The 115343-nt window shown below is 36.5% G+C and carries 88 protein-coding genes, 21 tRNA genes, 3 rRNA genes and 4 pseudogenes (1 of these 116 running past the window's edge); 32 read left to right on the top strand and 84 right to left on the bottom strand.

The annotated features are described in order from the left end of the window. Positions 1–163, top strand: partial view of a YozF family protein gene (locus RCG21_RS31915; protein WP_308914462.1) — the end only. It extends 299 nt beyond the left edge of the window; 163 of the gene's 462 nt are visible here — the last part of the coding sequence; its start codon lies beyond the left edge, outside the window; the stop codon is at positions 161–163. Between the two features lie 563 nt (positions 164–726). Here RCG21_RS31915 and RCG21_RS31920 read toward each other — a convergent pair. From RCG21_RS31920 to RCG21_RS32070, 31 genes are all read right to left on the bottom strand, one after another. Next, a complete protein-coding gene (locus tag RCG21_RS31920; protein ID WP_308914463.1) occupies positions 727–1587 on the bottom strand; it encodes a hypothetical protein in 861 nt (286 codons plus the stop codon). A gap of 2203 nt (positions 1588–3790) precedes the next feature. Beyond that, positions 3791–3864, bottom strand: a tRNA-Gly gene (locus RCG21_RS31925). 22 nt (positions 3865–3886) lie between these two features. Beyond that, positions 3887–3968, bottom strand: a tRNA-Leu gene (locus RCG21_RS31930). Positions 3969–3976: 8 nt separating this feature from the next. Continuing rightward, a tRNA-Gln gene (locus RCG21_RS31935) sits at positions 3977–4048 on the bottom strand. A 15-nt stretch (positions 4049–4063) separates the two neighbouring features. After that, a tRNA-His gene (locus RCG21_RS31940) sits at positions 4064–4139 on the bottom strand. A 10-nt stretch (positions 4140–4149) separates the two neighbouring features. Further along, positions 4150–4223, bottom strand: a tRNA-Trp gene (locus tag RCG21_RS31945). A gap of 13 nt (positions 4224–4236) precedes the next feature. After that, positions 4237–4309, bottom strand: a tRNA-Phe gene (locus RCG21_RS31950). Positions 4310–4355: 46 nt separating this feature from the next. Beyond that, positions 4356–4429 (bottom strand) — tRNA-Asp (locus RCG21_RS31955). Between the two features lie 5 nt (positions 4430–4434). Further along, a tRNA-Met gene (locus RCG21_RS31960) sits at positions 4435–4508 on the bottom strand. Between the two features lie 17 nt (positions 4509–4525). Continuing rightward, positions 4526–4618: transfer RNA gene (locus RCG21_RS31965), tRNA-Ser, on the bottom strand. A 7-nt stretch (positions 4619–4625) separates the two neighbouring features. Continuing rightward, a tRNA-Ile gene (locus RCG21_RS31970) sits at positions 4626–4699 on the bottom strand. A 14-nt stretch (positions 4700–4713) separates the two neighbouring features. After that, a tRNA-Met gene (locus tag RCG21_RS31975) sits at positions 4714–4787 on the bottom strand. Between the two features lie 19 nt (positions 4788–4806). Then, a tRNA-Ala gene (locus tag RCG21_RS31980) sits at positions 4807–4879 on the bottom strand. A 22-nt stretch (positions 4880–4901) separates the two neighbouring features. Beyond that, positions 4902–4978, bottom strand: a tRNA-Pro gene (locus tag RCG21_RS31985). A gap of 10 nt (positions 4979–4988) precedes the next feature. Beyond that, positions 4989–5065, bottom strand: a tRNA-Arg gene (locus RCG21_RS31990). A gap of 34 nt (positions 5066–5099) precedes the next feature. Continuing rightward, positions 5100–5188, bottom strand: a tRNA-Leu gene (locus tag RCG21_RS31995). 4 nt (positions 5189–5192) lie between these two features. Continuing rightward, positions 5193–5267: transfer RNA gene (locus tag RCG21_RS32000), tRNA-Gly, on the bottom strand. 7 nt (positions 5268–5274) lie between these two features. After that, positions 5275–5359, bottom strand: a tRNA-Leu gene (locus RCG21_RS32005). A gap of 35 nt (positions 5360–5394) precedes the next feature. Continuing rightward, positions 5395–5470 (bottom strand) — tRNA-Lys (locus tag RCG21_RS32010). A 19-nt stretch (positions 5471–5489) separates the two neighbouring features. Continuing rightward, positions 5490–5565 (bottom strand) — tRNA-Thr (locus RCG21_RS32015). Positions 5566–5585: 20 nt separating this feature from the next. Next, positions 5586–5658: transfer RNA gene (locus RCG21_RS32020), tRNA-Val, on the bottom strand. A 39-nt stretch (positions 5659–5697) separates the two neighbouring features. Further along, positions 5698–5772, bottom strand: a tRNA-Glu gene (locus tag RCG21_RS32025). A 41-nt stretch (positions 5773–5813) separates the two neighbouring features. Then, positions 5814–5930 (bottom strand): 5S ribosomal RNA (gene rrf, locus RCG21_RS32030). A gap of 88 nt (positions 5931–6018) precedes the next feature. Next, positions 6019–8954, bottom strand: a 23S ribosomal RNA gene (locus RCG21_RS32035). Positions 8955–9147: 193 nt separating this feature from the next. Beyond that, positions 9148–10697 (bottom strand): 16S ribosomal RNA (locus RCG21_RS32040). Together the 16S, 23S and 5S rRNA genes with 21 tRNA genes alongside form the textbook arrangement of a ribosomal RNA operon. 968 nt (positions 10698–11665) lie before the next feature. Further along, entirely contained in the window at positions 11666–13273 is a 1608-nt protein-coding gene (locus tag RCG21_RS32045) for an APC family permease (protein WP_308914464.1), read from the bottom strand. 590 nt (positions 13274–13863) lie between these two features. Next, positions 13864–15348 (bottom strand): aldehyde dehydrogenase family protein, encoded by a 1485-nt coding sequence (locus tag RCG21_RS32050; RefSeq protein ID WP_308914465.1) that lies wholly within the window; start codon positions 15346–15348, stop codon positions 13864–13866. 38 nt (positions 15349–15386) lie between these two features. After that, positions 15387–16283: a 4-hydroxy-tetrahydrodipicolinate synthase gene (gene dapA, locus RCG21_RS32055; RefSeq protein WP_308914466.1), complete on the bottom strand. Its 897-nt coding sequence runs from the start codon at positions 16281–16283 to the stop codon at positions 15387–15389. Between the two features lie 31 nt (positions 16284–16314). Next, positions 16315–17262 carry a proline racemase family protein gene (locus RCG21_RS32060; protein WP_308914467.1) on the bottom strand — a complete coding sequence of 316 codons (948 nt, stop codon included), beginning with the start codon at positions 17260–17262 and terminating at the stop codon, positions 16315–16317. Beyond that, complete coding sequence (locus RCG21_RS32065) at positions 17259–18299, bottom strand: proline racemase family protein (protein WP_308914468.1); 1041 nt, start codon at positions 18297–18299, stop codon at positions 17259–17261. The genes RCG21_RS32060 and RCG21_RS32065 overlap by 4 nt, the downstream gene beginning before the upstream one ends. Then, positions 18296–19468: an NAD(P)/FAD-dependent oxidoreductase gene (locus RCG21_RS32070; RefSeq protein WP_308914469.1), complete on the bottom strand. Its 1173-nt coding sequence runs from the start codon at positions 19466–19468 to the stop codon at positions 18296–18298. The genes RCG21_RS32065 and RCG21_RS32070 overlap by 4 nt, the downstream gene beginning before the upstream one ends. Positions 19469–19640: 172 nt before the next feature. On the opposite strand from RCG21_RS32070, the gene RCG21_RS32075 reads away from it, so the two are divergent. The 4 genes from RCG21_RS32075 (at position 19641) to RCG21_RS32090 (ending at position 23211) form a co-directional block, all read left to right on the top strand. Further along, positions 19641–21299: a sigma-54 interaction domain-containing protein gene (locus RCG21_RS32075; protein WP_372512786.1), complete on the top strand. Its 1659-nt coding sequence runs from the start codon at positions 19641–19643 to the stop codon at positions 21297–21299. 69 nt (positions 21300–21368) lie between these two features. Continuing rightward, positions 21369–21641 carry a (2Fe-2S)-binding protein gene (locus RCG21_RS32080; protein ID WP_308914470.1) on the top strand — a complete coding sequence of 91 codons (273 nt, stop codon included), beginning with the start codon at positions 21369–21371 and terminating at the stop codon, positions 21639–21641. Then, complete coding sequence (locus RCG21_RS32085) at positions 21638–21970, top strand: (2Fe-2S)-binding protein (RefSeq protein ID WP_308914471.1); 333 nt, start codon at positions 21638–21640, stop codon at positions 21968–21970. Before RCG21_RS32080 ends, RCG21_RS32085 begins: the two co-directional genes overlap by 4 nt. Beyond that, on the top strand, positions 21967–23211 hold the full coding sequence (locus RCG21_RS32090) for an NAD(P)/FAD-dependent oxidoreductase (RefSeq protein ID WP_308914472.1): 1245 nt from the start codon (positions 21967–21969) through the stop codon (positions 23209–23211). The genes RCG21_RS32085 and RCG21_RS32090 overlap by 4 nt, the downstream gene beginning before the upstream one ends. A gap of 83 nt (positions 23212–23294) precedes the next feature. Here the strand turns inward: RCG21_RS32090 and RCG21_RS32095 are convergent, their stop codons facing one another. The 5 genes from RCG21_RS32095 to RCG21_RS32115 form a co-directional block, all read right to left on the bottom strand. Beyond that, entirely contained in the window at positions 23295–24749 is a 1455-nt protein-coding gene (locus RCG21_RS32095) for an aldehyde dehydrogenase family protein (RefSeq protein WP_308914473.1), read from the bottom strand. A 73-nt stretch (positions 24750–24822) separates the two neighbouring features. Next, positions 24823–25704: a 4-hydroxy-tetrahydrodipicolinate synthase gene (gene dapA, locus RCG21_RS32100; protein ID WP_308914474.1), complete on the bottom strand. Its 882-nt coding sequence runs from the start codon at positions 25702–25704 to the stop codon at positions 24823–24825. Positions 25705–26510: 806 nt separating this feature from the next. Continuing rightward, a complete protein-coding gene (locus RCG21_RS32105; protein ID WP_308914475.1) occupies positions 26511–26744 on the bottom strand; it encodes a hypothetical protein in 234 nt (77 codons plus the stop codon). A gap of 9 nt (positions 26745–26753) precedes the next feature. Next, positions 26754–26930, bottom strand: a complete 177-nt coding sequence (locus tag RCG21_RS32110; protein ID WP_308914476.1) for a hypothetical protein — start codon at positions 26928–26930, stop codon at positions 26754–26756. 21 nt (positions 26931–26951) lie between these two features. Then, on the bottom strand, positions 26952–27077 hold the full coding sequence (locus RCG21_RS32115) for a hypothetical protein (RefSeq protein ID WP_308914477.1): 126 nt from the start codon (positions 27075–27077) through the stop codon (positions 26952–26954). An 825-nt stretch (positions 27078–27902) separates the two neighbouring features. Here RCG21_RS32115 and RCG21_RS32120 point away from each other — a divergent pair. Both RCG21_RS32120 and RCG21_RS32125 read left to right on the top strand, forming a co-directional pair. Beyond that, on the top strand, positions 27903–28097 hold the full coding sequence (locus tag RCG21_RS32120; RefSeq protein WP_308914478.1) for an IDEAL domain-containing protein: 195 nt from the start codon (positions 27903–27905) through the stop codon (positions 28095–28097). Positions 28098–28310: 213 nt separating this feature from the next. Beyond that, positions 28311–28685 carry a hypothetical protein gene (locus tag RCG21_RS32125; RefSeq protein WP_308914479.1) on the top strand — a complete coding sequence of 125 codons (375 nt, stop codon included), beginning with the start codon at positions 28311–28313 and terminating at the stop codon, positions 28683–28685. A 505-nt stretch (positions 28686–29190) separates the two neighbouring features. On the opposite strand, the gene RCG21_RS32130 is transcribed toward RCG21_RS32125, so the two are convergent. From RCG21_RS32130 to RCG21_RS32160, 7 genes are all read right to left on the bottom strand, one after another. Next, the gene (locus RCG21_RS32130; protein ID WP_308914480.1) at positions 29191–31512 is read right to left on the bottom strand and encodes an FtsK/SpoIIIE domain-containing protein; all 2322 of its coding nucleotides are present in this window, start codon (positions 31510–31512) and stop codon (positions 29191–29193) included. Between the two features lie 3 nt (positions 31513–31515). Beyond that, complete coding sequence (locus RCG21_RS32135; RefSeq protein ID WP_308914481.1) at positions 31516–32649, bottom strand: hypothetical protein; 1134 nt, start codon at positions 32647–32649, stop codon at positions 31516–31518. Next, complete coding sequence (locus tag RCG21_RS32140; RefSeq protein WP_308914482.1) at positions 32586–33149, bottom strand: hypothetical protein; 564 nt, start codon at positions 33147–33149, stop codon at positions 32586–32588. Before RCG21_RS32140 ends, RCG21_RS32135 begins: the two co-directional genes overlap by 64 nt. Further along, positions 33094–33291, bottom strand: a complete 198-nt coding sequence (locus RCG21_RS32145; protein ID WP_308914483.1) for a hypothetical protein — start codon at positions 33289–33291, stop codon at positions 33094–33096. The genes RCG21_RS32140 and RCG21_RS32145 overlap by 56 nt, the downstream gene beginning before the upstream one ends. A 354-nt stretch (positions 33292–33645) precedes the next feature. Then, a complete protein-coding gene (locus RCG21_RS32150) occupies positions 33646–34269 on the bottom strand; it encodes a helix-turn-helix domain-containing protein (RefSeq protein ID WP_308914484.1) in 624 nt (207 codons plus the stop codon). Positions 34270–34701: 432 nt separating this feature from the next. Continuing rightward, on the bottom strand, positions 34702–35010 hold the full coding sequence (locus RCG21_RS32155; protein WP_308914485.1) for a hypothetical protein: 309 nt from the start codon (positions 35008–35010) through the stop codon (positions 34702–34704). Beyond that, the gene (locus tag RCG21_RS32160; protein WP_308914486.1) at positions 34997–35827 is read right to left on the bottom strand and encodes a ParM/StbA family protein; all 831 of its coding nucleotides are present in this window, start codon (positions 35825–35827) and stop codon (positions 34997–34999) included. The genes RCG21_RS32155 and RCG21_RS32160 overlap by 14 nt, the downstream gene beginning before the upstream one ends. A gap of 1392 nt (positions 35828–37219) precedes the next feature. Between RCG21_RS32160 and RCG21_RS32165 the strand changes: the two genes are divergently transcribed. Then, positions 37220–37498, top strand: coding sequence for a hypothetical protein (locus tag RCG21_RS32165; protein WP_308914487.1), 279 nt, complete (start codon positions 37220–37222; stop codon positions 37496–37498). Positions 37499–37931: 433 nt separating this feature from the next. Here RCG21_RS32165 and RCG21_RS32170 read toward each other — a convergent pair whose 3' ends face one another. The 4 genes and pseudogenes from RCG21_RS32170 to RCG21_RS32185 form a co-directional block, all read right to left on the bottom strand. After that, positions 37932–38024 (bottom strand): YjcZ family sporulation protein, encoded by a 93-nt coding sequence (locus tag RCG21_RS32170; RefSeq protein ID WP_308914488.1) that lies wholly within the window; start codon positions 38022–38024, stop codon positions 37932–37934. Between the two features lie 52 nt (positions 38025–38076). Further along, positions 38077–38199 (bottom strand): YjcZ family sporulation protein, encoded by a 123-nt coding sequence (locus RCG21_RS32175; RefSeq protein WP_081810803.1) that lies wholly within the window; start codon positions 38197–38199, stop codon positions 38077–38079. Positions 38200–38832: 633 nt separating this feature from the next. Next, a pseudogene (locus tag RCG21_RS32180) lies at positions 38833–39506 on the bottom strand (Gfo/Idh/MocA family protein); the annotation flags it as partial. Between the two features lie 269 nt (positions 39507–39775). Continuing rightward, positions 39776–39985 (bottom strand): Blp family class II bacteriocin, encoded by a 210-nt coding sequence (locus RCG21_RS32185; protein WP_308914489.1) that lies wholly within the window; start codon positions 39983–39985, stop codon positions 39776–39778. Positions 39986–40424: 439 nt separating this feature from the next. On the opposite strand from RCG21_RS32185, the gene RCG21_RS32190 reads away from it, so the two are divergent. Then, entirely contained in the window at positions 40425–41660 is a 1236-nt protein-coding gene (locus tag RCG21_RS32190) for an IS110 family RNA-guided transposase (protein ID WP_308914490.1), read from the top strand. Between the two features lie 199 nt (positions 41661–41859). On the opposite strand, the gene RCG21_RS32195 is transcribed toward RCG21_RS32190, so the two are convergent. Next, positions 41860–42678 carry a DUF3888 domain-containing protein gene (locus RCG21_RS32195; protein ID WP_308914491.1) on the bottom strand — a complete coding sequence of 273 codons (819 nt, stop codon included), beginning with the start codon at positions 42676–42678 and terminating at the stop codon, positions 41860–41862. A 478-nt stretch (positions 42679–43156) separates the two neighbouring features. Between RCG21_RS32195 and RCG21_RS32200 the strand changes: the two genes are divergently transcribed. Beyond that, complete coding sequence (locus tag RCG21_RS32200; RefSeq protein ID WP_308914492.1) at positions 43157–44155, top strand: DUF3231 family protein; 999 nt, start codon at positions 43157–43159, stop codon at positions 44153–44155. A gap of 1408 nt (positions 44156–45563) precedes the next feature. Here the strand turns inward: RCG21_RS32200 and RCG21_RS32205 are convergent. The 3 genes from RCG21_RS32205 to RCG21_RS32215 form a co-directional block, all read right to left on the bottom strand. Further along, complete coding sequence (locus RCG21_RS32205) at positions 45564–46859, bottom strand: IS110 family RNA-guided transposase (RefSeq protein ID WP_308914493.1); 1296 nt, start codon at positions 46857–46859, stop codon at positions 45564–45566. Positions 46860–47207: 348 nt separating this feature from the next. Continuing rightward, positions 47208–48149 carry an SRPBCC family protein gene (locus RCG21_RS32210; RefSeq protein WP_308914494.1) on the bottom strand — a complete coding sequence of 314 codons (942 nt, stop codon included), beginning with the start codon at positions 48147–48149 and terminating at the stop codon, positions 47208–47210. Between the two features lie 2 nt (positions 48150–48151). After that, complete coding sequence (locus RCG21_RS32215) at positions 48152–48667, bottom strand: MerR family transcriptional regulator (RefSeq protein WP_308914495.1); 516 nt, start codon at positions 48665–48667, stop codon at positions 48152–48154. Between the two features lie 432 nt (positions 48668–49099). Here RCG21_RS32215 and RCG21_RS32220 point away from each other — a divergent pair, with 432 nt between their 5' ends. Beyond that, entirely contained in the window at positions 49100–50548 is a 1449-nt protein-coding gene (locus RCG21_RS32220) for an IS1182 family transposase (protein WP_308914708.1), read from the top strand. Between the two features lie 61 nt (positions 50549–50609). Here RCG21_RS32220 and ltrA read toward each other — a convergent pair whose 3' ends face one another. The 3 genes and pseudogenes from ltrA to RCG21_RS32235 form a co-directional block, all read right to left on the bottom strand. Further along, entirely contained in the window at positions 50610–51884 is a 1275-nt protein-coding gene (ltrA, locus tag RCG21_RS32225) for a group II intron reverse transcriptase/maturase (protein WP_133335407.1), read from the bottom strand. Between the two features lie 608 nt (positions 51885–52492). Next, positions 52493–52975 (bottom strand): annotated as a pseudogene (locus RCG21_RS32230) (hypothetical protein); the annotation flags it as partial. A gap of 410 nt (positions 52976–53385) precedes the next feature. Continuing rightward, the gene (locus RCG21_RS32235) at positions 53386–54645 is read right to left on the bottom strand and encodes an Nramp family divalent metal transporter (RefSeq protein WP_308914496.1); all 1260 of its coding nucleotides are present in this window, start codon (positions 54643–54645) and stop codon (positions 53386–53388) included. A 2176-nt stretch (positions 54646–56821) separates the two neighbouring features. Here RCG21_RS32235 and RCG21_RS32240 point away from each other — a divergent pair. The 3 genes from RCG21_RS32240 to RCG21_RS32250 are packed head-to-tail and all read left to right on the top strand — an operon-like array spanning position 56822 to position 58983. Further along, on the top strand, positions 56822–58642 hold the full coding sequence (locus tag RCG21_RS32240) for a transglycosylase domain-containing protein (RefSeq protein WP_308914497.1): 1821 nt from the start codon (positions 56822–56824) through the stop codon (positions 58640–58642). Continuing rightward, the gene (locus RCG21_RS32245) at positions 58594–58893 is read left to right on the top strand and encodes a hypothetical protein (protein WP_308914498.1); all 300 of its coding nucleotides are present in this window, start codon (positions 58594–58596) and stop codon (positions 58891–58893) included. Before RCG21_RS32240 ends, RCG21_RS32245 begins: the two co-directional genes overlap by 49 nt. Before the next feature lie 9 nt (positions 58894–58902). Beyond that, a complete protein-coding gene (locus RCG21_RS32250) occupies positions 58903–58983 on the top strand; it encodes a DUF1657 domain-containing protein (RefSeq protein ID WP_308914709.1) in 81 nt (26 codons plus the stop codon). Positions 58984–59170: 187 nt separating this feature from the next. Here RCG21_RS32250 and RCG21_RS32255 read toward each other — a convergent pair whose 3' ends face one another. The 10 genes and pseudogenes from RCG21_RS32255 to RCG21_RS32300 all read right to left on the bottom strand — a co-directional run bounded on the left by RCG21_RS32255 (position 59171) and on the right by RCG21_RS32300 (position 67961). Further along, the gene (locus tag RCG21_RS32255) at positions 59171–59500 is read right to left on the bottom strand and encodes a 6-aminohexanoate hydrolase (RefSeq protein WP_308914499.1); all 330 of its coding nucleotides are present in this window, start codon (positions 59498–59500) and stop codon (positions 59171–59173) included. Beyond that, a complete protein-coding gene (locus RCG21_RS32260) occupies positions 59493–59729 on the bottom strand; it encodes a helix-turn-helix transcriptional regulator (RefSeq protein ID WP_308914500.1) in 237 nt (78 codons plus the stop codon). The genes RCG21_RS32255 and RCG21_RS32260 overlap by 8 nt, the downstream gene beginning before the upstream one ends. A gap of 774 nt (positions 59730–60503) precedes the next feature. After that, entirely contained in the window at positions 60504–61517 is a 1014-nt protein-coding gene (locus RCG21_RS32265) for a polysaccharide deacetylase family protein (RefSeq protein ID WP_308914501.1), read from the bottom strand. A 194-nt stretch (positions 61518–61711) separates the two neighbouring features. Beyond that, on the bottom strand, positions 61712–62857 hold the full coding sequence (locus RCG21_RS32270; RefSeq protein WP_308914502.1) for an ABC transporter permease: 1146 nt from the start codon (positions 62855–62857) through the stop codon (positions 61712–61714). Further along, positions 62857–63975 carry an ABC transporter permease gene (locus RCG21_RS32275; RefSeq protein WP_308914503.1) on the bottom strand — a complete coding sequence of 373 codons (1119 nt, stop codon included), beginning with the start codon at positions 63973–63975 and terminating at the stop codon, positions 62857–62859. Before RCG21_RS32275 ends, RCG21_RS32270 begins: the two co-directional genes overlap by 1 nt. 16 nt (positions 63976–63991) lie before the next feature. Further along, positions 63992–64927, bottom strand: a complete 936-nt coding sequence (locus RCG21_RS32280; RefSeq protein ID WP_308914504.1) for an ABC transporter ATP-binding protein — start codon at positions 64925–64927, stop codon at positions 63992–63994. A gap of 116 nt (positions 64928–65043) precedes the next feature. Continuing rightward, a complete protein-coding gene (locus tag RCG21_RS32285) occupies positions 65044–66147 on the bottom strand; it encodes a histidine kinase (RefSeq protein ID WP_308914505.1) in 1104 nt (367 codons plus the stop codon). Further along, a complete protein-coding gene (locus RCG21_RS32290) occupies positions 66147–66785 on the bottom strand; it encodes a response regulator transcription factor (RefSeq protein ID WP_308914506.1) in 639 nt (212 codons plus the stop codon). The genes RCG21_RS32285 and RCG21_RS32290 overlap by 1 nt, the downstream gene beginning before the upstream one ends. Before the next feature lie 86 nt (positions 66786–66871). Further along, positions 66872–67727: pseudogene (locus RCG21_RS32295) on the bottom strand (MMPL family transporter); the annotation flags it as partial. Positions 67728–67778: 51 nt separating this feature from the next. Then, entirely contained in the window at positions 67779–67961 is a 183-nt protein-coding gene (locus RCG21_RS32300) for a hypothetical protein (protein WP_308914507.1), read from the bottom strand. A 684-nt stretch (positions 67962–68645) separates the two neighbouring features. Between RCG21_RS32300 and RCG21_RS32305 the strand changes: the two genes are divergently transcribed. Next, positions 68646–68819: a hypothetical protein gene (locus tag RCG21_RS32305; RefSeq protein WP_308914508.1), complete on the top strand. Its 174-nt coding sequence runs from the start codon at positions 68646–68648 to the stop codon at positions 68817–68819. Positions 68820–69334: 515 nt separating this feature from the next. On the opposite strand, the pseudogene RCG21_RS32310 reads toward RCG21_RS32305, so the two are convergent. From RCG21_RS32310 to RCG21_RS32320, 3 genes and pseudogenes are all read right to left on the bottom strand, one after another. Beyond that, a pseudogene (locus RCG21_RS32310) lies at positions 69335–69517 on the bottom strand (alkyl hydroperoxide reductase subunit F); the annotation flags it as partial. A 525-nt stretch (positions 69518–70042) separates the two neighbouring features. Continuing rightward, on the bottom strand, positions 70043–70297 hold the full coding sequence (locus RCG21_RS32315; RefSeq protein WP_308914710.1) for an HU family DNA-binding protein: 255 nt from the start codon (positions 70295–70297) through the stop codon (positions 70043–70045). 1131 nt (positions 70298–71428) lie between these two features. After that, the gene (locus RCG21_RS32320; RefSeq protein ID WP_308914509.1) at positions 71429–72568 is read right to left on the bottom strand and encodes a LuxR C-terminal-related transcriptional regulator; all 1140 of its coding nucleotides are present in this window, start codon (positions 72566–72568) and stop codon (positions 71429–71431) included. 172 nt (positions 72569–72740) lie between these two features. On the opposite strand from RCG21_RS32320, the gene RCG21_RS32325 reads away from it, so the two are divergent. From RCG21_RS32325 to RCG21_RS32360, 8 genes are all read left to right on the top strand, one after another. Next, positions 72741–73496 (top strand): SDR family NAD(P)-dependent oxidoreductase, encoded by a 756-nt coding sequence (locus RCG21_RS32325; protein WP_308914510.1) that lies wholly within the window; start codon positions 72741–72743, stop codon positions 73494–73496. Between the two features lie 60 nt (positions 73497–73556). Then, positions 73557–74300 carry an SDR family NAD(P)-dependent oxidoreductase gene (locus tag RCG21_RS32330; protein ID WP_308914511.1) on the top strand — a complete coding sequence of 248 codons (744 nt, stop codon included), beginning with the start codon at positions 73557–73559 and terminating at the stop codon, positions 74298–74300. Positions 74301–75243: 943 nt separating this feature from the next. After that, the gene (locus RCG21_RS32335; RefSeq protein ID WP_308914512.1) at positions 75244–76347 is read left to right on the top strand and encodes an amidohydrolase/deacetylase family metallohydrolase; all 1104 of its coding nucleotides are present in this window, start codon (positions 75244–75246) and stop codon (positions 76345–76347) included. Further along, complete coding sequence (locus tag RCG21_RS32340; protein WP_308914513.1) at positions 76325–77431, top strand: DgaE family pyridoxal phosphate-dependent ammonia lyase; 1107 nt, start codon at positions 76325–76327, stop codon at positions 77429–77431. The genes RCG21_RS32335 and RCG21_RS32340 overlap by 23 nt, the downstream gene beginning before the upstream one ends. After that, positions 77428–78183: a 2-dehydro-3-deoxy-phosphogluconate aldolase gene (gene dagF / locus RCG21_RS32345; RefSeq protein ID WP_308914711.1), complete on the top strand. Its 756-nt coding sequence runs from the start codon at positions 77428–77430 to the stop codon at positions 78181–78183. The genes RCG21_RS32340 and dagF overlap by 4 nt, the downstream gene beginning before the upstream one ends. Further along, a complete protein-coding gene (locus tag RCG21_RS32350; RefSeq protein ID WP_308914514.1) occupies positions 78176–79189 on the top strand; it encodes a sugar kinase in 1014 nt (337 codons plus the stop codon). The genes dagF and RCG21_RS32350 overlap by 8 nt, the downstream gene beginning before the upstream one ends. Positions 79190–79205: 16 nt before the next feature. Next, positions 79206–79928, top strand: a complete 723-nt coding sequence (locus tag RCG21_RS32355) for a GntR family transcriptional regulator (protein WP_308914515.1) — start codon at positions 79206–79208, stop codon at positions 79926–79928. A gap of 51 nt (positions 79929–79979) precedes the next feature. After that, positions 79980–81305, top strand: a complete 1326-nt coding sequence (locus RCG21_RS32360) for a GntT/GntP/DsdX family permease (protein WP_308914516.1) — start codon at positions 79980–79982, stop codon at positions 81303–81305. Between the two features lie 731 nt (positions 81306–82036). Here the strand turns inward: RCG21_RS32360 and hbs are convergent. The 14 genes from hbs to tnpA all read right to left on the bottom strand — a co-directional run bounded on the left by hbs (position 82037) and on the right by tnpA (position 94864). Next, the gene (hbs, locus tag RCG21_RS32365; protein WP_308914517.1) at positions 82037–82309 is read right to left on the bottom strand and encodes a non-specific DNA-binding protein Hbs; all 273 of its coding nucleotides are present in this window, start codon (positions 82307–82309) and stop codon (positions 82037–82039) included. A 1158-nt stretch (positions 82310–83467) separates the two neighbouring features. Further along, positions 83468–84310 carry a conjugal transfer protein TrbL family protein gene (locus tag RCG21_RS32370; RefSeq protein WP_308914518.1) on the bottom strand — a complete coding sequence of 281 codons (843 nt, stop codon included), beginning with the start codon at positions 84308–84310 and terminating at the stop codon, positions 83468–83470. An 11-nt stretch (positions 84311–84321) separates the two neighbouring features. Continuing rightward, positions 84322–84813: a hypothetical protein gene (locus RCG21_RS32375; protein ID WP_308914519.1), complete on the bottom strand. Its 492-nt coding sequence runs from the start codon at positions 84811–84813 to the stop codon at positions 84322–84324. 2 nt (positions 84814–84815) lie between these two features. After that, positions 84816–86405 (bottom strand): VirD4-like conjugal transfer protein, CD1115 family, encoded by a 1590-nt coding sequence (locus RCG21_RS32380; RefSeq protein ID WP_308914520.1) that lies wholly within the window; start codon positions 86403–86405, stop codon positions 84816–84818. Position 86406: 1 nt separating this feature from the next. After that, positions 86407–86841, bottom strand: coding sequence for a hypothetical protein (locus RCG21_RS32385; RefSeq protein ID WP_308914521.1), 435 nt, complete (start codon positions 86839–86841; stop codon positions 86407–86409). Between the two features lie 39 nt (positions 86842–86880). After that, complete coding sequence (locus RCG21_RS32390; RefSeq protein ID WP_308914522.1) at positions 86881–87477, bottom strand: YddI family membrane protein; 597 nt, start codon at positions 87475–87477, stop codon at positions 86881–86883. Between the two features lie 12 nt (positions 87478–87489). Beyond that, complete coding sequence (locus RCG21_RS32395; protein ID WP_308914523.1) at positions 87490–88545, bottom strand: bifunctional lytic transglycosylase/C40 family peptidase; 1056 nt, start codon at positions 88543–88545, stop codon at positions 87490–87492. Between the two features lie 6 nt (positions 88546–88551). Next, positions 88552–89898: a type VII secretion protein EssB/YukC gene (locus RCG21_RS32400; protein ID WP_308914524.1), complete on the bottom strand. Its 1347-nt coding sequence runs from the start codon at positions 89896–89898 to the stop codon at positions 88552–88554. 15 nt (positions 89899–89913) lie between these two features. Next, on the bottom strand, positions 89914–91878 hold the full coding sequence (locus tag RCG21_RS32405) for a VirB4 family type IV secretion system protein (RefSeq protein WP_308914525.1): 1965 nt from the start codon (positions 91876–91878) through the stop codon (positions 89914–89916). A gap of 24 nt (positions 91879–91902) precedes the next feature. Further along, a complete protein-coding gene (trsD, locus tag RCG21_RS32410; protein ID WP_308914526.1) occupies positions 91903–92562 on the bottom strand; it encodes a TrsD/TraD family conjugative transfer protein in 660 nt (219 codons plus the stop codon). Further along, positions 92552–92953: a hypothetical protein gene (locus RCG21_RS32415; protein WP_308914527.1), complete on the bottom strand. Its 402-nt coding sequence runs from the start codon at positions 92951–92953 to the stop codon at positions 92552–92554. The genes trsD and RCG21_RS32415 overlap by 11 nt, the downstream gene beginning before the upstream one ends. A 14-nt stretch (positions 92954–92967) precedes the next feature. Further along, complete coding sequence (locus RCG21_RS32420) at positions 92968–93297, bottom strand: CagC family type IV secretion system protein (protein ID WP_308914528.1); 330 nt, start codon at positions 93295–93297, stop codon at positions 92968–92970. Positions 93298–93313: 16 nt separating this feature from the next. Then, on the bottom strand, positions 93314–94435 hold the full coding sequence (locus RCG21_RS32425) for a hypothetical protein (protein ID WP_308914529.1): 1122 nt from the start codon (positions 94433–94435) through the stop codon (positions 93314–93316). A gap of 42 nt (positions 94436–94477) precedes the next feature. Continuing rightward, positions 94478–94864, bottom strand: coding sequence for an IS200/IS605 family transposase (gene tnpA / locus RCG21_RS32430; protein ID WP_308914530.1), 387 nt, complete (start codon positions 94862–94864; stop codon positions 94478–94480). Between the two features lie 425 nt (positions 94865–95289). On the opposite strand from tnpA, the gene RCG21_RS32435 reads away from it, so the two are divergent. The 3 genes from RCG21_RS32435 (at position 95290) to RCG21_RS32445 (ending at position 99706) form a co-directional block, all read left to right on the top strand. After that, positions 95290–96405: an IS110 family RNA-guided transposase gene (locus RCG21_RS32435; RefSeq protein ID WP_308914531.1), complete on the top strand. Its 1116-nt coding sequence runs from the start codon at positions 95290–95292 to the stop codon at positions 96403–96405. Positions 96406–98448: 2043 nt separating this feature from the next. Beyond that, positions 98449–99249: a ParA family protein gene (locus RCG21_RS32440; protein WP_308914532.1), complete on the top strand. Its 801-nt coding sequence runs from the start codon at positions 98449–98451 to the stop codon at positions 99247–99249. Next, positions 99215–99706: a ribbon-helix-helix domain-containing protein gene (locus tag RCG21_RS32445; protein WP_308914533.1), complete on the top strand. Its 492-nt coding sequence runs from the start codon at positions 99215–99217 to the stop codon at positions 99704–99706. Before RCG21_RS32440 ends, RCG21_RS32445 begins: the two co-directional genes overlap by 35 nt. Before the next feature lie 4053 nt (positions 99707–103759). Here the strand turns inward: RCG21_RS32445 and RCG21_RS32450 are convergent. Then, positions 103760–103984: a helix-turn-helix transcriptional regulator gene (locus tag RCG21_RS32450; RefSeq protein WP_308914534.1), complete on the bottom strand. Its 225-nt coding sequence runs from the start codon at positions 103982–103984 to the stop codon at positions 103760–103762. 198 nt (positions 103985–104182) lie between these two features. Here RCG21_RS32450 and RCG21_RS32455 point away from each other — a divergent pair, with 198 nt between their 5' ends. Genes RCG21_RS32455 through RCG21_RS32465 form a run of 3 tightly spaced genes read left to right on the top strand, consistent with a single transcriptional unit; the run spans position 104183 to position 105309 of the window. Beyond that, entirely contained in the window at positions 104183–104536 is a 354-nt protein-coding gene (locus RCG21_RS32455) for a hypothetical protein (protein ID WP_308914535.1), read from the top strand. Between the two features lie 51 nt (positions 104537–104587). Beyond that, positions 104588–105058: a hypothetical protein gene (locus tag RCG21_RS32460; RefSeq protein WP_308914536.1), complete on the top strand. Its 471-nt coding sequence runs from the start codon at positions 104588–104590 to the stop codon at positions 105056–105058. After that, positions 105055–105309, top strand: a complete 255-nt coding sequence (locus RCG21_RS32465) for a hypothetical protein (protein ID WP_308914537.1) — start codon at positions 105055–105057, stop codon at positions 105307–105309. Before RCG21_RS32460 ends, RCG21_RS32465 begins: the two co-directional genes overlap by 4 nt. Positions 105310–105459: 150 nt before the next feature. Here RCG21_RS32465 and RCG21_RS32470 read toward each other — a convergent pair whose 3' ends face one another. Together RCG21_RS32470 and RCG21_RS32475 are read right to left on the bottom strand one after the other, a co-directional pair. Further along, positions 105460–107115, bottom strand: a complete 1656-nt coding sequence (locus RCG21_RS32470; RefSeq protein ID WP_308914538.1) for a helix-turn-helix domain-containing protein — start codon at positions 107113–107115, stop codon at positions 105460–105462. Between the two features lie 10 nt (positions 107116–107125). Then, on the bottom strand, positions 107126–107599 hold the full coding sequence (locus RCG21_RS32475) for a hypothetical protein (RefSeq protein WP_308914539.1): 474 nt from the start codon (positions 107597–107599) through the stop codon (positions 107126–107128). Positions 107600–110491: 2892 nt separating this feature from the next. Here RCG21_RS32475 and RCG21_RS32480 point away from each other — a divergent pair. The 3 genes from RCG21_RS32480 to RCG21_RS32490 all read left to right on the top strand — a co-directional run bounded on the left by RCG21_RS32480 (position 110492) and on the right by RCG21_RS32490 (position 115152). Further along, on the top strand, positions 110492–111610 hold the full coding sequence (locus RCG21_RS32480; RefSeq protein WP_308914540.1) for a hypothetical protein: 1119 nt from the start codon (positions 110492–110494) through the stop codon (positions 111608–111610). 1260 nt (positions 111611–112870) lie between these two features. Further along, positions 112871–113989: a hypothetical protein gene (locus RCG21_RS32485; protein ID WP_308914541.1), complete on the top strand. Its 1119-nt coding sequence runs from the start codon at positions 112871–112873 to the stop codon at positions 113987–113989. Between the two features lie 869 nt (positions 113990–114858). Then, complete coding sequence (locus tag RCG21_RS32490; protein WP_308914542.1) at positions 114859–115152, top strand: hypothetical protein; 294 nt, start codon at positions 114859–114861, stop codon at positions 115150–115152. Positions 115153–115343 lie beyond the last annotated feature (191 nt).

The raw sequence follows: 115343 nt of genomic DNA on the forward strand, positions 1-115343 counted from the left end.
TGTCGAAAACGACGAAGACAAGCTTTTAGAACCATCGTTTCATCATTCCAATTTTCCTTTAGATATTAAGGCAACAGCTTTAATGGTGTCTGTAACTTGGAAACATAAAAATAGTGACCAACGAAAGTTTAAAGAACAGTTCATTTTTCAACTTTCAAAATAACATAGAGGGTATTTCCCTCTTTTTTTTGATTATGGCTCGTTCTCAAGTGAATAATATGGGTCAAATGCGACGTTAATCATAATTTCTTGTTCAACTAAACTGCCCCGTTAGCACAATAAGAAATAGCTGTCGCGACGACAGCCCTGTTCTTTAACTCTTGCACCCTTTAGTTTAAGAACAATATTTCACAATCTCCCCTTCACCATCCCTTTATAGTAGCCAAAACACAAGTCCTATTACTGTTAAAGAGAAAAGTAACGGGATTCCACAACCAACTCCTAAACAGCTTGAAAGCAAGTTATAAATAGACCAACGAGTTTTTTCTCCCTTGGTCGGTTTTTCTTTAAACACTTTAGGTGTATATGTCCTAGTCTTTTTCATCGTTAAAATCATTCCCTGTGTATTTATATACATAATAATTCTCTGCTTGTTTAATTAACCCTCTTCATCTAAACTGCAATTTTAGCAATAAGAAAAGCTGCCAATATGATAGCTTGACCTTTAACTCTTGCACCCGTTACTTTAAGTGTAATGTTTCACAATCTTACCTCGCTAGTGGAAGATTACTTTTCTGGATTTATTTTATGCGTGATGATGGTACCATCTTCATTAACTATTGCTATAAGACCTTCATCGCATTTCACCTCTGAATCTGTCAGATACTCTGACAAGTCTGGTGAGCGATAACCTTCCCTACTTGTAATATTCTTTCCTGCAATTAGATCTTCCATAGTAAGGATTCTTATTTGGGGGTCTTTTCGATCAAAGGCATCTTCACCTAAATGCATTTTAACTTTTTCCTGAATTTCTAATATTTCTGGAGACTTTCTTACAGGTTCGTCTGATGTTAAAAGCATAAAATAATTTTCAGCAAATTCTTCAACTTTACATGGAACAGTTTCAATAACTTCTCTACCAAACATTTCAACATAGGGTAGACCAAATAATGTCATCCAACCTATATCACCAAGACAGGTCTTATAAGTAAGCCCTGGACCAGGTGCACCACAAAGTTTTGAGATATGACAAGTAAATCCAAATACGCTATTTGACCAAAGAAATAACTTCTGTGCCAATTCTAAAAATTTTCTTGTTCCGTTTTTTTTGGTTATAAAATCTGTTTTTATCCAAAGTGAAATTTCAGTTTCATTTCTTGGACCCCAATTAATTGAACCTGTATATTTAGGATGATGTAAATCAATATTATAAAATGACATTTCTTCTCTTGATTTTATCCATAATTTTTTTGCATTTTCAACTGAGTAAAGAGTTTTATCCGAACCACAAATGCTTATTTTTTTAGGCAAATATGATTCATCAGTTTCTTTCAAAATTTGAAAAAATTCATCTACTACATTGACGTGCTTCGGTGTTTGAAAGCCATAACACATAAAATGAACTTCATCAGGCTTTTTCTTTACCATCCCTCTATCCATCCTTTTTACTTTTTGACTGCTCCATTATCGATTCGACAACAGGATAGTTTATCCTTATTGTACTATCCTGCCCCTTTAGCACAATAAGAAAAGCCGCCCATTTGACATCTTGACATTGACTCTTCCACCCGTTCGTAATATAAGGTTAGCCAGATTTTAATATAGCCCCACAACATCGCTATGACAAATACTGACCACAGGGATACGCATATATCTATCATTCCAATAACATATGATGTCGCCAATTGCTTCAATTGCGCTTATCTTCAAAATTCTTAATCCCTACAAACCGACAAATTCTGATACTCATTTTTCCAATCAAACGTTTGATTAAAACTACCACAAGCCTTTTAATAAAAGAACATTGTCAAGTTTCCGCGAAAAGTTATTGTCGAAGAAATCCGTATCGATTTCGCGATTTACCTCCCAAAATTTTTAAAAAATGACACAGGTCACAAATTTTCGCCAGTTTCGACAAATTGAGCTTCTACACAAACGTTTGATTAGAGACCGAGTAAGCCCTTAAAATAGATAGGTTTCTTAACGGAAAGATACCAAAAAGTTGTCGAAAACTAGGACAAAAATAACATTCATCCATCAATGTTTCCTATGTTAATCTATATAATCTTCGTACGTGAGAAAATTAGTTTTAGAATTTATGAAATGATTTAAAAAGGAGAATTTCTTTGGGGGACCTAATGAAACAATTGGAGAATAGAGAGATTAAGAAATGTGAGACATCTGTCCCAGGATGAACTTGCTCATTATGGCAAAAAAAGCCGAAAGCATATGAGCAATCTTGAAAATGATAAAGCCGTACCACCCTATGCTTAACCTATACACTAGATGAAAAAATTGGGATAAAGCCTCTTTACCATTCAATAAACTCGGTGAAATGGTCGGTCTGGTTCTGGAAGCTAAAAAACGTTTAAAAAAGGAAGAGGATTAAAACGATTTCACTAGTAGCTAACCTTTTATGATGATGCTCTATTAACAAGGGCTATATGATTGCAATCCTTAATGCATTTCGACAAATATTCTTATCAATCAAACGTTTGATTAATTCGGAAAAACCCTTTTGTAAATCTGGCTTTTTCAAGTCAGATGTATAAGAAGGTTGTCGAATGTTAGAGGTGCAGTACCTGATAAAACCCTGAATAACTGAATGGAAATTTCCAAATTGTATATGAAAATAAACCACCAATCCTTATTGATCTTCATTGGGGCGGCTCTTACTAGTCATAAAAAATATCCATTGCCGCCCTCTAACTGATAGTCTAATGGCCATTTCAAACCCTTGTAATTATTCTTTATGGAACATCAAGGGTTAACAATCCGTTATCGAAGTCAATGTGGTACTACCTGGTTTGCCCTAATAGATTGATACGGTCACCTGTTTTATATAACGTCAATATTGTTACTACATCTCGTAGATTGATAAATATTGAGATTGCTAATAATGATACCAATACGTTTAAATTCTTTTGTTTTGCACCTGATTGACCTTCTTATCAAGTTTGATTTGTACCGATAACCAAAACTTTATATAGCAGCCACCCATTGTTAAAACATTTAAAAAACACTGACTTCAGACATTTTAATTGTCTGCTTTTGAAGGTTGCTGATACGTTCATGCTACCCAACCATTTATAAATCATATTTACCGTTATTTATCTAAATATTTAACTTTCGTAGGTTTGAGATAATGATTGAAAATTTAAATGTAATCATTCAATGTCTCTTCACGATATCCATTCAATGTCATTTGTCAGTGAATGATTTCTAATGCTTTCTCAGTATCCATTCCTTTTGATTTCCGCTTTAATGGAAACGTCAAAAATACCTGTCTTTTTGGGCTAATAAAAAACCTCCAAACATTGTATTTGGAAGTTGACTTGTTGAACGACTTTATCAGGAATTTCAATCAGATTAGATTACCTTTAGCTATCCCCTAATGTAGTTAAACCTTTGACACTATTTAGTTGCTTAAAGTTGTTGTTACGTGCCTTAGAGGATTCGAACCTCAGAACGTACGCTCTATCCAGCTGAACCATTGGCCCATTATAAGAATGGCGGAGAAGGAGGGATTTGAACCCTCGCGCCGGTTACCCGACCTACACCCTTATCAGGCGTGCGCTCTAACCAGCTGAGCTATAGGCCCATAATAAAATGTTCTTTAACTCTATCAAGATGGAGCGGGTGATGGGAATCGAACCCACAACAACAGCTTGGAAGGCTGTGGTTTTACCACTAAACTACACCCGCAAATAATATTTTTTTAACCTAGTACCGGTGGTCGGGGTCGAACCGACACTCCAGAAGGAACACGATTTTGAGTCGTGCGCGTCTGCCAATTCCGCCACACCGGCATATAAAGCTGGGCTAGCTGGATTCGAACCAACGAATGACGGAGTCAAAGTCCGTTGCCTTACCGCTTGGCTATAACCCAATGTTACAAATAGTATGGGGCGGCTGATGGGAATCGAACCCACGAATGTCGGAACCACAATCCGATGCGTTAACCACTTCGCCACAACCGCCATAATAATATGGCAGGGGTAGTAGGAATTGAACCCACACCAAAGGTTTTGGAGACCTTCGTTCTACCTTTAAACTATACCCCTCCATATAAAAAGATGGCTCAGGACGGAATCGAACCGCCGACACAAGGATTTTCAGTCCTTTGCTCTACCGACTGAGCTACTGAGCCACACAAAATCTATATCAACAGTAGTAATACTACTGGGATAAAAGTACGGTCCGGACGGGACTCGAACCCGCGACCTCCTGCGTGACAGGCAGGCATTCTAACCAACTGAACTACCGGACCATATATTGCGGAGGCAGGATTTGAACCTGCGACCTTCGGGTTATGAGCCCGACGAGCTACCAGACTGCTCCACCCCGCGATAATAATAAAATTTTATGGAGGAGGAAGAGGGATTCGAACCCCCGCGCGGTTTGACCCGCCTGTCGGTTTTCAAGACCGATCCCTTCAGCCAGACTTGGGTATTCCTCCATATAAATGGACCCTGTAGGACTCGAACCTACGACCGGACGGTTATGAGCCGTCTGCTCTAACCAGCTGAGCTAAGGGTCCATTAGTAATTTTAATAGCGGCGGAGGGGATCGAACCCCCGACCTTACGGGTATGAACCGTACGCTCTAGCCAGCTGAGCTACACCGCCATTTATAATAAAAAATGAATGGAGCCTAGCGGGATCGAACCGCTGACCTCCTGCGTGCAAAGCAGGCGCTCTCCCAGCTGAGCTAAGGCCCCATGTTATTAATATCATTTTGACTGGTCGGGAAGACAGGATTCGAACCTGCGACCCCTTGGTCCCAAACCAAGTGCTCTACCAAGCTGAGCTACTTCCCGTAAAAAACAATGGCGCGCCCGAAAGGAGTCGAACCCATAACCTTCTGATCCGTAGTCAGACGCTCTATCCAATTGAGCTACGGGCGCATTTTTGAGAGTTATTTTGCTTGCGCAAAAAACTTGGTGCCGAGGACGGGAATCGAACCGGTACGGTAGTCACCTACCGCAGGATTTTAAGTCCTGTGCGTCTGCCAGTTCCGCCACCCCGGCAAATTGGAGCGGAAGACGGGATTCGAACCCGCGACCCCCACCTTGGCAAGGTGGTGTTCTACCACTGAACTACTTCCGCATAAGAATGGTGCGGGTGAAGGGAGTCGAACCCCCACGCCTTGCGGCGCCAGATCCTAAGTCTGGTGCGTCTGCCAATTCCGCCACACCCGCAGTATTGAAAGTTATTCTTCTACCGCAAAAAACTATGGTGAGCCATGAAGGACTCGAACCTTCGACCCTCTGATTAAAAGTCAGATGCTCTACCGACTGAGCTAATGGCTCAAAAAAACAAAAAAATAAATGGTGCCGGCTAGAGGACTTGAACCCCCAACCTACTGATTACAAGTCAGTTGCTCTACCAATTGAGCTAAACCGGCACAATTTAAATAATTTATGATGGAGGATGACGGGATCGAACCGCCGACCCTCTGCTTGTAAGGCAGATGCTCTCCCAGCTGAGCTAATCCTCCATTATAATGACAGCTATTTTCACTGTCGCGAAAAAACTTTGGTGACCCGTACGGGATTCGAACCCGTGTTACCGCCGTGAAAGGGCGGTGTCTTAACCGCTTGACCAACGGGCCAATTTAAATTTCAGCAAAATAAATACCCCTAAAGGGGCTTAGCCTGGCAACGTCCTACTCTCACAGGGGGACAGCCCCCAACTACCATCGGCGCTGAGAAGCTTAACTTCCGTGTTCGGTATGGGAACGGGTGTGACCTTCTCGCCATTATTGCCAGACTATTTATTTGAGGTATCATTCCCTCAAAACTAGATAAAGCAGAAGAAGTTTGTAAAAACGAGTTCACCTTCATATGATACATATGACTTGGTTAAGTCCTCGATCGATTAGTATCAGTCAGCTCCACATGTCACCATGCTTCCACCTCTGACCTATCAACCTGATCATCTTTCAGGGATCTTACTAGCTTGACGCTATGGGAAATCTCATCTTGAGGGGGGCTTCATGCTTAGATGCTTTCAGCACTTATCCCGTCCGCACATAGCTACCCAGCGATGCCTTTGGCAAGACAACTGGTACACCAGCGGTGCGTCCATCCCGGTCCTCTCGTACTAAGGACAGCTCCTCTCAAATTTCCTGCGCCCACGACGGATAGGGACCGAACTGTCTCACGACGTTCTGAACCCAGCTCGCGTACCGCTTTAATGGGCGAACAGCCCAACCCTTGGGACCGACTACAGCCCCAGGATGCGATGAGCCGACATCGAGGTGCCAAACCTCCCCGTCGATGTGGACTCTTGGGGGAGATAAGCCTGTTATCCCCAGGGTAGCTTTTATCCGTTGAGCGATGGCCCTTCCATGCGGAACCACCGGATCACTAAGCCCGACTTTCGTCCCTGCTCGACTTGTAGGTCTCGCAGTCAAGCTCCCTTATGCCTTTACACTCTGCGAATGATTTCCAACCATTCTGAGGGAACCTTTGGGCGCCTCCGTTACTCTTTAGGAGGCGACCGCCCCAGTCAAACTGCCCACCTGACACTGTCTCCCACCCCGATCAGGGGTGCGGGTTAGAATTTCAATACAGCCAGGGTAGTATCCCACCGACGCCTCCACCGAAGCTAGCGCTCCGGCTTCTACGGCTCCTACCTATCCTGTACAAGCTGTACCAAAATTCAATATCAGGCTACAGTAAAGCTCCATGGGGTCTTTCCGTCCTGTCGCGGGTAACCTGCATCTTCACAGGTACTATAATTTCACCGAGTCTCTCGTTGAGACAGTGCCCAGATCGTTACGCCTTTCGTGCGGGTCGGAACTTACCCGACAAGGAATTTCGCTACCTTAGGACCGTTATAGTTACGGCCGCCGTTTACTGGGGCTTCGATTCAGAGCTTCGCTTGCGCTAACCCCTCCTCTTAACCTTCCAGCACCGGGCAGGCGTCAGCCCCTATACTTCGCCTTGCGGCTTCGCAGAGACCTGTGTTTTTGCTAAACAGTCGCCTGGGCCTATTCACTGCGGCTCTTCGAGGCTATTCACCTCAAAGAGCACCCCTTCTCCCGAAGTTACGGGGTCATTTTGCCGAGTTCCTTAACGAGAGTTCTCTCGCTCACCTTAGGATTCTCTCCTCGCCTACCTGTGTCGGTTTGCGGTACGGGCACCTTTTATCTCGCTAGAGGCTTTTCTTGGCAGTGTGGAATCAGGAACTTCGGTACTAAATTTCCCTCGCCGTCACAGCTCAGCCTTCGCGAGAAGCGGATTTTCCTACTTCTCAGCCTAACTGCTTGGACGCGCATATCCAATAGCGCGCTTACCCTATCCTCCTGCGTCCCCCCATCACTCAAACGATAAAGAGGTGGTACAGGAATATCAACCTGTTGTCCATCGCCTACGCCTTTCGGCCTCGGCTTAGGTCCCGACTAACCCTGAGCGGACGAGCCTTCCTCAGGAAACCTTAGGCATTCGGTGGATGAGATTCTCACTCATCTTTCGCTACTCATACCGGCATTCTCACTTCTAAGCGCTCCACCAGTCCTTACGGTCTAGCTTCAACGCCCTTAGAACGCTCTCCTACCGCGGACACCTAATGGTGTCCACCCACAGCTTCGGTGATACGTTTAGCCCCGGTACATTTTCGGCGCAGAGTCACTCGACCAGTGAGCTATTACGCACTCTTTAAATGGTGGCTGCTTCTAAGCCAACATCCTGGTTGTCTAAGCAACTCCACATCCTTTTCCACTTAACGTATACTTTGGGACCTTAGCTGGTGGTCTGGGCTGTTTCCCTTTTGACTACGGATCTTATCACTCGCAGTCTGACTCCCACGGATAAGTCATTGGCATTCGGAGTTTGTCTGAATTCGGTAACCCGATGAGGGCCCCTAGTCCAAACAGTGCTCTACCTCCAAGACTCTTACTTCGTGAGGCTAGCCCTAAAGCTATTTCGGAGAGAACCAGCTATCTCCAAGTTCGATTGGAATTTCTCCGCTACCCACACCTCATCCCTGCACTTTTCAACGTGCGTGGGTTCGGGCCTCCATCCAGTGTTACCTGGACTTCACCCTGGACATGGGTAGATCACCTGGTTTCGGGTCTACGACCACATACTCATACGCCCTATTCAGACTCGCTTTCGCTGCGGCTCCGTCTCATCAACTTAACCTTGCATGTAATCGTAACTCGCCGGTTCATTCTACAAAAGGCACGCCATCACCCATAAACGGGCTCTGACTACTTGTAGGCACACGGTTTCAGGAACTATTTCACTCCCCTTCCGGGGTGCTTTTCACCTTTCCCTCACGGTACTGGTTCACTATCGGTCACTAGGGAGTATTTAGCCTTGGGAGATGGTCCTCCCTGCTTCCGACCGGATTTCACGTGTCCGGCCGTACTCAGGATCCACTCAGGAGGGAACGAAGTTTCGACTACAGGGTTTTTACCTTCTATGACGGACCTTTCCAGATCGCTTCATCTACCCCGTTCCTTTGTAACTCCATGTTGAGTGTCCTACAACCCCGAAAGGCAAGCCTTTCGGTTTGGGCTGTTCCCGTTTCGCTCGCCGCTACTCAGGGAATCGCGTTTGCTTTCTCTTCCTCCGGGTACTTAGATGTTTCAGTTCCCCGGGTCTGCCTTCATTATCCTATGTATTCAGATAAAGATACTGCTCCATTACGAACAGTGGGTTCCCCCATTCGGAAATCTCCGGATCAAAGCTTACTTACAGCTCCCCGAAGCATATCGGTGTTAGTCCCGTCCTTCATCGGCTCCTAGTGCCAAGGCATTCACCGTGCGCCCTTTCTAACTTAACCTAGGTTTTACTCTAAAATTAGAGAGAAAAACTAAAATGGCGATTACTCGGTTTTTACTTGGTTACTTCTTCTTACGATTATCTAGTTTTCAAAGAACGATTAAAAAAAGCTTTGAGAGAATTGCTCCCTCAAAACTAAACAAACAAGAAACGGTCAACTTCTTATCAGTCCATGAGGACTGCATTATCCTTAGAAAGGAGGTGATCCAGCCGCACCTTCCGATACGGCTACCTTGTTACGACTTCACCCCAATCATCTGTCCCACCTTAGGCGGCTGGCTCCTTACGGTTACCCCACCGACTTCGGGTGTTACAAACTCTCGTGGTGTGACGGGCGGTGTGTACAAGGCCCGGGAACGTATTCACCGCGGCATGCTGATCCGCGATTACTAGCGATTCCGGCTTCATGTAGGCGAGTTGCAGCCTACAATCCGAACTGAGAATGGTTTTATGGGATTGGCTAAACCTCGCGGTTTCGCAGCCCTTTGTACCATCCATTGTAGCACGTGTGTAGCCCAGGTCATAAGGGGCATGATGATTTGACGTCATCCCCACCTTCCTCCGGTTTGTCACCGGCAGTCACCTTAGAGTGCCCAACTGAATGCTGGCAACTAAGATCAAGGGTTGCGCTCGTTGCGGGACTTAACCCAACATCTCACGACACGAGCTGACGACAACCATGCACCACCTGTCACTCTGTCCCCCGAAGGGGAAAGTCCTATCTCTAGGAGTGTCAGAGGATGTCAAGACCTGGTAAGGTTCTTCGCGTTGCTTCGAATTAAACCACATGCTCCACCGCTTGTGCGGGCCCCCGTCAATTCCTTTGAGTTTCAGCCTTGCGGCCGTACTCCCCAGGCGGAGTGCTTAATGCGTTAGCTGCAGCACTAAAGGGCGGAAACCCTCTAACACTTAGCACTCATCGTTTACGGCGTGGACTACCAGGGTATCTAATCCTGTTTGCTCCCCACGCTTTCGCGCCTCAGCGTCAGTTACAGACCAGAAAGCCGCCTTCGCCACTGGTGTTCCTCCACATCTCTACGCATTTCACCGCTACACGTGGAATTCCGCTTTCCTCTTCTGCACTCAAGTCCCCCAGTTTCCAATGACCCTCCACGGTTGAGCCGTGGGCTTTCACATCAGACTTAAAGGACCGCCTGCGCGCGCTTTACGCCCAATAATTCCGGACAACGCTTGCCACCTACGTATTACCGCGGCTGCTGGCACGTAGTTAGCCGTGGCTTTCTGGTTAGGTACCGTCAAGGTACCGGCAGTTACTCCGATACTTGTTCTTCCCTAACAACAGAGCTTTACGACCCGAAGGCCTTCATCGCTCACGCGGCGTTGCTCCGTCAGACTTTCGTCCATTGCGGAAGATTCCCTACTGCTGCCTCCCGTAGGAGTCTGGGCCGTGTCTCAGTCCCAGTGTGGCCGATCACCCTCTCAGGTCGGCTACGCATCGTCGCCTTGGTGAGCCGTTACCTCACCAACTAGCTAATGCGCCGCGGGCCCATCTGTAAGTGTCAGCCGAAACCGACTTTCAGCTTTCCCTCATGAGAGGAAAAGGATTATCCGGTATTAGCTCCGGTTTCCCGAAGTTATCCCAGTCTTACAGGCAGGTTGCCCACGTGTTACTCACCCGTCCGCCGCTAACCAACAGGAGCAAGCTCCTATTGATTCGCTCGACTTGCATGTATTAGGCACGCCGCCAGCGTTCGTCCTGAGCCAGGATCAAACTCTCCAAGAAAGTTGATTTAGCTCATTTGTTACGTTGGCTCATGTTCTCTATATAATAGTAGAAACATGATTATTATTGTTTGTTGACGTTTTTGTTTGTTTAGTTTTCAAAGAACAATAGCACTTATAAAAAGTGACAGGAATATTACTTTATCAAATTCCTTAAATTCCTTAAATTCTATCAACCATCAATTATTTCCAATTTCGATTGATTTTCGCACTATTTTTAAGAGCAACTTTTACATTGTATCAGGTTATCCATCTCAAATCAAGAGGATTTTTTCTAATCTTGTTTGCCAATCCACTCTTTCTGGAAGCGACTTTATTAATATAACACCGTGGGTGCTAACTTGCAACAGAATTTTTTCAGATTCTATAACATTCATCTGTAGTGCCGATTGTGGTACATCTTTATGGTTACGCCCGATTGCGGAACAATAAAGAAGCTTCTATTATTCTCATTCAAGTAAATTAATCATCAAAAAAAGGCAAAATATTAACCTTAACCATATTGGCCGAATTGCAAATTGTATTTAACATCAATCATATTCGCTATACTATTGACCTTAAAGAGATACATACCTAATCATTATATTAATCTACACTGGGCTGGCTCTTACTAGTTCATACAAATATCCATTGCCGGCTCTATATTGGCGATTGGGAACAAAACCTATCGTTTTCGAGATTCGTGAAGACGTATTAATTATATTTATCAGCCTATTATACTGATTCCCTGCTTCATACATATCCCAGCAATTCCCCCCCATTACATGTAGAGGTACAAATATTGGAAGAAGGCATATGGGATAAATCCTATTCCAACCGTTAGGATAGCAGCTGGAAAAGTCGCACAAGTAAAATAATATTGGAATAAATAAAGCCCCCTTGGCGAATTGCTAAGCATCAGAGCTCTAGCTTGAACCAAGGAGGGCTTAAAATAAAATATTAACTTTTCAGGTGAAGCCTACTAGGCTATCATAATCCAACACTTTTTTGAGAAGGAGTGTCGAATGTATCAGATTCGATGTCATCATCATCAATAATTGCTTTTGGTAAACATGCGGTGGTTCCCCAATAATAGGCCACAAGGGAAATGATTACGGTAATGATAAGATCCCAAGGTTGTTGAAGAGTACCATTTCCTCCAAATACCCCTAAACCAGAAACAACCATCATACATGCATAATAGAATATTAGCCATAAAGAAGATTTAATTTGCTGTGCAAAACTTACTAAATTAGTGGGAACCCATTTTTTGAAGAATAAATAGACAACAAACATTAGAATCTGGGAACCAAACAGCCAGGAAATAGTACTCCAGCCTGACCAGTAAACAATCAGCGACGCAATAATAAATGACAGCGGTCCAAGAATACTCATTCCTTTTAAGTAGAATGGACGTTTCAGGTCAGGAGCATTATTACGGAAAGCTCCTGCACAAATTGGCGCTATGGCATAACTGAAAACAAGTGCAGCAGAAACGACACTGATCAAAGTATCCCATGATGGGAATGGCAATGTCCAGAAAATTGACAAGACAAAAGATAACCAAACAGCTGGACGAGGAATCCCCGACTTTTCATCAACCTTTGTAAAAATTTTAAATAATGTTCCACCGCGTGCCCAACCATAAATAGTACGAGGAGTGGTAGACATATAAATATTTGCCGTTCCACTAGGAGAAATTATGGCATCGGAAACAATGAAAACACCCAGCCACCAAAGCCCTAGAACAGTAGCAATATCTTTGAATGGTAGACTGAATGCTTTATCAATACCAGACCACCCATTTTTCAACATATCCGTTGGAATACTGCCAAGGAATGCGACTTGCAATAAAACGTATACTATAGTTGATAAAACGACGGACAAAATTAATGCAATCGGTATTGTGCGTTGTGGGTTTTTGGCCTCACTGGCAACAGCCACGATTGGGGTTAAACCTAAATAGGCAAAGATAACGCCCCCGATAGAAATTGCACCTTGAATTCCTTGAAATCCTGACGGTGCAAATCCGGCAACCGAAAAGTTGGCTGATTTGAAATGTGTTAACAAAACAAAGATTGTAAGGGTAGGGACAAGGAATTTAAAGATTGTGATAATCATATTTGACTTCGCAAATGTTTTAACACTCCAATAATTTAAGAGGAAAAAGATACATAATAAGGCAAACTGAAAAAGCCATCCTGTAATGGTTGGTGAACTTGAACCAACTTTCGTTAAACTTGGGAACCAGGCTGCAGCATATTGGCGCCCGGCCTCTACTTCAATCGCAATCAAACTTGAGTATGCAATAACCGTGATTGAACCAATAAGATACCCGATTAATGGTCCGTGGGAATAAACCGGATAGCGAACAATTCCTCCGGCACGGGGGATTGCCGCACCAAGTTCACAGTAAACCAAACCTAGTAAAAGAATTGCAATTCCGCCAATAATCCAAGAAAGTATTCCTCCAGGGCCGGCAAGTGCACTTACATGGCTCGCTGAAAAAAGCCAACCTGATCCAAATATCGCCCCAAAACCAATAAATGTAAGATCCGACAAAGAAAGCTGTTTCTTAAATTTACCTTTGCTTGACACCAACTTCACTCTCCCATAATTATTACTTTTAATGATTATTCCCTTTAATCAGAATGATGGTTGTCAAGAACGAATGTTCGGCATAATGGTTACAAACAAACGTTTCTTGAGAGGTGTTTAAAATGACCAAATACCAACAAATGTGCCTGATTTCTTTTCTAAAAACATCTTTCAACTGAAAAGCTTGCCATGATCATTTATTTTTATTGAAGCGAGCATGGTTATTGTTGTCAGAAATGTGGTTATGATGCTTATTTCGAGACAAAGACACGTAAACATAGACTTTTTCAGTGAAAAAAATGTCGTTATCAAGCTACTTTTACACTGGGTACGATAATGGAAAAAATAAGATCTGATTTAACCATGTTGTTCCAAGCCATTTATTTCATTTCTCATGATGGTTTAACCGTTAGAACACGAAAACCTTAGCTGCGTGGTCATTTCCCCCATATGTAAACCCTAAAATCCTGCTTCCTTTCTTTTTTTGCAAATTTTGAACATAAACCATCATAGCCACGGACAGCCCTGTTCCATATATCTTTCCGTAGACATTTGAAATAACTACAATTTAAGTCTACTAAGTTCCCAATTTATTTTATATTTACCCAAACACTCTTCACTTCAGTATAGTTATTGAGTGCATAAGAACCCATTTCTCGTCCAATTCCGGATTGTTTGTAACCCCCAAATGCTGCGGCAGGATCCTCTAAATTATAGTCATTGATCCAAACGGTTCCCGCTTTTAATTTATTTGATACCTTTAGCGCAGTTTTGATGTCCTTTGTCCAAACACCTGCTGCAAGTCCATATGGAGTGTTGTTTGCTTTTTCAATCACCTCATCAACGGTATCAAACGGCAAAACGACTACCACTGGTCCAAAAATTTCTTCCTTGGCAATGATCATGTCATCGGTAACATCAGCGAAAACAGTTGGCTGTACAAAATATCCTTTATTAAAAGCTTTTTCACCGCCGGCTGCTACCCTTGCACCTTCTGCTTCGCCTTTTTCAATGTAACTAAGTACGCGTTCAAGCTGCCTTTTCGAAACGAGTGGCCCCATTTCTGATTCTTGATCCATACCTGCGCCAAGTTTTACATCATTAGCCCTTTTGGCGAGCTCTTCGACTACACGATTATAGTGTTTTCTATGGACATACACACGGGATCCCGCACTACAGTTTTGCCCATGGTTATACATGATTCCATTGAAGGCCCCAGTAATGGCTTCTTCAAGGTCGGCATCCTCTAAAATAATATTAGGTGACTTCCCGCCTAGCTCTAAGGTGATATTTTTTATGGTGTCAGCAGCCTGCTTCATAATATATTTACCTGTAACCGTTGAACCGGTAAAGGCGACTTTGTCGACATCTTCATGATTCACTATTGCAGCTCCTGCTGTTTGGCCGAATCCAGGGACAATATTCACTACCCCATCAGGGAAACCGGCTTCCTGTATTAGATTGGCTAAATATAAGGCTGATAATGGCGTCTGTTCTGCAGGTTTTAATACAATCGTACATCCTGTTGCAAGTGCTGCGCCCATTTTCCAGGATGCCATTGTAAGCGGATAGTTCCAGGGAATAATTTGGCCAACCACCCCAATAGGTTCGTGTCTGGTATAGTTTAAATAATCTTTAGAGATTGGAACTGTTTGTCCAAGGATTTTGGTCGCCCAACCGGCGTAGTAGCGGAATTGTTCTACCGTTGCCGGAATATCGTCCGAAAGTGCCACCTGGTAAGGCTTGCCGTTATCAAGTGCTTCCACCTGGGCAAGCTCTTCTCGATTTTCTTCTATTAAATCTGCTAATTTATAGATTAACCTTGCTCTTTCTGCCGCACTGAGGTCTGGCCATGGGCCTGCTTCAAATGCTTTCCTCGCGGATTTTACTGCTAAATCAATATCTTCTTCCCGAGCCTCACTCACTACAGCAAGTACTTCTTCAGTCGCCGGATTCAATGTTTCAAAAGTTTTTCCAGTTACCGACGGTACAAATTTTCCATTTATAAATAATTCAATTTTTCCTCCTAAAAATTCTTTTACCTTTGGTTTTAGTTCAATTAAAGTGGTTTGCATTAATTGGTTCCCCCTTAAACTTTTTAGGATGCTTATTTTTAAACATGCACAGCAAGACTTAAGTTTGCTAGGATATCTTTCAGCTTTTGATCTTCTTCAGGAGTTAATCCTAATCGCGGATGCCGTGCTGGTCCTCCTGCTTGTCCAAGAAGTTCCATTACCCGCTTACAAATTTGTACATATTTTCCTGACCCTTCAAGGTAAGTACATAGCGGTAAAATTTGATCGTTAATGGCCCATGCTTTTTCTACTTCTCCATTTTGGAAATGATTGTACATATCCGTCACGAGTTTTGGCACTATATTTCCAGCAACTGCAATCCACCCCGTTGCCCCGACAAGGTAAGATTCCATGACTAATTCCTCAGAGCCACAGAAGACCTCAAAGTCACCTTTTCCATGTCTTACCAAGTCTCGTGCCTTAGCAATTTCACCGCTTGATTCTTTAATATGGGTGACATTCTCACAATCTCTTCCGATACGGAGCATTAACTCTGTGCTCAAGTTAACACCGGAAGTAAACGGATTATTATAAAGCATAATAGGGATATTGACAGCATTAGACACTTCTTTAAAGTGGAAATAGATTTCTTCTTCCTTTGGTTTACCATAATAAGGATTAATGATTAGTGCACAATCAGCACCATGTGCTTCAGCCTGTTTTGTGTACTCAATGGTTTCTTTTGTTGTTTCGGCAGATGTTCCAACAATCACAGGAACGCGTCCATTTACTTCTTTCATAACTACCTCTACCATTTGATATCTTTCTTCTTTTGTTAAGCTTACGAATTCACCTGTACTACCATTTATGACAAGACCGGCGACACCTTGATTAATAAAGTAGTTTACATTATTTTTTACTCCGGCCCAATCAATTTCCTGTGCCTGAGTCATTGGGGTAATTAATACGGGAAAAGCTCCTTTAATTGTTGTCACGGTAATATCCTCCTCAAAATTATTTAATGAACTATTTTAATAGACACCCTGCTGCTAATGGATCAGTAGGATCTAATAAAAATGTTTGCATGCCAGTAATAAAACCACGGCTAGTAAAGGTGAATTCAAAACTATCCACGCTTTGGTCGGTAACCTGTGCCTTTAATTTGCTGCCGAAAATGCTTTCGTTTACAAAAGGCTGATTTAAATTATTGGACTTTTTAGATAGTAAATTTGTATATATCGCAATAGTTGACCCAAATCCAGGAGAACGAACAATAAATCCGTCATCTCGGAAGGTAATCGATTTGACTATGCCATCTTCAATATTCGAATCATCTACGATAATGGCACCATTTACTGAAAATTCAGAATGCAAATACCGAAAAATATTTTGCCCCCACCTTTTTAGGTCAGACAATGCTTCAAGTTCAATCCTCATATCACAATCATCTTGTTTAAACACTGCATAAAATTGATCAGCTTGAATAAATGAAAAATTGATATTTAAAGATGGTATAGTGAGGTCGGATTCAATTATTCTGCTTGGATCACTCTTTACTTCCACCGAAACGACCTCATGCTCTTCCACGAGGGCTGTTACCGGAATGATACCATTTAACGTTTCAAGCTTATATTGATTGGATGGCCTTGCTTTTAATTGCCCACATTCAAGTAGTGCGGTGATGACTGCAATGATACCACCGTAATGGAGCGGGACTGTTCCTTGATGATTAAAAAATAATACACCAGCATCAGCCTCTTGATTGATAGGCGGAACGACGAGACATCCATTTAAACCGGCAAATCCTCGAGGTTCATTCAATAAAAGATTTATTTCCTCAGCAAATGCTCGTGGAAATCGTTCATATAAATCTCCTAAATTTCGATAGCTAATAAAGGGGATATCTTTAATAATCCGAAAAGCTTCTCCCGCTACATGTACATCGATAGTTGAGTACGATTTTTGAATTTTCATTGCACTTCCTCCATTTCATGTTCCTCCATAGGTGGAATGAGCAAAAATCCCTCTTTTAATGGATCCTCATCGTGATAGAAGAAACGGTGCATTCCCATCAACCAAGCTGATCCAGTGATTCTTGTCAGCACTGCCTCTACGCCTTCCTCATTAGTAGTGCCAAGAACACGGCCGCGAAATAAGGATCCAACTATACTTTCATGAACAAATTCTTCACCAATCTCAATTTGTTTTTTAGCGTAAAGAACAGATAATTTTGCTGAAGTACCCGTACCACATGGGGAACGGTCGATTCCCCCAGGAGGAACAATTACCGTATTTTTTACATCTGCTTCTTCATGTGTAGGTTCACTAAAGAATTCAACATGAGTTAAGCCTTGAATAAATGGATGCTTTGGATGGACAATATCTGTTTTTTCATTGATTGCATTTCTAATGGTAATGGCTTTATCAATAATCACAGAAGCGTTCTCAGGTGTTAATTCCAAACCGACAGATTTTGCATCAATAATGGCGTAAAAGTTTCCTCCATAGGCGATGTCCGCATTTACATGTCCTATTCCTCCAACATCGATAGATACATTTTTTAATAGAAAAGCAGGTACATTACAAAAAGATACTTCTTTCGCTTTTCCGCTTTCGACGATAATTTCTACTTCAACAAGCCCAGCTGGTGTATCTAGTTTTAATGAGGTTATCGGTTCTTGAATGGGGATTAATCCCGATTCTACTAGAGCCGTGCAGACTCCAATTGTGTCATGGCCGCACATCGGCAAATAGCCGCCTGTTTCAATGTAAATGACGCCGATATCCGCATCGGGATGGCATGGATCAGTAATTAAAGCACCGGACATCACATCGTGACCGCGAGGTTCGTTCATGAGTAACTTTCTGATCCAATCATATTCCCTTTTCATATGGAGCATTTTTTCTGACATGGTATTTCCCACTAACTTTGGAAGGCCACTAATTACCGTCCTCGTCGGATTCCCGCCTGTATGTGTATCAATCGTCGTAAATACCTTATTTGCCCTCACCTTGTTAACACCCTTTCTTTAAAACGATCATAACGAAGCGGCTCAATAGGAATGGAAGTTTCTTTTTCATTTATCAATTCTTCTATCAATTTTCCAGTTACGGCCGCAAGACTGATTCCGTCCCCCTCATGACCGGCAGCAATGTAATAATTTGGCACTTCTTCCACCTTGGATATGATCGGCAGATGATCTTCCGTCCAAGGTCTTAAACCTGCGTAAGAGCGAATTACCATCATATCTGCCATTTTTGGATAAAAACGAATTGCCCTGTTTGCAATGCACTTTATAATTTCGTTATTTACCTTTGTATTGAAGCCGACAAATTCCCTACTCGAACCAATTAAGAAATTTTGGCTTTCTGTAGGTTCAAATACAAGTGCTACACCATATTTTTCTGTTAGTGGATCTACCTTACGTTCTCCACCGAATTTCGAGATAAGGTAACCAAATTCCATGACTTTACGGCGACCAACAAACTGTTGTCTTGAAGCAACAATAATATGACCCTTTCTTGGCTGAATTGGAATCGAAAGGTCCAGCATCTCTCCGATGTACGGTGCCCAAACACCAGCAGCATTGACAACGTGATTGGCCGTAAATACCCCATTGGATGTTTGGATGATAAACGAACCGTTTTCCTTTTTCATCTCCTTCACTTCAGTTTGTTTATAAGCCTTTGCCCCCTGTTTTTTTGCTGCTTCAAGTAATGCAAAGGAGAGAAGATAAGGGTTTACGGTAGAATCTGTAGCGCATTCCAATCCGCCTAATAAATCATCTGCGAAGAAAGAAGACTCTTGACGAATATCTTCGCGGTCCAGCATCCTGAATGGCAGTCCGGCTGCTTTTTGGCGGTTCACCCATTGCTCAGCCGCTGACATCTCTTCTTCTGACTCACAAACGAGAATGCTGCCAGGTGCTCGATACTCAAAGGTGTGTTCAAGCTCTTTACTCAAATCATCCACTAACCTCTGACTGAGCAAAGACATTTGACTATCAAAGCCAGGGTCCTTGTCTATGGCCAAAATATTCCCATCACATCTTGAAGAGGTACCGCTTACAAATTCCCCTTTTTCAAGAATCGTTACATCTCTTCCATACTTAGATGCGTAATAGGCAATCGCACAACCAATGATCCCACCGCCTATTACTAGAACGTCACAATTTTTCACATAAGTTTCTCCCTTCATTGAAAAGGTCTCGTTCTTAATAATGCAAATAATGTGCCAACAAGTTTCGATTCGGATTTGCCTGATTTGTATAATTATTTAAAATTTTTATTCAATTCATGTATAATTATTTTTACAGTGTTAATTTTTTTATACATATATTTTGGAGGTTATCATGGTTTTTGACTTACCCATTTTAAATTGTAGGATGTTTGGCAGTACAACCAAATTAAAGTACGTATTTAAGGAAAATGAGGAATTTTTTTATAAACCATCGAATCAAACAAAAGAACAACCGTGTCAAACTCTTTCTGAGGACGCCTCCATTGACGAACTGTTTAAAGCCTTTAAACGGCATACAGTTGTTGTGATTCTAAATCATGACAATCAGCCTGTTAATTGTATTACCTCATGGCAAATGATTGATTTTCTTCATCAGTCTTATAAACAATTAATGGCCTTTTATGAAACAGTCATTCAAACCTCGGATGTTTCCATTACAGTAATTGATAAGGACGAACGTGTTCGAACGTGGACAAGAGGTGCTGAGGAAATTTTTTCTGTTAAAAAACAAGAGATTCTCGGCAATCCAATAACGAATTATTTTGACCGCAATAAATTGGAAATCTTGCAAACGCTACATGAAGGGAGAAGAATCCAGGGACAACATCACCAGCCGAGGTCTGATTTATTTGTTCTTATCAACACAAACCCGGTTTACTACAACAACAGGATTATTGGAGCAGTTTGTTCAGAAACAGATATCACGAATCAAGTGGTTTTAAATGAAAAGTTATTTAACATGACCAGTGAAGTACAACGACTAGAGCAAGAAGTTGCAATGTACCGAGACCCAGATGATCCTTTTCTTTCAATTAAAGGAAGAAGTTCTGCACTGCAAAATACGATTCAACTGGCAAAAAAGGTTTGTTCCGTAAAATCTACCGTTCTAATATTGGGAGAAAGCGGTGTTGGGAAGGAAGTGTTTGCCAAAGCTATCCATAAAGCTAGTGAAAATGCAAAAGCCCCATTTATCTCTATTAACTGTGGTGCGATACCAGCTTCTTTATTTGAAAGTGAATTATTTGGATATGAACGTGGAGCATTCTCTGGTGCTGACCATCGTGGGAAAAAGGGAAAAATTGAACTGGCAAAAGGCGGCACTCTCTTCCTCGACGAGGTTGGTGAAATGCCGCTTGAAATGCAGGTGAAAATGCTAAGAGTGCTTCAAGAAAGGAAATTTTATCGAATCGGTGGTGAAAAGGAAATTGATGTTGATTTCCGAGTCATTGCAGCCACTAATCGTGATTTGAAGGAATTAATGAGAGAAGGTCAATTCCGCGAGGATTTATACTATCGTTTAAATGTTGTAAGCCTTTCGATCCCCTCATTACGGGAACGACATGAAGATATAATTGAATTGACCCATTATTTTTTACAGGATTTTGCGCAGCGTTATCGGAGACCAATTTATGAATTGTCAGCTGATGTCATTCAAGAGATGCTCCGATACGACTGGCCTGGAAATATCCGTGAACTTCGAAATGTGGCAGAACGTCTTGTTGTTTTTGCAACAGATGGAGTGATTAAGAAGGAATATCTTCCTTTCATTACAAATCATGAAAGGATTCATAATGAAGAAAAACCTGACAATAAACTTATTGATAATGACGATACCATTTTATCGTTACAGGAAGAAATGGAACAGCATGAGAAAAAGGTTCTTGAAAAAGCTTTAAGGATTGTCAATGGGAATAAATTAGAATGTGCTAAACGGCTTGGGATTACAAGGGCTACGTTATACAATCGGCTAAAACGTCTTGGAATGGAGTAGTTTCCCCTCTATCTTGGTACGATTTTTGCATGGTATTTACATGTAGAAACCAAGGGGAGGAAAAGAAAAATGGTCAATAACGAGAATCTGATTATTTGTCGCTGTGAAGAAGTAACCTACGCTGAACTTCTGTCTACAGCAAATGAACATAAATGTACAGCAAGGGAATTGAAATTAAGAACACGAGCTGGGATGGGTTTCTGTGGTGGACGTACATGCAGACTATCTGTTGATCGAATCATTGAAAATGTTGTCCCAAATACATCTCCGGGGGAAATTCCTTTAAAATATCAACCACCGGTTCGTGCTGTGACCTTTGGAACGGTAGGTGAACGAAAATGACGAGAATTGTGAATCATCCTGTTTTAGGAAAATTGCATGATCGTGAAACCATTCCATTTTTGTTTGATGGAACAACCTATGAGGCATATGAAAACGAAACAATCGCCGCAGCCCTTCTTGCAAACGGGATAAGAACATTACGGGTTCACGAGGAAAGCGGAACACCAAGAGGAATTTACTGTAATATCGGTCATTGCATGGAATGTCGTGTAAAGGTAAATGGACAAGCAAATGTCAGATCCTGCTTAACGGTTGTTGAAAAAGACATGGTGGTTGAGAGTGGTAAGCAACTTCCAAATATCGTCAAAAGGATGGTGGAGCAGCAATGAGAGACGTAATTATTATTGGAGCCGGGCCGGCAGGATTAGCAGGAGCAATTGCCTGTGCTAGTTATGGTCTGAATGTTACCATCCTGGATGAATTTATTAAACCCGGTGGCAGACTCCTTGGTCAACTCCATCAAGATCCATCCGGTGAATGGTGGAATGGTATCAAAGAAGCGGAACGACTTCATCAAGAAGCGAAAAAATTATCGGTTGAAATTCGATGCGGTGTATCTGTTTATAACTTGGAAAAGGAAGACTTTCTTTGGAATGTTCATACAAATGCAGGAACATTCACTGCCACCCATGTACTTGTAGCAACTGGTGCGGCAGAGTATCCAATTCCTGTGCCAGGATGGACATTACCGGGGGTTATGTCCATCGGGGCAGCACAGGTAATGACAAATGTTCATCGCGTAGAGGTTGGTAAAAAAGGGATTATTATCGGAGCAAATATTTTAGCATTTGCGATTTTAAATGAATTACAGTTGGCTGGTATAAAAGTCGACCGGATTGTTCTCCCCGAAATAAGTCCAATCAGCCAAAAATCAGGTGAGCCAGAAGAGGTTCTAAAATCGCTCTTGAATGCCGCACACCTTGCCCCTTCCCCCTTGCTGCGATTTGGGAGTAAATTTATGAAAAACGAGTCGATTCGTAAATTGGGGCTGCAATTTTATCCTAAAGGCGGAGTAAAGATAAATGGCACCCCATTACAGCTTCGGAAAGCAGCAGTTGAAATTATTGGTAAGGATCATGTGGAAGGCGTACGAGTTGCAGATGTAGATGTAGCTGGTGCGGTTATTCCTGGTTCCGAAACGATATACGAAGCAGACTTTGTGTGTATTGCAGGTGGTTTATACCCGTTAGCAGAGCTTACTGCTGTTGCCGGATGTCCTTTTCATTATGTTCCAGAACTGGGAGGACATGTGCCAGTTCATTCTGAATGGATGGAGACGCCTCTTGCAGGGCTTTTTGTAGCAGGGAATATCACGGGAATTGAAAGCGGAAAAATTGCCATGGCTCAGGGAACGGTAGCAGGTTTGGCAATTGCGAAACAGGCTGGAAAAGAATCTGGTACGATTGCACAGCATTTGGAGAAAGCTATTCAAAATGTTCGTACTGTTAGACAACAGGCAGCAATCCAATTCAACCCAGAAATTCAGAATGGCAGACAGAATATGAAGGAAATTTGGGAGAACAAATATGGTATAAATAAGGACTCACTACTAAACGAACAAATTGTATAAAAAATAAAACCAGCAGATATCCTCTGCTGGTTTATCTATTGAAATAATCCAAAAATAATTATTAATCTACTTTCCTACCATGCTTAAAAAGAATATTTAATTGCGCAAGTTTTCACTTGAGAGTAAAAGTCCAATGCAGCCTGTCCCTGTTCTCTTGTATGCGAGCTGGAAGATTTCATCCCACCAAAAGGTGCTTGATATTCTACTCCTGCAGTCTCTTGATTTACTCGCACCATACCGATTTCAGCTTCTTCTAAAAAGCGCATGGCTTTTTCCATGTCATTTGTAAAGATAGAGGCACTCAATCCGTATTCTGATTGATTGCAAAGACGGACTGCTTCTTCGAAATTTTCCACTTCCACTACCGCTGCGACAGGTCCGAAAATTTCTTCTGTAAACAGCCTGTGAGAGGCATCCACTTTCCCAACAACTATAGGGCGGATATAGTATCCTTGGTTTGATTGTTCTACATTTCCTTCCGCGATAATCTCACCTTCATTACGAGCCAAAGCAACATACTCAGAAATTGTATCGAATTGTGATTTTGAAGCAACCGGTCCTAAATAAGCATCGGCTTGCAACGCATCTTTAACAGTTAAATTAGATACTGCCGCACGTAATTGATTTATAAAATCACTGTAAATATCCTTTTCTACAATAATTCTGCTTGTTGCAGTACATTTTTGCCCAGCCGAACGAAAAGCTCCACTTAAGATCATTGGAATAGCTTTTTCAAGGTCAGCGTCCTTTAGTACGATAGCTGCATTTTTGCCGCCCATCTCTGTTTGATACTTAATATTACGTTTGGCACATGCTGATGCAATCTGCATTCCTGTAGAAGTGGAACCTGTGAAGCTGACTGCATCAATATCTCCCTCTTCCAGAAGAATGTCTCCTATAGATCGGCCCCTTGCAATAACCAGATTCAGGACGCCCGCAGGAAGCCCGGCATCTTCAAATACCTCCATCAGAAGGCCGGCTGTAAAAACAGCATTATCTGCTGGTTTCCATACAATAGAATTCCCGCAAATAAGAGCAGGAGCAATCTTCCAAATAGGAATCGCAACCGGGAAATTCCAAGGAGTGATTAATGCTACAACTCCCAACGGTACCCGTTTGGAGTATTGAAGAACATGCTGATCGCTTGCTGGAACTAATTGTCCATCAGGGCGTACTCCTTCTGCAGCATAATAACGTAATAGATTAACTCCACGCATCACTTCACCAATCATTTCGCTAATTGGCTTTCCCATTTCACGACTTGCCAAATTGGCCACTGTTTCTTTTGCTTTTTCAAGATTATCTGCCATTTTATATAAACAAGCCGCTCTTTCCACTCCTGTCTTCTGCTTCCAGGTTTTAAAACCTTCTCTGGCTGCAGAAACAGCCGCAGTTATTTGTTCAGGCGTGGAATAATGGATATCGCCAATTTTTTCATTAATATTTGATGGACTATACACACTTCTACCCTTTTCATTTAATTCATGCCATTGTCCACCTATATAGTTTTTTGTAATTAAATCCGTTTGAGTAATCATTTCTATCACACCTTTCCTTAAAATATAAGGGAGGAAATTAATCCCTCCCTTTCTGCATTATTAAATAAATGTCTTATTGAACCAATTGTTGAGCAGCTCGGTCGAATGCTTTTTTGACAGCTTCATAACTTTCATCAGTTAGAGGAAGGCGTGGAGGGCGAGTTGGACCCATAGGTTTGCCAACGAGCTCCATCATATATTTAATGGATTGAACCAATTGTGGATTAGCGTCAAATTCAAACAGTGGAAGAAAACGTCTATAAAGCTCTGTAGCTTCTTTTACTTTTCCTTCTCTAGCCAATCTGAACAATTCAACACCTTCTCTAGGGAAAGCATTTGGAACGCCAGCAATCCATCCTGTAGCGCCACACAAAGGCCCTTCCATCGCTAGGTTGTCCACTCCAATCAATACTTCCAAGTCCGTTTCTTCAAGGATCTTGTGAACGCGTCTAATGTCTCCAGAAAACTCTTTAACAGCTACCACATTTTCGAATTGAGCAATTTCATTTAATAAATCGGGAGTTAAATCCGTTGGATAATCCAATGGATTGTTGTAAGCAATAATTGGGAGCCCAACACTTGAAAGGGCCTCATAGTGAGCCACAACCTCATTTCTTAATGGGCGATAATTAATTGGTGGCAATGCCATGAGAGCATCTGCCCCGCAGTCTTTCGCATGCTGTGCCCAAGAAACTGCTTGCTTTGTAGAAGGAGCTCCCGTGCCAACTGTCACAGGTACGCGTTTATTAGCTGCTTTTACTACAGTTTCAACAACTTTTGCTCTCTCCTCAGCTGTAAGAGTTGCATATTCTCCTAAAGAGCCAACCGGTACTAGGCCATCTACCCCTTCCTCAATTAGCCAGTTGCATAGTTCCTCCAGTTTTTGATAATCAACCTCATAATCATTTGTGAATGGTGTTACAATCGCCACATGGACTCCAGGAAATCTAATCATTTGTAGTGCTCCTCTCAATTTTTTTAGATGGATTGTCATCTCTCTTAATTAATGCAAAAAGCGTGCCAAGTAACTGGAAAATCAATAAACACAAAAATTTAAATCAGATAACCCTTAGTCGTTCTGTACATTGATTAATAAGCGTAAATAATAGCTTTTTTGCGATTCTGATATTTTAATAAAGTTCTAAAAGTATAAATTGATCAAACAAGCAAAAGGAGTGTAAATATAATTTTACAGTGTCAATTTATCTATACACTATCTTGTATAATAAACTTTAATACTCGTGAAATTCTTCTATGACTTCACACTTTTAAACCAAAACTAATTTTTCAGAGTGAAAGTGAAAAAGAAGATACCATTTAATCAACTGAAGCTCTTGTATTTGTTTATTAATATCAGGACCATAAAATAAATCACTGGGTTCACAAAAGAAATTTATAAAAGCGCCCTTTATCTAAACAAATAAAAATACTCAACAAGAAATTCATTTTTTCCTTATCCAATAAAGAAAGAACTCGCTCTTATTTAAATCCACTAAATATCTGTGCAGTTCTTCAGGAGTATTATTCTGAATGAGGGTGGTTAAAATACCTCTGCATTCTGTACTTTTTCCTACTCCCAGTCGCCTGAAATCAAGCAGTTTGGAGCTGTGACAGCATCATAGTCTACCCCACAAACAATTGGCATTTCAAAGTCAGCTAATGTTGGTTTAATCTTTTTGAAATTATAGGTAAGCTCCCTTTTGTAATGTGGATTTATTAATGGTCAGCACATACTCTATAATTTCACCTTCAAGCTTCATGTTATGTGCCAAATACTTGTTGAAAAGAGTAATAGCCTTTCTTAAATAAATCGGGATTTAGTCCAGTTGGAAGGGTAAAAACATATTCAGTGGAAAAGTCAGTGATTGTAATAGAGTGGATCTTAGGGAAGATTTTCTTTTCATTTTCTCCAGTGCCAATCGTTTTATAAATGGAACCTGCTCGAAATGCTTTGATAATTTTGTAACGTACTTTTATGTCAGTCCATAATTTCATTTAATCACCTCAATAATGGATTAGTTTCAATAAAATAAAGGCTAGAGCAAAACCAACGTTATGGATAACCCGCTTCATCGCTGTTCCTAACCAATGAATCCCTAATTCATGACATACTTTAACAACAACTAAAGCTATTCCGATAGTTGTTCCAGCTGCTAAGAGAATCCCGGTACCAAATAACATTTTAATTCCTTCTTTATTAAGCTATTTAAACCAATCCTCATCACATTCAAGATCTTCTCGACAATCAGGACATAACCTATAGTTCGATTCTTCCAGTGGTTTTTGATCTCCACATTCTGCGCAATATTCCCAATCAAAATTTTCCATCGTTAAACCTCCATAATAAATTCAACTAACTGATTAGTAAATTCCTTATCCTGTTGTGAATCAAAACTGTAATTCACAATATACGCATAAACACCGAAATTAGAAAATTGATGGAATGAGCCCCCACGAGCCCCCACAAAATCCTTCTATCTGTATAGGTTCCTTTAAAGGATGGGCAATCAGAAAGGTTAGCGTACTGTCCACTTTTCCATTCCGTTTATAATTTCTCATATTCAATTTCAAACCATGTTATCAAACTATTAATTACATGATTGTCTACTGTCATTTTTAAATTACTTATGTCCCAAATTGCATCAAGATCTCTTTACTTCAAACTCTTAACGCCTACAAACCGACAAATTCCAATACTCATATTTCCAATCAAACGTTTGATTAAAACCACTACAAAGCCTTTTGATAACACACATTGCTCCAGTTTCCACGAAAATTTATTGTCGGAAAAATCCGTACCGCTTTCTTGATTTATCTCCCAAACTCTTAGATAGTGACATACATCACAAAATTGTACCTGTTTTCGACAAACTAGGTTTCTACACAAACGTTTGATTAGAGACCGAGCAAGCCCTTGTAATAGATAGGTTTCTTAGCGCAAAGATACGAAAAGGTTGTCGAAAACTAGAAAAAAATAACACGGTGTTTTAAATAACTTTTTGTAATGAAACTTCTCTTTATTGTCATACAATAGGTACTCCCTTTATCGAACAATGTGAAATTATTTTTTAATTGTCAGGAATTACAATTCGAATGTTTTGAATTTTAGGAAATTGATTGATAAAATAAAAAAAAGGTCAGGAGTTGATTTTTATGGAGAAGGATTTGCTTAATTCAAAAAAGCCTGTATTAAATGTAATCGATTCTCTATTTGCTGAAATGCTGTTAGACAAATCTCTACTTGATTTCCGAAAAGAAAAAATTCAACAGAAAATTGACCAATCCTTACGAGACAAAAACAAAAGAGAATTTTTACGATTAACTGAAGAATTAAAAAACATTTCTTAATTGTTGAATGTAAATAGGAAATAAACTTAAATATAATCCTAAATTTTATGAAGGAAGCCCAATCTAACCTTTTTAGATTTGGGCTTCTTTTATAATAACCTACTGTTTCAAAGCGGGTTTTATTAAAGTTTATAAATGCTGATATAAGTATCCGAACTCATTTTTGGTACAAGCATATGATAAATTAAATCTTGATTTAAAGGAGGGATAAATATGAACCTTAATACTACCCTCATCGCATGGAACCCAACTACGGGCACGCTTACCTATAGCGTTGAAGGTCTTACGCAAACTTCGATTGTCGTTTCAATGACTAAACCGCGTCGTGCGCAACTCAATCGGTTCCTTCCCAACGATCAAAACCTTCCCTCCATAACGCGATGGAATGCACTGATTGAAACCACCAAGCGTCCGATTACTTTTGGTCCGACAAACCCACCAGATGCCCTCTCAAACAACTTCAGTGGAATAATAGGTGAGCTCGCGACTGCCGGAGTAAATATGCAAATCAATCTTAAACCCCAATACAATATCGTAACCTCACTCTGCCCTATTCCAATTATTCCACTAAATCCGTATAAACCATAAATAATTTTCTCAAAGAAAGCACTTGTATTAATGCTGTTTTATACCAACAACTCCCCCGATTGGGGAAAAGTGCTCAAAAAATGAGGACAGTCCAAGTACATATCTTGTCTTTCAGAACTAAACAATTGGTTAGTAGACTTCAATGATTCTTAACAAATTAAAATATACTTTAATTTATATGTTAATTTTGATATATAAGGTAATTTACATATTACCAGATTTGTCGGTGTTGTTCAGAAAGATCGCTTTTTATTGGCATTACAATTTGAAAGACAAACTGGATATATTTAAACGTTGCTAATCCTAACACGAGATCATAAAGACCTCCCTGCTGTTGAATTCTCATATTTTGTGATATATGCAAATCCCTCTTCCGTTAACTGCATTCAACGGATTCTACGAATTAGTTTTAAATGATAGTAGCTTAATTTTTAATCAGTTATTTTCTTATCTAAACTCCCCATTTCTTAAATAATGTAAATTATGTTATTTAAACACAGCGATATTATGGATTCTCATCGGATACGTCGTTTTCTGAATTCTTATTTCTCCACTGTTGCAGCTCCTCTTCACTAGCAATAAGTTCATACCCTTTTGATTTCGCTTTATGTTTAATCAACCACCCCTCTTCAACCAATACAGTCATCAAGTCTTGAACTGTATTAATCCGCATTTTCATATGTTTTTGCAATTGGCTAATCCGGGTTTCACCAGTTTTTGCAATGATGGATTTTAATTTATCAATTGGCTCGATTTCAGGTTCAGATGGTTGAATGGTTTCGAGTAACTCAATACCCTCCATTCCATCATCATTAATCTTCATAGATAGTTTTTTTAAACAAGCTTGTGCGACGGATTTATCTTCATGTATTACGGGTCCTTGAAAACGAATAAATTCTCTGGAGGCACCTTCTAGTTTAATACTTCCATCCCCATTCCCTAACAAGTGGTAAGGTTGTGCATTTCCGAATACTGTCTTATAATCGTGTATCGAAGAACAACGGAAACTTATCTTTGTAGGTAAATTCGCCTTAATTAGGCCATCAACAATTTTTGCCTCTGGACGCTGCGTCGCACATATTAAGTGGATCCCGCACGCTCGTGCTTTCTGACCTAACCGTACAATTGAGGTTTTCACATCATCGTTTAGCATAATTAAATCAGCGAACTCATCAATCACACAAACTATATATGGGAGTTTCTCTTTTGGTCTTTTTTTGTTGTATTCACATAATTCGTCCACATCATACTCATCCAACAACTCATATCTTTTCTCCATTTCATATATTAATGAATTCAGAATCACAACAGCTTCGTCTGCATCATATACAAGTTCTTTTACATGAGGAAACTCTTTAAACTTCTTTAATTCCACCCGCTTCGGGTCAATCATATATAACTGAAGTTCTGATGGTTTCCTTACGATAATCAAGGTTAAAAGTAATTGAACCAAAAATACACTCTTCCCGCTGCCGGTTGAACCAGCAATGAGCAGGTGATACACTTTCGCAAGATCAATGTAAATGGGATTACCTATTTCGTCCGTACCTATCGAAAAAGGCAAAATAGACTTTTTCATAAATCGTTTAAATTCATCATTTTGGAGCAAATCTCTTAAATACACAATACTTCTTTTTTCTTTCGGAAACTTAAACGAAACGGTTCCAGGTTTTTCTCCTTTACTGATGTCAATGTAATCAATACCTGTTTGGGCCTGAATGTTAACTAAGTTCCCCTTTACATCAGATAATTTAATACCATTCGGAAGGAAAAAGGTTAATTTACGAAGTGTTGCCCCTTCCTCAACGGAATCGATTTTTAAAAATTCATGGGCGTGAAGCAGCTTCAGTGCTTTAAATGTATTGGCAAACATACTGACATATTGCTGTTCATTCGAATCAGAAGTTTGAACTTTTCCTTCTGGTAATATCTTCATTAACTCTACATTTTCCGAATTCTCAGGTTCAGGGTCAACTTCTTCCTTTGCTTTTTCAATTTCAGGGACGATTTGGTTGAAATCCTGTGAAAAAAGCGACAACAATTCTGATTTTGATACTAATTCATGATAGATGATTGAACTAAACATCCGATTTTGAATAAAAGGAACCATTTTACGTGCATCTATAGCTTTTAAACAAAGGGCATTAAAGGAAGCATGTGGGACCAGTAGTTCTTTAATCTTTTCAACGAACAAAGATGGTTCATTTGCGTAGTTAAGAATGATTCGGAACTCAAATTGAAAAACGTCTTCTAAGATTTTTCTTTCTATCTCCTCCACCGGTTCTCTTACTGAATCCTGATCTACCCATTTATCCATTGCTAATACAATTTTACGCTGAATTATTCGAATGAATTTATTAGGTAGCGGATTATCGACTCCATTTAAATAGTCGGTGTATTGAGAAATAAATTCGTTCCTCAAACTATCGTTTCTATTTAAAAGAAGCAATTGCATGAGAATGAATTGGTCCTCCTCTAGATATAAATCCAGGGAAGAAAGTTCAGAAAAAACATGCTTGTAAGGAGTAAAATTCAATGGAAATAGGCTGTTTTTTTCTAGTTCTATTGAAAATACATGTGAATAAGCATCAATTGGTATTTCGATTGGTTTTTTAACTTTTTCTGAATCCAAAACCGCCCTAGGAGGAACAAATAATACAACATTACTTTCTTTTTTCGTTATCATTTTTTCTATTCCAAAGAGGGCTCCTTTTAGTTTTGGATTATCAATTACATGATCCATGGTGTTCGCATTAAAATCATCCTGATTAACAAAAGCAAAGGGATGTTGTTTCGTCTCCTTCAACAAAAATCCGATAGTTAACACTCCTTACTTTTTAGGTTTAATTTTTCCCATGAGATTTTTACCCTTTTTTAAGGGTGATAGCGTCTTTTTCAAAAAGATATTTTTCAGATCTCTAAACATATGGGTTACATCTCTTCCAGAGTCACCGTGCTTTAGAACAAAGTTAGGAGGATTTGCCATTCTCCATAACCCGCCAATGACCACAAGTTCCTTCATGTAAAAACCATTCCCATCGACAACGTTTCGGGTTCCAAAGATAAAAATCCCCATTACGCAAATAAAACTCGCATACACCAATTGGATCAATGATAAATGCTTAATGTTGTTCCACCACATGTTAAAGTAGCTGCGATAATTATCAAAAATGAAGCAAGAAAGAGCGAGCGGTGCCATAATGCCAAGTGTGATTAAATCGAACCATCTTCGACCCGTCTGCAAAATCAGAGGAATCAAAATGAGAATCAGGATGATATCAAATCCTATTAAAGCTGTCGTATCCAATCCGGATAATTTAGAATGCGAAATCACATCAGTAGAACGAATTTCAATCCCGCCAATTTTTGTGATAGACATTGATATTTGATTCAGTATTTCAAAGGTTTTTCTAAATAAATACGGAGCTGCTCCTGCACCAATAATCGCAACCGGTAAACGTTTGATGATTTTGGAAAAATCCACATGCTTTTGTTTAATTATTTGTTTCATGCTTTCAAACATTGTTAATAGAATAATTAGCCCAATTGAGACTGAAGAAAAAACAAGGGAGGTATCCGCAAACCATGTGTTTTTAAACATCCATAGTGGGGTCTGCAAGGTTAAGGCTGAAATTAATTCATAGATCCAACTAAGTAAATTCACACTCCACTGTGCAATATGAGTAGATAAATCACTAAACCAATTCATAATAGCGTTAATTTTAACAAAGAAATCCTGAGATTGTTGAAAGAACTCCTGAGCCTGACTAAACGGATTCAAATGGTTCGGTGACGATGAGGTTGAATCATGAATAGTTCCGCTTCCCGGAATGAAATCAAAATCATCTTGGAGAGTTTTAGCCTTTACTGCATGAATGGTTGAAAAAAGTAAAGTAGTTGTTATTGCGGCGAAGGGAATGGACTTTTTTGGTGTGAATAAATTTCTAATGGATTGATAAACCATTCGGAATTTCCGAATAAAAAATAAATGATGTATGTGATTGTCATGATGACTATCGGTGCTATCAGGATTTGAACCAACCCCTTTATGATATCTACTGACCACTCTTTCGATATTTTTTCTTTTCGTAGTATCCTGTATATCCCCGCTCCTACAAAACAAAGTTGAGCTAACCCCACTCCCAGAATGACCGCTAAAAATTCTAGCTGAAGAATTACTTGTAATAGGTCTGTCGGAATGAGATTGGTGCTGAGTGCCGGTGTTGCAGCAGCCGCTGGTTTTACAAGCACCAACATGGATACGCATGTTTGATAGGCTATAAGTAATTTTTTCTTCCACACTTTTTGTTCTTTCTTCGGAAGACTTACCACCTCTTTTCTCATTTCTACTAGAAAAAAACGAATTTTTTCCTCTTTCCTCTTCGTATCTACAATGAATTCGATGGCGTTATTTCTGGACGTTGTTGAGTCTTTCGCGGATATCTTCACGTTGATAGTGGACATTTCGTTTCCCACCCTCACCTTTTTTGGATTTACTTTCGTGGTTATGATACCAATTCATTCCATTAGAAAACCCAATAGCAGTCAATACAGCAATCCCAATTTTACCGACCGAAATCAAAATGAATCCTAATCCTCCTGCCATTCCAACCAACTCCTTTTTGTGTATGATAAAGAATACTTCATATGGTGCATGTTTTATTACATAAATTTGAAAATTTTTAATTACAAGTTGAAAATCTTCAACTTCTCAAAAAATAAAGACTGTCTTCGGAAAGTTTAATATGAAAATAAAAAAAGCCTTGAAAATCAAGACTTTTGAGATTTAATATCTTCACCTAATCTTCTACTATCCGTTAAACTTGCAGGCGGTTTGAAATTCTTGGGTGATCGAGACTAACTTATTAATTTGTTGGTATTTAAACAATAATAAAAAAAGACCTCAAACTTAGGGTTAAAAGTCAAAAAGCATTAAACCCAGATGAGCAATGCCTTAGTTTTAAGTTTTTTCTTTGTACAAGATTTCATGTAACGGTGGATATTCAAGAGCATGCCAAATCTTTAAAAAGAATTCAATGGACGGCTGTGACTTGTTATTCATGTAAATGGATAAATTGCTTTTATCAATTCCCGTTATTTCCGACAAGTCTTTTTGGGTGATTTTCTTTTCCTTCATGATTTTTTTTATGTTATTCTTCAGTGCTCCCCCTTTTTCGTTGAGAAGGGGTTCAATATTCATTTTAGGGCTACTGCCTAATTGTTCTACCGCTTCATTTAAGATGGGAACAAATTCAGGTAGGGTTCCGTATAATTTTTTGATGATCTCCGGCTTATCCGGTTCAATGTTATCAAGCATAGCGTTGATAAAGTACATGGTTGCTCCTTTAATAAAGTCCTCTGGTGTATATTCCACGTCTAACTTCTGTATTTTAGCTTCAATATTCGCGTAAGTGGTGTAGTTCAGCAATTTTTCAAAGTTTTCTTTTTTAAAACGAACTGTTATTGAAGAATATTCTTCGGTCTCCTCCGTTTTTTCATTCATATCTTCATTGCTATGATTCAAATAGACCACCTTTGATTGGTCCGTTTGAAATTTATTGGATTTATTATTATCAATGGTCATGTATATTGCCTCCTTTATACGGACAAGATATGATTACAAATCATTGAAGTGAGGTGCTAACAATGACTAGAGAAGAAAGAAACGATGCAACTAAGTCTGTTGGTGACACTGGAAAGCGTTCATAATTAGAATGTTTCAGATAGGTTCTTGGTTTACATATACAAAGCCCGAATGGGAAATTAATTTGGAATCACTAACAGATGATCAAATAGATTCAACTGGAATCTCAAGAGAAAAACTACATTCTATACTTGAAAAATTGCATCAATATAAAGTAATTAAATAAAGCGACACTTTTGGTGTCGCTTTATTATATGTGGGTAGACGATTTCTTATTATCCTCCATTAAAAATCTTCAACTTTTAGTCAAAAATCATTAAATATCAAGAAAAAAACCCGTTTAGAGGGTAAAAAGAAGGAGGGTAATAAGGGTTAAACCCACCCACTGAAATCATTTTGCTTTTTTATTATAGGCTTATCCTTTGATTCTAAATTGTTTTCGTTTATATGGCCATCTTGAATAGGTCTACCTTCACCATCGTGGTATCTAATGGCAAGCATCTCTTTAATAAGACCACTAAAGGAACTCGAATCCAGGAGAGCCCTCTTTAATAAAGCCATTTGTCTTCTGCAATTTTTATTAAAAGCAACACCCTGATGAATGTAGGTTCCGTTAGTTCTGGTTCGTAAATCTTCAATAAATTCATCTACATTGGATTCATCCAGTTTACGCCCTCCCATACACGTTCCTCCCTAATAAATACATTCCCTTTGCATTCGCGAGTTGAGCATTTTCCATGACTTCTGTTTTTTTAAAATACTTTTTAAGCTGATTCACGATCAATTTATTTTTAGCTCCTCCGCCCAAAAGATACACCTTATCATTTTCATCCCATTGAGCCAGTAACTTACCTGCAATAAAATCTGCGAATTCTTCGTAATTGGTCGTTTCGGTTGCCTCCAACCCTTTTCCCATAAAGGTGCCGCTCTCGGAATCGATGTACTTCATGACACTCCCCTCTTTCAAAGTTGTGCCATAGCCTACGGTTCTGGAACCAATGTCAAGAAACCTCGTCTTTCCTTCAGGTTCATGTATCCAAAAGGCGCTTACCGTCTCAGGAGCCACTTTTACATCCTCGATGGTAAAAGTCCTTTCGATTCCATTCACAATAATGGACCACTCTCCCACTAATCGTTTTCGAATCCCTTCTTTCTCCTCTTCATGATGCATCGATATCGGAACGCTAGTAATCAGGTAGTTCTTATCATAGCCAAACTGGTGCAAAGAAATCATAGTGGACAAATCAAAAAATAAATGCTGCTTCGAGCGAGAATGCATTTGCATCGGAAACCGAGATTCCGTCTGCGCCAATGTTCCAGCCATATATCGTCTCCCTTTAAATTCCACGATATAATCGTGAGTACCAGAGGGATTTACAAGTGTTCTTTCTCTGAACTCTCCTTTCACACTTGGGAATTGGCTAAAGCTTTTTGCAGTCACAATACATGTACTATGTCCTCCGTTATCACATGAGAATACACCCGCTTTTTCCGCCATAATAACACCCCTTCGCTATTGGATGTTATTAAACGTATTTAAAAGGTCTTGGTAATATGTAAAAAAGTTTAAAAGTTTTATAAAAAAGTTGAGAATTTTCAACTGTGTTTAAAATGGGTTTCAAACCTTAAAGTGTACATTTTAAAGATATTTAAAACAATACAACAGTCCCTCAATTAAACCAACTTAAGAGTATTTATATGTTTAAAAGACGGATTCATAAGATCACCTTAGAAAACTTTAAAAAGAGATAAGCGATTGGCCCAAATCTTATCACCTATCTATAACCTCTTAGATATTATAATAGGGGATGTGTATTTATCTGAGTGCTTGAAATCAGATAAGGGTATATATTTAGTCGAACTAATGGAACAAAAGAAAGTGATTATTATGAACGTTCCTAAAAGTGATTTGGGTCCTGAAATTATGATTTAATCGTCAACTTCTTACAAGCTAGACCTAGCAATGACTTTAAGGGATGAAAAAAAGCAACACCCATTCTTTGCAGTATTTGATGAACCGCAACAGTTCTTGAAATCGGAAAAAACATGGAAATCAGCCGCTATTGAAAGCGAAAATGGAAATTGGGGTATGTTTTTCTATTTCACTCTTAGGAGCAGATTATGAAAGACCTATCGGAAATCATCAATGCTGCGACCGCTTTACACCATTTAGAACAGTAGTAAGAAAACCTTTGCAAGGATTTATTAAAAATCTACTCCTTACACTGTTGTTAACGAAGTTAAGCTCAAAAGGGACCATGCTATTATGTCTTAAGGGCCATCAATTGAAATTCAAAAAACATTTATTTGTGAAATGGCACCCACCACTAAGAAAATCCAACAAGATAAGGCCCCTCTCTATATGAGAAGGGCTTTATCTTAGCTCTATTTAGATCTGTACAACAATTTTATCCTTCATTTTCAGATTTTGAAATGATAGTAAGCTAGTCTTTAAAATCATTAAAGGAGCTTTAACCAAGAGACGAAACCCGTAATCATGAACAGTCTAGGGGTATAGCTTTCCTATGTTTCAGAATTTGATAAAGATCATCCAACAATGGTACCAAAGTTGTAAGCAGCAATGATACTAAACTTGAGAAATAGTCCAAGATTCAATTACATTTGCCAACAGGTTTGAGTCCATTTATTAAGATGCTAACACCTAGCCCATTGGATAACCTTTCTTTATGAGCTTATATTCATTGGTATCTCTCCTTACTTTCCAGTATTTTTATTCCATATCACATAAACCGTCTTTGATTTGCCAAATTATTTATAAAATTATTCAGTCAGCTCTTACTAATAAATAGATTCTTATTTGTACTGCCTTCATATATTTAGTTATATTGATAGTATTAGAATGCTTTAGACTTTTAGAGAGGAGGAACTTATGAAACCATATCTAATCATTAGCCAAATCTTATATGTACTATCTTTAATTCCCTGGTTTGTCATCTGGGGATTGTCGTTTATGAGCTTTGATAACGGTATGAATGTAGCTAACGTTTCATTTGTTTTAGCTATTTCCTTATATCCAGTTGTAGTAATCACAGGTTCAATTTTATCCTGGGTGTTCAGAGTCAAAAAGAGACGATTTGCGGTCTTAATTAATTTACTTCCAATGTTGTGGATTATTGTGTTTTTCAGTTTCATGGTATTGAACAATTAAATATAATTATTTGATGTTGATTACAACAGGACCAGGCACTTTAGAGCATTAATCAGGAATTCAAGTGGCAGATCTTGGATTATAGACGCCTCACTCTAGAATTTGTTCACAAGAGAAAGCGCAACAAGCTGCTCAAGCAAATGCACAACAACTTCAACAAGCTCAACAATAAGTCCAGCAAGCTCAACAAGAAGTTCAACAAACCCAAGATACAGCTAAATCGCAACAAAACAATTTACAAAAGAACGGAAAAAAGGCTCTTCTACCGAAGATACTTTTATGCTATTTATTCTGTCTCGTTTAATATCACGAATGAAAGAGGACATCGAATACCAGAACGGATAAGGGCGTTAACTTCTCAGGTTACGTCAAGTGATTCAACATTAAAAAAGTCCCGATTAAGGGACTTTTTCCTGCTCTATTTATCTTATTATTAGTAGTACATCATAAATGATGCACCAACAATGATGAGAAGGATGAACAATACTACGATTAACGCAAAACCAGAAGTACCTCCGCCATTCATGTTTAAACCTCCAGCCTTAATGATTCATTCTGCTAGAACGTGTATTGGTTTATTAATAAAAACAAGCTGCACCAACAATAATTAGAAGGATAAACAATACTACGATTAACACGAAAGTGCTACCTCCGTAAAAGCCACCTCCGTAGCCATAGCCTCCATAACCTCCAAAGCACATACTTATCACCACCTGTTAGAATGTCCGAAATAAACCTTTCACTATGTATCATATTTCATAAGACAAGAATCCCTTGGACAAATATCATATTGATAAGGCAAAATATAGGATTTGCCAATAAATGCAAAGAAACGTCTGCTTTATAGGCAAACGCTCTTAAAAGAGAAGGTATTAATATGTTGGTTTTACGCTGGTGGTAATAATAATATATGTACAAGATAATAAAATGGAAGGACAAGTGCCGATATATAATGAATTAATTCTTGGGGTTATGTTCTAAAAGATTACTCCAAATTAGGCTTATCCGATTGGGTACTCAAGTTAAACTGGTGCATAGTGTAGAGTGTATCCGAAATGCCTATTTTTGCTTAGCACATAGACTTGTCACAGACAGTCTCACTCACCAAAAGCCCCTTGTAGGGCTTTTTTGTATATATTAACCCTTCTACTAAATAAAAACTTCAATATGCATGGCACAGGGGGACAACCTAGGAGAAGGTATAATCGCGCCCGTTTGTGGAACAAACATATTTCTTTCTGCCTATATTACTTAAGTGAGATCTTAGGAAATTAATTAAAATACAAAGCTGACTTTAAAAGCCAGCTTTATACACCATTTACTTATGAATTTAATTATTTTTGCTTTAGTAATTGATCAAGAAGTAGTTGAGACTTTAACCCTTCTAATCCATCAACAAGAGGTTGCTCATCATTTTGAATACAATAAATGAAATGCTGTACAGCATCTTCAAAGCCACTTAGTTTTAAAGTTGTTTCCCATGAAGAAGAAACTGTTGTAGATATTACATTTTCTTCTTCGATTTCTGTTGTATTCATGTTTTTTACACGGATAATTGCCCGTCTGTTATAAATTCTATTTGTTCTAAATTCGTTCCTGCTTTTCTATGCATAGCTGTGGTGAAAGATATATTTTGAGAGGATTCATACGTATGCTGCGCATATAAAAGTTGATGTTCATCGTTCGTTTGAAGAGTTCCATACAGCACACTAAGATCCCCATCACCTAACCATCGTACTGTATCGACTAAGTGAAGATAATCATCTAACATTGTAAACTCATAAGAATAAGGACCCACACTGTCCGTTCTGTGTTTTTTAACACGTACCCAAGCTATATTATTCGCTTTTTCCTTTGCTTTCATATACATTGGAGCAAAACGACGATTAAATCCAACCATAAGCTTTCTTCCCAATTTTTCACTTAATTCGACTAATTTTTCTGCTTCTGAAATAGATGCTGCCAATGGTTTATCGACATATACATCTATCCTTTTGTTAAGCAGTTCGCCCCATCCCCTTTTATCTAAAGGAACTGGGGCTTTCGCAATTATCGATTGTGGAAAAAAACTAATGACGATTGTTCAACTAACCCGCCCATTTAGTTCCATAAGAAAAGCTGCCTAAATGAGAGCCAGTTCTGCAACTCTTGCACCCGTTACTTTAAGTGAAACAATCCACAATCTTTTTTAGAAATTTACCTAGCAGAATCTTAATAAATTAATAGAAAAATAAAAAGGCTCCCTTTTTCTTAATGCATGTACCTCTTTGTAAAAATCTAATCTTCTCGGTTCGCATTACCGTCATTAGCTTCTTCGGCTCCTTCGCCGAGATTGTTACCCATCACTCCACCTGTAATTGCTCCTACCACAGTACCAATCGGACCGTAAGCAGAACCCACGGCAGCACCAGAGACAGCACCAACAACAGTACCTACAGCCTCACCAGTATCGTTATCGACTCTATTGAGTTCGTTTTTATCAGCCATTCATTTCACTCCTTATTAAAAAATGGGCAGTGCTTTTCCAGTACAATCCCTTAACATATTTTGTCCTCGAAAGACAGAATTACACGATGAATAATTTACTCCCTTAGCTATCCTAACCGTCAAGACAATAACAAAAAAACCGCCAATTATGGCAGCCCAATCTTCAAGTAACGCACCCTTTCGTATTATAAGGTTAACCAGATTAGAAAATATTGCTGGTTGACCTTTATTTATATGATGGTCTTATTATAACAGTAGCCAGGGTAGAACGTCCGCACCCGTGGGACTTTGATCCCGTCAGCTAAACCGTTCGCCCCCTACTAGTTTAAACATGTTTGAGGCTGGTTGGGACTAAGATCTCGTATAACAAGCGAAGCTATGATACTACTAGGAGGAGTTAGGGGTTACTGGCAAGTTCATTTTTAGGAGGAGATTTAGAATGAATCCAGTCGTTAGTCTGGATGTTTCAAAAGGAAAAAGTGAAATTCAGGCTTTTTTGGATAAGGGAAAACCTTATGGTAAAAGCTTTAGTATTAACCATGATCTTGAGGGGCTAAGATCATTACTTGAGTTTCTGGAAAGTATAAAAGATAAAGCTGGTATTCAACCTCCGGTTTTTTTAGAAGCTACAGGACATTACCATACTCCAGTTGTTCAGTTTCTAGAGCAACATCAATATTTATTAATTATCGTAAATCCATTAATCTCTCATAGAGCCAAAAGTTCTAGTTTAAGAAAAGTTAAAACGGATGCCATCGATGCCTATCGTCTTTGTGAGCTTTACTATAAAGAGGATTTAGAGCCGTACAAAAAACGTGGAATTCGACTATTAAACATTCGTAATCTTACAAGACAACATGAAAATATAACGGGGATGTATGTACAAACGAAGCTGCAATTTCAAGCTGTTCTAGATCAAATATTCCCTGAATATACAGGTGTTTTTGGAGACTTATATTCTATTGTGTCGTTGCTTACTCTGCAAGCATACCCAGCATCTGAAGATATCTTAGCAGTTAGTGAAGTAACATTGGCTAATAAAATCAAGGAATTATGTAAAAGTCGTTCAATAAGATGGGCAAAAGAAAAAGCTCAACAACTTAAGAAAGCAGCAGAGAGGAATCCATTTCAAAAGACACTGTTTCATAGTCATTTACTAAGTCTTAGTATGTATATAAATATGCTTCTTCAATATAAAGAGCATCTATCAGAGTTGGAGGCTGAGATAGATACTCTCGCAAAGGAAATTGAAGAATATAAGATTATCCAATCTATCCCTGGTATCGGAGAAAAAATCGCTGCAACGATCATTTCTGAAATTGGGGAGATAGACCGGTTTAATCACCCAAAGAAACTTGTAGCATTCGCTGGAGTGGATCCAGAGGTATTTGAATCAGGTAAATTTAAAGCAACTCTTGTTCGTATTACAAAACGTGGATCAAGTAGGTTACGGCACGCCTTATATATGGCTGTTCGCTCTGGGATTCGTGATTGTCGCAAACAAAAAACAACGGATGAAATTATCCCTAGAAACAAGAGATTAAGAGCGTTTTACGATAAAAAGCGTGAGGAAGGCAAACTTTATAAAGTAGCCGTTATTGCTTGTGTAAATAAGCTCTTACATTGGATTTATGCTATATTAAAAAACAGAACCACTCTCCAAGATATAGCCTAATTAAGTTTTTCATCTAAATAAGACAAAACTTTCCAACCATCATTTAGTGGATGGTTATTTGGCATGCATATTTTTAGTATATCATGGCTAAATTTTATTTTTTATTGAAAAATATTGACAAACTATTAGCTGGTTTCGTTGAAGAAGAAATTACCGATTTCTTTAGTTATTAAAATTACTTCGCCAGACTTTAAATGATTTACGGGACTCTCTGTTTTATTATGTCTTGCCAATTGGGAGGAAGCTCATGTGTTTCAAGATGTTCAAATTTCTTTAGTTTAATTTGACCAGGAATGATGGTTGGTGAAATTTCAAAAGTCAATCTGTCTTTTCCAACAGAAATATGTGGTCCAACAACTGGTGTAGTTTCTAATGTGATATGAAACTGAAACGTACGGAAACCACCAATTCTATCTACATTTACGATTTCAACTTGGTATGGGTAAACCAATGGAGTTTCAGTTAAATATTCAGAGTAATAATCGCTCACCGCTTTATCTATTTCTGGGCCTAATAAAAGCATTAACATATCATTGACCATCATTTCTTTCGTATCTTGAGGTGGCTTGGTACTTTCATGTTTCCACCCTGTTAGAAGCCAATCAAAAAGCTCAATAGATTTCAATCGAAACTTATCATTATTTCGGGTGAGGATGACATCACCATCTGCTAGTGTACATAATTTTGATTGATTTTGAACATGACAGTCATAAGCAGGTTCTACTTTAGCAACATCACCGTTTTTCATTTTTATTTTTAATACGGCAATTGGTGTTTTTTTTATGTCTAATTCTGTTGTTTCTTTTATAGAAGTTGCTGTGTTAATCCATTCAATAACCTTTCTGATGATGAACTCTTCAATCCCATCACTTTCACTGAAAGTACGTGTTCCTCCAGTGGAGCGATTTATTTGCATAGAAGCAACATTCTCCGATTTCAATAAGTCCTTTGCATTTGCTAGTTGAACTGGGAGAAAAATCCCAGTAATCACTAAGATTAAAATTATTAATTTTTTCATCTATACTCACAACCTTACAGCATTTCAAATTGTTTTATTATGTTTCCTCAATTTACAATCCTAATGATTGCCATTGTTTTGTAATAAAGTAAAAAAGCAACTCTGTAACAGAGCTGCCATAAGAAAAAGGATTGCCGCAGCGATCACTTTCTTTAACTCTTGCACCCGATAGTTTAAGTGCAATATTTCACAATCTTTTTTCGGGAAAAAGAAGTTTCGTTCTCAATAGAATTAACCCTACCTTTTTCTTAATACTGTGCATTCAAATAACTTAACAATTTATATTGGTTTCGAAGACCCTAATATCAACTAAAATGACTGTATTTCAATACAGGAATGCTGCCTATTAGTGCAATAAGAAAAAATGGTACCAAATTCCTCGTATATTTTCGAATTTATTATTAACCTGATTAACCAATATATATTTTCAAATTAGGGAAGATTTATAAAAAGACATATTCGAAGGAGGAGATTGTTAATGGAATCTGAACACAACAAAAGACTATCTGCTTCAGAAGTTGCACAAATTTGGAGTGCTTACATGAACAGTAGCATGTGCAATTGTTTATTTACATACTTTTTGGAGGTAACCGAGGATAGCCAAATACACTCCATAATTAAAAAAGGATTAGAACTATCGGAAACTCATTTAGCAAAATTATCCCTGCTCTTTCAAAAAGAGGGTTATGCAATTCCGAATGGATTTAAAGTGGATGAAGATGTAAACATATCTGCCCCAAGATTATTCTCGGATAGTTTGATGATGTATTTAACACATAATATGGGTATGATGGCTCTTAGTTTTTATGCGATTGCAAAAACATTTGCTGTTAGGTTAGATTTAGATGATTATTTTACCGAATGCGTTAATGATCTAAGCAAATTTAATACGAATTCAAAAAATCTTTTGTTATCAAAAGGTCTATACATTCGATCACCATTTTTGACTCCCTCAAAAGAAGTACACTTTGTGAAAAGTGACAATTTTTTATCCGGATTATTTGGAAAGAAGAGGCCTTTGACTGCAGTCGAAATTACAAATTTATTTGCAAATTTACAAAAAAACGCATTAGGGAGAACAGTAATGATGGCGTGGAGTCAGGTAACTCAATCAAAAGAAGTGAAGCAATTTATGGTAAGGGGAAAGGAAATTGCTTCTAAACACACCAAGGTATTTGGTTCAGTGTTAGAGGAAGAGGGCTTACCTGTATCATTACCTTGGGATGTAGAAGTAACTGACTCTGAAGCAGCCCCCTTTTCGGATAAAATGATGATGTTTATGGCTACTACTTTAACTGCGTTAAGTATAGGATATTACGGGACAAGTATGGCAACGAGTGCAAGAAAAGATTTGGCGATTGATTATGTTCGATTATCAGCAGAAATCGCATTATTTGCTGAAGACGGAGCCAAAATAATGATAGAGAATGGCTGGTTAGAGGAACCTCCTTTAGCAAAGGACAGTGGTAAATTATAGGAACACCTTTCAATGGTGATAAAATATATGGTTGATTTATTTTAAAGATAGAGGCTGCCCTTTTATTTAAAAGGTAGCTTTTTTATTTTATCCCACACACCTCTTGTTCAACAATCCTGCCACTATAGTGCAATAAGAAAAGCCACCGAAATGGCAGCTTGATCTTAAAGTCTTGCACCCGTTACTTTAAGTGTAATCCTTCACAATCTTAACTGAAATCAAATTGAAAATTTCTTTACATGAGTGTATTTAGAACACTAAAAAGAAAGATATTAAGGTAAAACGCTAAGAAGAAATGAGGGAAAAAAGCTGTTTACTTGGTTCTATGTAGAGGATGAATTATTAATGACTATGTATAGAAAAGCTATTGAACAAGTAGAGAATATATTGAATTTGTATTTACTGAAATAAAAAGAAGAAAATTGAAATGGCTTATACGAATTAAGTAAAAAGACGATATTACTCCGTTATTTCTTTTTTATCAATAATTGAAACTTTGGAAATAGGAGCATGTTCAACTTTATTTCCTACAGTTTGTTGAAATTCATAAAATCCACTATCATATAACTAGATAAGTATGTTATTTCTTCCGTTATAATCCACTAAATCCCCTTTTTCCTCTTCTCCACTTTGAATAATTTCAAATTATGTTAAATATTCAAAATTCACAAAACATTTCTTCTGATCCAATTCTTGGAATGAGGTTTGTTGCGTATATTTTTAAAGAAAATCGATTATGAGCGGACTAAAATGAGCCGACGGCTGAACTCGACTCAGAACATTTTCCGAGTCAGGGTACATGTTGGCTCAGTTTAAATTATACCTTTTAAAGTTTAGACATTCAATGTGGAAAGGAACCTTTAAACCCTTTTCCCCTTAATAACGGAATAACAATTAATTTCAGTGTAATCATCTCATCACGTCCAGAAGACATAAAAATATCCCTTTTTTATACATATTTTACCCAATATTCCTTCTTCCACTAAACTCCCTCAATAAAAGAAGCGAAAACGCCGATTTACTCATGTTTTCATAGAATTTCATAGTTGTTTACCAAACGGTAAATTCCTTTATAGCTGGAGGATTCTCACTTGAAAGGATATTTTTGGACAGGGTAAGAAAAAAGAGCTTTAACCCACTAACCAATCCCTTACAGAAAATGGTGGATGAGTAAAAATATAACCGCACTGGTGGATGTCCACATTTACTCATGGAGGTCAACCCTCCCATGCCTCACAGAGTCTTCGCTCTCAAATTCCTTCGTCCAACCTTTCCATGAGGTGGATGTCAGCCATGCTGCCCCACAGGGTCCAAGCCCGTAATTTAGTTGCTTTGCCGACTAATCCGTGCTTCAAATGTCTCCAAAATCTATAAAACAAGAACTACTCTTACCTAAACGACAAAAGAGTTAAGCAGCCATTTCTACTTTCTTTGTTACTGCCAAATGAGGGATGTCCATTAACATCTTTTCTTCATTAAAACTAAATTGCTTTTTACCTATACTGAAAAGAATCCGAATCAATTTATTACACAGAGCGATCAGGGACTGCATCTTCTTTAATGGATTATTCGGACGCTGAGTATAGTACGCATGTAACGCCTTAAATGCGGTATTCTTGGCGACGAGTATCATACAAACCCTAAATAACAGGGCCCTTAGCTTCTTACGGCCTCTTTTAGAGATGGTCGTTTTTCCTTTGTGCTTGCCGGAGGTATTTTCTTTTAGGCTTAAGCCAGCCAACTTGATAATTTGCCGGGGATGGCTGTAGTCGCTTAAATCTCCTACTTCCGCAAAGAAGCCGGCAATTGTATCCCTGCCAACACCTTTTATCGCTAACATTTGTTGTACGCCTGGTATTTCATCAAGCAGACCATCTATTTTTGCATCCAATTCTTCGAATTGTAACTGGATTAAATCGTACTTAGCCAGAATGGTTTTGAGCTCCAGCCTCGCCATTTCAGCACCTTGTCGAAGTCCGATGGACTGACTGGCTGCCTGTTTTAACTCCCGAATTTTGTTTAATCCAACACTCCGGGATACGGATTTTCTCAAATGGACTAGTAATTCTTCTTCGGTGAATTCAACAATCTCGTGGGGTAAGGCGTAGAGCTTTAAGAATTGTAATGCAGCCTTGCCTTCCCACTTCTTGAACACCTTCAAGAATTCCGGAAAGTACCTGTCAATCCAATTGTGCACCTGTCCTTGGACCGTTTGAAGGTCTTCAGTTAAAAGATCGCGTATTTTCTTTGCCACACGGAGTTCAGCATAAACACCTTGCGGTATTGTTGGTTCGGCGTATCTTCCGTCCTTGACCAGCTGAGCTATGACCTTGGCATCTTTCACATCATTCTTGGTAGGTGAGTTATCATCCAGCTCCTTGCTTTTCTTGACGTGCAAGGGGTTCACAGCGACAAATTTAATCCCATTTTCTTTTAAAATATGGGCGAGGTTAAACCAATAGTGGCCTGTTGGCTCCATGCCTACCATCACTTTATCCATACGCTGTTCTATTTTTATTTCTGAAAGCCATTTTAGAAAATGCTCAAATCCCTCTTTTGTATTTTCAAATTGACACGGAGATCCAAACTCCATGCCTCTAAAATCCTGGGCACGTGCCACATGCTTGAACTTCGCAATATCGACTCCTATAATAAGAGTTTGAGAAGTGATTTGAGCTATCTTCTTATTCTGGTTATAATTCATTTTAAAGCCTCCTGGTATTTGAGAGATTTGTCCTTTTTGCTTGCCGGCGTCAGGACTCTCTCATTCTACCAAGAGGTTATTTTTTTGTTCAAACTCCATTTTCCTTCATTACAGGAATGCTGCCCCGTTAGTCGAATAAGAAAAAAGCCACCAATATGGCAGCTCCGATCTTTAACTCTTGCACCCGTTAGTTTAAGTGAAAATCTTCACAATTTTTTTTTACCTTAATAAAATCTAATCCCTTAATGTGTAGGGGCATATCAAAAAGACGCCTTCCTACTAAAGAAAAGCGCCCTTTAGCTGAATAAGTAAAATTTCTATGTTAGCGCCTATTTTAATAAAATTAAATTAGTGTTGCAATCCGCTAACCATTTTAGTCAGTTCCGCCTCAAGTCGATCAAAGTTCTGTTCATTGGCTTCGTAACAGAAACTTCTCACTTTTTCGCATTCATTAACTGATTTGTGGAGCATTTGCCATATAATTTCGGTTTTGCCTTCTTTCTCAGCAAATGTAATGGTTAATAAAAATTCATGTATTGGCCCCAGATGGTGGATAACAATCTTTTCAGGTTCAATTATTTCGGAAAAGATGGATTTATTCTCATAATCTACACCATTGGGTCCATGCATAATGAAACTCCAAATACCGTTTGGTCGCATATCGAACTCATGAAACGTATTAGTAAAGCCCTCGGGTCCCCACCATTTTTCCAAATGATTCGGGTCACTGAATGCTTTGAACGTGATTTCACGTGGTACATTGAAGATACGTGTGTTGACAATCTCACGATCAGAGATTGGCTCAGGAGAGTTAATAATCTTCGATACCCCAGAGGATACTCTTAACTCTTGATTATTTTTCAACTGTTCACCAAGCTGATCCAGCAAAATACTTGTCCCGTGCTCACGAACTGCAGCTGTATCATGGCCGTCTAGGAATGTGCCTTGCTCGGTAAAAATCAGGTGTGTTCCTTCATCACTTTGTTTAAACTCGACCGTTGCTACAGAAACAGAAATCCGCGTTTCATCGAGATCCATGGTGTAAGAATAGACAATACGGTGGTCAGGAATGATCTCCTGATAGTGAGCCTTAAATGTGTAAACAGGACCTCCTGGAGGGCCGCCATGATTTATCTCTTGTCCACCCACTCGAAAATCAAACTCTTCCGCCTCAGTGAACCATTTTGCTTTAAGCTCTGGGTCCGCCCATGCAGCGAATACCACTTCAGGTGTGAAATTATACACCTTTTCAATAACAAAGGTATCGTGTGTTGCAAAGTGTTTTTTCATTCTCACTTCCTCCTTTTTTGGTGAGACGGATGATTAGAAAGGAATTCGCCAAGTCGATCAAATTGGCGCTCCATATTCTTTTGGCGCCCGTAAAAATAATTTTCATGACTTTTTTTCATCATTCCAATTGAATTTGTAAAATCTTGAACCGTCAATGTCTCTTTCGTTTGCAAAATCTCAGATACATTTTGTAAATCTTTTAACAGCTTCTGTTGAATTCTTATATTTTCTCTTAAACGTTCTATTTGAAGAGTCACCACTTCAATAGGGTTATACGTATCGTCGGCCAGGCTCGATTTAATTTCCTCGAGCGTTAATCCTAAATCTTTTAGACTAAGAATTTGCTGTAACCGCGAAACATCTGTGGCGTTATATAGGCGATATCCTGATTCTGAATAGTCTGATGGTGAGAACAATTCAATTTGGTCATAATACCGCAAGGTCCGAATCGTTAAACCTGTGAACTTTGCAAGTTCCCCTGTCTTCCATTTCTTCTTACCTGAAACTAAAATAACCACCCCCTTATTTCGCGACAATTTTACCGGTATCTTCACTATAAACCGTTACGTCACGTAAGAGTCAAGGGAAAATTAATTTTTTTGAATCATGAGAAAATCTTTATCCTACCTCGATAGCTAAAGTGTAACTTTTCACAACCAATCTTTAACCAGTATGTTTACTGTTCATGATTCTTCTACAATCTGGCCCGATTGTGGAAAAAAAGCTAATGACGATTGTTCAACTAAACTGCCCCGTTAGTCGAATCGAGTAGAGGGAAAATAAGTTGATTATTTTCGCCCCTCTCACAACACCGTACGTGAGTCTGTCTAACAATTTTCACTCTTTTCCCACTTTCCCAATAGGAAAACTCATACTATTGTCGAATTTATAATATAAGGAGATGATAATATGCCATATTTTCTTGGTGAGGATAGAAATCAGTTAAATTTATTACCAATACATTAGAAGATTTTGTTGATGAAAATAATCCAGTTAGAGTAATTGATGCATACGTGGATAGCTTAAATCTGGAGGAACTTGGTTTTGTAGTTTATTCAGGTTCTAAAGCTGGTCAAAAACCTTATAGAAGACAAGATCTCCTTAAATTATATATTTATTGTTATTTGAATAAAATCAGATCATCTCGTTTGATGGAGACAGAGGCAACTAGAAACATTGAATTAATGTGGTTAATTGGCAAAATAAAACCTGACCATGGTACCATTTCTTCATTCATGAAAATTAACAAAAAAGCCATTAAGCAGCTGTTTAAAGATTTTACACTTATGTTAAAAGGATTTGGTCTTATTGATGGCACCCTTGTCGCTATTGATGGGACAAAGATAAAAGCAAATAGCGCAAAAAATAAACACTATAATGAAAATATTATTAAGGAAAAATTAGAATATTATGAAGCCAAAATTGAGGAATATATCAATGACATTTTAAATACAACTGATGATGAGAATATGAAACAAAAAATTAATGATAAAGTTGAATGTTATCAAGAAAGAATAAAGAAGTTAAATATTATTAAAGAAGAGCTAAAAGAACAAGGAAAGAAACAAATTTGTTTAACCGATTCGGATGCAAAATCGATGAAGAACAACGGGAAATTTGAGGTTTGCTTTAATGTTCAAGCAGTTGTAGACAATAAAAATAAATTAATTGTAGACTTCGATGTAGTAAATGATGTTAATGATCAAGGTCAATTATCAAATATGGTTAAAAAGGCTAATGAAGTATTTGAGGATCAAAATGTTACAGCTATAGCTGATACAGGTTATTTTAATATGTCTGAAATAATTGAAGTGGTTGATGAACAGACCGAAATCCTTTTAAAGCCCCAAAAAGGAAAACAACAAAAGGTTAAAACCGGATTTGATAAATCAAACTTCAAGTATGATCAAACAAGTGATGTTTTTATTTGCCCAATGGGCTACTGTTTAAATTTTAAATGGAATGGAAAACAAAACGGCAAAGATTTCAAACGTTATACATGTGTAAACTATAATGAATGTGGGAAAAAGGAGTTATGTACCTCCGCAAAAGGTGGAAGATCTATTATCAGGTTTAAAGATGAAGAAATTATTGACCAAGTGACTGAAAATACCATTAAAAAAGATCACATTTACAAGAAAAGAGGCTCTATAATAGAACACCTTTTTGGAACTATAAAACGACATTTTGGTTATACATATTTTTTAACAAGAGGGCTTGAATCAGTTAACACTGAGGTAAGTCTTATTTGTCTTGCATATAATTTTAAAAGACTAATAAATATAATCGGAGTTAAAGAGTTAAAACGAAAATTCAGAGGGGGCATAGCCCCCTTTTTACGTCCATTTTGTGAAATTCATTGTTTTTATCTAAAATCAACAGAAATATTTTCAAACTGAGTAAATTTAAAATTAATTGTTAGACAGACTCACGTACGGTTCGCGTATACGGCGTTTCAATTTATATTAAAGTGTGTACTTTTAGATAATGTTCTAAAGCAGAGGGTAATCCCCTCTGCTTTAGTCTTTTGTTTGAAATTGCTCTTTGAACAACTTTCGATAATCCTATATACCGGTAACCTCTTCGGCAGAAGGTTAATCCTTTCGCTTCTTGCTCAGGAATCCCTAATTGAATAAGCGATTTTATTTGTTTCTTTGGTACCTTCCATTGCTTCCATATGATAACTCTAATTCTGGAGCGAAGCTTCTTATCTATCTCAGTCATCGCTTTTTTCATATTCGAGATTCTAAAGTAATTAACCCACCCAAGTATGACTTGTTTTAGTTTTAAAATTCGGTAGTCTAGCGGAACGCTCCAATTTCGCTTTGTTAATTTTCGAAGCTTCCTTTGAAATTTTTGTATTGACGTAAAATGGGGTTTTGCTTGGTATTTCTCATTCTTAGAATCGTAATAATATCCAAATCCCAAGAATTTCAGATCTTTTGGACGGGAGATTTTACTCTTTTCTGCATTGACTATTAACGCTAATTTACTTTCTATAAATCTCACGATTGATTCCATCACTCTATTCGCTGCTTTCTCACTCTTCACGAAGATTAGGGCGTCATCAGCGTATCTCACGAATTGGAGTCCTCTACTTTCAAGCTCCTTATCCAGTTCGTTTAACATAATATTACTCAGCAGTGGGCTTAGGTTTCCTCCTTGCGGAGTTCCAACTGGTGTTTCTTCGTATTTCCCATTCACCATAACTCCACTGACAAGATACTTCCTTATTAGGGAAATGACATCTCCATCATCTATTGTATTAGAGATGATTCGCATGAGTTTATCGTGATGGACTGTATCGAAGAATCTTTCCAGGTCAATGTCTACCACCCAATCGTATCCATCATTTAGAAATTCCAAGCTTTTTATAATAGCCATCTCACAACTTCTTTTTGGTCTAAAGCCGTAACTGAACTCACTGAACTGCTTTTCAAATATCGGACTGAGAACTTGATGAATGGCTTGTTGAACTACTCTATCCACTACTGTTGGTATTCCCAACTTGCGCATCTTGCCATTTTCTTTTGGGATTTCCACTCTTAAGGCAGCCTGTGGTTGGTATTTTCTTGTTCTGATGCGCTGACGTAGCTCATCCTTGTTCTCTCTCAGATATTGCTTTAGTTCTTCGACTGTTACTCCATCAACCCCACTCGCGCCTTTATTTTTATAGACACGCAGGTACGCTTCGTTCATATTTTGATTACTAATAATCTGTTCTAAAAGTTCCACACTCGTTTCTCCTTCCCTCTCACGTAGTAAGTGATAGCTCCATTTTGGTTAGCCTTTGAGATACGCTCATACTTTCACCATTAATACATTCGGAGTACGTCACTTACGCATTCGTGGTGTTGAAACACTATAAATTGTTCAGCCCTTCATGAAATAATTTCACTACTACGGCTTCTGCTGACTTCTTGCGGCTAACCTTTTTCGACTGTACTCCCGTACATCCGCAAGACCTCCCAGGGTAAGACAACTATCTTTCCTCTTTTACTCGCCTGATTTACTTTACAAAGTTACGTACATCTTTTAGGACTTTGACTTGTTATGGAGCCTCACCCTTTTATAAAGCCTTAATATCAGATTTCTGTTCGTCGAGCCAAGATTTTATTCCACGCTTCCTCCAGCCCTTACCTCACGGTAAGTACCTTGCGCTTCCTTAGTGGTTAGTCGATGTGTACCCCCACAGTGGACTTTCACCACCTAGATAGTTGCCATGCCTGGCACACATAAAAAAAGGATCTCCGCAGCGATCCCTTTCTTTAGCTCTTGCACCCTTTAGTTCAATAAGGAATTAATAAAATACTTATTTTTCTTACAAGCCAAATTACAAATATTTAACTAGTTTGCCCTACAGCCGTAATTTTGCAAGTTGAAATTGCAAATCTATAGATTGTAGTCTCTATTGCTAAAGTACCTAACACTATGCCAAGACCTGTTTGTTCCACGTTAAAATTTCCTGCAGTAGAACCGTTACTTACTAAAAGAGTCACTGTAGAACCTTTAAGTGTATCCAGCAATTGTCTAATTGGTCGTTCACGACAATTACATTCGCACCCAGAAACAACAGGTGGCAACAAGTTGATAGTAGGTCCTGGTGGTAAAAACCCTACCCCTATTACATCAGAAATATTTACCTTAAAGGTTGTCGCTTCGTCTGAAACAGTAACTAAAAAATCATTCACTTCAATAATTTTGAATAAATATAAGAGAGGGGGTTCATTTGGTGCGTCTGCAATAGTGGCAAGAATTACAGTTTGCCCAACAAGTTGTTGTAAGACGGACTGAAGTGGAGAAACACAACAGTCACAAAGACACGGTCCCTGAGGTACTGGAGGTCCTGATGAACCGATTGACCTTTTCTGTGGCGGTAAGGGAAGAGGTATCAGTGGACATCGACAACATCCCTGAAAACGTTGGTCATTATTTACCATAAAATCACCTCGTGAAATTTTGAAACCTTATAAAATTATATGAGGTCATTTTGAGGGTTCTTGGACTAAGGCTGAGTTTCAGTAGTTTTTCTTTTCCGACTTCTCCCTTTTTATCTCGCAATATCAGTCAAATGTGACATAAAAACATATCTATTTTCATCCCTGTTCTTCTTAAAGTATCCTGCCCCGTTAGCTGAATAAGAAAAAGCCACCAATAATTTTTGGCAGCTGAATCGTCAACTCTTGACCCGTAAGCTTAGGAAGAAACTTAGAATAAATAGGAGGTAAAAACGTCCTTAGTTAATAAAAGTATGATATAACAAAAATAAATTAAGACTTATAATAAGTACGGCAATTATCCACGCACAGATCGAAGTTACTATATGGTTTACAAGTTTCCCCATTAGTTTTTTGTTACTTGTAAACATTATTAAAGGTATTAAAGCAAAAGCAATTCCAAAAGAGAGAACGACTTGACTTATAACAAGAGCTTTAGAAGGATTAATTCCCATTAGAATTATTCCTAACGGCGGTATCATTGTTATAAATCGTCTCAAATAAATAGGTATGCGTCGTTTAATAAAGCCTTGCATAATGATGTCACCTGACATAGTACCAACTGAAGAACTTGATAATCCTGCGGATAACAATCCAATTCCAAAACATATTGCCGCAAAGGGTCCAAGTATTTTTCCAAATTCATTAAAAGCAACTTCTAAATCACTTACATTAAGTCCATTTTTATTAAATAATGCCGCTGAGACGATTAACATACTCGCGTTTATCCCACCTGCAATAATCATCGCAATAATGACATCTACAAACTCATATTTAAAAATCTTTTTCCGTTCTTCTTCAGTTTCTCCGACAATTCTATTTTGTGTTAAGGCAGAATGCAGATAAATGGCATGTGGCATCACTGTTGCTCCCAGCATCCCAGCCCCTAATAAAACGCTATCAACATCCTGAAATTTGAGCGTGAAAAGACCAGAAAGAATTGCCGTTGCATCTGGTGCTGCATAGAAAACTTGAACCCCAAAAACAATTACAACAATAAAAATCATAGCTGTAATAACAGCTTCTAACGGACGCATTCCTCGCCTTTGAATCTCCAAAATGACGAATGAACCAATGGCTGCAATAATAGCAGAGAAAACAAGTGGGATATCAAAGAGCAAATAGATTCCAAGCGATGCACCAATAAATTCTGCCAGATCTGTTGCCATAACGACAAGTTCAGCTTGTATCCATAAAAGTATGGAAGTCTCTTTTGAAAATTTTTCTCGGCAAACTTCAGGGAGGTTTTTACCTGTTGCAATTCCTAACTTGGCAGACATCGTTTGAATCAAAACAGCCATTAAATTAGAAACTAAAATGACCCATAATAATGTGTATCCATATTTAGACCCTGCCGAAATGTTTGTTGCATAATTACCTGGATCGATATATGCCACAGCAGCAATAAAGGCAGGACCTAAAAAAGGCAGCAATCTTTTAATTCCATTAGAATCTCCTTTTATAGGAGAATTAGAAGTACTATTCAAAGAGTTAGACAATTTTTGGGTCCAACCTCCTTCCTTTATCCGAACTTATAGTCTATTTTCAGTAAACTTTTTTTCGCTAATGCTTTTTAGAGGTCTCAGGTTGCAAACCCGACATAATGAAGTTATTGTGCTTTCTAATTGATTAGATACCAACAATAATAAATACAGTATTTAAAGATATCGGAGTAGTATTTTTCCCAAATTTTTTTCGTTATCGGCACCACTATTTTAGTTTGCTTTCTTTTTAACAGGCTATGCTATTTGAAATTCTTCTTCAACAAGTCGAGTAGAAAGGAACCTCTCTACCTTACGGTAGATTGTGTTCCTCCCCCTCCCAGAACCGTGCTTGCGCTATTAACGCACACGGCTCCTCCTAGTTACCATTCACAAAACCTCGCTAATCTCTTAGGTTCAGATTGCTAATTCTGCTATCCTTGCTAGTTTTGTCTCCATTTATTATTCCTACCTCTGTGTGTAGTAAATGTGTCCTTAGCAAGGGTGATAACTGGTAGCTAGCCTTTCCTCCATCGGCATTACCCAACTTCATTGGTACTACGCTGCTATCCGACTCCCTACACCGGCATTTGGTTTCGTTACTTTTTATCGCTTGTACACCATACTCTTCTAACAAGAAAAGACCGGTAGGGTCTCCCGAGTTGCCGTATCATATCAATGTGTAACGTGCCAAGGTCTCTGACTCCAAAGAGGTTTTATCCATCTTGCCTTAAACGAAGGATAAAATGTAGCTTTCTGCTGCAGGTAAAGCATCAGCCCTCTCGATTTACTAACATTATGGAGCTCAATCCCTTCAACCATATGGCTTTCGGCCCGCTACCTAACTGTCTACGCTTAAAGACTAAAGTTACCTTTAGCCCTCCAAGACTCGCTACGAGCGAATGGCTAGTTCTTACTCGACGGGAATCCCACCCGTTATATGATACGACCTAGGCTCGGCCGCACACCTGCCCCGTTAGTGGAACAAGCAAAAAAAGGCTGCTGCAGCAACCTTATTTCATTAACTCAAGCACCCTATAGTTTAAGAGCAATTCTTCACAATCTTAATTTCACCGATTAAAGCATATATTTTCTGCTATGCAACTTTCTGTTTTAGGTTTTAAACCAGGAACATTTCGCATAACTAACCTGCCCCTTTAAACGCTGCCGAAACAACGTTTTGTCCAACTCTTGCACCCCTTACTTTAAGTACAGTTCTTCACTGAGAAAAGTCAAAATGACTTGGACTATTCTGTAAAGTCTCCCTGATTTTCTCATTGAACTAAAACTAATTTCAGTTTAATATTATTTAAATTTAAACTTTATTGCACTTTTTTAAGAGGTGTTGGAATAGTGAATTGTTTTGAATACCTTACTATCATTGAGGAACTTGGTCGGCTATTTGAAGATTATTATAAGTGTAAGGATAATAATATCCGTGAGCAAATATATGGAGAAATTAAACGATTAGGAACTTTATTAGTGGAAAATCGCAATCTTCCTTTTTCACTCTTGAATAGTGATTCCGTACTTTAATAAACTGACAGAAGTAATCGCCTAAGCGGTCCCCAATCTTTAACTCCTGCACGTGTTAGTTGAACAAGCACCCTTGTTATTTTTACATTATATATACTTGCAAAATACTCATTTGGTCATTCATCAAAGTGAGTTTTTTCATTTCAACCCCCTTAATTTAGAACGGACTCAACGAAAGAATATCATTGTTGGATGTAAAAGACAGTAGCTTTTTTCGAATTCAAAGTTTGATTTTATTAAATATTTTTTAGACAATATTCAATTGTACTTGAAAGGAAGATTTACGCTGAAGGAATATATTGTTTGTTATACATTGGAAAATGATATTAAGCGAGAAAAAGTTTTAACGGGTCTGAATGTAAAAAAAGAAGAGGTATTCCAGGAAATATTAGATAAAATCCTTAACTGTAAGGAATTTATTGCAAAATGTGACCAAGGGGAACAGAAGATTAATTCCTCTTCAGTACGATTTATACGTGTACTTTAAAAAATCAGTCACGAATACAAAGTTTCACTTCCCATCAGCTTTGAGTAACTTCAAAAACAGGAGAGAAGAGCAATACCAGAGACCTATCGCAGTAGAGAGGAACGAAAACAAGCGGAAAGAGTAAAACAAAAAGAGCAAAAAAGAATAAAATCACCCAAAAAAGGTTCTCTTTTGAGAAAAGTTTTACTCACATGTTTGGTGATTGGGGTTGTTTCAGTCGGAGCAGGAGCAGCCACGTTCGCAGAAATGATTAAAGGTGTGCCATCAATAGATGCTTCTAAACTAGCAGATCCACTTTCAACGAAATTTTATGATAGAAATGGAAATTTTCTTTATGAATATGGGAAAGAAAAACGAACGAAGATCAAATATGAACAGGTTCCAAAAGTATTAGAACATGCTTTCATTGCTACGGAGGATGCCCACTTTTATGAGCATCATGGGATTGACATCAAACGTACCGCTAAAGCGATTTTCGAAAACGTAACAGGTGACTTCGGATCACAGGGAGGAAGCACGATTACTCAACAAGTCATAAAAAATTCTTTCTTATCTCCACAGAAAACACTAAAACGAAAGGTTCAGGAATGGTATATGGCCTATAAATTGGAGCAAAAATACTCCAAACACCAAATACTAATGATGTATTTTAACAAGATTTACCTTGGAAACCGTTCATACGGTGTTGCTGCAGCAGCAAAGAATTATTATGGCATTGAAGCCAATGATTTAAATAAATTGACTCTCCCAGAGGCAGCCATGATTGCAGGGCTACCTCAAAGTCCGAATTATTATGATCCTTCCAAACCAAAAAATAAAGAGGCAGCTACTAATCGCAGAAATTTGGTTTTATCCTCTATGCATAGACAGGGGTATATCACCAAGAAGCAAATGCAGGATGCCATGAAGGTTCCGGTAACACAGGGACTTGTAATAAATAAAAATCAAGGAATGCCCTATGAAGCGTTCCTCGATGCTGCAGTAAAAGAAGTGGAAGGCAAATTAAAGAATGTGGATATCGGTACAGATGGTTTATCAATTTATACCACCTTAGATCCTAAGCAACAGGATTATGCTGACAAAATGATGAACACAAATGAGATAATAGGCTACCCTAATGATAGATTCCAAGGTGCATTTGTATTCTTAGATTCAAAAACAGGGGAAGTAAGGGCAATAGGAAGCGGTAGAAAAGACTATCAAGCAGGATTTCTCGGAAACAACTTTGCGATTGACCTAAAGCGCCAGCCAGGATCTACCATTAAGCCAGTTTTGGATTACGGCCCTGCAATTGATTATTTTAAATGGTCTACCCACCATCAATTGAATGACCAGCACACAACTTACTCATCGGGTCAGGAACTTCAAAACTGGGATCGTCGCTACCATGGGATGTTATCCATGAGAACGGCACTTCAATGGTCCTATAATATCCCTGCTTTCCTTACGTACAAAGCAGTGGGAATAGATCGTGCTAAGAACTTTGCAAAACAACTGGGAATTACCTTTGATCATGACCAAGTTTATGAATCTACTGCGATTGGCAGTAATGCGGTTAATCCTTTAGAAATGGCAGGTGCGTACAGCTCCTTTGCAAATAAAGGAATTTATAATCAACCACATTTTGTTCAAAAAGTGGTCTATCCAAATGGCAAAGTGGTCAGCTTTAAGCCAAAGCCAAAACAGGTGATGCACGATTACACAGCCTATATGATTACCGATATGTTACGGGATGTCGTGGACGCAGGTACTGGTAAGGCAGCTAATGTTCCGGGATTAGATGTGGCGGGAAAAACAGGAACGACCAATTTTGATAAGAATACAAGTCTTAAATATGGATACCCGTTAGGCAACGTGTCAAACGATAGCTGGTTTACAGGTTACACTCCACAATACACAATGTCTGTTTGGACTGGATATCCAAATAATGGGCCAGAAACTACATGGCTGGAGATACGACTCATATTGCACAGATCATGTTTAGTAAAATGATGCAGGTATTTGGAACTGATACATCATCCTTCCAGCAGCCAAGCAGTGTTTACAAAGTGGGGAGAGATCTTTACATTCGAGGCTCTAATGAGGTTCCTCCAAAATCTAAACTAGTCGTAAAAAAACCAAAGGTAAAACATGAAAGAGTCATGGAGAAGAAACCGAAAGGTAAAGGAAAAGATAAACCAAAAGGACAAAGGAAACAAAAAGAGCACGGGAACCATAAAGGGCACAGGAAGCATAAACATTGATATAAATGTATTGAAACCTTTGCTTTAGCAACTGACAACAAAAATGCAAAGCAACTTTATCAACAAACCGCCCAACAAACACTATCATAAAAACTACCTATACACGGGTAGTTTTTTTAGTTCGATTTTTAAATCCAATGCCATTTTCAAAATTAATCCTTCTTTTACAAAACTGGTCATTTAGCTGAATAAGAAAAAGCCACCAAATTGGCAGCTGAATGTTTAACTCTTGCATCCGTTACTTAAGTGAATTAATTCAAATGATTTTGTAATTAGATTACTTAAAATCTTTTCTATAAAGTCCATAAGAATAAACTGCTCCAATTAGAAATACAACACCTTGAAATAATAAAAAGAATTGACGAAAATATTCAATATTGCGGTCAACTTGGGAAATAAAGATGCTATTCATTATCAATTGGGTAAGAAACATACAAGAGGTAATTTTTAAATAAATTCCATTTGTTCTTTCATCAGGCTTACCAAATTTTTTACGAATCAACAAAAGTACAGTCAATGAGCCTAAATATAGTACCATTGTGATTCCTACAATGATGTTGAAATTATTTGAGCTTTCTAACATCCATTTATTTAATACATCAATCATTATTATCTTCCTTTCTAACATAAGAAAATATTTCATTAATATCAACCTCGAAAAAATTTGCAATTCGAAAAGCTAACACTAGCGAAGGAGAGTAATTGTTCTTTTCCATTACAAAAATGGTCTGCTTCGAAACCCCAACTGCCTCCGCTAACTCCTTCTGTGATATTCTTCTTAACACTCGATGCTCATACACCTTATTTATTATTGAATCACCAAAGTCTTCTTTCAAAATCTCCACCTCTTTTCCACACTTCCTTGATTTACCTTTATTTTAAATCAAAATTATAAAAAGGTAAAGTTTACTTTTATAAAGGATAACAATATCTTTATAAAAGTAAACTTTACATTCATTATAAAAATCAAAAAAAAGAGCCAGTATCAATACATACTGACTCCAATTTAATCTGTTTTAAACTAAATATCGTCAAGGTTTCTTCTTCAAGTAACTCACCTTTTGTTCAATAAGAAAGCTGCCAAATCTAGCAGCCCAGACCTTAAACTATTGCACCCGTTAGCCATCCATGAAGCGCAAAATCAGCATTTCACCACAGAGAATGAAAATGGTAAGGAAGTGTCAATACTGATACTGACCTTAATCCAGTCAACCAATTCATAGACTTATTAATTAACGCTCTCCTCTTTTTATAAAATCGAACACCCAAAACCCTCCTATAAATTTGTTTTCAAATTAAACTATGTATCTAGTACAAATTTGTGGGGGCAAGTAACATAGACGTAGCAAATTATTCTGGGAATTTTACCTGCTTGTTAGAGTTCAATAAGAAAAGGCCGTCGTATTCAGTCAAGTGAAACCATTCAGATAATCATTTTCAGGGATTGTTGAAATGCCCATTTGCTTCAGCTTCCTTCTTTGTTCGTGATTTAAATGATCAGCAATTTCATAAAATTACCCTTTTAATGGCAAAAAAAAAACACCCAAAATAATAGATGCTTCAAAATCTTTTATATGTTTTTAAACTATTTAGAAAGAATTTGGGTACGATTAGAAATGGACAGGAGACATTGAACTGCTAATGGCTTTACCTTCATAACCATGTATGCTCAAATAGTCCAGCAGTTTTGGCAGGTATTTCAATGTTTCCTTTTTTTCGTGCATCAGAATCACAATCGGCCCCTTGTGCTTTGACTTCTGCTTCAGTTGGTTGATTACATTTTTTACAAAGCGTTCATCCTTGTAATACCAATCCTGACTGTCGATATTCCAATCCCACAACATATATCCACCCGCTGAAACGGCTTTTCTTTCTTTTTCTGTCATATACGGATAACTGCCATAAGGGGTTCGAATTAAATAAGAATCTTCCCCTGTTATGGTTTTTAATGTAGGGTTGGTCTGATTAATCTCTCCTAAGACAGATTTTTCCGATGCATAGAAAAGTTTGACATTATGCGTCACTCCATGAATCCCGATACTATCCCCGAGTGTCACCATTTCTTTAACCGCATTAGGATACCTTTTAATATTTCCATCCAGCATAAAAAAAGTTGCTTTGAAATGATATTTTTCCAATGATGCAAGAATATCTTCGGTATAACTTTCTGGACCATCATCAAAGGTTAAATATATGGTCCTTTTGCTGCTATATACGGTTTTTGATTTGTCTTCCTTTGGTGGAACTACATTGGTTTCTTGTTTCGATGAATTAGGAGTGTTCATTCTTTTCGTGGCTGCATGATTTGGAACAGGATGCTTTGCCGTAGGTCTTTGTTCATCACTATGAGTCTCTTCATCTACTTTTTGCTGTTTCTGTCCTAAATCTGCATGCTTCTTCTCTTGAATCCTTTCCTTTTCAAACTGATCATCCATATTAACTTGATAAATCGTTTCCCCAACCTTTTTTAAAGGCATTTTGCGGCTGTCCTTTTGAATACTAGGTTCATTTGCTTTAACCTTTTCGCTAAAATTATAGATGGTAAAGGCACCAGAAGCGATTATCCCCACTGCTAGACTGCACAGAAAGGTACCCTTCACCCAACTATTTTTCCCCATCCTCATGTTTTTAAATACCTCTTTGCTGTAATTTTATTTCCTTACGCCCATTATAGACGATATTACTCACAAAATGTTACAAACATATCAAAAACATTACAAAACTATTAAAATAGAAAGAAAGTAATAGAAAAGTAGAAATTGATAGTTTCCTAAACGATAAAAAGAACTCACTATGATAGTGAGTTCAGAGCCCCGGATTATACAAAGCTTCGGACATTACTATTTCTGCTGAATTTATACACAGCGACTAGGAAGAATGCGACTGCAAAGGCGAACAGTATCATGAAATTAAGATATAAACTGCCGAATTGCTGTCCTTCTTGCAGTTTTTGAATGGTTTCAAGTGTCCAATGCTGTGGCATAAAATCAGCAATCTTCTGTACTGCCTTTGGCATAATTTCTACAGGCCAAAAGCACCCTGCAAGCAGGCAGGTTGGAGTAGAAACCAGGTTTTGCAATGCACCAGCAGAACTGGAACTGTTAGCGAAAGAAACCAACATAAGGGATAAGCCAACTGCCACGAATGAATAGACAATTAGAACCGCTCCCATTTTCCAAAAGGATACATGCATATCAATATGAAAAACCTTCGTAACAACCAATAACGTACAAATGATTTGTGTAATCATCACCGTCATGTTAACCAGAATATTGGCAAGCACGTATTTCCTTGAATTAATCGGTGTGGATAATAGACGGAAATAAGTGCGGTTTTCTTTCTCCTTTATAATGATTTCGGAGAAGTTACCTGCGGAAAACAGCATAATCATAATAAGAAATCCAATGGTTTGATTGGTCATATCTTTACTTTTTGATGTGTCTTTTAAAGATTCAGCTGTTAGTTTGAAATCAGCCTGTTTATAGTGATTGTACATTTTATCGAAGGTTACCTGATCTCCTTTAGCTGCTTTCCCCAATACAATCAAATTGTCCAGATAATTATAGAGATAAGACTTCACATAACCAGTAATCTGGGCACCTTTGATGGAAACAATTCTAATGTTACCAGGATTTCCTGTAAGAATACTTTCCGAGAAACCCTCTTCAAGTGTAATAACACAATCAAGCCTCCCTTCTGTCAGTTGGCCATTAATCTCAGATTCTTTCAAATTTACAACCTGCACATTTTTAATGTCTTCTAAAAATTGAACTGTATTATTGGCAATTGGGCGATGATCATGATTCACAATCCCAACCTTTAACATTGTTCCCCCAGATCCGCCATAGACGAGAAAGGAGATGAAGATTCCAACTAACGGCATTCCGAAATACATAATGATATTTTTCTTTTTTCTAAAGGTAACACTGTATATTTTTTTCATTAACCAAACAATATCTTTCATTATAGACCCTCCCGTCTTCGCAAGGAAAAGATTGTGATTACTAAAAACACTGCCGCAATTCCAAGATTCAATGTTATCACTGGAATCGAAGCGCTCAGGTCATTCCCATAAATAATTTTTGTCAATCCCCTGTTGGCCCAAGTAAGTGGAGAAAGATTTGAAACAAAGTTTAAGATCCCCGTAGGATTGTCAATTTTAAAATAGGCTCCTCCAAAGAAGGATGCTAATTGAACGGCCAACATAAGAATCATGTTCGCTGAATCGCTTGTTTTGGCCATATAGCTGATTCCCAAACCAAAGCTTACTGCCAAAATTACTTCAGTAATTAACACAAGGATGACCGTACCAATATGATTTCCCCAATTTGCTTTAAATACGAGGTGACTAAACGCGACCACTGCCAAAAGGCATAACGTGTTAATGGTGATACAGCCAAGAATTTTCCCAAGAAAAATTTCACTTTTTCTAATCGGTGCGGCAGCTAATCTTAGTGATGTATTTCTGGATCTTTCTGCACGGATTAAAGAACTTGCATTCATTGCTCCATATAGAGCAATCATGGTCGTCATCGCCATCGCATAATAGTCCATCGAGCCAGGCTGCTTTGCGGAATTAATTGATTCTTCTTTAATAAAATTATGCGAGTTACTCGTCATGTCCGTGCGCACTTCCTTGGCATCTACGCTTGCCACTGCTGCTGTAACATTATATTTATCCTCAAAAGCTGTCAGCATTCCTTGGACAATACTCTCTTCAATGCTATTCCGATTATTACCGTATAGCTGAAGTCCATTATTCGTAACTTCAACAAAAGCCGTGTAATGATTATCCTTCACTTCTTTTTTTCCCTCAGCAGCAGAAAACACCTTTTTAAAATGAACACCTGATTTACTAACCCCTTTAGCAAATGCTTCAAATGAGGAAGATAAGTGGGGAGATGCTGAATTCTTATATAAAACTTGAATATTTTCGATGGCAATTTTATTATCAAAAGCATTAGATAATGCTGTTCCGAGGATGACCATTAAAACTAAGGGAAATGCCAGCATAAAAATAAGTGCCCGTTTATCCCTTATTGTGTGTTTTATTTGCTTTACAGCAATGTTAACAATATTCAAAATCCTTGCCTCCTTTCTAATCTCTGAGGTTTCTTCCTGTAAGAGTTAAAAAAACCGTTTCCAAGTTCGGTTCCTTTTCTTCCAGTGAACTGATTTCAATGTGATAATTCATCAGATGCTGAACAATTTTGTTAAGATTATTCACTTCAATATCTGAATGAATTTTGATGAAGTTTTCCTCCAGTTGTACTGACTTTACCCCATTGATTTCCTTTATTTCCTTTACATCGATTTTTTCATTTGACTTTATCCCAACCCATACATCCTTGGTATCGGTAATAATAGCAATTAACTGTTCCTTCGTTCCTTCTGCAATCACTTTCCCATGGTCGATGATGGCGATCCTTGAACAGATTTCTTCCACTTCTTCCATGTAGTGGCTAGTATAAATAATCGTACAACCCATCTCATTTAATTTTCGAACAGATTGAAGAATGTAATTTCTTGAATGAGGATCAATACCAACAGTTGGCTCATCCATAATGATTAATTTTGGGCGGTGGGCAATTGCACAGGCAATATTTAAGCGTCTTTTCATCCCCCCGGAGAAATTTTTCGGATAATCTTTCAGCTTTTCACTAAGGCCAACAAACTGTAACGCCTCTTCAACTCGTTCATTCAAGATTGCTCCGCGCAATCCATATAAACCTGCAAAAAATCTCACATTTTCTTCGGCAGTTAAATCTTCATAGATGGCCAAGTCCTGTGGGACAATTCCGATATTCTCTTTGGCGAACTTACTATTTTTGCTAATGTTTTTCCCAAGGATATGAATTTCTCCTTCATTGTTTCGTAAAAGCCCGGCAATCATATTAATGGTGGTACTTTTCCCTGCTCCATTTGCCCCTAGAAATCCAAATATTTCTCCTTCTGCAATGGATAAGGAAATATTATCAACAGCGACGAATCCCGTAAATTTTTTAGTTAGGTTTTTCAATTCTAAAATATTCATCCTTGATCTCACCTTTCGCTCTTTATGTTTTTATTATAAAAAAAAGGGTGAGCCAGCATAAGTGCAGCTGTTCACCCTTTAGCATGAGAAATTTCATGTTTTTATGCTTAAATTTTTCATTGAATTGGCAGGAGCATTGTCACCGAAAAACCGTCCGAACCATCGACGATGATTTTTCCATTTATAGCGGCAGACCGTTCCTCCATTCCAATAATCCCAATTCCTTTTTTAATTTTTTCAATTCCTTTCCCATTATCCTTCACTTCTATCCGAATCATTGTGTTGAGGACTTGAATTTCTATTGATATCACCGTTGCCTCGGAGTATTTCAGGGCATTTGTTAATGCTTCGGTTACATTTTCCTGAATAATTTTCCATTGGATTGGTTTAATGATTTCGATATTTCCTTTATATACAAAAGGGGTACGAATCGCATGATTTGATGAAAAGTCATCAACCAATAATTTCAAACGATTAATCCCCATTTGTTCCGTCGGCGGCTTCAAATTTTTTAAGGTAATGCGAATATTTTCGATACCCATTTTCGAAATATTGATGGCATTTTGTAATAATTCTTGTGCTTTGGCGGTGTCCGATTCCATCAGTCTCTTTGACGCTTCCATTTGAATCAAAGCCCCCGTCATGGCGTGACCTATCTTATCATGAAAAACCTGCGCAAGACGATTCCGTTCTTCTAATTTAAAGGTGTATTCCGATTGTCTAAAGTATTCATTATTTTCATTTAAGCTTTTCGATAATTTCTGCATTTCTTTTCGTATATGATCCAGTTGGTCTTCCTGTTGTTGAAGTCTAGTTGTATACTCCAATAGCACAGTATAAATTACATAACAAAGCGCCGCCACAATTCCATATTCCAACGTAATTGTGTTTCTTAACCAGACCATCGGCATTATAACCAATAGGAACATGATAAATTTTCGTTCAATAAAATGAACTATAAATTCACAAATAGTCAGTGGTAGCAGCAGGATAAATAATGGTTGTACTTTATGATAAGAAAGGATGATTAAGACAATAGAAAGGAAGTGGATGATATTTTTTATCCATGCATTCTTTACAAGATAAATAACGATATTGATACACAGATAGACTAGAAACGAAAATACAATCCATGGAATATTAAAAACTGGCGATTGAATATAGATTACTGCCAAGTATCCTATTAAGATGAGTTTACTAATGATCATCCAGAATTCCATTATCCATTGACTCTTCCTGTTAAAAAGTAAATAGCAATTTGTGTTCGATGGCTTAGGCCGGTTTTTCCTAAAATGGAGGTAATATAATTGGCAATGGTTCCTTCTGAAATATAAAGCTGTTTGGAAATCTCTTTGTTTGATAATCCTTTTGCAATTTGGGCCATAATATCAAGTTCCCTGTCAGTAAACAGGCTAGTGTTAATTTTACTTTCTGGTTTATTTTCAGTTAGATTTGATTTTATTTTTTCTAAGACCACGTCTTGCATGACCGTATTTCCATTAAAGACACTTTTGATGGCTTCACGAATTCGCTCCGGGTCATTATTTTTCAGTAAATAGCCCTTTGCTCCATTTTTGATAGCATCAAGAATGTACTCATCATCATCGAAGGTAGTGATAATCAACGGTTTGGTCTTCGTTTGTTCAGTTAGCAGCTTTGTTGCTTCAACACCGTTCATATTCGGCATTCGCACATCTAACAGCGCCACATCAACATCGTGGTTTTTACAATAATCTACCGCTTCAAGCCCATCATTAACCGTTTCCACCACATCAAATTCTTCATACGTAGTCAAAATGATTTTCATTCCCTCTCGAATGAAAGAATTATCATCGGCAATTAAGACTTTTATTTTCATATATTTACCACCCCTTGCAATATCATAACAAGGAAATTTTGAAAAAGCACGATAAAGAGGTGTCCAAAGGATACCTCTTTGATTGTTTACTTTAATTTATTTGTCATGCCATGGAACGGCCACCAATTGGCTTTGCAGAAGTTTTTAACCATAACAGGAATAAACAACGGAAGTATGACAAACGCGTATAATAATAAACCGACTAGGACAATCGCCGCAATCTGGAGCAATGATAACATCATCCGGATGGGATCATCGCTGCAAATGTTCCTCCTAATATAATTGCAGCCGAAATAATAACCGTCCCCATCTTTTTCATTGATAACAGCATTGCATCTGCTACCTTTAAATCCCTGTACTCATTAAATCGGTCCATCAAGAAAATGCTATAGTCCACACCAAGAGCCATTAGGATCACAATGCCAAAGAATGGAACGGCCCAGCTAATTCCAGTATAGCCCAACTGGTTCACAAATAGCGCTTCATTCATCGCCATTGAGGTATAGTACGTTAAAATTAGGGATCCAATAATATATATCGGCATGATAATCGATCTAAATAGAGAATTAAAATAAGCGTGATTCCAAGTAAGACAACTGTCCTGGAAAAATCCTGATTAGATATTTTATTTAAATCCGCGTTCGAGCTAGTGATTCCGCCCACCGCAACAACTGCATTTTCAAGCTTTGTACCTTTAACCGCTCTTTTTACCGCATCCTTAATTTCAGGAACCTGGTGAATCGCCTGATTAGAATAAGGAGTTGCTTTAAAAACCAAAACCACATCCATAGTCATGACTTTTCGGTCATCGGACAGATAGGTATCCATAGCTTGTTTAAAATCCTTGCTTTCCACCACTTCTTTTAGCATATGGAACCCGGACATGCTGGTTGAGTCGGATAAATCGGATAAATAGCCTTGAGCCGAATTAAGACCACTCGCCTTCTTTATGGCTTTTATAAAAAAATCGTTGATATTTAAACAAAGCACCCGTTAGCGGAACAAGAAAGGTTGATATTGTTCCTCAATGATGTACATTTCTTGTTGTTCATGAATAGGTTCAGAAGTAATCTCAGGTTTAGATTCTGCTCCACCCATTAATTCCTCTCTTGCACTCCGCATCGGTCTATCCATTTGTTTTTTAATTTTGTCTTTATATTCATCCATTCCGGACACGATTCAAAAGCTCCTTATAAAAGTTTTAATACTGTTCTAACGCAGAAGTTAATTCCTTGTTATCGAAAAGCCCTTCTATCGAAATTCTGCCTGTGGCAGCTGTTCTTTTTATCACTTTATCAAAAGAGAGGTCTGTTTTGCGTGTTTTGTTGGTTGGCCACCATTTAATACTCTTCCCTCCCCTTCCACAAATCGTTTGATGCACTTACGCAGTTACGCACTGGCGCAGTCTGAAGTTTTGAAAAAACTAAGGAAAAGAGGGTGTTGTAATCTTTATTAAGATAGAAGAAAGGCTCTTAAGTTAAGAAAAAACATATCAAACAATCTTGTTATCTTCTTAAATATTTTTTTAAAGTTCTCAACATGGTCATGGAACTGCATAATAAAAAGAAAAATCCCAACCATTATTAATGGTTAGGATTTGCTCCGTTCGTATCTTTTAAAAAAATATTCAGACCTTCTTCAATCAAATCGTTGACATTTTTCTTGGTTCCAGTGTCAGCACTTGAGCTGAACTGTCACGATTTGGGACTTGGTATAAAGATTTTTATCGGGCTGTGTATTTTATCTTGTTAACTATATAACTACATAATAAGTGATTTTAAAAAGGTTCTAAAACCATTGTAATACTTCATATTTTAGTATAAATACTGCGTCAGTAACGCAATAAGGAGGTTGTTACGAATGAACAATTTTAAAAGCGCCAGTGAACAAGCTCAAGAACGTGGACTCGGTAATAAACGTGTATGTAGAGTTTCTGTAAGTATGACCAACGAGTACGACAAAAAGCTTTCGAGATTGTCTATGGCCTGTGGCGGCATGTCTAAAAGCCGTCTAGCTGATGAGTTATTGAAATAGCACTAGACTCCCCTAACGTTGTAAAATACCTTCAGGAAAGGCATGGTGGAGCCTACGAACAATTTTGGGTCAACCCTACAGTGATTAAACAATTTGGAAAACAAACAGTAGTGTATTAATCCCCTTCGGATTTATATCTGAAGGGTTTTTATCTGTTTGAAGCTATTTTGATGCCTATTTTAAACATTTCTTTGTCTTTTCTATAACAAGAGCTGCACAATCCCCAGCGTTCATTATATTTCTTCTTATCCCGAACCCTTGTATCTTTGCCACAACTTCTGCATTTCATATGTTCCACTCCCGTAGTCTTTTATTTTGTTATTGTTATTGACTAAAAGAATGGATTTAATACATAAGGTTAAAATACAAAAAAACGTACACTCACTTGCTAGTAAAATAGCATGTATAAATAGCACATGTTGCATTCGCCGTTTCCTGAATGAAAATAGACTTAATATGTAAATTAAAGTAAAAGCCATCTCTTACATAATATAGCGAAGCGCTTTGGTTTTTCCTTAATTAAGGTTGAGGTAAACGAATGCATCTAAGGCTACGGGCGCTGAGCCCATAGTTATAATAATCTGCTTATATGCACTATTCGTACAGTCGCCTACCGTAAACGCCCCAAGTACGTTGGTAGCAACATGCTTATCTACAACAATCTCACCAAACAGAGTTCGTTCTACCGTTTCGCCTAACCTGTTGGATTTTAACCAGACCAATGCCTGCGATAAAAGGACTTATAAGTTAATATTGATTATGCTAATGAAATTGATATTGAAACATATTACAATATCAAAATAAAGATATATGTTGTTATATATATCTTTATTAAAATACACATATTCGTATAATGGGAAATTAACACATAATGTGGGACCTTTATTTAATTCTATAAATTGTATCAAATCGAATTTTTTTGCTTTTTCAAAAGCCAATCACCTTTTTAATTTTTGGATTAAATAATGCAATAGCATAAGTAAATTTACAATAATAGGGTTATATAAATCTTTGCTTCTTCAATGCCCGGAAATAGTCTGCCCTATTATCTTTATTAGAATTAGCAGATATTTTGCATTATAAAACTGACCCGCTGCATCTATCTTCCAAACTCAACAATATTGACAGAACAATTTTCCAAAAGTAAAGAATTATAGTTTCGTAGACGACAAAAAATGCTCTAGGGATTCTTCCTAGAGCCTCTTCTGTATTAGTATGCAAATTTATTTAACAGCTTCTTTTAATTCCCTACCTGGTTTAAAAGCTGGAACTTTAGAAGCAGGAGTCTGCATTTCCTCATCTGTCTGAGGGTTACGGCCTGTTCGGGCTGCACGTTCACGTCCTTCAAATGTTCCAAATCCGATCAATTGGATTTTTTCTTCCTTTGCAAGCGTGTTAGAGATGGTTTCAAACAACACATCCACCGCTTTAGTAGCATCTTTCTTTGATAATTCTGATTGTGTTGCAACAGCGTTGATTAATTATGTTTTATTCATATTTCAACACCTCGTCCTATTATTTCTTGATATTATGTAGAGTTAAACAATCCTACCAACCCAATAATTTTTTTAACATATATATCAACATATATGACGTATTACTTTTATATAATATTTATGATGATATTTTTATAATCTATTTTGACATTGTGGTTAAAAATAAAATATCCATATATTACTGTAAAATTATTAATATGTAATTTTGGAACATACTATTAGCTACCTGTACAGATAATTGAAATTTTAATAAGTACTTTGTGTAGTATAATCACCTTTTAAAAAGGCCTTAGCTATTACAAAGTTAGACAAAAAACAACGGGAACAAATTTTTTCTTGCCATAGAATTCTGTACTTTTTATCAAGAAATTTATTTTTTTACACTTCTAGATTAACTACCCATACTATATATAAAGTAATGGGCATTTATAATCGATATGAGAAACCCTTAACTTTACTAAAACGTTATGATGAATAAACTTACTTGAGCTATAATATAAATATTTCTCCACAATCCACCGAACCTGCACCTGCTCCAGTTAAAAATCAGGAAATAAGTATAGGTAGAAGTATTTGCAATCCTTGCAGGAATTTTCTTCCTAGTTAGTTCTGGCTTATTCTTGTTTGCCCATACCTTGGAATAAAGTCTTAGAATAGCTACTTTAGTACCCCCTAATAAGTTGACCTCCCTCCCGAAGATGGGACCCCCTCAAATGTGAGGACGAGTTTTAAAAAGGGTCGAGGAGGAGTCTTCCCTTTTGGGTTTATGCAGTGTCTAAGATTTGCATGGGTGGAGTTATTGTTTTTTTCGTTCGGATATAAAGAAAAAGCTTCAAATTTAACCACAAAAATTGTTAGTTTTTTGAAATCCGATTCTACATTTCATATTTGCATAAAAAATTGAACGTTGGTTTAGTTGGAACGCCTTTCAGCAGGCCTGGTTTTTTATAAATTAAAACAAACCTCTTGATCTCTTGTATTTAGTTTTCTAATCAGTGTTCTCTCCCCTTATGTATCTCCAAGATTCAATTTTGTAATATTTTATTTAAAATTTCTTAACTAATTAATTGTAAATATCTCCTTCATGGTTAAAGAATGCCCCATTAGTACCAATTAATTTATTAATCCCAATCGAAAAGCAGAAGCAACGACTTGCGTTCGATTTTTCGATTCTAGTTTTGTCATTAAACTGCTCACATAATCTCTTACTGTGTGTTCACTTAAGAATAATGATTCACCTATTTTTTTATTGTCATATCCTTCTGAAAGCAAATCCAGAATGGTAAGTTCTCTTTCAGTTAAATGAATATCAGAAGTTTTGAGTTTTTCTTCGCCTTTTCTGGATAAATACATTCCGATCCGTTTTCCCACTTGCTCGAGTAATGTTAGTTCATTTTTCGAACAGTCGAACTCTTCTCCTACCTGATCAAACGTTAGCCATCCAAACAATTGTTCATGATGGATGATGGGGACAAAAATAATGGATGATAAATTAAATAATTTTATATGCTCCTCTTTTACAAAATTCCTCGGATCTTTTAAATAGATGGGTGTTTTTGAATTAAAGACAGTCCTATCCTCTGTTATCTGTCCTTTCATACTTTGCACTTTTGCAAGTTCCGCTCCTATGACCCCATAAAATTGATTCGACCATGGAATATAGGCGTAAAAAACACATCGTTTATACTGAAAATACTCTTCACACTTTTTTAAAATAAAGGCTAAATCCTTAACACCTGAGGAGCGAATCAGAAGTTGATTTAACTTATCTAACTTTTGGAGCCTTCTAAGATGCTCAGGAAGATGACTCTGAGTATCGATAGCTTGCCCTTCTTCCTGTTCCCATTTGCTATAACTATGGACAAGGTAGGTAAAAATGGATAGCAAAAACATGAATATAGGTATAATTCGATTATATTTTATTTGAATCATTAGTGTTAACAAGGATTTTTCAAAAATTAATTGAAATAGATAGAGACTTTTCTTATTTATAATAGATACCTGTGATTGAAGCCATGTGTCCAAAAAGCTGTAATGATTCTCATTGATCCCTGTAGTATTAGCCGGAGACGTTAATAGTTGAAAAAATGAATGCAGCATGCTGCCGATTATTTTACGATCTGGTTCGGAAATGTCGTCGTCTAAATTAAGGTAGATATTTATATTGGTTTTAAATTGTTTACTGTGGGTTTTAATGAACAATGCGAATTGCTGAAACGTTATTTCTTCATAAAGATGGAACGGTTGCTTCATATTAAATTTTTCCCCTTCATTCAAATCCCCCTATAAATGGACGTATGATTTTTATTAGTATACAGCATCTTGTAGGATAGTATTTCAAATTCAAAGTAGTAAGATTGAACCGTAGAAGTTAGTAGTCTTACTTAATCTGAATGAAAATATTTCTGAAAGGTGTGTGCTTGTCATGAGACTTGAAAATAAAGCAACCATAATAACCGGTGGCGGTACTGGAATCGGTAAGGAAACCGCCCTCTTATTTGCCAGTGAAGGAGCAAAGGTAGTTATTACCGATATAAATCAAGAATCAGGGAGACAAACCGTAAAAGACATTCAAACAAACGGAGGTGAAGCCATTTTCGTCCATCATGATGTCAGCAAAGAAGAAGACTGGAAAAAGGTTGCTGAGGAAACCATTAATACATTTGGAAAAGTAGATGTTCTTTTCAATAATGCTGGTATATATATTATCAAACCTTTAGCAGAGATTGAATTGGAAGAATGGAATCGCCTTATGGCCATTAATGTAACAGGGGTGTTCTTGGGAATGAAGCATATTATGCCATTAATGGCTAAACAAAATAAAGGTTCTGTGATTAATGCTTCTTCCATTGCAGGTTTAATCGGGTCTCCTGGCCATGTTCTCTATGGTGCCAGTAAGGGAGCCGTACGGATCATGACGAAAGATGCGGCAATGGAATATGCTTCTGCCGGAGTAAGAGTTAATTCAATCCATCCTGGATATATTGATACAGGAATGGCAGATTACGCTTCTGAGGTTTCTGGAAATTCAAAAGAAGAATTAGGTAAAACTTTATTCCCATTGGGACATTTAGGATCTGTAAAAGATGTTGCCTATACCGTGCTATTTCTTGCTTCTGATGAATCAGCTTACACAACAGGTTCAGAATTTGTTATTGATGGAGGAGCAACATCCAGATAAATCAATTTGATGTTAAAAATGGATAATGACTTGAATTCATGAAAGAATGGAGAGATTCTGATGAAATTAACAGACAAAGTAGCAATTGTAACAGGTGGAGCAAGCGGGATTGGTGAAGCAACTGTACGCCTTTTTGCAGAAGAAGGAGCAAAAGTAGTCATAGCTGACTTTTCAGAACTAGGTAAAGATCTATCAGAAGAATTGAATATGGAAGGATATGATACGTTTTTTGTCAAAACCGATGTAACAAAAGAAGAAGATATTAAACAATTGATTAATGAAACCGTGAATCGTTACGGCAAGCTAGATATTATGTATGCGAATGCAGGAGTTGCCGATGATGCACCAGCACACGAATTGTCCTATGAAAAATGGAAACGAACCATTGATATTAATTTATCTGGAGTATTCCTATCTGATAAATATTCGATTGAACAGTTTCGTAAACAAGGTACTGGCGGTGTCATTGTTAACGCTGGTTCTATTCATAGTTTTGTTTCATTACCTAATCCAACGGCCTACTCTTCTGCAAAAGGCGGAGTGAAGCTATTAACGCAAAACCTGTGCACGGCTTATGCAAAAGAAGGTATTCGGATTAATGCAGTATGCCCGGGTTATATTGACACTCCTTTACTTTCAAAGGTTGACCCTCAAACGAAAGAATATTTAGCTTCTCTTCATCCACAAGGAAGGCTGGGAAAACCAGAAGAAATAGCAAAGGCTGTGTTATTTTTAGCAAGTGATGATGCTAGTTTTGTTAATGGTACCACCCTCCTTGTTGATGGTGGCTATACTGCACAGTAAATGTAAATTATTTTACGATCTCAAATTGCAAAGTTTGATCTTCTATTCGTTTCGAATTTGGAATGATTAGAGGATCTTTTTTTATTTTATAGTTAATAAAATATCTTCTTTTAAGCTTGTTTCCCTTCTAAAAAAACGGATGAAAGTGGTCAGGTATACATTTTTTATTTAATTTTAAGGTTGTCCAACACTTCAAATATCAATTGAATAACTTCTAGTATGAAGGTGATAAAATATGTCACAAAGTTAAGTGAACATGAATTGAAAAAGCATCAAAAAGATTTGTGAGATTGGAATAATACAGCATCTGCACGATTTAGAATTCTAGTATTTTCCAGCCACCAAAAACCATTTTACATTAGATATTACTAGACAGAAATTTATTGCTCGATGTTAAAAAAAAGCAAAAAGGTACTCCTTTTCTCTCAAACATTGCCTAATACTGCCCAATATCCTGACACAAAATTAGAATACATTCGTACATATGAAAGCAAAAATTCATCCATTTATCTATGAAAACGTTCTTTATCCCCTCCACGAAGGGCAAAATCAACCGCTCATTCTTTCCTATTAGAAAAAACGCTTGATTAAATGGGTCACAAACCCTTTAGAAAAATAAACTCCGCCTAGTTTTCAAGAAAATGTTTCGTCAATAAATCAATTCCTTCTCTTTACCCCATCGTTACCTGAATACTCATATTGAATACTAACTACAGGTACTGGAGTAATCCATCCATCCCACGAGACTAATCCACTGCAGTAAAGACCATACTTTGGAGAGGAAGATGCCCAATAATAAAAAGATTCCGTATATTGATATTAAACATTATAACGTTATATTGACTGAACCAAAAATAAGTGTTAATCTATTTTTGCAAAGAAAAAAGTAAACGTACAATTAACCGTTTACTTTGATTAAGGCTTACCAAAAGGGATGATTAAAATGACAGCCAGGTTCGTTCTGCAGAATGTAAAAATGACAGATGAAACTGCTGCAGATATTGTAGTGGAAAACAAAAAAATCGTAGAAATTGCTCCGCCGGGTGCTGGAGTCGGAGAAAAAATCATCGATTTTAAAAACAAAGTCTATGTTTCCAGCGGATGGATTGATATGCATGTACATGCCTTTCCGGAATTCGATCCGTATGGAGATGATATTGACGAAATTGGTTATAAATTAGGTGTAACAACCATTATTGATGCAGGAAGCACCGGAGCCGATCGAATACATGACTTGGTGAGCAATTCGAAAAAAGCCAAAACAAATTTATTCGCTTTCTTGAATATTTCACGAATCGGCTTAAAGCAAATAGATGAGCTATCGGATCTTTCTTGGCTGGATGAACAAGAATTACGAAATGCCGTTAAAGAAAACAAAGATTTTATAGTAGGACTCAAAGCAAGAATCAGCAAAAGCGTGGTTGGCCCCAATGGTGTAGAACCTTTAAAAATAGCACGCAAGTTTTCAAAGGAAACCGATTTACCACTTATGGTTCATATTGGCTCAGGTCCCCCGGATATTAATGATGTCCTCGATTTACTCGAGAAAAATGATGTGATAACACACTACTTAAATGGGAAAGCCAATAATTTATTTGAGGAATCTGGAAAACCACTTCCAAAGCTTCTTAAGGCAATTGAAAGAGGGGTTCATTTGGATGTCGGCCATGGGAATGCAAGCTTCTCATTCCAAACGGCGGAACAGGCAAAAGAAAATGGTATTCACTTTGACACCATTAGCACAGATATCTATCGAAAAAATCGGATCCATGGTCCTGTCTATAGTATGGCAAACGTTTTAACAAAGTTTTTGTACTTGGGTTACTCCCTAAAAGAGGTTATCGACGCTGTTACAGTTAGTGCGGCCCAGTGGTTAAAAAAACCAGCTCTTGGAAGAATTTTATCAGGAGATATCGCAAACCTCACATTATTTTCAGTTGAAGATGAAGCGGTTACCTTACTAGATTCTGAAGGCGAAGAACGGAAAGCAGAGCAAAGAATTGTTGTAAAAGGAGTGGTTATAAATGGAGAATACATTGAATGCTAAATATGGTTTAAAAAGAGTTATTAATGCAAGTGGTAGGATGAGTATTTTAGGCGTTTCTGCTCCTACAGATACAGTAATGGAAGCAATGAAAATTGGCGGACAAAATTACGTTGAAATCGCTGATTTAGTTGATAAAGCAGGCGATCATATTGCCGGCCTGCTTCAATCCGAGGCAGCGGTTGTTGTAAACTCTGCATCAAGTGGAATTGCTCTTTCCGTAGCGGCGATTGTCACCGAAGGAAACCGCCGGAAAAGTGAAAGACTCCACCAAGAAAATATTCAAAAGAATGAGATCATCATGCTGAAAGGCCATAATGTCCAATATGGAGCACCAGTCGAAACCATGGTTTTTCTAGGTGGCGGGAAGCTTGTTGAAGTTGGCTATGCCAATGAAGGAAAAGCCGAGCATATCGCGGATGCGATCACAGAGAATACAGCTGCAATTTTGTATGTAAAATCTCATCATGCTGTTCAAAAAAATATGATTTCAGTGGAAGAAGCGTGGGAGATTGCCCAAACAAATCATGTCCCACTGATTGTTGATGCTGCGGCTGAAGAAGATTTGAAAAAATATGTTCAAGTTTCGGATTTAGCCATTTATAGCGGTTCGAAAGCAATTGAAGGACCAACGTCAGGAATCGTTGCTGGAAAGCAAAAATATATCGAATGGTTAAAAGTCCAGCTTCATTGTATTGGAAGAAGCATGAAGGTTGGGAAGGAAACCACATTTGGCCTCCTGCAGGCATTGGATGAATATTTTGTCAAAAAAGACAATAGCGAAAAAGAAAAGGCCAGTCTTGAAGTTCTTACCTCCCTTTCAAGTCTAGATGGTGTAAGAGTATCGATTGTACAAGATGAAGCTGGCCGAGCCATTTTTAGAGCACGTATTCAAATTGATCCTGCTGTCACGAAAACAACAGCAAAAGAAGTAAATGACATGCTAAAGAATGGGGATATTGCCATCTACACAAGGGATTATGGAATTCGCCAAGGATTCTTTGATATTGACCCCCGCCCGCTCCAAAGTGATGACATCTATGTAATCGAAGCGAAATTAAAAGAGATTCTAGGAGGCGAAGAATAATGAACATTGAAAAACGTTTTTATCAAAATCGAGTAGCTTTAAATGTCCTGGCGAATAGTGTTGAAAATGCAAAGGAAGTTTTTGAGGCTGCAGAAGGACATGTGTTAGTGGGTGTACTTTCAAAGGATTATCCAACCGTAGAGGCTGCGGTTACGGCAATGAAAGAATATGGAGTAGCTATTGATGAGGCGGTTTCGATTGGATTAGGTGCTGGTGATAATAAGCAAGCTGCGGTTGTCGCTGAAATTGCTAAATACTATCCTGGAAGCCATATTAATCAGGTCTTCCCTGCTGTAGGAGCTACACGGGCAAATTTAGGAGCACAAGATAGCTGGATTAACTCCCTTGTCTCTCCAACTGGAAAAGTTGGGTACGTAAATATTTCTACTGGCCCTATCAGTGCCGGATCTGATAAAACAGCGATTGTCCCCATTAAAGCGGCCATTGCGCTTGTTCGTGATATGGGAGGAAATGCCTTGAAATACTTCCCGATGAAAGGCTTAAAACATGAAGATGAATTTCGTGCTGTCGCAAAGGCGTGCGGTGAGGAAGGATTTGCGTTAGAACCAACGGGCGGAATTGATTTAGATAATTTTGCGAAAATTTTAGAAATCACATTAGAAGCAAACGTGCCTAAAATTATTCCTCATGTGTATTCGTCAATTATTAATAAAGAGACTGGGAAGACGAATGAGGAAGATGTAAGAAAATTATTAGCCATCACAAAAGATCTGGTTGCTCAATATGCCTAAAAAAATCGTTGCGTTTGGAGAAGTGATGATGCGTTTACAGGTGCCAGGTTATGAACTCCTGACACAAGCAAACACATTACAATACTCTTTTTCAGGCACGGGAGTAAACGTTTCTTCTGCCATGACAAAGCTTGGCTATGATGGATACCTTATCACAAAATTACCTGATAATCCTCTAGGTGATGCGGCAATTTCTTTCTTGCAGCGTTTAGGAGTCGGTAGAGATTTCATTTCCAAAGGCGGCAAATATGTGGGTATGTATTTTTTAGAAAATGGCTTTGGACAGCGCGCAAGCCGTGTTACCTATACGAATCGACTGGAAAGCAGTTTTAATACCGCTCATGTTTCTGATTATGATATGGATTTGATTGCTGAAAATGCTGATATCATTCACTTTTGCGGGATAACACTTGCGATGACAGATCAAGTCCGTGAAAGCATGAAAATACTTGCAAAAAAAGTAAAAGCAAAAGGCGGTCTTATCTGTTTTGATTGTAATTACCGCCCATCCTTATGGGACGGGGGCTATACGCAAGCAAAACCTCATTATGAAGATATGCTTGCTCTTGCCGATATCGTGATGATGAATGAAAAAGATGCAATGTTTATTTTAGGTATGGAGACAGAAAAATCCTCAAAAGAAGAACAGCTTAAAGACTTGATTCCTAAGGTAGCAGAAAAATATCATATTCAAACGATCGCGGGAACACATCGGGCAATTAATCCTGATAACACCCATTCTTTAAGAGGATACATGTATAAAAACGGTTCGTTTATATTTTCAAAGAACATTTCTTTTTCTGTATATGATAGAATTGGTGCTGGCGATGCTTATACTAGTGGGATTTTACATGGTGAATTGGCAGGTTTTCCATCTGAGAAAACAGTCCGGTTTGCAGCAGCTGCAGGTATGCTCGCATGCACCATCGTCGGGGATACCCCGATGTCAACAGAAACGGAAATCCTGTCAGCCATGGCAGGAACAATTGAAGATATAAAAAGGTAAAGGCAGGAGTTAGGGAATGAATGTGAGCAGAAAAAAAGGTCCATTGTATTTACAAATTAAGGAAGTTTTGAAAGATCGTATTTTACACGGTGTTTATGCGATTAACACAAACATTCCCTCCGAGCCTCAATTAGAAGAAGAATTTAATGTAAGCAAAATTACAGTTCGTAATGCGATAAAAGAACTGGTTCAGGAAGGTTATCTTGAAAAGAAAAGCGGTAAAGGAACGAGAGTCATTGCCAATGTTACGAATGCAAAGCTTTCAAAAGGAAAGCGGTTTACCGAAGTATTGGTAGAGGAAGGTCATCATATTACCAAAAAAATAGTAAGCCTGAAGAGGGTTGAATTGTCTTCGGAATCCATTCTTTATTCTCTATTTGGCGATTCATGCATTCAAATTGAGCGGATCTACTTATTGGACAACGAACCGTATATTTACTTTACTCACTATATTTTACTGGACTTAAGTGATGAAGAATTAAAGGATATTCAAATTAATTCTTTGTATCGCTTTTTAGAGGACCATAATATTCGTCTTGAATCATTTCGGGATGAGTTCGCGGTATCCATTGCCCCTGCTCATATTAGTGAAACATTAAAACTGGAGAAAGACACAGCGGTACTAAAAAGAATACGACGTTCTAGCAATGAAGCGGGGATTGTATTGGAATATAGTGAAGGGTACTATAATACAGCAAAACAAAACTATATTGTTACCTATAATGATTCCATACAGTAACGGCCTTTATTGCGAGAAATGAAAGCGATTTCTCGAGAGGAGAGGAAATTTATGAATTTATATTTACTGGGCATTACAATGGTTGCAATCATCATTGTTATAGTAGGAGTTTCGTGGTGGAAATGGCATGCCTTCATCAGTTTAACCGTAGCAAGCTTATTTTTAGCTGTTTTTTCAGGGCTGCCAATGGATAAAATCGTCAGCGGTTATGAAACGGGTGTCGGGGCTGTTCTCGGACATCTTGTTGGGATATTAGCTCTTGGTACCATATTGGGAAAAATGATGTCTGATTCTGGAGCCGGTATGCAAGTAGCAGATTTCTTTATCAGAAAATTCGGAGTAAAGAAACTTCCGTGGGCGATGCTTCTATCAGGATTTATTATCGGGATTCCGGTATTTTTTGAAGTCGGGTTAGTCATTCTACTTCCCTTAGTAATCTCCATTCGAAAATCAACGAAGCAAAATATTTTATTAATTGGTATTCCTGTTCTTGCCGGATTATCGATTGTACACGGTTTAGTCCCGCCACATCCAGGTGCGATGACAGCGATTGGAATTTATAATGCCAACATGGGACATGTTCTTCTTTATTCATTACTCATTGCTTTTCCAACAGCATTAATTGCCGGACCTATATTTGCAAAATGGATTCACAAACGGGTGGTTCCTGTTGGAGAACCAGAACTAATTCGTGTTGAAACAAAGTCAAATCAAATGCCAGGTACAGGAATCTCCTTCTTTATTATCTTGTTGCCAGTTCTATTAATGGTTCTAACGGTAGTGGCACCCTATCTTTCATTGCCTGGATTCATGGAAAGGTTCCTATTATTTATTGGAAGCCCTGTCATTGCACTATTAATCTCTTGCTTTGCGGCTTACTTCTTCTTAGGTTACCGCCAAGGAATGGACAAAAACCTATTAAAAAAATTAACAGATGAGTGTTTATTGCCGCTCTCTTCCATTATCATTATCATTGGTGCTGGCGGAGGCTTTAAGCAAATTCTAATTGACAGCGGGGTTGGGAATGCCATTGCCAAGATGGCTGAACAAGCTTCCTTATCACCAATTGTTCTTGCCTTCTTAGTAGCAGGATTAATCCGTATTGCAACGGGTTCAGCAACTGTTGCTTTAACAACAGCAGCCGGAATCGTTTCACCAGTAGTAGCACATATGTCAGGTGTAAACTTAGAATTACTCGTCATTGCAACAGGCGCTGGATCACTTATGTTCTCCCATGTAAACGATGCAGGCTTCTGGCTAGTAAAAGAATACCTTGGATTAACCGTAAAAGAAACGTTCAAAACTTGGACCGTAATGGAAACCATCCTATCATTTGTTGCATTTGCTCTAACCTTAATTTTAGATATATTTATTTAAAAAGTTATTAAACTATTATCGACAAAAATCTGGTGGTGCCTGTCACCACCAGATTTTTGCCGAATCGAACCTCTGTCACAAACCAGGTCCTGTAATATCTACTAGATCATAACTCTTCATCTCATCCAATTGTGTTCACGAAGTCATCGCGTTCCTGATTTGCGAAACAGGAAAAGCAGCGTCCGATGTCTGCCTTTTCGTCCATTACCAGACCAATGCCTCCGATAGAAGGACTTATAAGTTAATATTTATTATGCTAATGAAATTGATATTGAAACATACTATATATAACAATATATAAGCAAACATATATGTTGTTATATATATTAATATTAAAATACACATATTAATATAAGTGGTAATTAACACATAATTTGTGACCTTTATTTAATTCTATAAATTGCATCTAAATCGTATTTTTTTCCTGCTTCAAAAGCCAATCACCATTTTAATATTTGGATTAAATAATGAAATAGTATAAGTAAATTTACGATAATAGGGTTATATAAATCTTTGCTACTTCAATGCCGGAAATATTCGGCCTACCCTAATATCTTTTTTAGAATTAGCAGGTATTTCGAATTTATAAAACTAACCCGCTGCATCTTTCTTCCAAACTCAATAATATTGACAGAACAATTATCCAAAAGTAAAGGAAATTATAGTTTCATAGACCACAAAAAAAGCTCTAGGGATTCTTCCCAGAGCCTTTTCTGTATTACTATGCAAATTCATTTAACAGCTTCTTTTAATTCCTTACCTGGTTTAAAAGCAGGAACTTTAGAAGCAGGAATTTGCATTTCCTCACCTGTCTGAGGGTTACGGCCTGTTCGGGCTGCACGTTCACGTACTTCAAATGTTCCAAATCCGATCAATTGGATTTTTTCTTCCTTTGCAAGCGTGTTAGAGATGGTTTCAAGCAACACATCCACCGCTTTTGTAGCATCTTTCTTTGCTAATTCTGTTTGTGTCGCAACAGCGTTGATTAATTCTGTTTTATTCATATTACACACCTCGTCCTTTTATTTTTAGATATTATGTAGGTTGATATCATAACACATCTAATAGAAGGCTTTCCAATTTAAGAGATTCATAAACATCTATCGCAAAAGTATTAGCTCCTTAATTGGTTCTAATGATAAAATCTTTGTTACTTTGCTATTATCCTTTAATTACTGTAACAACCTGATATTTCCATCGAAAAGTGTATGATTATATATTCTGAGAAACTCGGATTCGGAGAAAATTCAGAGGTAAAGTAAAAGCAAACCATAAAATAGAAGTAGTTGACTAGAAGGGAAATTTTTTACTAGCATATCCATAAAGATGAAAAAAAGAAATAATATTGAAAATACTATATTAAATATTAGCAAAAACAATATCAAACATAAATACGTTATATATGTTGTTGTATATGTTAAATATACCAAAAAACAATTATAATTTATCAAATTTACCTTCATTAACTCAAAAAAATATATTGAAACAGAAAAAAAGAATTTCAGGCCCCAATGACCTTAAGTATTGAACCATTTGATGACAAAGTTTGCGACATAGAAATTTTGCTTGTGATGGCCATTAACAGTTACCAACTAGCGTACAATCGAATCCATTTTTTTTACGCTAGTTGAATGGCTTCTAGTGGATATTTTTTATTGCTATCAAAATTATAGTAGATATTTTTATGTTGCTTTTGTAAAAGCAGGGGAAAAAGGAATTATCATCACAGGGTGGGAGATGGTTATATTTCCAAGGTGTGAAAGCTGCAGCTAAAAAAGGAATTATTATTATTCACTACAGCCGTGTTGGAAATGGAATTGTAACTAGAGAAAAAACGGACGATGAAAATAATTTCGTTACAACAGACTCATTAATCCTAAAAAAGCACGCATTATCATAGGGATATTTATCTTTAGTCCTGATAAATATCCTTGTGATTATGATGTTATCATATAAGTAAACATATATTTTAATATATATGTTTACTTATATATTCTTGTTAACAAATATAATATAAATAAATAGCGACGTATAAGTTAGAATCTTTTAATTCTTAAATAGCACTTTATCTTTTTTTTGAAAGTAACACTTTGAAAAGTAAAACAAGCCCCTACTACGTAGATGGGCCTTGTACTTATAAACCAACATTTAATTTAATTGCTTTATCTTTTTACCAAATATCTTCTTGCAGCAAGTTTTGTCGCGCCCCCCATTGCTCCCATCATGCCTCTTCCAGAACCTGATGAGTACCACATGTTTCTAAGTACTGAAGGACTTTTAATGAGGAGTATACAGCACCCCATGAGTAAAAGGAATTTCAAAAACGTTATATTTTCATTAATTAATATACTAAGAGCAATCACAAACAAGAAAATCTTTGCTAGAATCGTAATGATTTGACTTAGTAATTCACGCCACCATACACCTAAATATTCATTATCATCCGCAATAACAGAAACACATGCTAACGGACTCAATAAATACAGAAACATGACATCAGCATGGAAAATTGCAACTGAAAATAAGAATGCTATAAATGCCAATGCAAATACAGCTAGTAAAATAAGAAGTGCCGCACCTTGAAAATAAAGTGATTCAAAATTTCTAGGTGCTAACATTGCTTCAATCTTCGCTTTACTGACCTTACTGCCCTCTCCAATCATCCAGTTTCCTATATTATAAGCAACTTTTTCTAACAATATTTTTTGAATAAAGGGCATAGCTGGAATCAAAAGGGCACTTTTTAAGGTGTTAACAATAACTGGCCCATAGGAAACCGCATCACCAGCCGCATTCCTTGAGATAACTTCAATAATCTTATATAAAACAATCGTTACTGCTATTGTGGAGGTAAGGGCAAATAAAAAATTATTGACGGTCGTAAAAAACTGAATCTCAGGATTTTGTTTTAATAACAAATCATTGCACGTAAGAAGCGCCCACTGAATAAAGTCTTGTAGCATACCTTGAATGGCTTCAACAATTTTTTCTTTAAAGTTAAACAAGATTACTCCCCCTATTTAGGATTTTCAATTTTAAAGATTTTCCAGGAGCTTTCTTCTTGTTTAAGAGTTACTAATTTGCGATCAAATCCACTTCGTTCTATATCAAAAGTAAAGGTTTTCGACGATTCATGAAAAGACACCTTTTGAATAGTAGTATCTTGCGAAAATAGTAAGTTTGCTTGTGTACCACCATTTGGTAAATCTTCCGCTTTATTTGTAGTTAACAAGTACAGTAATCTTTTTTGATCTTCTTTACTTAGCTCCTTGGAGATTGCTTTAATATTTTTTTCCTTAATCTTTTTCCATGCAATTTGATTTGCTTCTTCACTTGTTCCTGTTTCTGCTAACTTTTCTTCATTTTTAAAGGATGTTAAAACACCTTTCATTACATTGGTGGCTTTTTCTTGTTCACCCTTAGTATCAAATTGATTTCCATTGTCATTACAGGCCACTAAAAACGCAATTAACATGAATACAAATATTAACAAGGCTGTCTTTTTCAACTTTAAAAACTCCCTTCTTTTGATGGGTCAGCTTTTGAGGAGGAATTCATTTGAGAAAAAAAGCTCATCGCTAATTCTTCTTGCCTTTCAGCTTCTTTTTCGGCTTTACTTACCTGTTTTTCATGTAATTCACCCTCAGCTTTTTGCAACACTACTTTTCTTTCATTTGAATAAATATAGTTTTGATATTCCTCGGTTTTCCTATCAAACTCTTCAATTACTTCTTGGGATGTTGTATTTTGATAGTCTAATTGACTAACATAATATGAATCTGTAACATTTGGAAATAAAAGATACTGATACGCCTTTTTTGCCTTTATTGGGTGTTTACCAGTAATTATGATAATGCAATCATCTTTAGACATTGTTAGAATCTCATCTTCATTCATTAGATTCCGTGCTGCATAGGAATAACTTGATGAAGAGGATGTACTAGATGATTTTCCTTTAGATTCTGATGAAGAACCCGTCTCAAATTTGGCAGTGGTTTTCCCCATTAATTGCGAAAAGTATCTTGCGGTCGTTTCATTTACATTTCCAAGGCAGATTTTTGTACCACAGTTACCTAAAATAGATTCTGCTTGTTCCCTGCCATACTTTTCTTGAAGTTGTGTGATATTTTGAACAATTGTTAGAACCCCGATCCCATAACCACGGCAGGTTGCTAAGAACCTTTCATAGTCTGGAAACTTCCCGAGATTTGGGAATTCATCTAAAATAAAGACTACCGATTGTGGAAGCCTTGCTCTGTTTTGAGCACCTACTTTATACAACTCCTGAAACATTTGATTAAAAAACAAATTAATCAAACCTTCCCATGTTGAATCCATCACTGGAATGATGACATATAATGCGATTTTCCTTTTTCCTACATCTCCTAAAAAGAAATCCGAGAAGCTTGTAAACCTTGAAACAGAGCAGGAAGTAAAGTCCCCAATTGTCGTCAGCAAGGAAATAATAATATTTGCACGAGTTTTTTCTTGAGACTTTTTAAACCCCAATTCATAAGCCCTTCTTGCTGGATGCGATTTATCAAGAATTAAAAATTGTCCGTCTAGCTCACTTGCTCCATCTTCTCTATCTTCAGGATCAAACTCCTGCAAGAAATCTAAGACACCTCTCATATTTCGTTGATTTGGTGACAATTCATGATTAACATATAAAATTAACGCTTTTAACAAGCTGAATTGAGCATTGTACCAAAAATCTTTTCGTTTCGGATCATTTTTCGAGGCAACAATCGCATTTGCAACGGTTGAGGCCTGGATTTCCTCTCTTACATAATCAAAGGGATTATAACGATCCGAGTACTCCATTTCAGAGAAATTTACCACATGAACTTCGTAACCTTGCCTTCGTTTTACTTCAGAGGTCATTTCATAAACTTCCCCTTTTGGATCAGTGACCACCAGTGAACATACCTTTTCATGTAATACATTGGTTAGGACATACCCTTGGGTTTTAGACGAACCAGGTCCCCCGGCCACAAAGTGGTTTCTGTTTGGAAGTTTTGAATCCGTCGGCTGTACAATAACGGAGTTGTTTACTACACCTGCTATGATTCCATTATTTTTCATATAATCTACAGCCATATCACTTCTCCCCTTTCGCATCTAGCAAACTGGCTTCAAGATCCTTCATAAATTGATTTACAGGTACCGGAACTGTCTCTCCTTGTTTAAATATCTCATTCTTATAGGCGAATCGACTAGAACCGTGAACCCCATATTTGTCGGCTAACTGATATTTGCCTTTTATACCCTTCATAAAAAAAGTAACGTAAAAAGATAATAAAACAATCACCCCACTCCCCAAAAAGAAAAGGGGGTTTTTTCCTTTTATCATTAGAGTAGCTCTTTCAAGTGGGTGTAGTACATTTCCAATGAAAAACTCCATAAATGGGGCGCTAGATATATTTTTCTTGTGCGCTGCAATAAAGGGAAGTACCCCGGCTACATTGATTACAATTAATTCAAGAAGAAGCATTAAAAATACCGTTAACAAAAGACGTATTCCCAACGTTTTCATCAGTTCTCACCTTTTTCGTTATTCAGCAATTCTGCCTTTTTAATTCTCTTCAAAGGGTTCGAAAGCTCCCATTAACTCTAATTTATCCACTATCCATTTGTCTCCATGTTGATCAATCGTTACTTCATATAGTTGATTTTTTCTAGGAAATTGGCTTTCTCCAACTGAATATTGTGTTTCCATTTTCACAAGAGCTTTTGCTTGGTCTTTTTCGAAGGCACTTAGATAAACATTTAAAGATTTCACTTCATTCTTGAATTCGATTTGTGAACTCCCAGCTTCTCCTGATGCCTTCAGTTTTGAAATAACAGACTCAGCTAATTTGCTTTGGACCTGATCAAAACGTGCAGCATAATTTTGATTGTTATAATTAAATAGATCTCTAAACGTTTCATCTATAAAACTTTTAATCTCTTCACTATGTTCGATTTCATAATAGGCTTCATTTTGTTGAAAAGTATGTAAAGCTTTTTCTCTTTTATGTGATTCACTTTTTAATTGGTTTATTTGCTGTTTGGTTTCATTTGTCTTTTCATTAGCTTGTGCAACAATCGTTCTTTGGCCAACATACAATAGCCCCAAAATGACATTTACTAGTAAAGAAATTCCGAAGAAAACCGCTAATATTTTATTCAAGATGCTACCCTCCTAATCTGCCACTCTACCAAAACCAGCTAGATGAGCTTTCCAATAAACAGAATTAATGTCATGAACCCCAATACCCGAACCATTGGAATCAAACATTTTCCCGTTTCCTATGTAAACCCCAACGTGTGTGATATATTCATTTGACTGGTATGTTGCTGTAAAAAAGATAAAGTCGCCTGGCCTTGCTTCAGCTGGTGGTATTTTAGAAGAAACATCGTATTGTTCTTGAGCTGTTCGAGGCAGTCTTATCCCTGCCTTCGCAAACGTCCATTGGGTGAACCCGGAACAATCAAATCCTGTAGTAGGGCTTGCCCCTCCCCAAATGTAGGGCCAACCTATGTATTTTTGTGCCTCTTCCATAATTTCCTTAAATATATGTTCTCCTAACGGAGAAACATTTTCACCACCTACTGAAACATTTAATGGTGTGAGATTTTTCATGACTTTTTGTACGTAAGTATAATCTCCATAACAGTATGGAGCTCGCCAGTCAGAACAATTGTATTCTTGTCTAGTAGCCTGGCTTAAAGAAAATTGTTGAGCTAATTCAATCGAATGCTTCCCACCATGTGTAGCAATGAATTTTATGTAACCAGAGCCGAAATTGTAAGATTGAACAATCGTTGCAAAATCAACATCGGCCTTTTGTCCTTGATGAAGAACTGATTTGAAATGTCGAACCCCTAAATTAACAGACATCACGGGATCTTGTATTGAGTTTGGAGGCAATCCAGCAGATTCAGAGCTTTGCAAAATATCCATCGAATTAGAACTCCCTAATTCCTGATACATGAGAGCTAATAGGAAATCTGTATATTCTGGAATCCCATACTTGGTTGTATACTCACTGATTAAGCCTCTCCATTGCTCAATATTTGAAGGAACACTTGCTACACCAAAAGGCGAATCAATAGTTTTTTTATTCTCTTGTTGTGTGGAATTTACACCCATTAGCAAACCTACCATTAGGATTAATGCAAAAACGAGTCCAATTGTTATTTCCCTCCAGTTGCGAATAACAAATAGAGACCCTTTAACGGCGGCAGTTGCTGCCACTTATTTTCACTCCATCCCTTTATCAATTTTTTCAAGCTCAGTTTTTACGTTTTCAAGTTCCTCATTTTTAAGATCAAGTTCCTTTTGTTTATCTTTTTGTTTCATATTGCCCTTTTCATTTATCCCTTTTATTTGTTGTTCTAATGTAGCCACTTGTTGCTCCAACTCTATTTTTCTTATCTTTGATTCAAGCTCCTTACTATTTATCCTTTCATTTAAACTTTTAGCGTCCATAAGATCACCATGTTCAGCAAAAGTATTCCCTAATCTAATTTGTTGGTTTTTATCTTTTATAAATGTCTGCATGGATAACAATGAACTATAATTGTAATTGATTATTTTCTTTTCAATCTCTAGATAATTACTTTCAGCTTTCAACCCAATTATTTCCTCTTTCTTATTGGCTTTATAAAGGACCTCTACAACAGGTTTTATTAATGACTTATCGGTATCAATCGCCTTTTGGTATTCCCCCTTTTCAAAGTAAACATTAGCCACTTCCTTTTTACTACCTCCATTTTTTTTCAATAGCAAGAGCGCTTCATCATATTTTTCGGCACTTAATAATTTATACAAATGTGATTCTTGCTTAACTTTATGGAGCTCCATCGCGTATGCAGTTTTAACTTTATTTACAGCTGATTGTTGAAGAAAAAAAGCTAAACCAACGGCAAGACCACAAATCCCAATCGATAGACCAGCTACTACCCTCTTCTGCATTTTCATCTGATGTTGTTCTGTCTCCAAACTAAGAAAATGATGTGTTTCCTCCCATTGCAGTCTCTGGGATATTAATTCCTTCAAATCTTCCACGGATTGAGCATTCTCAATTCGAAAAAGGAATTCATCTTTTTCTCTTTTCAAGAGATTGTCTTTTTCCCGTTTATATTTTTCATACGAGAAACGCGAAAACATAGAAATAATTAATATTTTGTATTGTTCAAGTTTTACTAGATGATCATCAAACGGCAGCCATTGATTGCTTCTGTATAAAAACTTTAATGTTTTCATATCTTTAAAGAAAATATTTCTAGGGTGAAGCCACACTTTCTCTTTTAATGTATTTAATGGATCCATCTCCAGTAATACATTCATTAAGGAGAGACGTAAGACACTAGAATATTTTTTCGTCGTTATTATCGGTCGAAAATCCGCTTCCATTTTATAATCGAGTATTAAACGATCATTTTCTTTTTTTATCTCATTTAAAGTAAAGAACAAAGGTGATTCTACTAAGAGGTCCTTTAAATCTTCTTGGCACTCAGCCAACACTTTACTTTCAGATATTTCAAAGCGATAGCGCTTACCCTCTTGAATGAACATCGTGCCATGCTCAAATGAATGTATTTTCATTTTTAGATCCCTCCTTTACAAAAAGAAGTTTCTCACCTCCTCTTTTTCAATAGGTGTCATTTCAATCCTTTCCTCATAGTCCGGAATTTCATCTGGATCCAACCCGTATTTCTCAACGTATCGCTTTTTATTCCAAAGTCGAAGCTCCTCTTGTGTCAGTTCAACCTTAATAAAAGCACGTTGTGAGCCATATGTAATTAATGCTTCTCCTTGCCGTTTAGCGCGAAGTAAGGAAATCTCTTCATCGGAGAATGATAGATTTATTTTTCTAACGACATCATCTACACCTTTATTATCCAGGCCAAAAAATACCTTTGTATGACTGTTTTCAATCATAGCTGCTCCTAGATTATCTTCAGTATCCAGGACATCAATGATTTGCTGAGTTCCTGCAATAGCTCCAGCATTATATTTACGAAAACGTTTGTATGCTTGGTAGAAGAACCTCATAGAATCAGGGTTTTTAGATAAAAAATGAAATTCATCAATAAATAGATAAATTAACTCATTTTTGTTTTTAGTAATTTCATCCCAAAGAAACCCGAAAATGTTAAAGTAACAGGCAGCCTGCACATCCACTTCGTTTTGTAGGGATTTTATATTAAAAGAGAATAATGAATTATTGATATTCACATTTGTGTGCCCGTTAAATAGAGAGTTCGAACCATGAACATAACTCTCTAATATGAAATAAAAGTCTTGGATTTTTTCATACCGTTCGGAATCCTTTTGCTTTAGTTCCCCTAAGTCATGATAAAAGTCTTCAAGAATAGGATAGTCAATCGATTTGATGCTTTTAAAATCACTGTCTTCATTGATTGAAAAGCGATTATAAAGATTGGTTAAAGTCTTATCTAAAATACTGGTTTCAACCTGTGTTAAATCCGCCTTTAGCACTTTAAAAAAAGCCTTAAGGCGTTGAACCTTTTGTTTGACGAGATCTCTTACGAACTCCATTTCATTATTAAAATCTTGGGTGTCTGTAATTTCTGTTGAAAAAATTTCTAATGGGTTAATTTTGGTTGCACTATTACTGCTAAGATGGACCACCTCTCCACCGAGAATTTTCACAATATGAGAGTATTCATTTTCTGGATCGATAATATACACTTTTATTCCCATGGCAAAACAGCGGAGTATTTTCTGAACCATAAAAGTCGATTTACCGACGCCAGAGGTTCCGATTACGACCATATTTTGATTTAAAGTACGTTGTGTATCTAAATAATCAATGGCCACCAATGAATTGGTTGTCTTATTAATCCCTTCCACTTGAGACTTTGGGGATAAATAACATATCTCTGAATCATCAAATGGGAAAAAGGATGAGGCGGTTTCGCTGTTGCACATCTGATAGGTATAATCCTTTAACTGGTTATCCCCAAGTGGTAGTGCTGACCAAAAAGCCATAAGTGCAGCATAGTGAGGGTTTAAGGCCTTCATCCTTAATTTAGTAAGAATCCTCTGGACGTTATCTTCTAGGGATCTTAGATCTTCTGGAGACGTTGCCTGAATAAATATGTATGTATAAAGGTACATAAAGTTTGAGCGATTGGTTAATACCTGATTAAGTTGGTATTTGGCACTTTCAAGCTCCGAACGTAACCTGATACGCGTGGCCGGGTCTCTTGTCTTTAATAGTTCAGCATCTTTATTTTTAATAGAATCATTGTAATAATGAATCATCCCCTCCGAGTTGGCGGGTTCTAGGTATTGAACAAAAGATATATTCCCTTTCAAACGTTTTAGATCAGAGAGCCAGTTTCCTTTCTGTTCCTTGGGGTAAGAAACAACGGCTAACACTTTAATAAAGTTTCCACCACTTTCTATGAAACTCTTATTTTCTTTCCAGACAAATGGATAGATTGAATTTAGCTCTTCAGTTTCTAAAATCCCATGAAGAAAGTCTTGTTGAATTGGTTCTTCTGGTTTTTTTTCACGTTTTTTTGATGGAAAAAGTGTTGCTATAGAAAATGGCATGAGCTTTCCGCCTTTCCAAAACAGTTAACAATATAGTCTCGACATTTCAAAATCAAAGTGACGATACAATAGGGTTAAGGTATCTTTCTCAGATAGTTTTCTTATTGCTAGATCATAAGACTCGAAAGTAGATCGTAAAGAATTTGATATTTCTTGAACCTTTTTAGTTAGAACACGTTCTGTCCTTTCAAGATCCGGGTAAGTCCGTTTATTCATTTTTTCTCTAATCACTATAAAATGTTGTTTCGTCGACATCTCATCTTTAAGCCGAATACTCTGAAAGTGGTCAATGTAAGAGGCAATTAATTTTCGCTTATATGCATTGCCTGATTCTCCTTTTTTTTCGAGTTCCTGTAGATACCGTTTTTTCCATCCCAAATTGTAAGACCGTAAATCAACAGGTACGGTCATTGAGATGATTTGTAATTGATCGTGAACTTGGCTCATTAAAAAAGAGCCGTAATCTTCAAATAGGAGATTTTGTTCATACTCAGCTAGTAAGTCCATATTGATACCACTCACTTGTAGAACGGAAGCTAAGTACCCATTTTTTAAAAGGACGTAATCCTTATAAATACCTCCAATTATGCTTAAGTCTTGAATTGTTCGTTGACCCTTTTTTGTAAGAGTTTCAACTTCATAGTCAGATTCAGTCCGATACATATTCTTTTTATTATTTACCATTAAAATCATCTCTCTTATACGGTTTCATAAAGAACAACTTCTGCCGACTGTTGTATTGGAAAATTAGCCCTAAATATTGGGAATAGGTTATATTTGGGCGGGATGATATTGGACGTAAAACAGCAAAAGTAAAAGAGCCTAACATAACCATTGAAACAAAGAACAGCTTAATCATCATAAAACCTAGCGAATAAGGTGGAATAAGAAGGAATATTGCTGAAATTACCACAGCCGGTAGTATAAATTTAAGGAAGTTCCCAACAGATAACCCTTTTACAATGTTATACGATTTATCAACATTTTCAGGGAAAACAAATGTTTTCCCCTTCCGGCGGTCTTCTTGTCCAATTAATTCTTTAAGAACCTCTTTTAATTCTTCTTTGGTTGTCATTTATATCCCCTCAATTATGCAAATAACGCATATACCCAAGGTACAATCCATACAAGTGCTGAAGCTAAACCAACACCTGCAAGTACCATACCAACTCCTCTGAACATTTCGTTTTTTGTGTGCGGATCATCCACACCAGGTAATTTTTTTATAATAATCCAAACACCTACACAAATTCCTACTATTACAACAATCCCCGTTAAAAACGCCTGTATTTGTTTTAGTCCTTCCTTCACCTTTGCCTCAATTTCACTTGCGGCAAATGCATGTTCAGGCATGGTATATATACATAGCATGATTACTGAACTTAAGATTACAAGTTGTAATTTTTTGTGTTTTTGCACGCTGTTTCTTCCCCCTTTAATCGTTCTCACTCATTTCCATGAATTCAATACCTATATCTTCTTTAGCCATCTGTCTTTCTCTTTTACTATTCTCTTGTATATATGTATTCAACTTTTCTAAATGCTCTTTGGCTTCTCCTTCAAGGAAATAACTTGATAGTTTCTTAACACAGCCATCCCCATATAACTTCCCAATATACGAACCTTCTTCATTTGAAATCACTTCAAAATCAAATTGCCGTTTTTGAAACTCTTTATTAATCTCCATTCCATAAAAAGCAAGAAAGCCTTCACCAATAGAGCGACTATCCATCACAAGCTCATCAAATGCTGCTTTCATTCTTGGATGTTTACTTATTCTTTCCATCCATACTTCAGAGAGATCCGGTAACATGATATCTTTTTTTATATCATTCTCTTCTATTGAAATTCTAACCCCAAGTTCATCTTTGGAAATGTTATTTATTGTGATTGTTTTCCCTATTAAATCTAAAGGAATTTGATACTCCATAAAGGTCCTATTTAAAGATTTCTCTTTTATTGCTACTTCGTTTTTAAGTTCTTCCTTTACAACAATAGAGCGAGCGTGTTCAATATTTTCATAGAACAATTGAGGTTTAAAGGATTGGGTTAAATTAAATCGAAATTGCTTATTATCTTTTAAAGAGTATGTTTTTCCATCATCTAAATGAAAGAATGAATATCCTCGAAATTTTTCAAATCTTGATGTTCCAAACGTATTTAATAGTACTTCCTCTTTTGAATCAAACGCTCTAGTTACTCTGTGAGCATCTTTGCCCTCCTGTTTAAACACTCCATAAAAAAAACCTTTTGAATTTAAAACCTGAAATGAACTTTTATCTCTATCAACAGGAAAGATTTCTACAGGTTTCCCCTTTACAAATAGCTCAGGTTGATGTTTTTTAATAAACGCATAATATAACTCATACTCTCCCTCTTCCCTCTCGTCATTTGAAATAGAAGAATTCCTTGAATAGATTTTTTTAAAATCATTCCTAATGTTCCTTCTTGTTTCCATATCCTTTTGGATCTTAGCTTTATCCGACCTCTGCAACAGATAATCGACAATTGTAAGAATAGAATCATTAAAGGATCGTTCGATAGAATCGTTTCTCACTGATTTCCCTCCTTTCTATAAGATTAGATGAATGGAATCAAGCTAAGGTAGCTCCTTACTTTCCATTATCAAACTTTTGAGTTTTTGTTCTTCAGTTGAGATAAAGTACCTTTGGTCCCACAAGGTTCCGCCATTTTTGAGCTTAGTTTTTGGAAATTCTTTATGCAAAAATCTAGCTGATCCACCTTTAAGAGCTTTTATGATATTTGGTATGTAATGGGTCGTTTTACAATTGATAATTAATTTAACCTGTTGCTCCTGGATTTCCATTTTAACAATTTTAAATTCATGGCGATTCGACACGTTCCTAAAGTAGGTTTGAATAAAATCTTTTTCTTCCCTGTTTAATAAAATATGGCTACTTGTAAAAAATGTAATATGATATTGCAAGAAACTAACGTGGTATTTGTTTGAATGAACCCCATTCATATTGTCTTTATCCTCTCAACTCCCTTGTATGATGTTTCAATATATAACGAATATTTGTTCTGTTCTAAATTTACCAAAATTATTACATTTTAGGTAGATTCTGATAGTACCAAATAAAAAATGAGTATTATGCATTAAAAATGGTAAAATAGTCCAAATGTAATTATTAGAGAGAGCATACTATGGTCATATGTAAATTATTCCCTACCAAGCTATTATTGTTTTTTATTGTTAGTCTCCCACATTGGTTACTTTCTCCTCATTAGTGCCACTTTTATACAAATACTTAAAATTAAAAAGAAACATATAAGTTATCATGAACGAAACTAGCTCCTTACTCGTAACACCGTAGGTTAATTTGGTTACACTGTTTACTGGAAAAAACAAACCAAATCAGAGCTACATTACGGAAGGAGCTAGTTATTATGCAGGATACCATAAAATATGTAGGTTTAGACGTTTCAAAAGAAAAAATTGCCGTTGCCATTGCAGATGAAGGTCGTGATGAGCCAAGGTATTGGGGAATGATTCCTAACACTCCGGAATCCATTAGAAAGTTAGTAAAAAAACTTGGAGAAAAAGAGAATCTTCGAGTGTGCTATGAAGCTGGACCAACTGGCTATGGTTTATATCGACTTTTTCTTAGCCTAGGAATTGAGTGTGAAGTGATCGCCCCATCTTTAATCCCTAAAAAACCAGGAGAGCGCATCAAAACAGACCGTAGGGATTCGATTAAACTAGCAAAGTTATTTCGCGCCGGCGAATTAACTCCTGTTTATGTGCCAACAGAAGATGATGAAGCCCTTCGGGATTTAGTTCGCGCTCGTGAAGATGCCAAAGAAGATGAATTACGAGCCAAACATCGATTATCGAAATTCCTTTTACGCAATGAGATTCACCCTCCCTTCAAAGGAAAAAAGTGGACCCGTAGATATCGTGAATGGTTAAATACTCTAAAATTTGAACGTTCTGCATCCAAAATAGTTTTTCGAGAATATCTGCACCATCTACAAGAAATCGAGCAAAGGGTAAAACGATTTGAGGAAGAAATAAAATTACAATCAACCGAAGGTTACCATGCGCCAATGATTCAAGCACTACAATCACTAAGGGGAATAGCTACGATTACAGCTACTAGTATTGTGGCTGAGATCGGGTCATTTAATAGATTTGCTTCTCCCAAAAAATTAATGTCTTACGTTGGGTTAATTCCAAGTGAAAGTTCTAGTGGTGAAACCAGAAGGCAAGGTAATATTACCAAAACAGGCAATCGTCATGTTCGTCGGTTGCTTGTAGAAGCAGCCTGGAGTTATCGATTTCCGCCTGCTATAAAGGGAGATTTAAAGAAAAGACTAGAAGGACAGTTGCCTAATGTTCAAATGATTTCATGGAAAGCTCAAAATCGCCTTCATAAAAAATATTTTCGTTTACTATCACGTGGAAAGGCATTTGGAAAAGCATTAACAGCCATTGCAAGAGAATTAGCAGGATTTATCTGGGCAGTAACTCAAGAAGTTGAAACTAGCTCCATAACAAAGTAAAAATTACGAATAACATAGGTTTAATTTTTCTTTAAAAGTAGAAGCATAGGGCTCGGAGGCAAAGGTAAAAACCGGTAAGGGGGAACCACGAAATGTACTTGTGCTATGCCAAATAGGCTAACGCACGTTTTAAGTTAGTGGAAGCTCCTTTATACGGAAAGATAAAATGTGAAAACCCACGAATATCAGAGTGCTAACCGCAGTTAAGATTTTTGCCTTCGTGCCGTGTGCTTAACTTTTTAATATCAATATGAAAGGAGAAATTTATTCATTCTCAGCTTTAAAAAGTATCTCAATCTCCAAATTGCCAGTCAAGGAAAGCACTTGACAGCCAATTTGGAGATTGAGGAGCAGTCTGTAAGCTGCGAAGGAGATCCCCTAGCCTTAAGGCTCAATCCAAACTAATAAACAAAGAAGCCGAAAAATGCTTCTCTTCTTAGAGTTACCCAAAAACTAAAACCAAAATCAAATTGGGTAGGGAGCATTGACAGTTTCGTTCATATCAGTACATTATTTAGAATCAATGTAGCTTTAATAAATGACAAAAACTCTAACCGAAGAATGGTTAGAGTTTTTGTCTGGACCTGTTGATCATTTACAACCTATTAAAGAGGAAATGGTTCTGTAAGTTTATTTTTAATCTTAACTTTCTATTAAGAATTCATTACATCGACTCACTTTTGAAAAGAATAAAGAACAATAACCTTATCAGTAATGTTAATTAACATATATATATCAATATATATGTTTAATTATATTTTATTGTTATCATTGAAAATTTTATTCTATATCTCTAATTTTTCTTTTAGAGATAAACAAGTTACCTTTTCCTTCATATATTTTTATATCCATGTTAAATAATAATTTGCTAGATAAATTATTATTATTATTAATATATATATTAACATATACATTTTAAATAATTAATTAAACCATAATTATAATTTATATTTACTTGTTTTTAAGTAAATACTTTAAAAATATTAACATTAAGTTGTAGGATAAATTATTGATGTCAATAAAATTATTTATAATTATGATGTATAAAACGAAATATGCATTAACATATATTTATATTTAATTATTAACATATATTTTATTGAGTTATTTATACTACTTGAAAAAGGGTTGTGTTTTATAATTACGTATTATTATGATTCCTCTCAAATAAAACTAAAGATATTATTATCATATTCATTATTATATACATTAACATATACTATTAACTAAGAATAAAGGCTATTTGATAATGTTTTTTATATTTTTTTGTTGGAAATAGATAATCACATATTTCTCATAAATGTATCCGCTATTTTAAACCAAATAAATAAAATTATAAAATAACATATCAAACAATATATATTTTAACATATATATTGTTTAACCTATTTATATAGGATTTTTGTGACCATAAAACTTTCTTTAGTTATTTTCAGTGTATAAATAAAACAGAATCAATATGAATTTTATATGAAAGTTTTCTTGATTAAATAGAAATCAACATTAAAATATCATATATAAATGACACATATATTAATATATATGTTAATGTTTGATTTATGGATACTATCACTCGTTTTATTTAAAAACTATAATTCCTTTAAAATTTAGAATGATTTTCATTATTCTTACCCATATAATATTTATGTTTTATTAATTTTAAAATATATGTTAACATATACACTGTTATACGCATTAATATCTTGTTGTAAATGTCACTTATTTTAAATACATACTATCTTTTTCTTAACATGGTATCTTTATCAATTAAAACTTACTATCACAATTTTAAATTCAATAGCAATGATAATAATGAATAATATACAGCAATATATTACAACATATATTGCTTAATCATTTTAAATATATTTTATATGTATTATTTAATATATGTGATGTCATATATATTAAAAACATTTTCTATTTATGTAATGACATGAAATATAATGTTAAAAAAACATCTATGTCTATTAATACAACAATGATAAAATAGATTATAATGATTATAAGATTATTTAAATTCATTAATAGAGGTGAAAGAACTTGACAGCAAAAATAGTCACATTTGGAATCAGTAAAGGTGGATGTTCCAAATCTACTAGCAGCGGCATTACTTCTTTTCTTTTGAGTAACGAGGAGAGAGTTTTGGCCATTGATATGGATGGACAGGGTAATTTAACAAGTTTCTTGACTGGTGAATATGACATTTGCAACGTATTTGAGGATAGGACCATACTAGAGGCCATTCTACAAGGAGATGCTAGGCCTTATATTATCAAAGTTAAAGAAAATCTTGATCTGATCCCAGCAAATGATTTCCTTGCTACTTTGCCAAGAAAAATGTTTGATAAGGGGCTTAATTTAGATGCTTTACAGAATGCACTAAAACCAGTAATGGAAGATTATGATTGGATTATAATTGATACACCTCCAGCGCTATCAGAACAAACGGTTATGCCTTTAAGTACATCTTCAGAAGCTGGAAGTTATGCTGTTGTCATGTTTGATGGTTCAATGTTTGCTTATTATGCTATTCCTAAATTTTTAGAGATTATTGAAGGTGCCAAAGAACGGTACAACCCATCATTACAAACAGCAGGTGTTTTATTTTCTTTAATTGATGCAAGAGCCAAAGAAAATGAGGTTATGATCGAGGCCGTTGATGAGGATTATCCAGACATGAAATTTAATACAATCATAAAAAGAAAAGCCTCTACCAGACGTCTTGCAATTGAAGGTTTTGAAGGAAATGCAGAATTAAAGAATGCCTTAGAATATTATATTCCCTTTGTTAAGGAGTTGAAAGAACGTGTCAGCCAAAAACAACCTCAAAGATCGAATTAAAAAACCTAATGCTACGTCAGCTTTTTTCAATTCATATGACACTAATAATGATGTAGCTAACAACTTAGATGATAATGAAACTAAAATTATAGATAATAATGAAAATAAATATAAAAATGATGATAGTAACAAAAGCGATGATATCAATGATGTTAAAGAGGATAATAATGTTATTGCTACAAAAAACAACAACATTAAAACATATGTTGAAGATGACAACGAAATTGACAATGTTGTTGTTGATAAAGATGATGATTATCTTCGAGAATTAGCTACGGGGAAAAAACCTTCAAAAAAGAAAAACAAAAAAGTCTTTACCTCATTTTATATGGATCCCGACTTAGCATCTGAAGTAGACAAAATAGCTGCTAGAGGTGAAAAAGGGGATAAATCAAAATTGATTAATATGGCAATAAGGAAATTGTTAGAGGAATATGGAGTTATTGAAAAAAAATAGTTTTATCCATTAACTCCATTTTAAAAACAAAAAAGACAAAAAATGAGAGTTTGGAGATGGATTCTCCAAGCTCTCTTTCTTTTTCAATACAAATGTTATTTTATTAAATATAATTATTCTGTTTAATTCAATCATCCTACTTATTAACAATCTTAGGTCTAAAAGCAACAATAAGTTATATGTCAACAACAACAACTTTATTGTTGTTGTTGACGTTATTATATATTAATTTGAATCCTTCAAAATACGAAGAAATAATTAGGTATATACTGGTTATTGAGTTTTACAATTACTAGAGCAGAGCGTTATATTTAGGTGGTTTCTTAGATGAATTATCGCTCTGCCCTTAAATATTAGTTTTCACTTTATACCACAGTCATTATACATTATTTGGAAATTAGTTTTAAAACTTGGATAGATGTAGTTTGATCATTATTGGAAGTTTCTTATCCATTTAAATGTTCTTGTTTATCTTAACGGTACTTAGAGGTTTCAATTAAACTTTCCTGTTTCAACAAACTCTTCATATATATTTGAATAAGGCGGATTCCATAAGATCGTCATTAGAGTCGTTCTTTTCTCTCTTCATTCTTTCAACAAAAAGATATACCCTTTGTTAAGGAATTGAATGAACGGCCAACCAAAAACAGCTTCAAAGTTCGAATTGAAAAAACCAAATGCTACCTCACCTTTTTCAATTCATATGACACTAATAAAGATGTATCTAACAATATAGATGCTAATGTAACTAAAATTATAGTTAATAATGAAAATATATTTAAAAATGATGATAATAACATAAGCGATGATATCATTGACGTTAAAAAGGATAATAATGTTATTGAAATAAAAAACAACAACGTTAAAACATATGTTCAAGATGACAATGTTGTTGTTGATAAAGATGATGATTACCTTCGGTAATTAGCTACGAAAAAAAACCTTCAAATAAGAAAAACAAAAAAGTCTTTACCTCATTTTATATGGATCCCGACTTAGCGGCTGAAGTAGACAAAATAGCACCTAGAAGTGAAAAAGGGGATAAATTTAAATTGATAAATTTGGCAATAAGGAAATTGTTAGAGGAGTATGGAGTTATTAAAAAAATAGCTTTATCCATTAACTCCATTTTAAAAATACAACTATAAGTTATATGTCAACAACAACAACTTTATTGTTGTTGTTGACATATATTAATTCGAATACTTCAAAACGAAGAAATAATTAGGTATTAACTGCTTATTAAGTTTTACAATTACTAGAGCAAAGGTTTATATTTAGGTGGTTTCTAAGATGAATTATCGCTCTGCTCTTAATATTAGTTTTCACTTTATACCACAGTCGATATATATTTGGAAATCAGTTTTAAAACTTGGATAGAAGTGGTTTGATCATTATTGGAAGTTTCTTATCCATTTAAATGTTCTAGTTTATCTTAACGGTAGTTAGTGCTTTCAATTAAACTTTCCTGTTTCAACAAACTCTTCATATATACTTTAATAAGGATGGATTCCATAAGATCGTCATTAGAGTCGTTCTTTTCTCTCCGTCTATATTTCAACTAATATATATACCCTTTGTTCAGGCATTGAATGAACGTGCCAACCAATAACAGCCTCAAAGTTCGAATTGAAAAAAACTAATGCCACCTCAGCTATTTTCAATTTATATGACACCAATAAAAATGTAGCTAACAATATAGATATTAAAGAAAATAATTTTATAAATAAAAATAATAACAAAAGTGATAATGTCATCGATGTTAAAGAAGATAATAATGTTATTTACACTAAAAATAATAACATTAATATATATGTTTAATATGACAATGTTGTTAATGTTGATATAGATGATAATTGCCAACGGTAATTATCTACGTGGAAAAAACTTCAAAAAAGAATATTTCAGCTTACATTTTAATTGTTCTTGCATCTTTTTTTCTTGCTGAAAATATTAAATTCGCTGCTAAAATCGGAGACAATAATTTATTTAGCGTGAAGGGAAAAGCTATAAAGGAATTGTTACAGTTATATGAGAAAATTCCGTTATTGTTAAGTACGAATACAATAAAGAAAAAGTCGATCCAATTACACCACTAGTCAATCATAAAAATTATAAAATCACTTATTCTTAAAGATAAAGTATTGTTGTTAAAGGATAAGAATACATAAAGGTTTTAACAAAATAATTATCAAAGCATGCCAACCAAAAAGACCACCTTAACGATTACAGTCTTTTTTTCTGATTTGATTATTAAAATCATTTTTAATTAAAAGGCCTTTACAGTGTTTTTATTCATCGTTTTCACTACATTAAAAGAGTTTTATGAGGAATTGCAGCTGTACTTTCATCCATAAGAGGTCAAAAGTCCAGTCTATTATCAATCTTTCCTCTGGAGCTGGTTACTTGGATGGGGCTGGAAGTACCGTTTATGCCGTTATTAAGTTCGCAGTACGTGCTATTTCATAAGGTCTTTGTAACGAAGAGGCAGGAAAAACAATATTCGTTCAACCATTATTTCACCCGGAGCAGTTACGACTGAACTAACAAATATAATCATTGATATGGATCTAAAACCTGGCATTGATAAACTTTATGAAAGGACGCCATTGATGCTGAAAGCATTGCTCATGCCATTGCATTTTCAATTAAACTACCATCTGAGGTAGCAATTAATGAGATGTTTATACGTCCTACAAGTCAATACTTGTAAGGAACGGACTCTGACATTATCTTTTAGCAAGAGTAAAAGAAGGTAAGGAATAGAAGCAAAGGAATACTTGCACCCAATTATAAGAAATAAGTGGGAGGCAATTTGCAAAAAATTTTAAAATTAAGATGGGAGATTTTGATTTAAAAAGATTTTATAGAGGAGTATATTCTTCATCCTGTCAATATAACGACATATCGGAACAAATGAAAATATGTACAATATTTTTTAAAAATAGATAATTAGTTTAATTACCAGTTATGAAATGAGAATAATGAGTTATGCAGTACCAGAATTGCAATTAACACTTCTATCATTAAGCCTTGTGGTTGGGTTAAGGTGTTGGGTAGTTATTTTTTCCGTTCTAGGTTTTAAACAGTGTATAAATTATTACCCAGCAGGAAACTTCATTAACATTAAAACATATGTTAATAAAAACAATATAAACAACGTATATGTTGTTTATAAAATTAATAATATTATCGAAAATGAATACTACATATAAATTATTAATTTGTATGTTTACATCAATGTAAACAATGTAACTTTTAAGATAATTTCACCTACGAATATGTTCATGTATTCCGTTGATCATAGAAGCTTAATTCATGCTTTAATTGCTCAATAAAAGAGAATGTTTAAAGAAGCCAAAAAAAGTATAAATTTCAGATTCATTAAATAAATCACCTAAGAGTTATCCAATCAGTTCCTTCGGCCAACCGTTATATCTAATTACTCTTGCCGTTAATTTTTTAGCGAATCTTTACTTCAATTCATTTTTCTCATGCATTTTTTGCATCTTTTACTGCTTTTTTTTAATGTTTTGTTACGTTTTTATCCTTCTTTTATTTGACATAATCTAGCTTTCCTTTCCTCGAGAGAATTGTGGTACAAAAATACTCAACGCATTCTTTTTCATAACAGCCTCATCTTATACCAAGTTTTACCATAAAAATTCTACTTGGTAATGTAAAATAAGTTTTTATGAGATTTCAGTATTTGAATTTAACAGATCCAAAAGTTAAAAACAAATTTCCTATAATCTAAAGGGTAAATTCCTATATTTTTTCTCTGTTTTTCTCATTTCTGATTCTTCCAATTGTTTAACTAAATCGGTAATATCCTTATCACCACTTACAAAAACCTTTTTAAGTGGGCACGTTACACAATTTCTTTTTTGATTTGCCTCCAAAACTCCAAAACAACTTTCTCCGGTTCTCGACCTTTTAAAGTGAGAGAACCTTTCGCGTTACTTTGCTATCAGCTTCGTAAAGTATTTCGATTGTCACATCCATTTTCTTCGCTCCTTACTTATTAATAAATAAGGTCATGTCACGGTTTTATTACATATCAAAAAAATCCTCATATGTTATATCGCTATCGAATTTTCTTAGAAATTTAACTATTTTTTTAGCCGTACCCAAAGTGGGTTGATGATCGGAATCAGTACACAAACGATTAATTGTAGCCCTGGATACACCGGATCCTTCCTGTAAATCCTTTTGACTTAATCCGTGTCTTGATAAGTATTTTGCTAGTCGTGGTTTATCCTTCCCAAACCAACTCATATTTTTTGTTCCTCCTAGACTAAAATTCTATCTACATCATTGACACTTTTCTCATAGCTTATACAAAATGCCTCACCTATGAGGCATTTTTTTTCATAGGTGCGGCATTTTATAAATCTAGCTTCATATGATTAAACAAAGAAGTGGTGCCACCTGGTGTCAGGTCAAAAATGTAGTTAATCAAAGGAGGTATATATAATGGCTTATCGCCCCAGTGTTCGTTATGCAGATGCTTATCAAAAATATATAAAAGAGGTAGACGAAGCTACTCACCTTGATCGCAATCAAATCATCCGGTTAGCCCTGTTTACGGCTGCTCAATGCAAAGAATATCAATCTATTCTAAAAAAACACATTAAGGGTGGTGCCAGCCTCCCTCAAGCTGAATGGGGCTGGGAAGACGAAGGTTTATGGAGATTCCAAAACTATACACCAAAACCAATTAATAATAGAACTCCTAAAAAGGTTGAAACCATAAGGGTTATAAATAAAGGGGGAATCAAATACGTTCCAAAAACCTCTCCCCCGTCCGGATCCAGCGTAACAAAGTAACTCGGTTGTCACTGTCAATTGTCAGTACAAAATGAAAGGTAGGTTTTATGAGTGGTAGAGGAGACAGTTTTAAAAAATAATCGAGTGAATTTATCTTTAACAAATCGACAAGACTCAAACTTAAAACGATTAGCAATAAGTATAAATATGAAGCCATCTAGTTTAGCAGTTTCACTGTTAGATAGAGGGATGTACGATAAAAAGATGATTAAGGAACTCGAACAAGAAAGGCATATTTACAGTACTCAAATGATTGTATCGAAAGGAGGAGGTAATAAGAAAATTAATCGCGTCAATTTATCCTTAACCGATAAGCAATTTATGAATTTAAAACGGTTATCAATCAAATTAAATATACGACATACAAAACTTGCTGCCTTAATTATTGAAAAATGTTTGTCCAATGTACAGTTGATCAATGACCTTCAAAACGAATATTGCACTCAAAAAGCTTATAGAATAGTCCCTATTAATAAAAATGGTGAACTTACCTTCACGTTAATAGGAAGGGATGACTTATGAGTTGGGTTAGTTTTATTTCAGGTTGTGTGTCAGTTCTCTTTGTATATGCTTTATTTACATCAGATAAAGAAAAAAATGAAATAGGACTAGAAGGTGCCGAAGGGAATGAATTAATTGTTAATAGTCAATCAGGAAGATATGTCACACTTTCATGCCAAACTTGCCGAAAGATACAAAAACATAAAGAAATTGAGGATAACCTTTATCAATGTACAAAATGTAAACGACACATTGATTTAAGGAGGCATTAAAAATGCTAATGAATAATGTTGATTTCCTTCTTCTACTAATAAAAAGATTAATGTGGGTTTATTATGTTAATTTTTGTTTATAAAATGGGAAGCACTTTCATTTAACAAAAAAAATAATTAATTAAAAAAATAAACATCGAATTTCGATGTTTATTTTGCATTTAGCCATTCCTTCATTTTTTGTAAGTTCTCTTTATAAGGACGTTTAATAAGATTTCTTTCATACCGAGACAAAGTACTATGTGACATTCCCATTTCATTTGCTGCCTCTAAAATGCTTAATCCACGTTTCGTTCTTTCATTGTGAATGGATTCAGGCGATACCGACTTTTCTTCAATCGCCTCTTTAGCTGCAGCAGCCTCCTGCTGGGTCATCCCCTTTAACATGGACGAAATATTTACGGTTTCATAATCATAATCATCAATCAGCAATAAGTCTCTATCATCCCCAATTCCCGTAATATCTGTAGGGGGGATGATTTGAACCCGAGCCTTTAACCAGGTGTTTGCAAACCAATTTCGTTCTTGCTCAATCTGCTGCTCGATATCTTGTTCCTTATAACTCCATTCCTTAATGATACCATCGTTCTGCAGGGTATCTAGTATTTCTTCAAATTGTTCCTTAATCCTTGAGCCGTATCGTGGATTTACATCCAAATCCATGACCTTAAGCAGCCCTTTATCTCCACCAATATGATAGGCCCTTAGATAATCTGCACTTTTTTGCCGAATTCTCCACTGCCAGGATAAATAGCGTGCTAATCGTTTGTGATATTTTTGTTTAATTGGATGGTACTCAAGGGTTTTTAATGCCAACATACCACTACTTTTTTGAGAGCCATACAAAAAGTTTGAAAGCAGTTCTCCAGGACGAATACTACATTCATATATACCAATTGGTTTCTCTCCACGGTAAGCAACCGTTACACTATCCACTACAAACAGTGGATTAAATTGAACTCGGCCAATTTCATCAAAATTTTCTTGATCCTCATTAATAAATCTTAGATTTTCCCGTTCAATCCTTATCCAAATGGTAGTAAGAGCTGCCAGCCTCTTCATAATATCGTCACGTTCTTTTTTACGATAAGAGGAGTGATAGCCATCAGTCTCTTGCTTTCTACCTTGTAGTCGCCGAAGATTCAAAGCATCATCTGTATGGAAATGAATCATTTGGTCTTTATGAGTTGCCTGCTGCATCCATAAAATTGAAACTATATCAAAAATGTCTGCTGTTAAGTCATCCATCGATGTAATGGCTTGCGAGGTTAAGTTTTTCCATTGCTCGATTGCAGCATGGGATTTCACTTTTAAGTAGGCATTCTCGGACCTTACCTGAGCTGTTGCTTCTAGCGCCTTTTCCGCAATCTTAGCAGTTGGAATTTCTGTCGCGATGTCAAATTCATTTTTACTGATGGTTTCTCTTAATTTATGAAATAATAAAGCAGAACCGGATTCCACAAAATTCTGATTTAACAAGGAGTTTATCACTTGTCTATTGTTAGATTTTAAGGAGTAGGGGGCACTCTCCTCTTCGACTAATCGTATGTATGGAAGAACAAAATTCCTAATTTCATTTTTATAGTCGTGAGCCCATTTTTCCAAGTTCTCAATATTTAATTGATGCTCTTTTGTTAATCGGTCCATGATTACAATAAATGCTTTTAACGATTGGCTAGGCTGATGTTCTTTTTGATTTATCAAGAGTTGCTGGATGTCACCGTTCCACTCAACAATCAATTGAGGATGGTCCGGGAAAATCTCTTTTGTAACATTCAAGAATTTACTTTGTAAAGTATCTAACATGATTCTTCATTCACCCGTTCCTAGTTTCCATATTTGTAAATGAGTATTGTTGAGTGTACATGCCAAAAACATCCGTTTCTAAAATACCCAATTCGTGCAAAAAACTAATGGATTCAAAAGAAAAGAATTGAATAAGTGGATTTTTTTCCAAAATCGCATTTTTTAGTTGCTCAATATCCTTTTTTAAATAAACACTATACTTCCCGCTTGAGTCCTTGATTTCATCAGGTGAATAGCTAGTTTCTTTTATAGGATGATTTTGCTTACATTCATACACAATCTCATCCTCAATATAATAAGTTGTTATACTGATCTCTTTAGAAGCTTTATATCTTTCAATTTGTTTTCGAAACCATATGGGACCGCTAGATAAAGTAACCACTGGTTTAGGCAACACACCACGCAGATGATAAGTAGAGACCTTTCTCCGATCCCATCCGAGGATTTCAGCTGCTTCCTTTACACCCACTAAAAACTCCATCATTTATCCCCTCGTATATACAATATAAGGTTATTATGAGTGGTAATTGTTGCCTTTGTCAACACTTGTTTGTTCAATAGGCGTTTAGTAAATTCATTACACTTTGTAGAAAACTGGTAGTGCAACTTTTAATTGAGGTTGACGTTTCCTCTCACAATATGCACAGTCTAACAAACTATAAAAATAGGTTTCAATTATCTGAACTCAGTCTACCTATATAAACTTAAAACAATAATGGATTGGGACTTGTATCTTATACGTTAAACATGCTTTATTTGACGGTTCCTTTCACAATGTGCAAAGACCTTTTTTCTAATATTCCTTTATTTTTACTGACTAATAAGATTCCAACTGATAGGGGAATAGCATTTTCTATGTCCTCTTTGACGCTTCCTCTCACAATCTGCACAGTGCTTTTTCTAATAATCCTTCATTTTTACTGACTAATAAGATTCCAACTGATAGGGGAATACCGTTTTCTCTTTCCTCTTTGACGTTTCCTCTCACAATCTGCACAGCGTTTTCTTTTTATAATCCTTTATTTTTACATAAAAGTAATCCCAATAGGCTGAGGAACTACTTTTCTATGTCCTCTTTGAAGCTTCCTCTCACAATCTGCACAGTGCCTATTCTAATTATCTCTTATCTTTACATTACAAGGAGATCCCAGCAGGTTGGGGAACTACTTTTCTGTGTCCTCTTTGACGTTTCCTCTCACAATCTGCACAGTGCTCTTTCTAATTATCCTTTATTTTTGCATAACAAAAAGGTCCCAACAGGCTGAGGAACTACTTTTCTGTGTCCTCTTTGACGTTTCCTCTCACAATCTGCACAGTGCTCTTTCTAATTATCCTTTATTTTGCAAGCCAAAAAGATTCCATTAGGATGGGGAACTACTTCCCTGTTTCCTCTTTGACGTTTCCTCTCACAATCTGCACAGTGCTCTTTCTAATTATCCTTTATTTTGCAAGCCAAAAAGATTCCATTAGGATGGGGAACTACTTCCCTGTTTCCTCTTTGACGTTTCCTCTCACAATCTGCACAGTGCTTTTTCTAATAATCCTTTATTTTTGCAAGTTAAAAAGATTCCATTAGGATGGGGAACTACTTCTCTGTTTCCTCTTTGACGTTTCCTCTCACAATCTGCACAGTGCTTTTTCTAATAATCCTTTATTTTTGCAAGTTAAAAAGATTCCATTAGGATGGGGAACTACTTCTCTGTTTCCTCTTTGACGTTTCCTCTCACAATCTGCACAGTGCTTTTTCTAATAATCCTTTATTTTTGCAAGTTAAAAAGATTCCATTAGGATGGGGAACTACTTCTCTGTTTCCTCTTTGACGTTTCCTCTCACAATCTGCACAGAGTTCTCTTTTTATAATCCTTAATTTTTGCATAAAAGTAATCCCAATAGGCTGAGGAACTACTTTTCTATGTCCTCTTTGAAGCTTCCTCTCACAATCTGCACAGTGCCTATTCTAATTATCTCTTATCTTTACATTACAAGGAGATCCCAGCAGGTTGGGGAACTACTTTTCTGTGTCCTCTTTGACGTTTCCTCTCACAATCTGCACAGAGTATTTTTTATATTCCTTTATTTTTGCATAACAAAAAGGTCCCAATAGGCTGGGGAACTACTTCTCTGTGTCCTCTTTGACATTTCCTCTCACATTGTGCACAGTGCTTTTTCAAATATTCCATTACTTTTACATAATAAACTGGTCTCAACTGGCTGGGGATTTCGTTTTCTGGGTTCGATTTGACGTTTCCTCTCACATTGTGCACAGTGCTTTTTCAAATATTCCTTTATTTTTGCATAATAAAGTGGTCTCAACTGGCTGGGAATTTCATTTTCTGGGTTCGGTTTGACGTTTCCTCTCACATTGCGCACAGTGCTTTTTCAAATAATCTTTTATTTTTGCATAATAAAGTGGTCTCAACTGGCTGGGGGATTTCGTTTTCTGGGTTCGGTTTGACGTTTCCTCTCACATTGTGCACAGTGCTTTTTCAAATATTCCTTTATTTTTGCATAATAAAGTGGTCTCAACTGGCTGGGGAATTTCGTTTTCTGGGTTCGGTTTGACGTTCCTTCCACATTGTGCACAGACCTTTTTCAAATAATCTTTTATTTTCACATAATAAAGAGGTCTCAATAGGCTGGGGAATTTCGTTTTCTAGGTTCGGTTTGATGTTTCTTCTCACATTGTGCACAGAAATTTTATTAAAAATCTTTCATACAACAAAGATCTCTGAATTGACAACTGAATGTACAAAATTAAAGTTTCGTTGATGTATCTTCTTAATTGATGCACATTAATAAACCTTGAACATCAAGAAATAATTAATTTACACCTCATTACACCATCTACTCCAAGATGTCGTGTGCAACTTTTTTATGCTGACGTTTCCTTTCACAATATGCACAATCCTGCCAAGGACAATACTTTTTATACCTGCCATGAATTAAGAAGTTCAGAAAATTAAACACTAATTTATTAAAAAGGACAAAATACTGCACTATTTTCTCATTCTTTGGTATGAAGTTAAAAAATTTGACGTTTCCTCTCACATCCATTTGCACTGATTCATGTGCAAGTTTTTAAACCTCTCATTTGGTTTTAATACACTCTTTTAAAGAAACGTTGATAAATCAACATTCCTCTTATTCTATTTGTCTATTACTCAATGACGTTTCCTCTCACAGGATGCACAAATAATGAAATTATATGACGCTTCCTTTCACATAAAAACTTTTACCATATTCTTTAACCCCTTTTCCCCCAAGGGTTCAAGGCACATTGTGCAACTTTAAAATCCCTTTAATAAAGGGCAGCATTTCCTCAATTTCCATTTTGCTATAATTCAAACTAGGAAAATAGGCGAGAGGAGGGCAAAAATTGAAGAATAACATAAGAATCCACGGTTTTCGAATGCATCATGCTATTTTGGAAGAATTCCGTTTTTTACGTGATGAGTCATTTGAGCGCCCTCCTGCCTCAGCTTACGTGGTTTATATGACCTTGTTAAAACAATTGCAAGTTGAACAGAATCAACGAGGCATTATAAAAGAGTTCAATCTATCTTTTTGGTCGAAAAAACTTGGAATCTCTTATTCCACTCTTTGGGGAGGAAGAAGGTACTTAGAAAAACATCATTTTATTAAAGAGGAAATCCACGAAGGGTTGCCTGTTTTAGTACTGAAGGATGTTGAAAAATATAATACCCCTGAACATGAAGGTGTGGTTCTTAACTACCTGATCATACCGCACGCCCTTTTTGAAACCAATATCTTGGCGGAATTCGTACGAACTTCTAATCCTGAAGGAATCGAGCTCCTTCTATCCTTACTTAACCAATTTCGTACAAGTATGTCTTACATCAAAACCGATGCAGTGGAAAAGGTAAAGCAAGTACGGACAATGAAAACACTCAAGTTACAGTTGAATAAAAATGCCAAAGGAGTCCGCAAAACATTAAGTGTTTTAGAGTCTCTATTTAAGGTGGATTTTTCCGGGGTTGAAATTCGTGGTAAACAATTATGGATTAAGAAAGTTTCTTTTTCCTTAAAACCAGAATGTGTGGAAGAAAATACTGATGAATTTAACGTCAATTCACTTATGGCAAAGTTGTCTAAAGAGCTTATCTATTTCTTAGATGGACACCACATTAAATATAAACCAAGAGACCAAATCGATGTCATGATATCTTTTAAACAAGAAGTAGCAAATAAACTGAACTATCTCATGGATGATAATGAAAAGAGCTTTACGGTTCGTGATCGTTTCATGAAAAATTTCTTTTTAGAAACAATGGATCAAATCGGGACTCTTATACATACCGAAAAACAGCGAAAAGGATCTTTTCATTTTTACTCAATCGGTGCTTTTTTCAGAATGGCTTTCCGAAAATATCTTCCTGGAGCATTAAAAAAGCTGCCATATGAACGACTTTTTGAAGCAAAGGTTAGGGAGTTTACCATAACTGGTCAAGAACCAGCACTTTACAATCTAATTTAATATAATAATTTAGCCTTGTGAAAAAAATATACACTCACAGGGCTATTCGAATTTGTAATCATTTAATATATAAATACACATTCTTTAAAAAATTTCCTTCTTTAGTAATCTGCCGTGATAATGGACAGGTTTTCAAGGGAGGAAATTTTTTTTTGAGTAAAAGAGTTCCGAATATAATCTTGTGTATTTGTGATTATCTAAAATATGAACTTGTGAATATGAAAATAATAAAAAAAGATCCCTGTGAATTTGTAGATTCTTTAATAGAATTGGTGTGAGATAGTGGAAACTATGATATTACACGTCTTATAAACAGCTGGTGTCGTTCTCTTACAATGGATTTAGCCCCATATTTAAAAATGCTTATTAAGTTTGTTTTTTACTAGTTATGTACTTTTTTACTAATATTAAATTTCTTAGTAATTATGTTTTTTACGAGAGAAACACGAATTTAAAAGAAGTACTCAATATTCATTAACATTTTATTCTCGGATTAAAAAAATATGAGTGGGGATTTCAAAAGGGAGAAGTATTAAAAATAGCAGTTTGAATAGGGGCTAAATGTAGGAAAAGGAGAACCCGTTTTAAATTACACTCTGCAAGAAGGAGATTGTTTTAAAAAACTTGAGTTCCGTATATAGAACTGTGGATAAGTTAATAACCAAATATCTTTTTATATATAATATAGTTTTGTAAATCTGTATGATTACAAAGTTGAATAAATGTCCCATTTCACCTAAATATAATGGTAATATTTAATGACGGTTCCTCTCACAATATGCACTAACTCTTGAAACGACTACATTCTTAAATAAAGATGAAGCAATTTTAAACGTTTACAATATACATAAATCTATTAAATAAGCACAAAATATTGCACAATTTTCTCTCTCATTTGTATGAATTTGAAGGATAATGACGTTTCCTCTCACAAAAACTTGCACTGAAACATGTGCAAGTTTTTAAATTTCCGTATTTATTATAAAAGACTCTTTTAAAATAAGGCTGATAAATCAACATCTTTTAACCTCTATTAATCTATTATAAAATGACGTTTCCTTTCACATCGTGCACTTTTAATGTAAAAACATGACGTTTCCTTTCACAAAAAAAAATAATAGTTTTTTTACAAACCCTTGGGAGACAAGGGGTTAGCTCCTATTGTGCAACTTTAAAAATCCTTTAATAAAGGGCAGCATTTCCCCGAAATCCACTTTGCTATAATTCAAACTAGGAAAATAGGTGAGAGGAGGGCCAAAATTGAAAAGTCAAATAAGAATCCACGGTTTTCGTATGCATCATGCTATTTTAGAAGAATTCCGTTTTCTTCGCGATGAGTCTTTTGAGCGTCCTCCTGCCTCAGCCTATGTTGTTTATATGACCATGTTAAACCAATTAAATTCGGAACAAAATCAACGAGGAGTACTAAAGGAATTCAATCTTTCATCCTGGGCAAAGAAACTAGGAATCTCATACTCTACTTTATGGGGAGGAAAGAAGTATTTAGAAGATCATCACTTTGTAAAAGAAGAAATCCATGAAGGATTGCCGGTTTTGGTTTTAAAAGATGTAGAGAAATATAATACTCCTGAGCGTAATGGGGGAAATCTTAACTACCTGATCATCCCACACGCCTTATTTGAAACCAATATTTTGGCTGAATTCGTACGTACATCCAACCCTGAAGGAATTGAGCTTCTGCTATCCTTGCTTAACCAATTTCGAACAGGCATGTCCTTCAGCAAATCTGGCAAAATTGAGAATTTAAAACAAGAACGGACAATGAAAACTCTTAAATCCCAATTAAACAAAAATGCAAAAGGAGTCCGTAAAACATTAAGCGTTTTAGAAGCTCTATTTTCTATTGAATATTCCGGGATTGAAATTCGCGGTAAGCAGCTTTGGATAAAAAAAACGTCCTTTACCTTAAAGCCTGAGTGTGTAGAGGAGAATACAGATGAATTCAATGTAAACCCGCTTATGGCAAAATTATCAACGGAACTTACATATTTTTTGGATGGAAATCAAATTAAATATAAACCAAGAGATCAAATAGACGTTATGATTTCTTTCAAACAAGAAGTAGTAAACAAACTGGCCTACATTTTAGATGAGGATAATGAGAACTTTACTGTACGAGATCATTTAATTAAGAAGGTCTTTTTAGAAACTATGGATCAGATTGAAGCTCATATACATACAGAAAAAGAAAGAAAAGGATATTTCCGCTTTTACTCTATTGGAGCCTTCTTCAGAATGGCTTTTAGAAAGTATCTTCCTGAGTCCTTAAAAAAGGTTCCATATATTCTTATCCATGAAGCCAAAATTAGAGAATTTACCAAGACTGGTCAAGTTCCAGCACTGTACAGTGTAATTTAATACTATAAATAGCCTTGTGAAAAAAATTATCGTTCACAAGGCTATTCAGGTTTAATTAAAATTCATCCTTATTAAATAAATAGGAACCTATTACATTCCTTCTTAGAAAATCTGTCTTAATCTTTAACAGATCTTCTGAGAAGGATGTTTTTTTATCTACCAAGTTACGAATATAAACCTGTGTATTAGTGGATATTAAAAATTAGAATCTGTGAATATGTAAATAGTTAAAAAGAAGAATTGTGGTTATGTGTATTTATTTATTTCCTCATTGTGGAATTGTGGAATCTATGTTATTTCAAATCATATAAATTGCTAGATCCCTTCTCCCTCAATTGATTGACCGATATTTTGCAAAACGCTTATTATTTTTGATTATTTATTAAATATGTTCTCTTTAATATATATGTATGTTTTACTAAATTTATTATTTTACGATGTAAATCTTTTGATTTTTATATAAGTCATTTTTTTTGATTATTTATAAAAAAGGGTTACAATCAAAGTAAAAATGAAAGTAACATAATAGACAAAAAGTACATTCATTTTAATGAAAATAGTTGACTACCATTTACCACTTTATTAATGTAAAGACTTAAAGGTCGCTTAGACGATTTTATGGGGAACGGGAGTATATTTCTCCTTTGGAATCAACATGGGGCTCCGCACGAGTAATCTCTTGAAACTAAAAGTATGTTATAGGGGCTGACTCCGTGACATAGGCTTATTTCGGCTATTATCATTACAAAGAATATAGCTGCATTGTAAACAATCCTTAACCAATGAGAACCCATATCACCTTACGATATATTGAAATTACTAAATAGAGAATATCGTGAGAAACTTTGTTCTTTAGGGAGACGAAGACAATGAAAGTAAAGTATAAAGACGGTAGCATATACGGACCTGGCTTAACCGATTTCCCTTACCAAGAAGGGGACTATGTAACAATTGTTGTTAAGTATTGGGCCACTAAAGAAGATGAAGAAGAAATTTATTATCATGGCCATATAACACAATTAGAGGACGAAAGAGAAGGTTTTTGGGCCGTTTTAGATGATGACCCCAATCAGGAAGAATATTTTCATTTTGGAGATATAGAGGCCGTCTTTGATGGTGACAAGATCCCCATTTTAGGTGGATGGACTCAGCGAAAAAATTAAAATTTAGCATGGTATATCGTACAAAACGCAGATATTATACGCTAATACATTTTGGGAAGAAAAAGCTCTGATTTTTTTCTACACTAATTTAGAAAAATCAGGGCTATTTTATGTTTCCATTAATCAGCCTGTGTTTTTTACAATAAAATTTAAAAGTATATCATACTGTTTTAACTTACATTTTCATTTTG

This window comes from Bacillus salipaludis (assembly GCF_030938565.1).
Lineage (GTDB): Bacteria > Bacillota > Bacilli > Bacillales > Cytobacillaceae > Neobacillus > Neobacillus salipaludis_A.

Excerpts from the sequence above, each read along its gene's own strand:
- RCG21_RS31920 (WP_308914463.1), bottom strand. The coding sequence starts at position 1,587 with ATGGTAAAGAAAAAGCCTGATGAAGTTCATTTTATGTGTTATGGCTTT.
- RCG21_RS32050 (WP_308914465.1), bottom strand. The coding sequence starts at position 15,348 with ATGCAAACCACTTTAATTGAACTAAAACCAAAGGTAAAAGAATTTTTA.
- RCG21_RS32060 (WP_308914467.1), bottom strand. The coding sequence starts at position 17,262 with ATGAAAATTCAAAAATCGTACTCAACTATCGATGTACATGTAGCGGGA.
- RCG21_RS32075 (WP_372512786.1), top strand. The coding sequence starts at position 19,641 with ATGGTTTTTGACTTACCCATTTTAAATTGTAGGATGTTTGGCAGTACA.
- RCG21_RS32080 (WP_308914470.1), top strand. The coding sequence starts at position 21,369 with ATGGTCAATAACGAGAATCTGATTATTTGTCGCTGTGAAGAAGTAACC.
- RCG21_RS32085 (WP_308914471.1), top strand. The coding sequence starts at position 21,638 with ATGACGAGAATTGTGAATCATCCTGTTTTAGGAAAATTGCATGATCGT.
- RCG21_RS32090 (WP_308914472.1), top strand. The coding sequence starts at position 21,967 with ATGAGAGACGTAATTATTATTGGAGCCGGGCCGGCAGGATTAGCAGGA.
- RCG21_RS32095 (WP_308914473.1), bottom strand. The coding sequence starts at position 24,749 with ATGATTACTCAAACGGATTTAATTACAAAAAACTATATAGGTGGACAA.
- dapA (WP_308914474.1), bottom strand. The coding sequence starts at position 25,704 with ATGATTAGATTTCCTGGAGTCCATGTGGCGATTGTAACACCATTCACA.
- RCG21_RS32105 (WP_308914475.1), bottom strand. The coding sequence starts at position 26,744 with ATGAAATTATGGACTGACATAAAAGTACGTTACAAAATTATCAAAGCA.
- RCG21_RS32110 (WP_308914476.1), bottom strand. The coding sequence starts at position 26,930 with ATGTTATTTGGTACCGGGATTCTCTTAGCAGCTGGAACAACTATCGGA.
- RCG21_RS32115 (WP_308914477.1), bottom strand. The coding sequence starts at position 27,077 with ATGGAAAATTTTGATTGGGAATATTGCGCAGAATGTGGAGATCAAAAA.
- RCG21_RS32120 (WP_308914478.1), top strand. The coding sequence starts at position 27,903 with ATGGAGAAGGATTTGCTTAATTCAAAAAAGCCTGTATTAAATGTAATC.
- RCG21_RS32125 (WP_308914479.1), top strand. The coding sequence starts at position 28,311 with ATGAACCTTAATACTACCCTCATCGCATGGAACCCAACTACGGGCACG.
- RCG21_RS32135 (WP_308914481.1), bottom strand. The coding sequence starts at position 32,649 with ATGGTTTATCAATCCATTAGAAATTTATTCACACCAAAAAAGTCCATT.
- RCG21_RS32140 (WP_308914482.1), bottom strand. The coding sequence starts at position 33,149 with ATGTCCACTATCAACGTGAAGATATCCGCGAAAGACTCAACAACGTCC.
- RCG21_RS32145 (WP_308914483.1), bottom strand. The coding sequence starts at position 33,291 with ATGGCAGGAGGATTAGGATTCATTTTGATTTCGGTCGGTAAAATTGGG.
- RCG21_RS32150 (WP_308914484.1), bottom strand. The coding sequence starts at position 34,269 with ATGACCATTGATAATAATAAATCCAATAAATTTCAAACGGACCAATCA.
- RCG21_RS32155 (WP_308914485.1), bottom strand. The coding sequence starts at position 35,010 with ATGGGAGGGCGTAAACTGGATGAATCCAATGTAGATGAATTTATTGAA.
- RCG21_RS32160 (WP_308914486.1), bottom strand. The coding sequence starts at position 35,827 with ATGGCGGAAAAAGCGGGTGTATTCTCATGTGATAACGGAGGACATAGT.
- RCG21_RS32165 (WP_308914487.1), top strand. The coding sequence starts at position 37,220 with ATGAAACCATATCTAATCATTAGCCAAATCTTATATGTACTATCTTTA.
- RCG21_RS32170 (WP_308914488.1), bottom strand. The coding sequence starts at position 38,024 with ATGAATGGCGGAGGTACTTCTGGTTTTGCGTTAATCGTAGTATTGTTC.
- RCG21_RS32175 (WP_081810803.1), bottom strand. The coding sequence starts at position 38,199 with ATGTGCTTTGGAGGTTATGGAGGCTATGGCTACGGAGGTGGCTTTTAC.
- RCG21_RS32185 (WP_308914489.1), bottom strand. The coding sequence starts at position 39,985 with ATGGCTGATAAAAACGAACTCAATAGAGTCGATAACGATACTGGTGAG.
- RCG21_RS32190 (WP_308914490.1), top strand. The coding sequence starts at position 40,425 with ATGAATCCAGTCGTTAGTCTGGATGTTTCAAAAGGAAAAAGTGAAATT.
- RCG21_RS32195 (WP_308914491.1), bottom strand. The coding sequence starts at position 42,678 with ATGAAAAAATTAATAATTTTAATCTTAGTGATTACTGGGATTTTTCTC.
- RCG21_RS32200 (WP_308914492.1), top strand. The coding sequence starts at position 43,157 with ATGGAATCTGAACACAACAAAAGACTATCTGCTTCAGAAGTTGCACAA.
- RCG21_RS32205 (WP_308914493.1), bottom strand. The coding sequence starts at position 46,859 with ATGAATTATAACCAGAATAAGAAGATAGCTCAAATCACTTCTCAAACT.
- RCG21_RS32210 (WP_308914494.1), bottom strand. The coding sequence starts at position 48,149 with ATGAAAAAACACTTTGCAACACACGATACCTTTGTTATTGAAAAGGTG.
- RCG21_RS32245 (WP_308914498.1), top strand. The coding sequence starts at position 58,594 with ATGGCTGGAGATACGACTCATATTGCACAGATCATGTTTAGTAAAATG.
- RCG21_RS32255 (WP_308914499.1), bottom strand. The coding sequence starts at position 59,500 with ATGATTGATGTATTAAATAAATGGATGTTAGAAAGCTCAAATAATTTC.
- RCG21_RS32265 (WP_308914501.1), bottom strand. The coding sequence starts at position 61,517 with ATGAGGATGGGGAAAAATAGTTGGGTGAAGGGTACCTTTCTGTGCAGT.
- RCG21_RS32270 (WP_308914502.1), bottom strand. The coding sequence starts at position 62,857 with ATGAAAGATATTGTTTGGTTAATGAAAAAAATATACAGTGTTACCTTT.
- RCG21_RS32280 (WP_308914504.1), bottom strand. The coding sequence starts at position 64,927 with ATGAATATTTTAGAATTGAAAAACCTAACTAAAAAATTTACGGGATTC.
- RCG21_RS32285 (WP_308914505.1), bottom strand. The coding sequence starts at position 66,147 with ATGGAATTCTGGATGATCATTAGTAAACTCATCTTAATAGGATACTTG.
- RCG21_RS32290 (WP_308914506.1), bottom strand. The coding sequence starts at position 66,785 with ATGAAAATAAAAGTCTTAATTGCCGATGATAATTCTTTCATTCGAGAG.
- RCG21_RS32305 (WP_308914508.1), top strand. The coding sequence starts at position 68,646 with ATGAACAATTTTAAAAGCGCCAGTGAACAAGCTCAAGAACGTGGACTC.
- RCG21_RS32320 (WP_308914509.1), bottom strand. The coding sequence starts at position 72,568 with ATGAAGCAACCGTTCCATCTTTATGAAGAAATAACGTTTCAGCAATTC.
- RCG21_RS32325 (WP_308914510.1), top strand. The coding sequence starts at position 72,741 with ATGAGACTTGAAAATAAAGCAACCATAATAACCGGTGGCGGTACTGGA.
- RCG21_RS32330 (WP_308914511.1), top strand. The coding sequence starts at position 73,557 with ATGAAATTAACAGACAAAGTAGCAATTGTAACAGGTGGAGCAAGCGGG.
- RCG21_RS32335 (WP_308914512.1), top strand. The coding sequence starts at position 75,244 with ATGACAGCCAGGTTCGTTCTGCAGAATGTAAAAATGACAGATGAAACT.
- RCG21_RS32340 (WP_308914513.1), top strand. The coding sequence starts at position 76,325 with ATGGAGAATACATTGAATGCTAAATATGGTTTAAAAAGAGTTATTAAT.
- RCG21_RS32350 (WP_308914514.1), top strand. The coding sequence starts at position 78,176 with ATGCCTAAAAAAATCGTTGCGTTTGGAGAAGTGATGATGCGTTTACAG.
- RCG21_RS32355 (WP_308914515.1), top strand. The coding sequence starts at position 79,206 with ATGAATGTGAGCAGAAAAAAAGGTCCATTGTATTTACAAATTAAGGAA.
- RCG21_RS32360 (WP_308914516.1), top strand. The coding sequence starts at position 79,980 with ATGAATTTATATTTACTGGGCATTACAATGGTTGCAATCATCATTGTT.
- hbs (WP_308914517.1), bottom strand. The coding sequence starts at position 82,309 with ATGAATAAAACAGAATTAATCAACGCTGTTGCGACACAAACAGAATTA.
- RCG21_RS32380 (WP_308914520.1), bottom strand. The coding sequence starts at position 86,405 with ATGGCTGTAGATTATATGAAAAATAATGGAATCATAGCAGGTGTAGTA.
- RCG21_RS32385 (WP_308914521.1), bottom strand. The coding sequence starts at position 86,841 with ATGAAAACGTTGGGAATACGTCTTTTGTTAACGGTATTTTTAATGCTT.
- RCG21_RS32400 (WP_308914524.1), bottom strand. The coding sequence starts at position 89,898 with ATGAAAATACATTCATTTGAGCATGGCACGATGTTCATTCAAGAGGGT.
- RCG21_RS32405 (WP_308914525.1), bottom strand. The coding sequence starts at position 91,878 with ATGCCATTTTCTATAGCAACACTTTTTCCATCAAAAAAACGTGAAAAA.
- trsD (WP_308914526.1), bottom strand. The coding sequence starts at position 92,562 with ATGGTAAATAATAAAAAGAATATGTATCGGACTGAATCTGACTATGAA.
- RCG21_RS32415 (WP_308914527.1), bottom strand. The coding sequence starts at position 92,953 with ATGACAACCAAAGAAGAATTAAAAGAGGTTCTTAAAGAATTAATTGGA.
- tnpA (WP_308914530.1), bottom strand. The coding sequence starts at position 94,864 with ATGAATGGGGTTCATTCAAACAAATACCACGTTAGTTTCTTGCAATAT.
- RCG21_RS32435 (WP_308914531.1), top strand. The coding sequence starts at position 95,290 with ATGCAGGATACCATAAAATATGTAGGTTTAGACGTTTCAAAAGAAAAA.
- RCG21_RS32450 (WP_308914534.1), bottom strand. The coding sequence starts at position 103,984 with ATGAGTTGGTTTGGGAAGGATAAACCACGACTAGCAAAATACTTATCA.
- RCG21_RS32455 (WP_308914535.1), top strand. The coding sequence starts at position 104,183 with ATGGCTTATCGCCCCAGTGTTCGTTATGCAGATGCTTATCAAAAATAT.
- RCG21_RS32465 (WP_308914537.1), top strand. The coding sequence starts at position 105,055 with ATGAGTTGGGTTAGTTTTATTTCAGGTTGTGTGTCAGTTCTCTTTGTA.
- RCG21_RS32470 (WP_308914538.1), bottom strand. The coding sequence starts at position 107,115 with ATGTTAGATACTTTACAAAGTAAATTCTTGAATGTTACAAAAGAGATT.
- RCG21_RS32475 (WP_308914539.1), bottom strand. The coding sequence starts at position 107,599 with ATGATGGAGTTTTTAGTGGGTGTAAAGGAAGCAGCTGAAATCCTCGGA.
- RCG21_RS32490 (WP_308914542.1), top strand. The coding sequence starts at position 114,859 with ATGAAAGTAAAGTATAAAGACGGTAGCATATACGGACCTGGCTTAACC.